Below are 115343 nucleotides of genomic sequence, written 5' to 3'. Positions count from 1 at the left end.
AAATCGTCATGACCATCGCCTTTCTCTTCATCGTGCTGTTCGGTCTGCTCTTTCTCAACGTGCCGATCGCCTTCTCGCTTGGCATCGCAAGCTCGCTGACGATTCTGCTGTTCAGCCAGGACTCGCTGAGCTCGCTGGCCATCAAGCTGTTCGAGACCTCGGAGCACTACACGCTGCTGGCGATCCCGTTTTTCATTCTGGCCGGCGCCTTCATGACCAGCGGCGGCGTGGCGCGACGGCTGATCAACTTCGCCAACGCCTGCGTCGGCCATATCCGTGGTGGCCTGGCGATCGCCTCGGTGCTCGCCTGCGTGATGTTCGCGGCACTCTCCGGCTCATCGCCGGCGACGGTGGCTGCGGTCGGGTCGGTGGTGATCGCGGGCATGGCACGCTCGGGCTACTCCAAGGATTTCGGCACCGGCATCGTGTGTAACGCGGGGACGCTGGGCATCCTGATTCCGCCGTCGATCGTGATGGTGGTCTACGCCACGGTCACCGAAAGCTCGGTAGGCAAGATCTTCGTCGCCGGGGTCGTGCCCGGCCTGCTGCTGGGTCTGATACTGATGGTGGCGATCTACATCGTCGCTCGGGTGAAGAACATGCCGGCGCTGCCGAAGCCGTCGGTGACGGAATTTCTCGCCACGGCGCGCAAGGCGAGCTGGGGGCTCTTGACCATCGTCATCGTGCTCGGCGGTATCTACGGCGGGTTCTTCACGCCCACCGAGGCCGCCGCCGTGGCGGCGGTCTACGCCGGGTTCGTCGCGCTGTTCGTCTATCGCGACATCACCTTCAAGCAGTGTCCGGGCGTGCTGCTGGATGCGGCCAAGCTCTCGGTGGTGCTGATGTTCATCATCGCCAACGCCATGCTGTTCGCCCATGTGCTGACCACCGAGCAGATCCCCCAGACGATCACGGCCTGGGTGGTCGATCAGGGCTTCTCGCCGATCACCTTCCTGCTGGTGGTGAACGTCGTCCTGCTGGTGGCGGGCGCCTTCATGGAGCCCTCGGCGATCATCCTGATCCTGGCGCCGATACTCTTCCCGGTGGCCATGGAGCTCGGGATCGATCCGGTTCACTTCGGCATCATCATGGTGGTCAACATGGAGATCGGCTTGGTGACCCCGCCCGTCGGCCTGAATCTGTTCGTCGCCTCTGCGGTCACCGGCATGCCGCTGACGCGCACGATTCGTGCCGCGACCCCGTGGCTGTTCTTGCTGCTCGGCTTTTTGCTGATGGTCACCTATATTCCCTTCCTGTCGCTGGGGCTGCCGAACTGGCTGGGAATGCCGTAGCGCCAGGATCACCCACGCGACAAACGACGAAGGCGCCAACTGGCGCCTTCATCGCATTCGCGTTCCCGGGGTCTCCTCGCTTACGCCCTTACTTACGCCCTTACTTCAGCCACCAGGAGAGCACGAGCAGCGCCAGCAGTACGGTCGCGATCGCCTGCCAGACGTTGGCCGGTTCGCGCCACGGCGGCCGGCCGCTCTCGACCTCGCTCTTGGGCGTCGGGCGCAGGTGATAGGCGAACTCCGAGATGCGCCGAAAGCGCAGCGCGCGCAGCGGGTCCAGCGAGCGCCGCAGGGCGTCGTCGAGATCCTCGCTGATCGCCGGATTGCTCAAGCGCGCCCGGCGGTAGGTCATGCGCTCGAGATCGGTGTGGCTGCGCAGATGGTTGGGCAGCATGGTGTAGGGCAGGTGGCCGGTGAGCATCCAGTAGACGGTCGAGGCAAGCGCATATTGATCGCTGCGGCGGCCGACGTCGGTATCGAGCGCGTACTCCGGCGCGCTGTGCTCGTTGAGCCCCACCTGCCGCGCCAGCTCTTTCGCCTCGCTCTGGCCGTCGCTCTCGCGCTTGTGGCAGGCCCCGAAGTCGATCAGCTGCAGATTGCCGTGACGGTCGATCAGGATGTTGTCGGGGTGAATGATCTGGTGCAGCACGTCGTGGCGGTGCAGCGCCTGGACCGCCTTGACCAGCTGGCGCGCGAGCTCGAGGCGCTGCTTGAGACTCGCCTGCGGATGCCGGCCGAGCCATTCGGTGAGTGTCTCGCCCTCGACGTACTCCATCAGGTAGTAGAGATGCCGTCGGGGACGGGCGGATTCGACCACGCTGACTACGAAGGGCGAGTGAATTCGCTCGACGACCCACTGCTGAAGCGCGAAGTGTTCGAGATAGACGTTGCGCGGCGAGAGCTCCGGACTGGGCGCCTTCATCACCATGTCGCCGCTGCGCCGGGCGTCGCGAACACGATAGATTCTCGCCCGGGGCGTGCGCGAGAGCACCTCGATCACGTCGAGCCCGTCGATTCGTTCGCCGGCTTCGAGCTCCGGCGGCACCGGCAGATGATGAAAGCGTCGCGGCGGATGATCGGACTCGATCTCGGGCAGGCGGTCGACACGCACCAGCTGGAAGCAGAACTGGTTGGCGTTGTAGCCGCGCTCGCTGGCACGCTGATTGGCCGCCTCCGCGAGCCGCTCGCAGGCGGCGTCGAGATCGCTGACGTCGGCGCGGATGAGCTGCACGTACTCCGAGGGTACGAGCGTGCCGCGAACCGCCTGGGTCATGAACAGGAACAGATCGCCCTGCTTGAGCGGGAAGGTGGAGTAGTCGATGTCGACATGGCCATCCATCCCCAGCGCCCGGGAGGGATAGCGGTAGCCGCCGAGGTCGGTGACGTGATCCCGCGTCAGCTGCTCGAATTCCGCGCCACGAATCCGGAACACCAGCGTGTCGCCCATGTGAAACAGATGCGCCTGATGCTGATGGAAGATCATCGCCGACAGCGAGCAGATGTAGCTCCCGCCCTCGATATAGCCGCTCTGGCTGTGGGACCAGCTGTTGAGCGCCCGCAGCACCCGCGTTGCCGAGGTCTTGATATCCCAGTGCTCGGGCGTCGAATAGTAGTCGGCGAGAAAGCCGCGAACGCTGAGATCCCCCGCCTGCTTGGCGATCGAATTGCGCCAGGTCGAGTCGCTGATCAACGCGCACCCGCCCTTCGACAGCATCGGCTCTTCCGGCGGGATCTGGACCGACATCGAGCTGCGGTGACGATGCAGATCCGGCGCCACGAACGCCTGCCCATAGGTCAGCGACAACGAGCTCTTCGACAACGTCCCTCTCCCCGATCGTGGTAGTAGCGGTCTCGACGAACCGTCGCCGCCAGGCTCACCGATCCGACTCTGCGCCGCGGTTGCGGCCCGGGTTGGTAATCGGTCTAGCCTGTTCGTATAATCCGGGGGATTTTCGCCCGCTGGTGTCAAACCTGCAAACCAAGGACTCAACGATGAGTTTCGACAAGATCCCCGCCGGAAAGGACCTCCCCAACGACGTGTACGTGGCGATCGAGATCCCCGCGAACCACGCGCCGATCAAGTACGAGATCGACAAGGACATGGACGCCCTGGTGGTCGACCGCTTCATGGCAACGCCGATGTTCTACCCGGCGAACTATGGCTACATCCCCAACACCCTGGCCGACGATGGCGACCCGCTCGACGCGCTGGTGGTCACGCCGTATCCGGTTCAGCCCGGCAGCGTGATCCGCTCGCGCCCGGTCGGCATCCTCAACATGTCGGACGAAGCGGGCGAGGACGCCAAGCTGATCTGCGTACCGCACGAAAAGCTCACCGCCCTCTACGACGACGTGCGCGAAGTGACCGACCTGCCCGAACTGCTGCGCCAGCAGATCGCGCACTTCTTCGAGAACTACAAGGATCTCGAGAAAGGCAAGTGGGTCAAGATCGACTCTTGGGACGGCGCCGATGCCGCCCGCAAGGCGATCGAGAAGTCCGTTACCGCCTACGAAAACGAGTGACGATCGAGCGTCGCCTGTCGGGGCGCTAGCCGCACCGCCTTGTGATGCAACGAAAGACGCCGCCCCGGCTTACCCGGGGCGGCGTCTTGTCGTTTGGCGATGCGCCACACGATGCGTGCATCGCGCCGGGCCAGCGCCCGACGCATGATTTCACAGCTCGCGACGAATCTCCGCGACCAGCTGAGACGCGCGAGCGCTGTAGTTCGCCATCATCAGCGAGTGGTTGGCGAAGAAGCCAAAGCCCGAACCGTTGAGAATGACTGGGCTCCAGACCCGCGCCTGCGACGCGTCGAGCTCGGCGATCAGCTGTTCGAAGCGGCCGTCGACGCCAGCCTCTTCGATGGCGTCGGCGCAGTCGATTCTCGCGGCCTGCATCAGCTGCAGCAGCGCCCAGTTGGTACCGCGCGACTCGAAGAAGACGTTGTCGATGCGAAACCACGGCGTGCTCTCGCCGCTGTGGTCGTCGTTCTGATTGCCTGCCGCGCCGCCGACGTTGGCGCTCAGCGCCTGGGTCTGCGCATCGAGACGCTGCTGAACCGTTTCCAGCCAGTCGGCGAGATCACTCGTTTCCAGTGCCGTCGGCGCCTGGGGCCCGGTATCGTTCTGCTGACCGTTCTGAGCCGGCGAGTCGTTCTCACCTTGCGCAGCGTCGTCGCCCGACGGCTGATCGTCACCGGACGGCTGACCGTCACCCGACGGCTGATCGTTACCGGAAGGCTGATCGTCACCGGACGGCTGATCGTCGCTGGCCGGCTGGCTTGCGGCAGCGGGTTGATTCGGCGCGCCTGAGCCGGCGGCGTTCTCCAGCATGTGGAAGGCTTCGCCCAGGTTGTTGCGGGCGGCGTGCAAGAAGCGCTCCGACTTCGGCCAGCGCCAGCTGTCGAGATCGTTGGAAAGTGCGTCATCGGCATCACCCAGCGGCGCGTCGGCGACTGCCAGGGTGCCATCGAGTGCGGCGACTGCGTCCTGTACCTGACGCGTCACGCCTTTTTCCCAGCTCGGCATGTTGTCGAGCCAGAGCCCCGGCGGCATCACGTCGTTACGCAGATAGCCGCCGGGTTTGCGAATCAGCGTATCGAGCATGACCAGGTTGGTCGCCAGCAGCGCCTCGCCCGGCTGACCCGACGTCGGCGCCTGCGGCCCGTCGGCCTGTACCGCCTGCGGGAATCCGCGCTGTCGCTCCACCGCCTGAAGCGGGTCGACGGGCGACGGTGTCCGACTCCACCAGATACCCAGCACGATGCAGATCACGAGATAGGCCACCACGATGGCCACCAGCGGCTTCCATATCCAGCCGTACTGTGGCGTTTCGAGAACCTCGGTGCGGGAGAGCGTCGCCTTCTTGCGAAACAGGGCCATGGACAGTCCTTGTCGGTTGGAGATGGAAAGGTCAGCGGGACGTGGGAGCGGGGCGCGATCGCCGAGTCGGTACGGCTCGAGCCGCATGATCGCTATCCTATCACGCTCCCCGCGTCTCGCAGCCCGCCTTTGGTGGCGGGGGATCGATGGCGCCCCGGCGGTGTCACAGGGTGGCGTACGACGCGACAGCGTCGGGTAGAATGGCGCTCGATAGTGCAGGATGCGCAGGCAGCGTAACGGTATCGAGCGCTTTCAGCGTGGCGCTGCCGACACCGCAGTGCCAACGTGTGGTGCGGTCTCACGGCTCGATCACGCACCGATTTCGTGGGGCGGCCAATCATCCGCTGCGTCGGTTTTTCGAATCATTGGGGTTTCTTCACGGATGTCGCGTCTTCTCGCCCTGCTCATCACCGTCTCGCTCTGTCTGGTGACGCCTGCCTCCGCGCAGATGCTCGATTCACAGTCGTCCGACGATACCGCCACGCAGCCCCGCGGCAGCGCCGATTTCCTCCCCGTCGATCGGGCATTTCAGGCCTATGCCTGGCGCCAGGACGGGCGGCTCTATGTCGGCCTTCGCAGCCGGCCCGGCTACTATCTCTACCGGCATCGCCTCGATGTCGTCGTCGACGAGCCGGCATCGCTCGGCGCGCTGGACCTACCGCCGGGCACGTTCAAGCGCGACCCCTATCTCGGCGACGTTCACGTCTTTCACGACGATGTCGTGATCAGCGCGCCTCTCTCTATCGATGCCGGTCCTTCCACCGATGCCGGTCCTTCCATCGATGCAGCGGCATCCGGCAACGCCGCGAACGACGAGGGCGTCACTATCACGCTCGCCTTCCAGGGCTGTGCCGAAGCCGGACTCTGCTACCCCCCGGAGCGCTGGCAGCTGACGGCGCGACCGGGCGCGGCCCCGGCCGCGTTCACCGATGCCAGCAGCCAGGCGCAATCCTCGCCGCTGCTATCCCAGGCAGAGACATCCGGCGGCGTGACGACCGCAACGCCCCAGGCCGACCCGATCGCCGGCTCGAGCGTCGCCAACGATCCCTTCGGTGGCGGTCGCGACGCTAGCTTAGGCGCCAGCTCTTCAAGCGGTTTCGGCGACGTCTCGACGGCGTCGCGGCCGGCCGACGGCGCGGCAAAAACCAATGCCCGCGCCCTCACGACGGCATCGACGCCGAGCGCCGCACCCCCTGAATTTGCCGCCAGCAACCTGCGCTTCGAGTCACTGCTGGACGATGGCATCGGCCTCGCCACCCTGGGGATTTTCTTCCTCGCCGGGCTGGGGCTGACGCTCACGCCCTGCGTATTGCCGATGATGCCGATTCTGGCCTCGATCATCGTCGGCCAGAACGCGGGGCGCCGCCGGGCCCTCGGCCTTTCACTGAGCTACGTAGCGGGCATGGCGGTCACCTTCACGGCACTCGGCACGCTGATGGGCGTCTTCGGGGCTTCGCTCAATCTCCAGGCGCGGCTGCAGTCGCCATGGGTCCTGCTGCCGCTGGCACTGCTGTTCACGCTGTTCGCCGTTGCCATGTTCGGCGCCTTCGACCTGCGCCTGCCTCGAGCGCTGAGCCAGCGAGCCGACGCCTGGCAGGACCGGTTGAAGCGTAGCGGACCTCTCGGTCTCGCGGTCACCGGCGCGCTCTCGGTGCTCGTCGTATCGCCGTGCATCTCCGCGCCGCTCGCCGGCGCACTGGTGTTCATCTCCACCACCGGCGACACCCTCGGCGGTGCGCTGGCGCTGTTGGCGCTGGCACTCGGCATGGGGCTGCCGCTAGTCCTGGTGGGTGGCTTCGGAGCCCGCTGGCTGCCACGCGCCGGCGCCTGGATGAATGGCGTCAAGACACTTTTCGGCGTCGCGCTGCTGGCGGTGGCGATCTGGCTGCTGGCTCGTTTGCTGTCCGATCCCTTGACGCTGGTACTGTGGGGCACGCTCTCACTCGGTATCGCCATGGCGCTCGGCGCACTCGATACACGTACGCCTGACGGCTGGCCGCGGGTGCGTCAGGCGCTGGGCTGGCTCGCACTCGCCTGGGGCGTGGCGCTGGTCTGGGGCGGCGCCCAGGGCAATCACGACCCGCTACGCCCGCTCGCGGGAGCCGAGACGCCGACAAGCACGCCCTCGTCACGTCTGGACTTCGAGACCGTCACCACCCCGGCCCAGCTCGACGCCGCCCTGCAGGCGGCATACGATGCGGGCCGCCCGGTCATGGTCGACGTCAGCGCGGACTGGTGCATCTCGTGTCAGGTCATGGAGCATCGCGTCTTTCCCGCTCCATCGGTTGCCGGGCGGCTCGCGGACTTCGTGCTGATCCGCGCCGACGTGACCGCCAACAGCGATGCCAGCCGGGCGCTGCTCTCCCGCTACGATCTCTTCGGCCCGCCGGGCCTGCTGTTCTTCGTCGAAGGTCGCGAACGCCGCGGGGCGCGCATTCAGGGAGAGATCGGCGCGACCGCCCTCGCCGAGCATCTCACCGCGGTGGTGGATGCCGGCTAGCTCGCAAGCCATGGCGTCGCTCGACGGGTCACGAATGCGAGAAACGAGGCGTACATCCTCGAACGGTCGTCAAAAATCGTTTACGAACGTCGTTCGAGACGGGAGGTGGACACTCTCATGATTTTTCGGCAAACTTTCATCGCATCGAAAACGGCGCTCTGGTGGCGCCATTTTGCAGCAAAGTGATCCCATCTCGACATTCCGACGATGGGTTAACAGCTCAGGACAGTCATGGCGAGACTACTGGTTCTCAACGGTCCCAACCTCAACCTGCTCGGCACGCGCGAGCCCGAGGTCTACGGCACCACCACACTCGACGACATCCACGCCTCGCTGACGCGACGCGCCGGGGATGCCGGGCACGAGCTCCAGTGGCTGCAGTCCAACGCCGAACACGAACTGGTCGAGCGAGTCCACCGCGCACGCCTCGAGGGCGTCGACTTCATCCTGCTCAACCCGGCCGCGTTCACGCACACGAGCGTCTCGCTTCGCGATGCGCTCACCGGTGTCGCCATCCCCTTCATCGAGCTGCATCTTTCCAACGTGCATGCCCGCGAGCCGTTTCGACAGCACTCTTACTTTACCGACGTCGCCCGTGGCGTCATTGCCGGCTTCGGTGCCGAGAGCTATACCCTCGCCCTCGATGCCGCCATCGCCGAGCTGAACCGGCGCTAGTCCGCCATCGGTCCCGGGCGTTCGCACTGTCTCGAAGCCGCTTCACACGCCATTCAACCGCGAGAGATCGTCATGGATATACGCAAGGTCAAGAAACTCATCGAACTGCTCGAAGAGTCGAACATCAGCGAAATCGAGATTCAGGAAGGTGAAGAGTCCGTTCGCATCAGCCGCCATCCGGCAGGATTCGGCGCCGCGCAGCAGCCGATGATGATGCCCCAGTCCATGCCGCAGGGCGCTCCCAATTACGCCGCACCGCAGCAGACGCAGGCACCCGACCCCGCCGAGCCGGCACCGGTTCAGCCGGCCGGTCACGCGGTGACCTCGCCGATGGTCGGCACTTTCTATCGCTCGCCGGCGCCGGGCGCCAAGGCGTTCGTCGAGGTCGGCCAGAGCGTCAAGAAAGGCGACACCGTCTGCATCGTCGAGGCGATGAAGATGATGAACCAGATCGAGGCCGACAAAGACGGCGTCATCGAGGCGATCCTGGTCGAGGATGGCGAGCCGGTCGAGTTCGACCAGCCGATGATCATCATCAACTGAGACCACACAGGCACACCATCATGTTGGACAAGGTACTCATCGCCAATCGTGGCGAGATCGCCCTTCGCGTCCTGCGCGCCTGCAAGGAGCTCGGGATCAAGACGGTGGCGGTCCACTCCAAGGCGGATCGCGAGCTGATGCACGTGCGTCTCGCCGACGAGGCCGTCTGCATCGGACCGGCCTCCTCCGCTCAGTCCTATCTCAACATCCCGGCACTGATCAGCGCCGCCGAAGTGACGGACTCCAGCGCCATCCATCCCGGCTACGGCTTTCTCTCCGAGAACGCCAATTTCGCCGAGCAGGTCGAGCGCTCCGGCTTCGTCTTCGTCGGCCCGCGCGCCGAGACCATCCGCCTCATGGGCGACAAGGTCAGCGCGATCAACGCGATGAAGGAAGCCGGTGTCCCCACGGTGCCAGGCTCCGACGGGCCGCTGCCGGATGACGACGCCGAGATTCGTCGCATCGCCGCTCGTATCGGCTATCCGGTGATCATCAAGGCAGCTGCCGGCGGCGGCGGTCGTGGCATGCGCGTGGTGCGCAACGACGACGAAGTTGCCAAGGCCGCCAGCATCACTCGCTCGGAGGCCGCCTCGGCTTTCGGCGATGGCACGGTCTACATGGAGAAGTTCCTGGAGAATCCGCGTCACGTGGAAGTCCAGGTGCTCGCCGACGGTCAGGGCAATGCGGTGCACCTGTACGACCGCGACTGCTCGCTGCAGCGCCGTCACCAGAAGGTCCTCGAAGAGGCGCCGGCACCGCAGCTCGACCCCGAAGCGCGCGCCCAGGTGCTCAAGGCGTGCACCGACGCCTGTATCGAGATCAACTACCGTGGCGCCGGCACGTTCGAGTTCCTCTACGAGAACGGCGAGTTCTTCTTCATCGAGATGAACACCCGCGTTCAGGTCGAGCACCCGGTCACCGAAATGGTCACCGGCGTCGACATCGTCAAGGAACAGCTGCGAATCGCCTCCGGCCAGCCGCTGTCGATCAAGCAGGAGGACGTTCACCTCAATGGCCACGCCTTCGAGTGCCGGATCAACGCCGAGGATTCGCGGACATTCATGCCCTCCCCGGGCAAGATCGATCTCTACCACCCGCCGGGCGGCCTGGGGGTGCGCATGGACTCGCACATCTACACCGGCTACAGCGTGCCGCCGCACTACGACTCGCTGATCGGCAAGCTGATCACCTGGGGCGCGGATCGCGAGATTGCACTGGTGCGCATGCGCAACGCGCTCGACGAGCTGCTGGTCGAGGGGATCAAGACCAACACCGACCTGCAGAAGGATCTGGTTCGCGACCGCGCGTTCCAGAAAGGTGGGGTCAATATCCACTACCTCGAGAAGAAGCTCGGCATCAGCTGACCGCCGAGCGACCCACACGGGGCGAACCCTCCAGGAGGCGTTCGCCCCGTTTTCGTTGGGGCGGCGCCGACCGAACCGCCCGCGCGTTTCCTCACCGGCGACTCGCCGGGTCCGACCGAGGCGCGTTTTTTTCATCGACTAGCGGAGAATCGCCATGGCGTGGCTACAACTCAAGGCTCATATCGCGCCGGAACAGGCCGAGCGACTCGAGGAGCTGCTGCTCGCGGAGGGTGCCAGCGCCATCACGCTGATGGACGCTCACGACGACCCTGTGTTCGAACCGGACCGAGGCAGCACGCCGCTGTGGCGCGAAACCGTTCTCACCGGGCTGTATGACGACCTGAGCGCGGTCGAAGCGATGATCGAGCGGGTCCAGCGCGCCTGGGCGGCAGAACTGCCCGAAGAGCCGGCGCCGACGATCGAATACGAGCTGCTCGCCGACCGGGACTGGGAGCGCGAGTGGATGGATGGCTTCGAGCCGCTGCGCATGGGCGAGCGGCTCTGGATCGTGCCGAGCTGGCACGCCGCCCCCGAGCCCGACGCGGTCAACCTGGTGCTCGACCCGGGGCTCGCCTTCGGCACCGGCACGCACCCGACGACGGCGCTCTGCCTCAACTGGCTCGACGCCCAGGCGCTCGAACAGACTCAGGTACTCGATTACGGCTGCGGCTCGGGCATTCTCGCCATCGCCGCACTCAAGCTCGGTGCCGACACCGCCGTCGGCGTGGACATCGACCCGCAGGCGCTGCAGGCCAGCCGCGACAACGCCGAGCGTAACGCCCTCGACGAGACGCGCCTGATTCTCGACTATCCCGAACGCTTGGGTCAGGGCGAGTACGCCGTCGTCGTCGCCAACATTCTCGCCGGTCCGCTGATCGAGCTTGCGGCACAGATTGCCGGGCGAGTCGCCCCGGGCGGTCAACTGGCGCTCTCCGGAATTCTCGAGGCGCAGGCCGAGTCCGTGCTCGACGCCTACCGCGATCAGGGTCTGATCATGGACGAGCCCCGCGAGAAAGAGGGCTGGATGCTGCTGACCGGACGGCGTCCGGCATAGGCGCTGGCACTGCCGCACGCGCTGGCGACCAAGGTCGCGTGCGGCGAAACATCGCTTCAACTCGGCCGGAGCCCCCGGTATCATGGCTTCCCCGTTTTGCCCGAGCCCCTTTGACGATGCGTGATCCCGTGTCATCGCATAGCGATACGCCATTGCCCCGAATTGGCCGTCACACGCTGCCCAACCGCGTGATCCTGGCGCCGATGGCGGGCGTGACCGACCGCCCTTTCCGCCAGCTCTGTCGCGAACTGGGCGCGGGACTGGTGGTGTCGGAGATGGTCGCATCGGATAGCCGGCTCTGGAACACGCGCAAGTCTCGCCTGCGCCGCATCCACCGTGGCGAACCGGGGCCGAGATCGGTGCAGATCGCCGGCGGCGATGCCCGAATGCTCGCCGAGGCGGCGCGACTCAATGTCGATGCCGGCGCCGAAATCATCGATATCAACATGGGCTGCCCCGCCAAGAAGGTCTGCAACAAAGCGGCGGGCTCGGCGCTGATGCGCGATGAGACGCTGGTCGCCGAGATCCTCGAGGCGGTGGTGGCCGCCGTCGACGTACCGGTCACGCTGAAGATTCGCACCGGCTGGTGCAGCGATAGCCGCAATGCACTGCGTATCGCACGCATGGCGGAACAGGCCGGTATCGCGGCGCTGGCCGTGCACGGGCGCACCCGAGAGCAGCGCTACACCGGGCAGGCCGAGTACGACACCATCGCCACGATCAAGCAGCAGGTGTCGATGCCGGTGTTCGCCAACGGCGACATCGACTCACCGGCCCGAGCCTCGGCCGTTCTCGCCTACACCGGCGCGGATGCCGTGATGATCGGCCGCGGCGCCCAGGGCAATCCCTGGCTCTTTCGCGAGATCGATCACTTTCTGCGTACCGGATGCGACATCGCCCGGCCGACGGCCGACGAGGTTGAGCGCACGATGTGCCGCCATCTCGAGGCGCTCCACGAGCACTACGGCGACTACCTGGGCGTACGCGTCGCGCGCAAGCACATCGGCTGGTATCTCGGTGCGAACGAGGCCTCGCGCGCGTATCGTGCCCGCTTCAACCGGCTCGAGGACACTCGCGCGCAATTCGATTTTCTCCACGAACTCTTTCGCGGCGGCCTCGCCTCGATCGGTAACGGAACTCACGCAGCATGAACAGCCGGCAGCCCCTCGCCCTCGGCGACACCTCGCCCGCCGAAGGGCAATCGCTTCAGATCTCTCCGACTGCCCCTCAGGGCACGCTGCGCGAATGCGTCGAGCACGTCATGGAGCGCTACTTCGCGCATCTCGAGGGCGAATCCGTCACGCATCTCTACCCGATGGTTCTGGCGGAGGTGGAAGCCCCGCTGCTCGAGGTGGTGATGCGCCACGTCGAAGGTAACCAGACCCGTGCCGCGGAGCTGCTGGGCCTCAACCGGGGCACCCTGCGCAAGAAGCTCAAGCAGTACGATCTGATCTAGCACGACCCGATTTTGCACGGCGCCCTCGCGACCGGCGCCGATCTGCCGACGGCCCTGCCGGACGCGCCGGGCAGGATCGAGCGGCCCGCCAGCGCCCGCGGCGCGAGACCGTTGGCATCGACGGCTTTTCGGCTCAACGACAGTCCGGTTTAACGACCGCTCGGATCAACGACCGTTCGGTCTAACGACAGTTCGATTCATCGACAAGAGTGTCCTGGCATGTCCCAATCCGCTGCATCCTCCGCCCCCCGCCCCGTACGCCGCGCGCTGCTCAGCGTCTCCGACAAGTCCGGCGTAGTCGACTTCGCACGGGAACTCGCTTCGCGCGGCGTCGAGCTTCTCTCCACCGGCGGTACCTATCGCCTGCTGCAGGAGAATGGCATCGCGGTAACCGAGGTGTCTGCGCATACCGGTTTTCCCGAGATCATGGACGGGCGGGTGAAGACGCTGCATCCGAAGATTCACGGCGGCATTCTCGGCCGACGCGGTGAGGACGACGCGGTGATGGCCGAGCACGACATCGCGCCGATCGACATGGTAGTGGTCAATCTCTACCCCTTCGAGCAGACCGTCGCGAACCCAGACTGCACGCTCGAGGACGCGATCGAGAACATCGACATCGGCGGACCGACGATGGTGCGCTCCTGCGCCAAGAACCATGCCTACACCACCATCGTCGTGTCGGCCGATGACTACTCGCGAGTGCTCAAGGACATGGCGAGCCACGACGGCGCGGTGAGCCAGACGACGCGTTTCGACCTGGCCATCAAGGCGTTCGAACATACGACGGCCTATGACGCCGCCATCGCCAACTACTTCGGCCAGCGCGTCGGCGACGGTGAGCCGAACTTCCCGCGTACTCTGTCGATGCAGTTCACCAAGAAACAGGGGATGCGTTACGGCGAGAACCCGCATCAGAAAGCCGCGTTCTACGTCGAACCGAATCACACCGAGGCGAGTGTCTCCAGTGCCAGGCAGCTTCAGGGCAAGGCACTGTCGTACAACAACGTCGCCGACACCGACGCCGCGCTGGAGTGCGTCAAATCCTTCTCCAAGCCGGCCTGCGTCATCGTCAAACACGCCAACCCCTGTGGCGTAGCGGTCGTGCCCGACAGCGAGGGCGGCATCCGCCGCGCCTACGATCTGGCTTTCGCCACCGACAGCGAGTCGGCGTTCGGCGGCATCATTGCCTTCAACCGTGAGCTCGACGGCGACACCGCGCAGGCGATCGTCTCGCGTCAGTTCGTCGAAGTGATCATCGCGCCCAGCATCTCGCAGGCGGCCCGCGACGCCGTTGCCAGCAAGACCAACGTGCGCCTGCTCGCCTGCGGCGAACTGCCCACGCAGACCGGCGAAGGCTGGGACTACAAGCGCGTCAACGGCGGGCTGCTGGTTCAGAGCCGTGACACCGGCATGATCGATGCGGAGGATTTGAAGGTGGTCACTCAGCGCTCACCCACCGAGAGCGAACTCAACGACCTGGTCTTCGCCTGGAAAGTGGCGAAGTTCGTCAAGTCCAACGCCATCGTCTACGCCAGCGGGCGTCAGACCGTCGGGGTCGGCGCGGGCCAGATGAGCCGGATCAATTCCTCGCGGATCGCGGGCATCAAGGCCGAGCAGGCAGGCCTGGAAGTCGCAGGCTCGGTCATGGCATCCGATGCCTTCTTCCCCTTCCGCGACGGCCTCGACAACGCCGCTGCCGCCGGTATCACCGCCGTCATCCAGCCGGGCGGCTCGATGCGCGACGAAGAGGTGATCGCCGCCGCCAACGAGGCCGGCATCGCCATGGTGTTCACCGGCATGCGCCATTTCCGGCACTAAGTCGCGAGCCGCAAGCCGGCCGCGAGTCTCACTTCAAAGAAAACCGCCAGCGACATTCGTCGCTGGCGGTTTTGTTTACCCGGCGCAGGGGGCTTTTACTGCCCCCGAATTCGGCCCGGCCTCGGCTACCCGCGGCCGGACGCAGTGCAAAAAACCCTCAGCCTTCGCTGGCACCCAGATCGATGCAGAGGTACTTGATCTCGAGGTACTCGTCGAGACCGTACTTCGACCCTTCGCGACCGAGACCGGAGGCCTTGACGCCGCCGAACGGCGCGCTGGCATTGGAGATCAGGCCGGTATTGATGCCCACCATGCCGTACTCCAGCGCCTCGGCGACGCGCCAGACGCGGCCCATGTCTCGGGCGTAGAAGTAGGAGGCCAGGCCGAACTGGGTGTCGTTGGCCATGCGCACGCCCTCCTCTTCGGTCTCGAATGCGAAGACGGCCGCCAGCGGCCCGAAGGTCTCTTCGGTCGCGACCTTCATCTCCGGGGTGGCGTGACTCACCAGCGTCGGCGAGAAGAAGCGCCCACCGAGCGAATGCTCGTGACCGCCCAGCAGCAGCTCCGCCCCTTTGTCGGTGGCGTCCTTGATGTGATCGCTCACCTTGGTTACCGCATCTTCGTCGATCAGTGGGCCGATATTGACGCCATCCTCGAAGCCGTCGCCCACCTTGAGTTCGCTATTCATGGCGGCCGCCAGCTTCTCGCTGAAAGCGTTGATCACGCTCGACTGGACCAGGAAGCGGTTGGTGCAGACACAGGTCTGGCCGGCATTGCGGAACTTGGAGGCGATGGCACCGTCGACGGCCGCGTCCAGATCGGCGTCTTCGAAGACCAGGAACGGGGCATTACCGCCGAGCTCCAGCGACACCTTCTGGATGTGCTGAGCGGCATTCGCCATCAGCTTGCTGCCGACCTCGGTGGAACCGGTGAAGGTCACCTTGCGCACGATCGGCGACTCGGTCATCGCGTTGGCGATATCGCTCGCCTTGCCCGGCACGACGTTGAAGACCCCGCGCGGTACGCCGGCCTTCTCGGCCAGGGCCGCAAGCGCAGTGGCGGAAAACGGTGTCTGGCTCGCCGGCTTGACGACGATGGTGCAGCCCGCCGCCAGCGCGGCCGCCGCTTTGCGGGTAATCATCGACGCGGGGAAGTTCCACGGTGTGATCGCCCCGACCACCCCCACCGGCTGCTTGGTGACGACGATGCGCTGATTGTCGCTGGCCGCGGGGATGGTATCGCCGTAGATTCGCCGCGCTTCTTCGGCAAACCAGCGCATGAAGCTTGCGGCATAGACGATCTCGCCGGCGGCTTCCTTGACCGGCTTACCTTGCTCGGCGGTCATGATGGCGGCCAGCTCGTCCTTGTGCTCGAGCATCAGCTCGTACCACTTCATCAGGATGTCGGCCCGCTCCTGGGCGGTATGCTTGCGCCAACCGGGCAGGGCCGCCTCGGCCGCATCGATGGCGCGCTCGGTTTCGGCGCGGCCGAGCTTGGGCATGCGACCGAGAATCTCCCCGGTCGAGGGGTTGTCGACGTCGATCTGTTCGCCGCTGTCCGCAGCGACCCAGTTACCGTCGATATAGGCGTAGGGTCGAAAAAGCGCGCTCTCGTTGACGGGCTGCATGATTCACTCCTTCCTTAGATATCCAGGCCGACCTGGCACGGAGCCAGCCGACCGAAGCGCTAACGTCCTGCCCTGGCGAGCCGGTAGCGACCCCCTTGCGGCGAGGCCACTCGAAGGATCGGCCTCGGCAGGCAAGGTGCGGACGGCGAATTCCCCCACAGGATGGCGCGTTCGCGAAAGCGACGCCAGTGGTGAAGACAGTGGCGTCTGACACCGCGGCAGGGATGGCGACAGCGGAGAGATTGGATGACGCAAGAACGCCGAGGCGTCAGGGCCACTGCGACCAGAGCGTGACACCGACCGCGATGACGATGGCCACGGCCGACAAGGCCTGCCCCCGTAACCGTTCCGGCGCCCGATGTACCTGACGCAGGGCGACCCATGCCAGTATCAGCGCAACGATCTCGACCACCGGTGCGTAGCGTCCGGCGCTGAAACCGACCACGGCGATCACGAAGGCCGCCAGCGCCCAGTGGGAGAGCTTTTTGCCACGTGCCCGACCGGCGGCATCCCGGGTCGTCGTCGCGCGCTGCTGGGCCTGGGGCCGGTCGAAGACCTGCACGGCGCGCCCCTCACGCACGTCGAAGCGCACGGCAGTGCCGACCCGTGGCAGGCCGCGACCGCGCCACTGCGAAAAATCGAACGCGTAGCGTGTCCCGTCGCCGGCGACCACTTCTCCGGTCTGAGTCTCGTCGTCGAAGGCGTCGAGTCGACCATCCATCACGGCACCTCACTCATGGCTGTAAGACAGGCTCGCGGCGATCACGCTCAGCGATTGTTGACCAGCATCAGAAACTCCTGACGCGTCGTCTGGTTCTTGCGGAAGCTGCCGAGCATGACCGATGTCTTCATGCTCGAATTCTGCTTCTCGACCCCGCGCATCATCATGCACATGTGCTGCGCCTCGACGATGACACCGACGCCGCGCGCACCGGTCACCTGCATGACGGCCTCGGCGATCTCACGGGTGAGATTCTCCTGGATCTGCAGGCGACGGGCGTACATGTCGACGATGCGCGCGAATTTGGAGAGCCCGAGCACCTTGCCCTGAGGCAGATAGGCGATATGGCACTTGCCGATGAACGGCAGCACGTGGTGTTCGCACATCGAGTACATCTCGACGTCCTTGACGACCACCATCTCGTCGGTATCGGAGGCGAACACGGCGCCGTTGACCAGTGCCTCCAGCGACTGCCCGTAGCCCTGGGTCAGGAACTGCATCGCCTTGGCGGCCCGTTCGGGGGTATTGCGCAGGCCTTCGCGATCGGGGTCTTCTCCCAGCTTCTCGAGAATCCCGCGGTAGTGGCCTGCCAGTTGATCGGTCATGTCGCTGCCCTGTCGAATCGCTGCCGAGGCTGGCGCCAGACGTTGCCGGCATCCAGCCGATCTAGAATGGCGGGGATTCTAGCGAAACTCGCGCCCAGTCACTATCGATTCGCGACCGCACGTCCCCGGGTTCTGTTTCCATTGCGCCGTTCCAACGTCAGACGAGCCAGCGCGAGTCGTCCAGTGCGAAGCGCTGCTGCTCCAGCGTTCGAATGTGCTGGTCCCAGTAGGCGGACTCCGCCACGTACGGAAAAGCGCGCGGAAATGCCGGATCGTCCCAGCGCGCGGTCAGCCAGGCAGTATGACGAATCAGGCGCAGGGTACGCAGGGTCTCGATCCACTCGAGCTCGCGACGATCGAACTCGATCGACTCCTCGTAGCCTTCGATCACCTCCGATAGCTGCATCTGCCACTCTTCCGGCGTCTGTGCCGTCAGTAGCATCCAGAGATCCTGGATGGCCGGCGCCATGGCGCAGTCATCGAAGTCGACCAGGGCGAAGCGGTCGTCGCGCCCCAGCATGTTGCCCAGATGGCAGTCGCCGTGCACGCGCTGTAGCGCGCTCGCCGGCCAGGCACGGGCCTGCATGAGCGGCGCCAGCGCATCGAGCGTGCGCTCGTAGGCCTGGCGTTGGCGAGCGTCGAGCCAGCGGGCACCGACCACGCGCTCGCGGCTCTCCTCGACCATCGAGGGAATGTCGAAGACCGGACGCTGATCGAAGGCGCGGGACCGCGCGACGGCGTGAATGCGACCGATAAGAGCGCCGAGGGCGAACAGATGCTCGGGGTTGTCGAGTTCCGGCGCCTGCCCCGAGACGTGCGCGAACAGCGAAAAGCGAAAACCGTCGACTTCATGCAGCGTTCGACCATTGGCATCGGCCCAGACGCTACCCGCTGAGACGTCGGCCTCGGCAAGCTCGGCAAGAAAGGCGTGCTCCTCGAGGATCTGCGCATCGCTCCAGCGGCCCGGACGATAGAACTTGGCCACCCAGCGCCGCCGATCGTCGTCGGTCACCGAATAGACGCGATTCTCGTAGCTATTGAGGGCGAACGGCTCCCCCGGCAGCCACAGCCCCAGCGACTCGATGGACTCCACGACCCGCTGTGGCGTCAGCGTCTCGAAAGGATGCGGGGTGTTGGCGATCATCTGAACCTCGGGCTGACGCGATCGGGATGGGCGACCGATGCTATCAGATCCGTCCGGACGGCGTGCGCGCGCACGCCAGCGCGACGACTCGCTCGGCGCCCGCTGCGTGACACGCCTGGGCCAGCGAATCGAGCGTCGCGCCAGTGGTCATGACATCATCGAGCACGATGACCACGGGCGGTAGACGCTCCTGCACAAGAAATGCCCCGCCGACGTTGCGCCGGCGCGCCCGCCGATCGAGACCGCGCTGTGTCGGCGTCTCGCGCTGACGGGTCGCGGAATGTACCGGTAACGCCAGCCGTTCACTCAGCCGTCGGGCGAGCCAGGCGACATGATCGAATCCGCGCTCTCGAGTTCGCTCCCGCTGACCCGGCACACCCACGATGGCCGGACGCGGCGCACTGACCGCGCCTGCCTGCCGCCACGTTTCGCTCAGCGGCGACATTTCGCCACGACAGGCCGTCGCCAGCAGGCTCATCAGCACTTCGCCGGCGCGAGGGTCAGCCGAAAACTTGAACCGATGTACGAGAGATGTCAGATGCGATTCGTAGCGTAGGGGAACGAACGCCGTATCGAACGCCGGCAAGCGCTTGAGACAGCGCCCGCACTCGACGGCGTTGACCGGCGAGCCTGGGAGCGGCTCGGCACAGCGTCGGCAAGCTCGAGAGTTCCAGGGGAGCTCTCGATAACACGCCGTGCACCAAGCTTCACCGCCGCGAACCGGCGTCAGACAGAATGCGCAGTAGCCCGGCAGCGCTCGACGCAGCCCGTCGCCGAGACGCAGGCTCAGCCACCGCGCCCTTCTCCAGATACGTGCGCCAATGAGATCCATTCCGCGCCCCTGAACCGGTCACCTCCTCGAATACGACTCGCTCGACATCGCGTCGTAAACGGCCATTCGCCACCTCTACTGAAGATCGGCAAGGTCGGCTCGCACTTGAGCGACGCCGTCAGGTAACGCCATGACCGCAGCCAGCGCCGCACACTGGCGTTTAAACGCCAGCTCGCACCGCCAGACGGCTTCGGGTAAGCGTTCCACGGTGGAGACGAACGTACGTCTGCCCATGAGGACATCAACGGTATGACGAGTGCACTGAGGTGAGAGAGACGAACTGACAAGCAGAGATAGATTCGATGCAAGACGAGCGGTCGAGGATCGAACTTCGGGGATGGATATTTAAAACGGGGGGGAGGCTTCTTGGTGCGGATGGGGAGACTCGAACTCCCACGCCTATCGGCACTAGAACCTAAATCTAGCGTGTCTACCAATTCCACCACATCCGCGGGTGAAGCGCGCGCTCATTCTACGTAGCCGCGGTGGGAAGTCAATCGTATAGACGCCGTCGACGAACGCCATCGGCGCTAGTGTCAGAAGAATGCGTAGCGACAGCACAGCGAAAAGAGGGGCCGGCAGACGAACCCTCAAGAGCGCTGTATCCCTGCTGTGACATCACGGCATCCGGCCATGCTTCCCTGTGAATCCGGCGTCATCCGTGTGGCCGGTCGCTCCCTGCGACATTCCCTATTACGTGGCTGCTTCCTGCAGCTTCCTTCCCTGATCGACGCTTCCTGCGTGCTCTCGAGTCATTGCATCCCGCGACTCTTTTCCTTGCTTACTGCGCCGCTTCCAGCGACCCACCCGCCTACCGGCGGTCATCCTTGAGCGTGCCATCCTGGCAACGCCTGCACACAGTGAACCTTTTCGGCATGAGACGAATTGATCCACGTGAACTAATGGCTCGATATTTGTATCTTTGCGTAACAGTAAAATACCCATGGCGTGGCCGAAGTCGGATAGGCGTTGCAACGCTTCGGCATCTGAGGCGCCAGATCGCAAAAGCCAGACATAAAAAAAGGCGCCGAGGAGGCGCCCCTTTTTCGAACCAGTCTGGCTCTTTCGAACCAATCCGACTTAGGCTTTACTGGCTTTCGATAGCATCGCCAGCCGCGTCGCTTTGACCATCTGCGTTGAGATCGTCGAGCGCTTCGCTGTCGTCGATGTTCGTCTTCTCATCAGTGTCGGACTCGACGGCTTCGAGCGATTCTTCCTCTGCATCGCTCCGACCGGCGTCTTCACCCATGTTGCCCGGGTCGGAAGCGTCGCTCTGGTTGGTAACGCCGGAACCGCCTTCCATCGCTTCAGTGTTGGAATCCAGAGAGTCGTTCATCGCGTCGCTGTGACCGGCGCTCTCATTCATGTTGCCAGCGCCGTCGCTGGACTGCGTGCCAGCCGTGTCCTGCGCCTGGGCGATGCCTGCGCCGCCCATCAGCAGCATGAAGGTCGTGGCGGTAACGGCTGCAATACCCTTTTTCATAGCAAGTTCCTTTTGTATCTGATGTAAGGGACACCGCTTTCAGCGCGGCATCTTTCAAGCTAGACCATCTTGGCGATTACAGAAACTTTCGCCTAGTCACCCTCTGATATCGGGTGGCGAGATCGAGAACTCAACCCCAATAATCGATGAAGCGGAAAAGAAAAAGGCGGGCCATCGTAATGGCCCGCCTCTAGAGAGCCGCTAGCGCCCGGACATCCCGTCCTGTTCCGAGTCATCCTGACCCTCTTGGCGTGCGGCGCTGTATATCGAAACCCTTATCTCGCCTTCCTGGCGGTGTCGGGTTCGGTAACCATCCTTGATTACTTGTTCGACTCGCTTGAATCCTTTGCTTCATCCATGAAGCCAGCAAGTCAGCTTACATCGATAAAACTATACAAACCTTGTCAGTCGGTCAAGCCAAAAATCAGTTCTGCCTCGATCTATCGGCTTGCTATGAGACTTTGGTCTAAGTATTTCGATAGCGAGGCGACGGGGGGCCGCCAGCTCGCTCGAACAGCCACGCCGTCCTGCGACTCGGAGCGCATCTGCCCTCTCGCTTCGCGATCATTCGTAGTGCTCCGCTCCTCTCAATGCTCCCGAGTCAGAGACTCTTCCTTGGCCTCTACCGCTAACCAGCACTGGCGCGTCCGTTGGTCACGTCCCTGCGGTGGCCCCCATGAGTGCAGCGGCACAGATCTTATATCAATACAGTACATGCGACAAAACTCTGTATAGCCATGGGCCGCTGCCGGATCCCAAAGGCCGGCATTCGGGCTGCCACCGTTTCACGTGCCTGGATGAAGGACTAGCCTCTAGCGACCGATGCACACGTTCACTCACGGCAACCCAAACTAAAAAGCATATAAATTTTTCCTTTTATTACTTAATAGTTTTTGCGCTATCCTTTCCCCGTTTTGCGCAGTGCATGATACGCGCCACCGTTTCCGCCTACAGGAGATTCGCCATGATCAAGCTGTTCACGACCGTACCGCGTCCGGCCTCTCTGGCTATTGTTGCCACGGCTCTGGGGCTGACGGCACTGACGGCACTGACGGCCCCGGCGGCCAGCGCCGATACGCTCAAGGTCGGCATGTCCGGCGGCTACTATCCTTTCACCTACGTCGAGCAGGACGAGCTGAAAGGCTTCGAAGTCGATCTGATGAACGCGATCGGCGACATCACCGGCGACGATGTGTCGTTCATCACGGCAAGCTTCTCGGGCTTGGCGGGTATGCTCGACTCCAGGCGCATCGACACCATTGCCAACCAGATCACCATCACGCCCGAGCGGGAAGAGAAGTACGTTTTCAGCGAGCCCTACGTCTATGACGGCGCGCAGGTGGTCACCCGCGAAGGTAACGATGCGATCAATGGTGTCGAAGACCTCAAGGGCAAGACCGTCGCGGTGAACCTCGGTTCCAACTACGAGCAGCTGCTCGAGGAACTGCCGTATGCCGACGAAATCAACATCAAGACCTACGAATCGAATGTCGAGCAGGACGTGGCGCTCGGCCGCGCGGATGCCTTCGTCATGGATCGGGTCAGCGCCTCGCAGGTGATCAAGGACAAGCCGCTACCGCTTCAGCTCGCGGGCCAACCCTTCTCGCAGATCGAGAACGCCTATCCGTTCCGCGATGACGAGGCCGGCCGTGCGCTGCGTGATCGCGTCAACGACGCCCTCGACACGCTGCGTGATAGCGGCAAGCTCGCCGAAATCTCCGAAAAATGGTTTGGCAGCGACATCACGCAACGCTGAGCCCTCTCGCGCCCAAGCCCATGACGTCGATACGTCATGGGCTTTATCGTCGATGACCGCCGTTATCTTCACCGCGCTTCTGCCCTGAGACGAGATGGCACTCGCTATGCACTCACTCGATTTCGATTACATGCTGAGCCTGATACCGGTGCTTCTCGGCTATCTTCCGCTGACGCTCGAGATGGCCGCCGCCAGCATGGTCTGTGCCTTGGTGCTCGCGTGTCTGCTGGCCGTCATACGCGTCACACGCGTCCCGGGGCTCAACGGGCTGGCGCTGCTGTTCATTTCGTTTTTCCGCGGCACGCCGCTGCTGGTACAGCTATTCCTCTTCTACTATGGCTTGCCGCAAGTCCTGACGTTTCTGGTATCGATCAACGGCGTGACTGCCGCCATTCTCGGTCTCACGCTACATTTTTCCGCTTACATGGCCGAGTCGATCAGAGCGGCGATCGTGGGTATCGACCGCAGCCAGATCGAAGCCGCCCAGTCGATCGGCATGACGCAGGCCCAGTTGATGCGGCGTATCGTGCTGCCCCAGGCGACTCGGGTGGCAACGCCGACGCTAATGAATTACTTCATCGACATGATCAAGTCCACGTCGCTGGCCTTCACGCTCGGCGTCACCGAGCTGATGGGGGCGACACAGAAAGAAGCGGCAGGAAGCTTTCTCTATTTCGAGGCGTTCCTGGTCGTCGCGGTGATCTACTGGATCGTGGTGGAGGGGCTTTCATGGATTCAGAAATGGCTCGAAAAACGACTCAACCGGGCGTATCAGCGATGATCGACATTCGAGGGCTGCGCAAGCGCTTCGGCGAGCACACCGTCTTCGACGATATCGATCTGACGCTCGAGCGTGGCGAAATCATCGTCGTGGTCGGTCCCTCCGGGACCGGCAAGTCGACGCTGCTGCGCTGCATCAATTTCCTGGAGCAGCCCGACGCGGGGCAGATACGCATCAGCGATCTTTCCCTCGACGCGACCCACGCCACGCGCGAGCAGATTCTCGCGCTGCGTCGGCGCACGGCCTTCGTCTTCCAGAACTACGCGCTGTTCGCCAACAAGACGGCGCTCGAGAACATTGCCGAGGGCATGATCGTCGTCGACGGCCAACCCAAGGCCAAGGCGCATGCTCGCGCCCGCGAGATACTCGAGCGTATCGGCCTGGCGGACAAGGCCGGTGCCTACCCCGCCGCGCTCTCCGGTGGACAGCAGCAGCGTATCGGCATCGGACGGGCGATGGCAGCCAATGCCGACGTCATTCTCTTCGACGAGCCCACCTCCTCGCTGGACCCGCAGTGGGTCGAAGAGGTGCTCGGTCTGATGAAGCAGCTCGCCGCCGAAAACCAGACCATGATCGTCGTCACCCACGAGATGCAGTTCGCCCGCGACGTCGCCGATCGCGTGATCTACATGGATGGCGGCACGATCGTCGAACAGGGCCCGCCGAGCGAGCTATTCACGCACCCGCAGGACGAGCGTACTCGGCGATTCCTGAGCAAAGTGCTGGCCGCGAACGCGATATAAGCCGCGCGCTCTTCGAGCCACCCTTCACACCCTGCTGACCCTGCCCCGCCGGCCGGACGTCGCCCGGGCGTCCGCTCACCCCAACGAGCGTCCGGGCGCACTGATCGCGAAAAAGCGCTCGACGACATCGTCTCGCACCGGTGATGTCATGAGCGAAATGCCAACGAATAGCGGCAGATTCACCATTAGCCCCCAGAAGCCGGCATGCACGCCCATCGGGTTGGGCCAGATCAGCGTCAAGGCAAGCGTGACGCAGAAACCGCTCAGAATGCCGACGAGCACCCCGGGGGTCGAGGCTCGGGTCCAGAGAAACATGCCGATGAAGGCCGGCAGCACTTGCGTCGCAAAACCGAGTCCCACCAGCAGAATCATCACCAGATTGCTCGGCTCGGCGATCGCCACGGGGGCGACGATCAGCGCCATGATCGGCACCAGGAGTCTCCGCGCCAACCTTCCTGTCGTTGCATCGCTCAATCTGAACAGCGGCTGCGCCACGTCACGGGCATAGGCCATGGCGATGGAGTGGAGAAATGGCTCGCAGGAGGACATCGCCGCGGCCAGCGTGCCGGCTCCCAGAAGCCCTACCAGCCAGCTCGGCATGTGCTCGAGCGCATACGTGAGCGCCACGGTATCGGCGCGCGAAAGCGCCGGGAGCGCCAGAATGCCGATAAATCCCACCACCACCATCGGCAGCACCACGATGTAGTAGGTCGGCAACCAGGTCGCGCTGCGTCGAATCGTCGACGCCGAGCGGGCGCTCATCCACTGACTCCACACCGGCGGCATGAAGGAGAACATCGAGACGATGATCGACGTCGTCCAGAACGCGAACCCGATGTCGCCGCCCGCACCGGGGAGGGTGAGAAATTCGGGGCGCTCGCTCGCCAGCCGCTCGAAGACGCCCGCAAAGCCGATCTCGCCGGTCGCCTCGTGGGTCGCCCAGAGACCCACGGCCCAGGCCACGCCCAGCATCAATATGCCTTGAAAGGCATTGGTGAGACCGATGGCGCGTTGACCGCTGATGTAGAGATAGATCGCGATCGCGCCGAGCACCACGATCACCCCGACCCACACCGGGATCTCGCCGCCGCTCATCACCGACAGGATGTAGGCGGATCCAATGGTCTGCAGCACGGCGTAAGCCAGCGAGCCGATCGACATGACCAGTGCCGCGAGCCCCCCGAGCAGCGGACTCTGGTAGCGATCCGCGATGGCCGCGCCCTGGGTCACGTGACCGAACCGCTGCCCGAAGGCCCACACCTTCGGGCCGCAGTACCAGGCGACCAGCGCCAGATAGGAGAGGTAGATCACCACGTAGAAGACGGCCACTCCCTTGGAGTACGCCCATCCCGGCGCCCCCATGAAGGTGTAGGCGCTGATGCTGCCGGCGGCGATGAGCAGATAGAGCGTGACCGGCCCCATGCTGCGTCCCGCGACCCCCCACTCTTCGAGGCTGTCCATGACGCGCCCACGCCGAGCGTTGATACCGATGATCAACGCCACCACGATGTAGCCCATCGTGATGGCCAGCGGAATCCAGCTAGACATCGCTATCGCTCCTGCGCAACAGACGGTTGGCGATCAGCATCGTCAGCCAGCAGCCCGTCACGATGGCATAGGTCAGCACCGCGAGCGGCGGCAGCCCGAACCAGAGTTCGGCGCGGTTGAACGCCGCGACGACCGGCCAGATCCCGGCGCTGATGAGCAGCGCGAACGCCAGCGCCAGGCACCAGCCGCGGCGCGATCGAGGGTGTACGACAAAGTGTTTCATTGGAGAGTCCAGAAGACGGTGAATGCCATCGCGCCTGTCGCGCCGCGCTAGGATAGCGCAACACGGATCGCGACCCGACCGGCGCCGGACCGGTCGACAACGGAGCCTCGATCCGTGCAGGCTCGATCGCGCGTCTTCCACTACGCTTGCACCACGAGTCTCGCGCCACGCGCCCAAGCGTATCCGGCGCACGATATTTTCTCCGACAAGAAGGACAAACATGTCATCCCATTCCAACTCGCTTCGCGACTGGCTGAGCCACACCGCCTCGGCGGGCTACGTTGCCAAGGGCGTCATCTATTTAGCCATCGGCTGGCTGGCACTGCTGACGACCATCGGCCTAGGGGGGAGCGAGAGTGGCACCAGCGACGTCATACAGAGGATCGCTACCTGGCCCTTCGGCACCGTCCTGCTCGTCCTGATGGGCATCGGTCTCGTCGCCTACGTCCTGTGGCGGCTGGCCCAGGCCTTCTTCGATACCGAAGACAAAGGCGATGACATGAAAGGTCTGGTCGCTCGTGCCGGTTTCGCTATCAGCGGTCTCATCTACACCGGTCTGGCCTGGAAGTGCACGACCCTGGTATTCAACTCGTTTTCCAGCTCACAAGGCAGCAGTAACAGTGAGCGCACGCAGACGCTGCTCGGCATTCCCGGCGGGCGCTGGTTGCTGGCGGCGCTGGGTATCGTCTTCATCGCCGTGGGCTGCCATCAGCTCTACCGCGCCTGGACGCGCGCCTACCGCAAGAACTGGCATCTAGACAAGCGCCCTAATCCGCCACTGCCGCTGCTCGAGGGCATCGCGCGGCTCGGACTGGCCGCTCGCGGCGGCACCTTCGTCATCATCGGCGTGCTCATCGGCATCGCTGCTTGGCAGCTCTCGCCGAGCAAAGTCGAGGGGTTGGGCGGCGTGCTCGACATGCTCGCCAAACAGCCCTTCGGTGACTGGATTCTCGGTATCGTTTCCGTCGGCCTGATCGCTTACGGCGGCTACTGCTTCATCAACGCCGGCTATCGCCGCGTCGGTAATTTGAACTAACACCCGCCCGAGCAGACAAGAGGCAGCGAATGCGGCCTCATCCCCCAACGGCGGGCGCCTCGTCGATGCGTCTGCCGCGCTCCCCCTCTTTCGACTGTGATCCGAGATCGCGCATCGCGCGGCGGCCTAGAACGCCTCGATCTCGAACGCCATCAGCCCTTCCGCGCCAGCATCGAGCCTGCGCTCGAGCGATTCGCTGCGTGGCAGCTGACGCTCGAAGAAGTACCGCGCGACGACGAGCTTGTTTCGATAGAACCGTTCACCAGCGGCGCCTTCGTCGGCGAGACCGTTGGCGGCGACTCGGGCGGCCCGCGACCAGAGCCAGGCGTAGACGGTAAGCCCGAGCAGTTCGAGATAGTCATAGGCGGCGCTACCGAGCGCGTCGTGGTCATCGCCGGCCCGCGCAAGCAGAGCCGCGGTGACCCGCTCGAGCCGTTCGAGTTCATCGGCGACCGCCTCAGCGTAGGTGCCACACTCACCGGACTGAAGATCGCCACGAATTCGCGTCACGAGCTGTTCGACGTAGGCGCCGCGATTGCGTGCCAGCTTTCTTCCCACCAAGTCCATCGCCTGAATGCCGTTGGTGCCCTCGTAGATCATGGCGATGCGCGCATCGCGCACGAACTGCTCGGCCCCCCACTCCGCGCAGTAGCCGTTGCCACCGTAGAGCTGCTGCGCGACGACCGTGGCATCGAACCCCCGGTCGCTGATGAACGCCTTGGCGACCGGCGTCAGCAGCGCGACGATCGCTTCGGCGTCGCTGCGAGCCGTCACGTCGGTGTGATAGCGCGCCCGGTCCAGCTCGCGACCGACGAAGCCGGCGAACAGTCGAGCGCCTTCGTTCCAGGCGCGAACCTCGAGCGCCATGCGACGCACGTCGGGATGGACCAGAATCGGATCCGCCGGTCGCTCGGGATAGGCCGCACCGCCGGGCGCCCGACTCTGCAGACGCTCGCGGGCGAAGGCGATGGCGTTCTGGTAGGCGATCTCGCCGAGCCCCAGCCCCTGCACCCCGATGGACAGGCGCTCGTAGTTCATCATTGTGAACATCGTCGCCAGCCCCTGATGCGGCTCGCCGATCAGCGTCCCCTTCGCGCCCTCGAAGTGCATGACGCAGGTCGCACTGCCCTTGATGCCCATCTTGTGTTCGAGCCCGCCGCAGACGACGCCGTTGGACGCGCCCAGCGAGCCGTCCGCATTCACTTGTCGCTTGGGCACCAGAAACAGCGAGATGCCGCGCGAGCCTTCGGGCGCATCGGGCAGCTTGGCGAGCACCAGATGCGCAATGTTTTCGGTCAGGTCGTGATCGCCACCGGTGATCCAGATCTTGCTGCCGGTGATGGCGTAGCCACCCTCGCCATCGGGCTCGGCGCGCGTACGGATGAGGCCGAGATCCGTACCGCAGTGCGGCTCGGTCAGGCACATGGTGCCCAGCCAGTCACCCGCATACAGGCGCGGCAGATAGCGTGCCTTGGTCTCATCGTCGGCGTACTGCTCGAGCAGCAGCGCCGCGCCGTTGTTGAGCGTCAGATAGAGCGCGAAGCTCGTATTGGCGGCGTAGAGCATTTCATCGAAAGCGAGCGTCAGGAGCTTGGGCATCCCCTGCCCCCCGTAAGCCGGATTGCCGGCGAGGCCGCACCACCCGCCATCGGCGAACGTCCGGAACGCCTCCTTGAATCCCGCCGGCGTCGAGACGTGGCCGTCGACGAGCCGGCACCCCTCGGCGTCGCCGGTGGCGTTCAGCGCCAGCAGCTCGGCCTCGACGATTCGCGCGCCTTCCTCCAATACGGCTTCGGCCAGTGCGGCATCGACCTCGGCGGGGAGCGCGAGAGACTGCCACTCGGCCTCGGCACCCAGTACCGAATCGCGGACGAAGCGCAAATCCACGAGCGGAGAACGATAAACGGCCATAGCGCCTCCCGGGCGTAATCAAACGATCGTTTCAATATACGACGTTCGCGCTATGACGTTGACCCGGACCTTGGTCGCAGCCGCTTTCGCACCACCGAGTGCCGTGTAAAACGTCAGCTATCTACCCGTTCACGGCCGCGCCGGTTGGAAGCGACTGAAAGATTCAGGATAATCACAAAACTTGCGTGTTCCAGACGATCCGCCAGACTATCAAGCGGATTCCTGGCGAAGCGGAGCTCGCAAGCCGGGCGCAAGGGAACGTCATTACGTGCACGAGCGCGGTTTTCATCGCGTACATTCAAACAATGGAGACGGCTAGTGGCTCAAGACGACACTAATAATCAGCCGGACGCGCCGCAGGAAGGCGTACCGGCCCCCGAGGGTGCTTCCAACCTCATCGATACCGATTACGTAATCGGTCAAGACAATATTCAGACCAATAAATTCGGCTTCGATGTCGACCTGCACGGCAAGGTCTTTTCGATCTCGTCGCTGCTCGTTCTGTTCTTCGTCATCATCACGCTGGCGCTGCCGGAACAGATGGCTCCGATCTTCAACGGCGCCAAGGGCTTTCTCACCGCCAACCTGAGCTGGCTGTTTCTGCTCGCGGCGAACATTTTCGTCATCCTGGCCATCGGCCTCATCTTTACCCCGCTGGGTAAGGTGCGACTGGGGGGCGCCGACGCCAAACCGGATTTCGGCTACGCCGGCTGGTTCGCGATGCTCTTCGCCGCGGGTATGGGCATCGGCCTGATGTTCTACGGCGTCTCCGAGCCGATCACGCACTTCGGCACGTCGATGTCGGCGGATTCCTGGGCACCGCTAGGCGGCGCAGAGGGCAATGCTGCGGCGTCTCAGTCGCTGGCCATGGCCTCCACGATCTTCCACTGGGGTCTGCACCCCTGGGGTATCTACGCGGTCGTCGCACTGTCGCTGGCCCTTTTCTCGTTCAACAAGGGTCTGCCGCTGACCATGCGGTCGATCTTCTACCCGATCCTGGGTGAACGTATCTGGGGCTGGCCGGGCCACGTCATCGACATCCTCGCGGTCTTCGCGACGCTGTTCGGACTGGCGACCTCACTGGGCCTCGGTGCTTCTCAGGCGGCTGCGGGTCTGAACTACCTGTTCGACGTTCCCAATACCAACGTGACCATGGTGCTACTGATCATCGGTATCACGCTGGTGGCGCTGCTGTCGGTGATGCTCGGCGTCGACAAGGGCGTGCAGCGGCTGTCGCAGCTCAACATGGGGCTGGCCTTCCTGCTGCTGCTCTTCGTGATCATCGTCGGACCGACGCTGCTGATCCTTACCGGTTTCGTCGAGAACATGCTCTCCTACCTGAAGAATCTGCCGGCACTGGCCAACCCGTTCGGACGCGACGACACCGACTTCGTCCATGGCTGGACCGCCTTCTACTGGGCGTGGTGGATCTCCTGGTCGCCGTTCGTCGGCATGTTCATCGCGCGGGTCAGCCGCGGGCGTACCGTGCGCGAGTTCCTGATCGCGGTACTCATCGTCCCCACCGTCGTCTCGGTGATCTGGATGACCGCCTTCGGTGACACGGCGATCAACCAGATCGTCAACCAAGGGTTCGAGGGCGTTCAGAACGCCGATCTGGAGCTGCAGCTCTTCACCATGCTGGGTCAGCTCCCGCTGTCGGCGATCACGTCGTTCATCGGCATCATCCTGGTGATGGTGTTCTTCATCACCTCGTCGGACTCCGGCTCGCTGGTCATCGACGCCATCACCGCCGGCGGCAAGGTCGACTCGCCGAAACCGCAGCGCGTGTTCTGGGCACTGATCGAGGGCGCCATCGCCATCGCTCTGCTGCTCGGCGGCGGCCTGACGGCACTGCAGGCGGCGGTCATCACTACCGGCCTGCCGTTCACCGTGGTGCTGCTGGCGGCGTGCTACGCCATCGTCCAAGGCCTGCGTACGGAGCCGAGGGCGAAGTAACATCGATCGGGGTCTTTATCTCGAAGCAGAACGCGACGAGCGGCCAATTGGCCGCTCGTCGTCGTTTGGGCAAGAGAAATGTCGGCCGCTGCGACGCCGCTAGCGCCAGAGGTCGCCGACCGGCGTTTCCAGCGTATGGTGATGCAGAATCTGTGCCTGCAGCAGCTCGGCAGTGGCGAGGGCATCCACCTGGGCGTGGTGGCCGGTATACGGCGGGAGGTTGTAGCGCTGGCGGCTTTCATTGAGCCGAATCGACGCCATCGGTCGGCCGGCCCAGCGACGCAGTCGCGCCCACCAGGACTGGCGGTGGATGCGCGCCTCGATCGACATCGTGTCGATCATCGGGAAAAGCAGATGCTCGCCCAGACGTTCGCGCACCGCCGCGTCCAGAAAAGTGCGCTCGATCTGACGATAGTGCGCGACCACCAGACAGCCCTGCATGCGTTCCAGCAACTCATCGAGAATCTTGGAGAGATCGGGCGCGTCTTCCACCTCCGAGTGGGTGATGTGGTGAAACGCCACCGACTCGTCGCTCAGCGGTCGGCGCGGCGACAGCACCCAATATCGTCCCGCCGCCGGACGGATCCGTTCCAGCGTGAACGGCACCAGCCCGACGCTGACGATGTCATGACGACTGCCGTCCAGGCCGGTCGTCTCGAAATCCATCGCCAGCAGCGGCGCTTCCCCGATCGGCATCTGCGGATCGAGCGTACCGGCTGCATAGAACCGAGCGAGACGCGGGTCCCTGGCGTGTTCGGCCCGGGACGCCATGTAATCCGGCCAGTCCGGTGTCGATGCCTTTTTCGACCCCAAGCCGAACATCAGCGGTTGCCTCGCGGGGAACTCTTGCTCTGCGCGCCTTCCTGTCTCGACGGCATGATGTAGCGGAACGAGAGAAATTTCTGCGCGTTGCTGATCGCCTCGAAGGCGTCCTTGAGATTGTGTCGCTCGCGGCTGTCGATCTGCTCCGGGTCGACGCTGTTGTTGGGTTCCTCCCCCTGTTCGATCGACGCCGCCTGATAGCGCATTCTGACCATCGACATGAACTCGAAGGCGTAGCGCAGCCGGTCCGTCACCCCTTCGGCCAGCAGCTTGGTCTTGTCGATATCGTCGAGTCGGGCAAAGCTGTTCTGGGCGTTCGAGCCGCAGGCCAGCGCGTGCACACGCACGAGATCGGTGAGCGGGGCCGTGCCCCGGCGCTTCAGGTTGATCGACTTGCGGTGCTCGCCGTCCTGCTCCATCACGAACTGACGGAAGAAGCCGAGCGGCGGCGTGCGGTTCTTGGCGTTGCGCGCCAGCGCCGCCAGGAACACCGGCCGATTGGGCGCGAGCTCTGCGATCAGGTCCTGCAGCGCCTCGACCATCGGTGCCTCGCCGTGTACCGCGGCCAGATCGAAGAAAATGGAGCTATGCAGCAGTCGCTCGCCGTTGGGCTCGTCCATCCATTCGGTGAAGTACTGCTTCCAGACCGTCAGCGGCTGACGCCAGCGAGGGTTGATCGCCATCACGTCGCCCTTGCAGTAGGGGTAGCCGCAGGCGTCGAGCCCGTCGCAGACGAACTTGGCCAGCGCCTCGAAGTACTCGCCATGCGCCTCAGGGTCGTAGCTGTCGTGGAGTACCAGCGCGTTGTCCTGATCGGCCGTGATGGTCGGCTCCTCCCGCGCCATCGAGCCGAGCACCATGAAGCAGTACGGCACTGGCGGCGCCCCCAGCTCGGCTTCCGCCAGTTCCAGCAGACGCTGGATGAACGCCCGCCCGATCGTCGCCAGCGCCCGCGAGATCATCTCCGAATTGGCGCCGTCGGCGACCATGCGCACGAACCCGGTGCGTACCTCGTCGGCGAGTCGCGCCAGCTGTGTCGGCGTGTTCTGAACGAAGATGTTGTTGACCAGGAACAGGCTGCTGTGGGTCTCATGGCGCACGATGTCGGAGAGGTGCAGGATCCCCATCGGCTGGCGACGGTGCAGCACGGGCAGGTGGTGCACCTGGTTACGCAGCATGCTGAGCATCGCCTCGTAGACGGACTCGTCCGACTGCGTGACGATCACCTTGGGCGACATCACCTCCCCCACCGTCGTCTGGGGCGACTTGCCTTCGGCGAGCACGCGGGTACAGAAATCACGGTCGGTGAGAATGCCGTTGAGCTGCCAGTAGCGCCCGTCGCGACCGGTAAAGGTGTAGGCGGACTGGGTGTCGGTGATGTCGATGACCAGCACGCAGGTCGCATTGGCCTCGCTCATCTGGCGCGCCGCGTCCTGTAGCGTGGTCGACGTCTCCACCATCAGCGGCGCCTTGGTGATCAGCTTGCGCACTCGGGTGGTCATCAGCCCGCTGTCGTCGCGCTGCTGCTCCACGGTGACCTTGAGTCGCTGTCCGCCGGTCTCGACGAACTCGGAGAAGTCATCGTCCTCTTCGCAGATCGCCTCGAAGGTCTCGCCGGGAATGAAGTAGATCAGCGTGTCCTCGATCGCGCTGACCGGGTAGCGCACCTTGCGATTGCTGCGCAGCAGATCCGAGTAGCCGAAGATGTCGCCTTCGCTGAGGCGGTTGAAGAGCCGGCCGCTGCGCTGGTACATCTCCACTGCCCCGCTTCGCACGTACCACAGCGCTTCGATCGGCTGATCTCGGCTCAGTAGCTCGCTGCCGGCCTGGAAATAGCGGATCTCCACTTCGCTGGCGATACGGTCGAGATGTTCGTCCGCCAGACTGTCGAACGGCGCGAACTGCGCCATGTGACTGCGGATGTCGAGCTGTTCGATGTTCAATGCGCACTCCCTACGCAAGGCAATGGTCGGTCACGGCGAGTGACGCCGCGACCGCAGATTTCTGCCGACGGCGCGTCTCGAACGGCGCTTCCGTCGGTTGGCGTCGCCCCACCGACGAAACCCGGAACGACACCGCCCGCCGGCGTTAGCGGGACGTCTCCAGCGCGGCGGCAAGCGTGCTCAGGCGGTCGCGAACCACCTCGAAAATCCCCTGAGTGGAGACGTCCGTCATACCGCCGACGTGCGGCGTGGCGATGACATTTTCGTAGAATAGCGGATCGTTGGGGTCCGGCGGCTCCTGCCAGAAGACATCGAGCCCGGCGCCGGCGAGACGCCCGCTGCGCAGCGCGGCGAGTAGCCCCTCGCGCTCGATCAGCCCGCCCCGCCCCAGGTTGATCACGAATGCGCCGTCACGACACTGCGCCAGCGCATCGGCGTCGATCAGATGATGCGTCTGCGGCGTGTCGGGCAGCGTCAGCACCACGAAATCGCTGCGCGCGAGCAGCGTCGGCAGTTCGTCGAGGGTGCCCAGCCAGGCGAGACCGTGGCGCTCGGCGAACTCTGGCTCCGCGCTGCGCTTGATTCCCATGAGGGTCATGTCGAAGGCGCGTAGGCGCCGGGCGAGCGCCTGGCCCAATCCGCCGAGACCGACGATGCCGACGGTACGACCCTTGAGCCCCATGCCCATGGGGGCACCGAGCTGACCGGCGGCGAGCGCCTCGCGCATGCGGGATGCCTGCCTGGCGAGGCCCAGCATCATCCAGATACCCAGCTCTGCCACCGAATCGGCGTTGCCGGAGATATCGGTGGGCACGTTGGCGACGTCTATCCCCTTCGTCTCGGCGCAGGCGCGATCCACCCCCTCGAGGCCCGCGCCGATCTGCTGGATCAGCGCGAGGCGATCGGCGGTCTCGAGCAGCCGTGCATCGATTGGCGTCATGGTGGGTATCAGCGCATCGAAGCCGGCCAGCGACGTCAGCGCGTAGCCGCCGGAGGCGACGAATTCGACCTGCGGCAGCGCCACGCGAAATTTCTCGAGGATGCCGCCCCAGGCGTCCTCCTCGGCGGCAAAAAGCACTCGCACGTCGCTCTCTCCTCGTTCTACCCGCGGTGGCTCGTCATTCCCGACGCGGTTCGTCGTTTCCAGACCGGTTCGTCGTTTCCGAAGCGGATCGTCTTTCCTGACGGTGGACAGTCTCACAGGTTGCCCGGCCGGGCTTGGACGACGCCATGATCGCCGGACGATGATCCGATCAGGGGAGAAACGGTAAACGAGGCGCTCCCCGTCGTCGAGACGCCGGCAGAGAGAAGCCGGAAAAGACGAATGTCAGAGTCGTGATCGATGCCGTGGGTGACGTCAGGCGCTTTCGACGCGGAAGAGCGGGGTCGGATGCTTGCCTTCGAGCCAGCCGAGGCTCGCGCTGTCGGCGGGAACGAACCAGCCGAGCCGGTCGGCCAGGCCGACCACGCTGCCCACGACGATCAGCGTGGGCGGCTGCGGCGCTCGGCCGTCGAGGCTCGCCGGCAGCGTCTCGAGGGTACCCACATGGACGCGCTGATTGGCCGTGGTGCCCTGCTCGATCAGCGCCATGGGCGTCGACGACTCGAGGCCGTGGGCGATCAGCCGCTCGCGGAGGGTGTCGAGCGCGCCGAGCCCCATATAGAAGACCAGCGTCTGTCCGGCGGCGGCGAGCGAGGCCCAGTCGAGATCGCAGCTGCCGTTCTGGAGATGACCGGTCACGAAGCGCACCGACTGGGCGTGATCGCGATGCGTCAACGGGATGCCGGCATAGGCGGCACAGCCGGAGGCGGCAGTGATGCCGGGCACCACTTCGAAGTCGATGCCCGCCTCGGCCAGCGTCTCGAGCTCCTCGCCGCCCCGACCGAAAATGAACGGATCGCCGCCCTTGAGGCGGACCACGTCGTGCCCGGCTTTTGCCCACGCCACCAGCGCCTGATTGATCCCGTCCTGCGGCACGCTGTGCTGCGAGCGCGCCTTGCCGACGTAGAAACGGGGTGCGTCGGGGTTGGCGAGCGCCAGTATCTCCGGGCTGACGAGGCGATCGTGGACGACGATGCTCGCCCGCTGGAGATGCCTGAGCGCCTTCAGCGTGAGCAGCTCCGGATCGCCCGGGCCGGCCCCCACCAGCGCCACCCGCCCCCGACGCCAGCGCGTCGCGGCGGCATCATCCGCCGTGGCGGCGGTCGAGGCATCGACCCGTGGCGGCAGGCGCACGCTGCAGAGCGAAGGGCAGCCCGGCGCGAATACGGCAACGCCCGCGACTCGGGCGCGGCGCGCGATGTCGACATCGCGTGCATCGTCCCCCGTCGCCACCAGCCAAAGCTGACCCGGCGCCGGCGCCGGCTCGTCGACCTCGATCGCCCAGCGCTGCGTCTGACACAGCGCCTCGAGCGCGGGCATCACCTGGGTGGCATGAAGCGAGAGAGACACATCGAGCCCGACGAACTGCCGCGCGAGCGTGAGCGCCTCGCCGCCACCGCCGAAGAGGTGGAGCGAGAGCGCCCTCGGATCGTATTGAAGCGTCAGCGTCTGCGTCACGGTGGCCCTGGTCCTCTGGAGAGCGAGACAGCATCGCTCGCTGGGAGCGTTGCCGCATTAGAACGAAATTCGCAAAACACCGAGTTTCGTTATTCCAAATTGTAAGGATCCACGGACGGCCCACGAAGGAACGCTTTTTTGTAGCGTTATAACCAAACCCCGCGCCGGGCCAGGACCACCATTCGCCTCACTCAGCGTTGAGGCGCTCGACGCCGCCCAGATATGACTTGAGCGCCGCCGGCACGTCGATGCTGCCGTCCGCGTTCTGGTAGTTCTCCATCACCGCCAGCAGGCAGCGTCCCACCGCCAGGCCGGAACCGTTCAGCGTATGCAACAGCTGCGGCTTCTTTTGTGCCGGGCTGCGGAATCGCGCCTGCATCCGCCGCGCCTGGAAATCCTCGCAATTGGAGACCGACGAGATCTCGCGATAGGTCTGCTGGCTCGGCAGCCACACCTCGAGGTCATAGGTCTTGGTCGCGCCAAAGCCCATGTCCCCGGCGCAGAGCGTCACCACGCGATACGGCAGTTCCAGCGCCTGCAGGATCGCCTCGGCGTGACCGCGCATCTCCTCCAGCGCTTCGTAGCTCGTCTGCGGATCGACGGCCTGGACCATCTCGACCTTGTCGAACTGGTGCTGACGGATCATGCCGCGAGTATCGCGGCCGTAGGCGCCGGCTTCGCTGCGAAAGCACGGCGTGTGGGCGGTCAGCTTGAGCGGCAGCCCGGCGTGTTCGAGAATCTCGTCGCGCACGAAGTTGGTCAGCGGCACTTCGGCGGTGGGAATCAGGTAATAGCCGTCTTCCTCGCCGAGACGAAAGAGATCCTCCCCGAACTTGGGCAGCTGGCCGGTACCGGTCAGCGATTCGGCGTTGACCATATAGGGCACGTAGCACTCTTCGTAGCCGTGCTCGAGGGTCTGCTTGTCGAGCATGAACTGCGCCAGCGCTCGGTGCAGACGGGCGATCGGCCCGCGCATGACAGCGAAGCGCGAGCCGGTGAGCTTGGTCGCGAGCTCGAAATCGAGATAGCCGAAGCGGGCACCGAGGTCGACGTGGTCGCGCACCTCGAAATCGAAATCCCGCGGGGCGCCCCAGCGGTGCAACTCGACGTTGTCGCTCTCCTCTGCGCCCTCGGGCACGCTCTCGTGCGGCAGGTTGGGCAGCCCCTCGACCAGCGCGTCCCATTCCTGCTGAACCGTAGCGAGTGCCTGCTTGGCCTGATCGAGCTCGTCGCCGAGCTTGCCGACCTCGGCGCGCAGCGGCTCGATGTCTTCGCCCGCGGCCTTGGCCTGACCGATCGCCTTGGAGCGCACGTTACGCTCGTTCTGCAGCTGTTCGGTGCGCGTCTGCAACTCACGCCGGCGGGACTCGAGGGACTCGAGCTGCGCGACGTCGAGGGTAAAGCCTCGCAGGGCCAGGCGTTGGGCGACGAACAGGGGATCGCTTCGCAGCAGCTTGGGATCGAGCATGATGAATTCCGTAGGTTGAAGACAGTTGCGGTGGTGACGACACAGCCGTTGATCGAGGCACGACGCGCGATCGCGGCGCCAATACGCCCCGCGAGAAGGCCACATTGTAGGGAAATCGCCGCGCCCGCACCACGCCGGTGCCTGCCCTCGCCGCGCTCGCCGCGTTACACTGTGACGACCTCCGAGAGCCTCCTCCGTGCCGACATAGCCAAGGCGGGTGGCGTCTCTCCCCTTACCCGAACCGAACGGCCATCCGGCGCCATCGTGAGCCGCGTGGCCCCCGATGGCCCAATGACACCGATGATCGCACGCCTCGACCCGGCCAGCGCCGCGTTCTCCCTCGCCGAGCGCTACCGCCGTTTTCTCGCCGACCTGAAAGCCGAGGGCTTTGCCGGCGAGATCGCGCCCGACGCGGCCAATCGCACCGTACTCGCCACCGACAACTCCATCTATCAGCGCCTGCCGCAGGCGGTGCTCTACCCGCGGGACAGCACCGATCTCGAGCGCATCGGCCGCGTCATGGGGCGCGAGGAGTACCGGGAGATCGCGCTTGCGCCTCGCGGTGGCGGCACGGGGACCAACGGCCAGTCGCTCACCGATGGCGTCATGGTGGATGTCTCCCGCCACATGAACCGCATCCTCGAGATCGACGTCGAGCGCCGCCGCGTAAGGGTGCAGGCGGGCGTGGTGAAGGATCAGCTCAACGCCGCGCTCAGGCCCCACGGGCTCTTCTTCGCCCCGGAGCTTTCGACCTCCAACCGCGCCACCATCGGCGGCATGATCGCTACCGACGCCAGCGGCCAGGGCAGCTGCGTCTATGGCAAGACGCGTGATCACGTTCTCGAACTCGACGTGATCCTGCATGGCGGCGAGCGCTTCGTCAGCCAGCCCGTGGAGACCGCCGAGCTCGACGCGCTCTGCGCCCGCGAGGATGGCGTCGGCACCGTCTACCGCACCGCGCGGGACATCACCGATACCCAGCGCGAGCGCATCAAGGCGGTCTTTCCGCCACTCAATCGCTGCCTCACCGGCTACGATCTGGCGCACCTGGAGACCGACGACGGCCGTTTCGACCTCAACAGCGTGCTCTGCGGCTCGGAGGGTTCGCTGGGTTTCATCGGTGAGGCGACGCTCAACGTGCTGCCGCTTCCCCAGCACTCGACGCTGGTGAACGTGCGCTACGCCGGCTTCATGGACGCCCTGCGCGACGCCAAGGCGCTGATGGGCGTCTCTTCCCCCGATCAGCCGCAGGCGCTCCGCCCCACCTCCATCGAAACCGTCGATGACAGCGTGCTGACACTGGCGATGGATGACTTCGTCTGGGAGAGCGTCGCCGAGTACTTCCCGAGCGACCCCGCGGCGGAAAGCGCGATCGGCGGCATCAATCTGGTCGAATTCAACGATGACGACCCCGAGCATCTGGCCGAGCGGGTCGCCGCCTTCGTCGCGCATCTGGAAACGGATGCGAGCGTCGAGCGGCTGGGGCACACCCTCGCCGAGGGGCGCGGCGCTATCGGTCGGGTCTACGCGATGCGAAAGCGTGCCGTGGGGCTGCTCGGCAACGTCCAGGGCGAAAAGCGCCCGATCCCGTTCGTCGAGGATACTGCCGTCCCGCCGGAACACCTTGCCGAGTACATCGCCGAATTCCGTGCCCTGCTCGACAGCCACGGTCTGAGCTACGGCATGTTCGGTCACGTCGACGCCGGCGTGCTCCACGTCCGCCCGGCGATCGACATGAAAGACCCCGCGCAGGCGGCACTGATTCGCCCCCTCTCCGACGCGGTGGCCGCCCTCACTCAGCGCTACGGCGGCCTGCTCTGGGGCGAGCACGGCAAGGGCGTGCGCTCGGCCTACTCGCCGCGCTTCTTCGGTGAACTCTACCCGGCGCTGCAGCGTTTGAAGGCGGCGTTCGATCCCTATAACCAGTTCAACCCGGGCAAGATCGCCACGCCGCTATTTATCCGGCCCGAACACGCCGGCCAATCGAGCCCCGCGCCTTCCATCCGGCCCGAACACGCCGGCCAACCGAACCCGACGTCGTCCACCCGGCCCGAACACGCCGGCAGCTCGGAAGGCGCTCCCGACTCGACACCGGCCTCGGCATCGGGCAGCGCCGGTATCGTCGACGGCCACGACCCCGACCTGCTGGCGGTGGACGGCGTGCCGACCCGAGGCGAAAGCGATCGCACCATCGACGTGCGCGTGTGGGAGGAGAACGCCAGCGCGGTCTACTGCAACGGCAACGGCGCCTGCTACAACTACGATCCGGCGGACGCGATGTGTCCCTCGTGGAAAGCGACGCGGGAGCGCGTTCACTCGCCCAAGGGTCGCGCCAGCCTGATGCGCGAGTGGCTGCGCCTGCAGGGCGACGCGGGCGTGGACGTGCTCGAAGTCTCCCGCTCGGCGCGACGCCGCGGCACGCTCGCCTGGCTGCGGGATCAGCCGGCCAAGTGGCAGCGCACGCTGGCCCGCCGGCGAGGCGAGACGGATTTCTCTCACGAGGTGTACGACGCCATGGCCGGGTGCCTGGCGTGCAAATCCTGCGCCGGGCAGTGTCCCGTCAAGGTCGACGTGCCCGACTTCCGAGCACGCTTTCTGGAGAGCTATCATACCCGCTACGCGCGCGCCCCCCGGGACTACCTGATCGGCTCGCTGGAGTTCGTTGCCCCCCACCTGCGCCCGCTGGCGCCGCTCTACAATGCGCTGCTCGGCACCCAACCGGTCGAGCGCTTTCTGGCCAGGCGCGTCGGTCTCGTCGATAGCCCGCGCTTGTCCCGGGCCAATCTCGACAAGGTGCTCCGCGCCCGAGGCGTGCCCGAAGCGACGCCGCTGACCCTCGGTGCGCTCAGCGAATCGCAGAAGCGCCGTAGCGTCGTGCTGGTGCAGGATGCGTTCACCACCCACTTCGAGGCCAACCTGGTCGCAGACGTCGTCGAGCTGCTGAACCGGCTCGACCTGCGCGTGTTCGTCATGCCCTTCTCGCCCAATGGCAAGCCGCTGCAGGTGCAGGGGTTTCTGGGCCGCTTCGCCCGGACCGCCGAGCGACAGGCAAAACGACTCAAGGCGCTCGAGCGTTTCGGCGTGCCGCTGGTGGGGATCGACCCGGCAATGACGCTCACCTACCGCCAGGAGTACGTGAAGACACTGGGCCCCGACGCGGTGCCACCGGTCTCGCTGCTGCAGGAGTGGCTGCTCGGGCTCGGCTCGGGCGTCCTGCCCGCCGACTGGTCGAGCGCGGCCGCAAAAGCGTTCGACCCCGGCTATCGGCTGCTCTCCCACTGCACCGAGAAGACCAACGCGCCAGGCAGCGCCAAGGCCTGGCAGCAGCTCTTCGCGCACTTCGACCTGTCGCTCGAGCTGATGGATACCGGCTGCTGCGGCATGTCCGGCACCTACGGCCACGAGACGCGCAACCGCGAGACATCGGAGGCGATCTACGATCTCTCCTGGCGCGAGCCGGTCGAGGCGGAGGGGGCCGACGGGCGGCTGCTCGCGACGGGTTACTCGTGCCGCAGTCAGGTCAAGCGGCTCTCGGAACGCACGCTTGCCCACCCGCTGCAGGCACTGCTGCGCGCGGTCAAGATCGCCAGCGCGACGCCGATGGGGTGATCACACTGCCCGCTCGGGGCGTTAGACCAAAGTCTCGCGCGAAGGGGTGATAGCCCATCGTCGAAACGCGAACAGATGCGCATTGCATCCCGGTAATCCCCCCGCTAGGCTGCGCGCTTTCTGCCCCGCCCGCCCGGAGACGACGGACATGGAAAACGCTGCCCTTGCCCTCACCGGCATTGGCCTGTTGGCACTCGCGTGCCAGTGGCTTGCCTGGCAACTGCGGCTACCGCCGATTCTGCCGCTGCTCATCGCGGGGATCGCCGTCGGGCCGATCACCGGCATTCTCGAACCCGATGCGCTGCTCGGCGATCTCCTGTTCCCGCTCATCTCGCTGGCGGTGGCGGTGATCCTGTTCGAGGGCAGTCTCACGCTCAACTTCCGCGAGCTGCGCGGGCATGGCCGCACGGTGAGCCGGCTGGTCACCTGGGGGGCGCTGATCACTGCGCTGATCGGCATCGCCGCCGCGCACTGGGTGCTGGGGCTGTCGGTCGAGATGGCGAGCGTGCTCGGCGCGCTACTGGTGGTCACCGGACCGACGGTGGTGCTGCCGTTGCTGCAGACACTGCGCGCCCGCCAGCACGTCAGCCAAATTCTGCGCTGGGAAGGCATCCTGATCGACCCGATCGGTGCGATCGGCGCGGTTCTCGTCTACGAATTCGTCGCCCTTGGCCTCTCCAACGGGGCGGCGACCCACACCCTGATCAGCTTCGCGCAGACGGCAGTGATCGGCTTCGGCCTGGGCACGGCGGGCGGCTATCTCTGGGGCAGCGTGCTGCGTCACCACTGGTTGCCGCAGCGGCTGCACAGCTTCGGCACGCTGATGATCATGCTGACGCTGTTCACGCTTTCCAACATGCTGTTCCACGAGTCGGGGCTGCTGACCGTCACCGTCATGGGCGTCTGGATGGCCAACATGCGTGGCGTACCCACGCAGCCGATTCTCGAGTTCAAGGAGACGCTGTCGATCCTGCTGATCTCGGGGCTGTTCATCCTGCTCGCCGCCAGGCTGAGTCTCGAACAGCTCGGCCTGCTGACCTGGGAGGCCTGGGCGTTCCTGGCGATTCTGGTGTGGGTCGCCCGTCCGCTGACGGTCTGGCTGTGTACGCTCGGCACCTCGCTCAACTGGCGCGAGAAGGCGCTACTGGCGTGGCTTTCGCCCCGCGGCATCGTCGCCGCGGCGGTGGCCTCGCTCTTCGCGATTCGCCTCGAGGAACTCGACGTGCCCGGCGCCGAACTGCTGGTGCCGGTGACCTTTCTGGTAATCATCAGCACCGTGGTGGTCCAGAGCCTGCTCTCGGGGCCGCTGGCGCGACTGCTCAAGGTGCAGGAGCCGACGCCCACGGGCTTTCTGATCGTGGGCGCCAATCCGGTGGCGCGAGCTTTCGGCAACGTGCTTCAGGATGCGGGGTTCGCGGTTCGTCTGTGCGATCACAACTGGGATGCCGTACAGGAAGCGCGCATGGCGAACCTCCCGACCTACTATGGCAACCCGCTCTCCGAGCACGCCGCGTCGCATCTCGAACTCACCGGCCTGGGCCATCTGCTGCCGCTGTCGCCCTATCGCGAACTCAACAATCTGGCAGCGCTACACTTCGAGCACGTGCTCGGCCACGGCAAAGTGTTCCGCTTGGCCGTGGAGTCGAGTCGCAGCGCCAAGCGGCACCATCAGCAGGCATTGGCTCATCTACCGCTGTTGTTCGACGGCAACACCACCTTCACCCGGCTGTCGAGCCTCGTCGGCCAGGGGGCGGTGCTGCGTCAGGCGAAGATCAGCGAAAGCTTCGACATCGACGCCTATCGGCGTATTCACAAGGACCGACTGCTGACGCTGTTCACGCTCTCCACGAGCGGACGCATTCGGACCGCCACCGCCGAGCGTCCGCTCACTCCCAAGGCCGGGGATACGCTCATCAGCCTGATCTTCCCCGATTCGCCAGAGTTCTAGACCCGCCCCCTACACCAGCGCCCTACACCAGCGCCCTACACCAGCGCTCTGAGCGTCACTCGCCGGCACCGCTCGGCCGATGACGGCCCCAAACGACGACACCGCCCCGTGGGGCGGTGTCGTCGTGGCGAGCGAGCGGGCCGAATCAGAAGAACAGTCGCCGCAGAGCGGTGCCGGCTTCCGCCTCGCGCATGAAAGCCTCGCCCACCAGGAACGCATCGACGTCGTGCTCGCGCATGCGATCGACGTCGTCACGGGTGTTGATGCCGGACTCGGTGACGACGGTAACGCCGGCGGGAACGCGCTTCAGAAGCTCGAAAGTGGTGTCGAGTGTGGTTTCGAAGGTGCGCAGATCGCGGTTGTTGATGCCCACCAGCGCCAAGTCGAGCTGGAGCGCCCGCTCGAGTTCGAAGACGTCGTGAACTTCGACCAGTACGTCCATGCCGAGTGCGGTGGCCTGCTGGTGGAGTGCCTTGAGCCGGTCATCGTCGAGGGCGGCGACGATCAGCAGGATGCAGTCCGCGCCGATGCCCCGCGCTTCGGACACTTGGTAGCTATCGATGATGAAGTCCTTGCGGATCACCGGCAGCTCGCAGGCCTCGCGGACGGCGATGAGGTAATCCTCGTGCCCCTGGAAAAAGTCGGCATCGGTGAGTACGGAGAGACAGCTCGCGCCGGCAGCGGCGTACTCGCGTGCGATCTCGGCGGGCGCGAAATGCTCGCGAATGACGCCACGCGACGGTGAGGCTTTCTTGATCTCTGCGATGACCGCCGGGTCACCGGCCTCGATGCAGCGATCCAGTGCGCTGACGAAGCCTCGCGGCGCGCTCTGCCGCGCGGCGATGTCGAGCCAGGCCTGTTCGCTTCGCAGCGCTTGGCGCTCGTTGATCTCTTCACGCTTGCGCGCCAGGATTTTTGCCAGAATGGTCGGCAGTCCGGTCTCGGTGGCAGTCATTTCCCTTCCTGTTGTCGTTGTTGGCTCGTCGTCACCGTCGCGCCTGTCAGCGTGAAAGTGCTCGGCGATCCCTCAATTCGCGAAGACGCGCGTGAAGTCCGCCAGCTCCTTGAGCTTTTCCAGCGGAAGCTTGGAGGCCTGGGCGTCCTGGGCCATCACCACGCCCTCTTCGAGCGTATCGGAGACGCCCGAGGCGTAGAGCGCGGCGCCGGCGTTGAGCGCGACGATGTCTGCCGCCGGCCCTTGGCCCACCAGCGCCTCCTTGACCAGCTTGAGGCTGTCCTCGGCGGTCACGACCTTCAGCGGCGCCAGTGACTGCCGCTCGATACCCAGCGATTCCGGCGTGATGGTGTACTCATGGATCTCGCCGTCGCGAAGCTCCGCGACGCGGGTGGGTGCTGCCAGCGAAATCTCGTCGAGACCGTCCTCGGCGTGTACCACCAGCACATGGCGGCTGCCGAGCTTTCGCAGCGATTCGGCGACCAGCGGCACCAGGTGCGGTGAATAGACACCGAGCAGCTGATTCGGCGCCCCGGCGGGGTTGGTCAGCGGCCCGAGGATGTTGAAGATGGTACGCACGCCCATCTCTCGCCGAGCGCCGATGGCGTAGCGCATGGCCTGGTGGTGGCGCGGCGCGAACATGAAACCGACGCCGACCTGCTCGATACAGCGAGCGATCGCCTCGCCGTCGAGATCGAGATAGATGCCGGCGACATCGAACAGATCCGCGCTGCCGGACGATGAGGAAACCCCGCGGTTGCCGTGCTTGGCGACGTGACCGCCGGCCGCGGCGACGACGAAGCTCGATGCCGTGGAAACATTGAACAGGTTGGCGCCGTCGCCGCCGGTGCCGACGATGTCCACGACGTTGTCGCAGTCGATGCTCACCGGCTGCATCAGCTCGCGCATCACCTTGGCGGCAGCGGTAATCTCCTCGGCAGTCTCGCCCTTCATGGCGAGGCCGATGAGAAACCCGGCGATCTGAGCGTCGGTGGCGTCACCGGTCATGATCGTCTGCATGACGGCGTGAGTGGTCTCGAAGCTCAGGTCTTGGTGGCGCGTCAGGGCGCCGATGGCGTCTCGCATCTGCATCTCGTTGTCCATCGTGGGCTCAGGCGCCCCGCTTGAGGAAGTTGGCCAGCAGCTCGTGCCCCTGCCGGGAAAGAATCGACTCGGGATGGAACTGAACGCCTTCGATGTCGAGGGTTCGGTGACGCAGTCCCATGATCAGCCCGGGGGTCACGTCGTCGTCGCCGACGCGGGCGGTGATCTCGAGGCAGGACGGCAGGGTTGCCTCCTCGACCACCAGTGAGTGATAGCGCGTGACGTCGAGCGGATTCTCGAGCCCGGCGAAGACGCCCTCGCCGTTGTGACGAATCAGAGATGTCTTGCCGTGCATCACCTGGGGCGCCCGGATGACGTCTCCGCCGTAGACCTGGCCGATCGCCTGATGGCCCAGACAGACGCCGAGAATCGGCAGTTTGCCGGCGAAATGGCGGATCGCCGCCATGGAGATGCCGGCTTCGTTTGGCGTGCAGGGCCCCGGGGAGATCACGACATGGCTAGGCTCGAGGCGTTCGAGCGCCTCGACGTCGCATTCGTCGTTGCGAACGGTGACGACTTCCGCCCCGAGCTCGCCAAGATACTGGACGATGTTGTAGGTGAAGCTGTCGTAGTTGTCGATCATGAGGACAGGCATTGCCGCAAACTCCCGATGGTTAATGATTCGCCAGGATCGAAGGGACATGATCACCCATTGGTGTCTTGCCATTCGATCGATGTACCTGCCGGCCTCACGAAGCGATCTCTAGAACGAAAAAATGCCGCCCCGTGGGGCGGCATCTCTTACAGACGTCGGCGTGCCGCCCTTGAATCAAAGGCGCCACCACCACTGAGCTCGTCTGACGGTCGTATTCATCATGCGGCAAGTCTGCGTTTGGCGACTCAGCGTGTCAAGCGAGCCATCGTTGGCGCCGACCGAGGACTACACGAGGGACGAGATTTGGCTTTTTGGGCGCTTACGTCTGACACTGAACGTCGGTGACATGCCGAGCGTCCTCCGCCCGGCGCGATCGATCGTGATACGCCTCGACATTCGATCGCCCTGCTAGGCCCTTGCGCTACCCCTCCATCGTTTAGAACGAGAATCCCATGACGCGCTTTCAAGCCCGACCCTTGAGCCCCGCGAACGCCACAGAGACATCCGAGTGGATCGTGATCGATACCTCTCCCGGCGATCGGGACGACGGCTCACCGGCCATCATCAGTCATCATCATGGACAGGAAAGAGCCCAGAAAGAGGCCGATACCCTCAACCGCCGGCGCAGCTAACGGTAGATCAAGGAAACCGAGACAGCCTGCGGGCGATCTGGTCCTGGGTCGGAGGCCGTTTCGTGCAGGGATTCAACGGGGAGTTGTACACTCATCGATCAGTTGTACAACTTCGGTCTCGTATGTCAGGATGCGGTACGAGCCGTAACGGAGCGACGGCCGCTAGCCTCAAGGAATGAGGAAGCACGATAAGGCACAGGACGTGCCAGCCAGTTCGATTCAACCGTAGGTTCTTCGGTACTCGCGATTCCTTTCATCGACCTTACCGGTCGTCATCATTAGCCAAGGAAGGCGTAACATGAAACATGAAATGACCTGCCCCCGCTGCGGCAATCTCGAAGCCATTTCTCAGGACGAGTGCAACGACTGGGACGAGATCAATTGCGCCGAGTGCGGCGAATTCATCACGACCTGTGACCTTCAGCTGTCACTGGCATCGCGCCATTATCAGATGCACACCCTCAGCCGCTCGCTCGATTTGCTCATCGCAATGTCCAATGATGAGATCGTCGCTGGGAGTAACCAACAGCGTTTCGAGGTGGCCGCTTGATACCGGTCAAACTCGACTCCCCTTGTCGCATCTGCGGTAGCGACCGGTTCGTCGTTCCCAAGACTGGCGCGGCTTCGACCCGCATCGTTTGTGCTAACTGTACCGCCTATCAGTGTCGTACTCAGGACATCGATCACGTCATCGTCAAGCTGAGTTCGAGTCAGCAGCAAGCCGTGACCGTTGCCTGACTCAGTCCTCGATAGGCGCATCCCCTCTAGGTTTTCCGTTCGACTCTTGCTCCGCCGCATCGTTTGATGCGGCTTTTTACGGCGTGGCGTCGGCGATAACGACCGAGTCGGTCGCGTAGAGGAGGCAGGGTATGACGATATGCCCGCCTCGAAGTGACGCGAGTGCTATAGCGAGACGATGACCGGCCGGCCTGAACCCAAATAAACGACACAAAAAAGCCGTTCCCACCTTGCGGTAGCGAACGGCTTTTTCGTCGTATCTTGGTGGAGCCTAGCGGGATCGAACCGCTGACCTCAACACTGCCAGTGTTGCGCTCTCCCAGCTGAGCTAAGGCCCCACGTCGTCGCTGTATCAGCGAGCGGGGCGTACTATACGAACCACGGCTTCAAACGTCAACCCGAAAATTCTGCGGTCGATTCTTAACCGCCAGGCCATCCCATGGGATGCTCGTTATCGGCATTCACGGCCGCCATTTAGGCAGCCACGAGCGCAGTATCCGCTAAAAAAACCGCCTTCGATAACAATAACCGGACTTACCGGCGAGCCGTTCGAGAAAGCGCGACCAAGCGACTCAGTGGGTATCGAATGAGAGGTAATCACGGCGATATCGTGCCAAACTCGGTTTCGTTAAAAAACACATTACGTACAAAAGATATAGATCTTTTAAACGTTCGGAACGGATTTAAGCGTCGTATCGGGTGCAATCCCGGCGCTCATGAGAAAGTGCAGGAGCCTTCTTGATTAACGTAGTCGTCGCCGATGATCACCATCTCGTTCGTGCCAGCATCGCCCGAGTGCTCTCCAGTGAAGCCGATATGGAAGTTCTGGCCGAGGCAGATAGTGGCGAGAGTGCGCTGAGCGCCTGTCGCCATCACTCGCCCGACGTGGTGTTGATGGATATCCGTATGCCGGGCATCGGCGGCCTGGAGGCCATTCTGAAGCTGCTCAAGGCGCAGCCGGAGATTCGTATCGTCGTGCTGACCGGGCAGATCGAAGAGCGAACGACTCAGCGCCTCCTCGACGCGGGCGTCGCCGGCTTCATCAGTAAGGGCACGGAGCTCGACCAGATGATCGGCGCCGTACGCCGCGTCTACCTGGGTGAGCGTTTCATCAGCCCGGACATCGCCCAGCGCGTGGTACTCGCGCGAAGCGAGGGCGTGCGCAACCCTTTCGATCAGCTCTCCCACCGAGAACTCCAGATTGCGATGATGATCATCCACTGCAACAAGGTCAGTCGAATCTCGGAGCAGCTTTGCCTGAGCCCCAAGACGGTCAACACCTATCGCTACCGAATCTTCGATAAACTCCAGGTGCAGTCCGATGTCGAACTGACCCACCTTGGCCTCAAGCACGGCCTCCTCGAAGGATTCGGCCATCCCGAGTAAGAAGATACGCACTGACTGGCGAGGCAGAGAGCCCTGTCGGTTCCGGCACGTTTCCGACGATATCATCGCTACACGACCCCATTGAATGACGATGTCGCTTGGCTGCCATGACGCGAAGGGAACGACGGCAAGGCGCGCGCCACTGATGACGTCATCGCCCTGCGGCTCGCTCCGTATCGACCGCAGCGAAGTGGCCTTCGTCGCCCCGCCGTTTTTCCGGCGTATCGGCAGGATTTTGATATACTTACCGCCATGAGCGACACCCCGATTGATACCCCCGCGTCCTTCGACGCCAAGCATTTTCTCAAGACCGTCTCCGAGTCGCCCGGCGTTTACCGCATGCTCGACGAGCACGCCAACGTGCTGTACGTGGGTAAGGCGAAACGGCTCAAGGCGAGACTCGCCAGCTATTTTCGCGGCGCGCTGAATACCAAGACGCAGGCACTCGTCTCTCGAATCCAAGACATTCAGGTGACGATCACTCGCACGGAAACCGAAGCGCTGCTGCTCGAGCAGACGCTGATCAAGGATATTCGTCCGCCCTACAACATTCTGCTGCGCGACGATAAGTCCTATCCGTACGTCTTCGTCTCCGACCGCCACTCCTACCCGGCGCTGGAGTTCAAACGCGTGCGTCAAAAGCGTCGCGACGGACGCTATCTCGGGCCTTATCCGAGCTCGACGGCGGTGCGCGAGAGCCTCTCGCTGATGCAGAAGATCTTCCGGATTCGCAACTGTGAGGACAGCGTCTTCGCGCATCGTCATCGCCCCTGCCTGCAGTATCAGATCAAGCGCTGCAGCGCCCCTTGCGTGGACTACATCAGCAAAGAGGATTATCAGCGCGACATCGAGCACGCCATGATGTGCCTCGAGGGACGCAACGAGCAGGTGACCGAACAGCTGACCCAGGCGATGGAGCGGGCGAGCCAGTCTCTCGACTTCGAAGAGGCAGCGCGCCTTCGCGATCAGGTCCAGCAGATTCGTCGGCTGCAGGAGAAGCAGTTCGTCGACAACGCCGAGGGCGACGCCGATATCTTCGCCCTCGCCGAGCAGCCCGGCGGGCTCTGCATCAGCGTGCTGGCGATTCGACAAGGCCGAATGCTCGGCGCCCGCCATCAGCAGCCGGACAACGGTCTGGATCTCGGCGCGGGCGATCTCCTGACGGAGTTCGTCAGCCAGTTCTATCTCGGCCAGTCCAAGGAGGTCCCGCAGGAAGTCATTACTTCCCATGCCCTGAGCGATGGCGACGTACTCCAGGCCGCACTGCAAGAGCGTGCCGGACACAAGGTACGTCTCGCTTCGCAGGTGCGTGGCCATCGTGCCCAGTGGAAACGTCTGGCGATCACCAATGCCGAGCAACATCTGGCGACGCAGCTCGCCAACCGCAGCCAACTGAGCAAGCGCTTCGATTCGCTGCGCCAGGCCCTCGACATCGAAGAGGCCCCGGCCCGACTCGAATGTTTCGACATCAGCCATAGCCAAGGCGAAGCCACGGTCGCTTCCTGCGTGGTGTTCGACCACGAAGGCCCGGTAAAGTCCGACTATCGGCGATTCAACATCGAAGACATCGCCCCCGGCGATGATTACGCAGCCATGCGCCAGGCGCTGACCCGGCGCTTCAAGCGACTGCAAAAGGGCGAAGGCAAGCTGCCCGACATCCTCATCGTCGACGGCGGCAAAGGCCAGCTGAACATGGCGCGTGAAGTGATGGCCGAGCTGGAGGTCATCGGTGTTACGCTGATCGGCGTTGCCAAGGGAACGACCCGAAAGGCAGGTCTGGAGACGCTGTTCATCGAGACCATCGATCGGACCCTCGACCTCGACACCAGCTCACCGGCGCTGCATCTGCTCCAGCATATCCGCGATGAGGCTCACCGCTTCGCGATCACCGGCCACCGTCAGCGTCGGGACAAGCAGCGTCGTACCTCGACGCTGCAGGACATTCCGGGCGTCGGTCCCAAGCGTCGGCGCGAACTACTTCGCTTCTTCGGCGGTCTACAGGGCGTGCGAAAAGCGACGCGGGACGATCTGGCTCGTGTGCCGGGCATCAACGAGCAGATGGCAGGTACCATTCATCAAGCGCTGCATGGATGAGCGCTACTGCCGAGCGTAAAATGCTCGGCTTCAAATACCGGTAAGGACGCTAGCGGCTCGATGAACATTCCCAACATGCTCACCCTGGCAAGAATCTTCATCATTCCGTTGCTCGTGGTGCTGTTCTACTTGCCCTACGCCTGGAGCCTGCCGGTGACCGCGGCGCTGTTCGGCGTCGCCGCCGTCACTGACTGGTTGGACGGCTATCTCGCTCGCAAGTGGAATCAGAGCACCCCATTCGGTGCCTTCCTCGATCCGGTCGCCGACAAGGTCATGGTCGGAGTCGCCTTGGCGCTACTCATCGAGCGCTACGAAGTCTTCTGGCTGACGCTGCCGGCGCTGGTGATCATCGGTCGCGAAATCGTCATTTCCGCCCTGCGGGAGTGGATGGCCGAAATCGGTCAGCGCAAGAGTGTGGCAGTCTCCTGGATCGGCAAGTCCAAGACCACGCTACAGATGATTGCTCTGCTGATTCTGCTCGGCTTTCCGCCCACTTCGCCGCTGGCGAGTCTGGGTGTCGTACTGCTCTACGCCGCGGCCGTCCTCACGCTATGGTCGATGATTCAGTACCTGCGTGCCGCCTGGCCGGAACTGACCCGCTCGCTGTGAAGGAATTTCCCATAAGCGTTTGACACCTACGGATTTATCCCTATAATACGTCCTCGAGTTGAGCGGGAATAGCTCAGTGGTAGAGCATCGCCTTGCCAAGGCGAGGGTCGGGAGTTCGAATCTCCTTTCCCGCTCCACAACTCAACGAGTGAAGGAAAATGAAAGGTAGGGTAGCGAGCTGGAACGCCAGCCCGGTCTAATCTCCTTTCCCGCTCCACAACTCGATGGCTGGATGGCAGAGTGGTTATGCAGCGGACTGCAACTCCGTGTACGCCGGTTCGATTCCGACTCCAGCCTCCACCCCTCGCAAGACACGAACCGCTCCGGTTCAATCTCTCCCAAGTATCAGTACTCCCAGATTGCCGGCCCGGATGGCGAAATCGGTAGACGCAAGGGATTTAAAATCCCTCGGCCTTTAGGCCGTGTCGGTTCGAGTCCGACTCCGGGCACCATAGCTCTGGGGCGTGACCACAGTTCCTGAAGGAACACCATTCTGAGGTGTTCATTCCCTTCCGAACCGTATTCTCACTCCTCGAAGCGACTTCGCCGGCAATTCGTTGCACGATAATCGACCTCTACCGCTCCGAGAATCCGTTAGGGTTCATGTACCACGGCCCAACGCCGCACTCTTCTTCCCCTCCCTTTCGTGCGATTGCGCCACCGCCGATTGGCTTCGTTCCGACGTTCCTCGCCGTTGAGCCTTACCATTGATTGCCATCGGCTGACCCGGAAACGTCGGTCAATCAACGTCGAATCGACGCTCGACCGCCAAAGCTGTTAGAACCATTAGCGTTCTTACAACAATGGCCAACCTATCGATAGAGATCGATAGGTAGAAAGGTTTTGAGGAGCGTCACATGGAAGTTCTCGTCTCGCTACTACCCCCCATTGCGGCCGTCGTGCTGGCCCTACTCACACGCAGAGTCAATATCTCGCTGTTTCTCAGCATCCTGCTGGGCGCCTGGCTGGTGGCGGGCAATCCACTCCAAGCCGTCGCGCAGACGTTCGACTGGTTCGCCACCGTGATGACTGACGAGTGGAACGCCCGTTTTCTCGTCTTGGTTTCACTGCTGGGCGCCGGCGCCGCCTTCATGCACGCTACCGGCGGCTCACAGGCACTGTCGCGCTGGCTCGGCAGGCGGGTATCGACATCGCGTGGTTCGCTACTGCTGACCTGGCTTCTCGGCATGGTGATCTTTTTCAACGACTACGTGAACTCCGTGATCGTGGGCAACGCTACCCGCGACCTCACCGCCCGCCAGGGCGTTTCGCGAGAGAAGCTCGCCTGGGTCATCGATGCCACCTCAGCACCGATGGCGACCATCGGGCCCGTCTCCGACTGGATCGGCTACCAGGTCTCGCTGATCGCTGGTGCCTTCGCGGTTCTCAGCCTGACCACCGAGCAGCCCTACTGGACCTTCATCCTGTCGCTTCCCTGGAACTTCTACGCCTGGCTCTGTCTCGCCTCCGTTCCCATGCTGCTGTTCATGGGCGATTTCGGCCCGATGAAACTCGCGGAGCGACGAGCCAAGGAGAGCGGACAACTGGTCGCCGAGGGCGACAGCCCGCTCTCGAGCGTGGAAGAAGATCTCGGCGAGGTGCCCGAGGGGCGCGGCCGAGTCTGGAACTTTCTATTGCCACTGGTCGTGCTGATCGGTGTGGCCTGCTGGGCGCTCTGGTTCACCGGCGGGGGGAGTGAAGGCAAGCCACTGATGGATGCAATCGCCGATACCGACGTCAGCGTCTCTCTGAGCTGGGCCGCCTTCGCCATGGTCGTCACCGGTATGATCATGGCTCTACTGCAGCGCCAATCGCTGGAGGCCTGCGAAAACACTCTGCTCGCCGGCTTCAAAACCATGCTGCCGGCGCTGGTCATCATGGTGCTAGCCTGGACCATCGGTACCGTGACCGGCGCGCTCGAAACCGGCGATCACGTCATCGCCGCTACCGAATCCTGGCTGTCGCCAGCACTGCTGCCCGTTCTGATCTTCATCATTGCCATGGTGATTTCGTTCTCAACCGGCAGCTCATGGGGGGCAATGGCGATCCTCACTCCGATCGGCGTCCCCTTAGCCTTCAACCTCGGTGACATGACGCTGGTCAGCATGGCCATCGGCGCCATCTTCTCGGGGTCGATCTTCGGCGACCACTGCTCGCCGATCTCTGACACCACCGTGATGGCCTCGATCTTCGCCGGCTCCGACCACATTGCCCACGTGAAGACCCAGATCCCCTACGCCATGGTGCCAGCCGCCGTTAGCGTCCTACTCTATCTCGGCTCGATCATCGTCCACTCGCCCTATCTCCTGCTCGCTATCGGACTCGTCGTTCAGGCGGTAGCTTTCAAACTATTGACGAGGGCACGATAAGCAGGTGGCGCGGGCATCGAAAGTGGCGATGACCCGCGCTTCATCGACCCACGAAAGGCCCCATCTGGCGTCGCCGTGTGTTGGGATTTCTTGTTTCCCCAAAGTTTTAGCGATGCAGTGGCAGTCGAAGCACCAGACTGGGCGCCGCGTCGGGCACATCGTCCAGAAAACCGAAGTGCGCGAAACCGAGTTTCTCCAGAACGCGAATCGACTTCTCGTGATCGCCGCGCACCAGACCGAATAGTGCCTCGCCGTCGAGCCGCTCTCGAGCGTACTCGACGGCGCCGCGACCCAGCTCGGTCGCGAAGCCTCGCCCCCATGCTGAGGGGGCAAAGCGATAACCAAGATTCAAGACGCTGCCAAGGCCTTCTTTTTCGAGCCAACCCAGCCCACCGAAACCGATAACACGTTCGGGCATCGCGCGCTCGACCACGGCCCAGATCCCAAACCCATAGTCGCGCCAGTGATCGAGCCATCCTTGCAGGACTCGCTCGGAGACGTGCGGATTGGCATGGGGCCCTGCCGGGTTGAACTGATTGGTAACAGGGTCCCCATAGACCCTGAATACCGTCGCCGCGTCCGATGCCACGGGCGCACGAAGCCTCAGGCGCTCTGTCTCGTAGTCCATGACTTTCCCCGCTTTGCTTCACAACGATTTCATAGTTGGCATCGATTCGACTCCATCGGCACTAGCGCCAGCAAGAACTCTCCAGCAAAAACTCTCCGGCATAAAATATGCCTCCAGCGAAGCACCGGTCGCGTGGTTCTTTAATAACTCAGGTGCCGCGTCATCGAGTGCAATTGACTTGATAGTAAAAGAAGCAATCTACTTGGCGCGGTACTGCCACAGGTGCCGTCCGATGATTCCATTGACCTCAGGATCCGCTTTGAACGTATGTAACGATCAAGCTCGCATCGGCGATGTCCTGCCTCTCCAACAAGACCTCCAGCGAGCTGTCATCCGCAGCGCTGCAATGCGAGTGCACGATCTCTGATTGCCGTCTAATCGAGGCGATAGGACACGCCTGCGATATCTTCTGTTAGCTTAATCGCGATGGACATGACGCTGCCGATTCAACAAAACCCGCATTACTCATAAAGCCGGGAATCGCACCGACGGGTGGGGACGGCGGTAGACGGCTGGCGTCATGCACCGCCCCCGGAAATATGCGACACTCCGCGCCCTTCTCATCCGACCGGCCGGCCGGCCCCGCTGCCTCATGACTCTCGATTCTTCCGTATCCGATTCTCGCAACCTCGATAGAACGTTCTCCGTCGCCCCGATGATGGAGTGGACGACCCGTGACTACCGCGCGTTCGCTCGCTGCCTCACCCGCGAGACGCTGCTCTATACCGAGATGGTAACGACGGGGGCGATTCTTCACGGCTCGCCGCGGAAGCGGTTTCTGGGCTTCAGCGAGGTGGAGCATCCGCTGGCGCTGCAGCTCGGCGGCAGCGACGCGGGGGAGCTGGCCGAGTGTGCGGCAATTGCGCAGGAATGGGGTTACGACGAGGTCAATCTCAACGTCGGCTGCCCGAGCGATCGCGTGCAGAACAACCTCATCGGTGCCTGCCTGATGGAATATCCCGAGAAGGTGGCCGCGGCGGTGACGGCGATGCGCGCGGCGGTATCGATTCCGGTGACGGTGAAGTGTCGGATCGGCATCGACGATCAGGACGAGGACGCGGATCTCGAGCGCTTCATCGACCTGGTGGCGGCGGCGGGCTGCGACACGTTTATCGTGCACGCGCGCAAGGCGTGGCTGCAGGGGCTTTCGCCCAAGGCGAATCGCGACGTGCCGCCGCTGAACTATGGGCGCGTCTACCGGCTCAAGGCGCAGCACCCCGAGCTGCATATCGGCATCAATGGCGGCATCAAGACGCTGCCGGCCACGCTCGACCATCTCGAACAGGTCGATAGCGTGATGGTCGGCCGCGAGGCGTATCAGAATCCGTGGCTACTCGCCGACGTCGATCGCGCGATCTACGGCCAGCCCAACCCGGTGGCGACGCGTCACGACGCGGCACGGGCGTTTCGGCCCTATCTGATCGAGCGCCTGGCCGAGGGGGCGAAGCTCAACCACGTCACCCGCCATCTACTGGGGCTCTTCCAGGGCTGTCCCGGCGGGCGTCAGTTCCGCCGACACCTTTCCGAGAATGCCCACCGCGAAGGTGCGGGTATTGCGGTATTCGACGATGCGGTCGGGCGAGTCGATGAAACGCGCCTGCGCCAGTCGGCCTGATCGGCGACTTAGCTGGACGGCGTGTCGTAGCGCGACTGAAAGTCCTCGACCGCACTCTCGATGTCGTCGATCTCATCGAAGCGTGCGACGTGAAAGAGCGCCTCCCCCTCGTTGGCGAGTGGCAGATTGCTCATGCCGATGACGATGCCGTCGGCGCTGGCCTTCACCTCCGCTTCGTCGTCGCCGAAGGGGTCGGCGACCACGCCCAGCACCTCCCCTGCCGCGACCCTCGCCCCCAGCGCGACCCGCGGGCGCAGAATGCCGTCGATCGATGCCCTTGCCCAGCTCGAGCCGTTGGCGATCTCCGCCGCCGGCGGTGCTCGACGACGGCCGTCCGAGGGCAGCATGCCGATCAGGCGCATCACCCGGCGAATGCCGCGCACGCCCGGCGCGATCGCCCACTCGTCGAAGCGCAGCGCCTCTCCCGCCTCATAGGTCAGCACCGGTACGCCGCGGCTCTGGGCGTAGGCGCGCAGGCTGCCCTCGCGAAGCTCCGCGTTGAGAATCACCGGCACCCCGAAGGCCTCGGCCATTGCGCGCGTTTCCTCGTTCTCCTCGAGCTGCGAGCGAATCTGCGGCAGGTTGGTACGGTGGATGGCACCGGTGTGGAGATCGATGATGTGGGTCGCGCGATCGACCATCTCCTCGCGCAGCAGCGCCGCGATGCGTGAACCCAGCGAGCCGTTGGCGCTGCCGGGGAAGCTGCGATTCAAGTCTCGTCGATCCGGCAGATAGCGCGACTGCTGCAGGAAACCGAAGATGTTGACCACCGGTACCGCGATCAGCGTCCCGCGGAGCCGCGCGATACCGCGAGAGCGCAGCAACCGACGCACGATCTCCACGCCGTTGAGTTCGTCGCCATGGATCGCTCCGCACACCAGCAGCGTCGGCCCGGGCTGGCGTCCATGGACGATCTCCACCGGAATGTGCAGCGGCGTGTGGGTGTAGAGCCGGGCAACCGGGACGTCGATCTGTCGCCGTGTGCCGGGGTCGACGTGCGTCCCCGCGATCGTGAAAGCCTCCCGCGCCATGCCACCTCCTATCGAAGAGAAACGTCACGCTCCGGCCGGCGCAAGCGCAGCTCAGAGCTCGGGCGCCGTCGGTGCTGCCCGATGTCGGCGCAGCCACACGATGTCGCGACCGAACGATACTCCTAGAAGGACCGCGGCGACCAGACAAAACAGGCTCGCCCAGCTCGCCGAGATGAACGGCAGCAGGCACGCCAGCAGCGTTGAGACCTGCCAGACGCAGGCCGTCTTGCGAAAGAGACTCGGCGGCAGCTCGCGATGCAGCCACGGCCAGTACATCCCGGCGAAAACGAACAGATAGCGCGCCAGACCCAGCACGATCACCCAGCCGCCGACCTTGTCCAGCGCGATCAGCGCGGCGCAGAGCACGATGATGAAGAAGGCGTCGAGCTCCATGTCGAAACGCGCACCGAATGCCGAAGCCGACCCCGTGCGTCGGGCCACCCAGCCGTCGATACCGTCCAGCAGTAGCGAGAGCAGTGCCAGTGACGCCACCCCTTCGGCGTGGCGCTGAACGAAATCGGGATAGACCACCAGCCCGGCGACCACGGCAATGAAGGTGGCGCGAAGCAGCGTCACCCGGTTGGCCCAGCCTAGACCGCCCCTCGCCGCCGGCAACGCCCAGAGCACCCCGGTGGCGATCGCGACGTAGACGCCACCCGCCGTAAAACGCAGCCCGCCGGGCGCGGAGAACGCCCAGTGCACCCACTCGGTCATGATCGCGACCAGCGCCAGCCCGGCGACGAGCTCGAGCCAGCCGGTGCGACGGCCATCCCTCGGCCGGGTGTCCGTCCGGCGAGCGCTGACCTCACCCGGTCGCGGCAGCGTTCGCTGACGATTCATTCGCGTCGCGCGAACACGTGTCGATGTACGCATGCTGCCTCCTTTTCTCCGGCGTGAAGTGCGCGTCGTGGCGCCAGTGGCGCCGTCTCGGCTCGCCCGGTTCCCGTACTCTCGCCGCGGCTGACGCTGCCGTGCGGCGCGAGCGTGCCGACGCCTTCAGTCTGGACGCGAGACTGTCATCTCGCGAATCCCGCCGCGCCTGCCGCCACCGCGCCGGACTCTGCCATACTCGATGAAAGCGCCCGACACACGCCGAGGTCCTGGCGGCCTCGGCGCCGACGCCTTCGATCCCACAAGGAGCCTGCATGACGACGCCCTCCACGCACGCCTTCTGGTCCCTCGGTGACGGCCGCGGCGAGATCCGCCAGGCCGAGCTCGACTGCACCGGCGAGTTGATGATCCGCACCTGCTACACCGCGATCAGCCGCGGCAGCGAGTCGCTGGTCTTTAACGGCGGCGTCCCGCCGAGCGAATATCAGCGCATGCGCGCCCCCTTCCAGAGCGGTGAGTTCCCGGGGCCGGTGAAGTACGGCTACTCCAACGTCGGCGTCGTCGAACAGGGCGCCCACGACTGGCATGGCCGCTACGTCTACTGTCTCTACCCGCACCAGACCCACTACTGCGTGCCCGCGGAGGCGGTAATTCCGCTCCCCGCCAACGTGGCCCCCCACCGAGCGGTGCTCGGCGCCAACATGGAAACCGCGCTCAACGCGCTGTGGGACGCCGCGCCGGGCGTGGGCGATCGCATCAGCGTGGTCGGCGCCGGCGTCGTCGGCGCGCTGGTCGCCTGGCTCTGCGGGCGCATCCCCGGCACGACGGTTCAGCTGATCGACATCGACGCGCGCAAGCCACCACTCGGCGAAGCGCTGGGCGTCGATTTTCGCACCCCGGAAGACGCCGCCGCCGAGCAGGATCTGGTCATCCACGCCAGCGCCAGCGACGCCGGGCTTGCCACGGCGCTGCGCATCGCCGGCTTCGAGGCAACCGTGCTGGAACTCAGCTGGTACGGCAGTCGTCCGGTCTCGGTGCCGCTGGGCGAAGCCTTTCATGCCAACCGCCTGACGCTGCGCTCGAGCCAGGTCGGTAGCGTCTCACCCGGGCACCGTCCGCGCTGGGACCACAAGCGCCGCCTGACCTTGGCGCTGTCGCTGCTCAGCGATGACGCCCTGGATGTGCTCATCAGTGGCGAGAGCCATTTTCGCGATCTGCCAGCGACCTTCGAGCGGCTCACCCGGGAGGACGACGCCACGCTGTGCGAGCGCATCCGCTACAGCTGACGTCGCGTAACCCGTTGAATTGCGAGTTGCCATGGATAGCCGAGAGCGCGCCCCGAGAGTAATCGAACCGCGTCAGGTCTCGGTGATTCGACGGCCACGATGCCGCCAGCGCCACGATGGGATACCCTCGAAACGACGAGCGTCATGCGTCACGCCTCACGTGTCGTGCAGCGCAACGTTTCGCAAGCGCCCCTACGAGAACCGTCAGGAGACAGGGAATGTTCAGCCTCACCGTTCGCGATCACATGATGATCGCCCACAGCTTCAACAGTGAAACCTTCGGCCCGGCGCAGAAGCTCCACGGCGCCACCTACGTCGTCGACGTCACCTTCAAGCGACCCGAGCTCGACCAGGACGATCTGGTCGTCGATATCGGCCTTGCCAGCGACACGCTCAAGACAGTGCTCGGCGAATTCACGCTGACCAATCTCGACGACGCGACCGAGTTCGAGGGCCGCAACACCACCACGGAGTTCATGGCGAAGGTGGTCTTCGATCGCCTCTCTCACGCCATCCGTGAGGGTGAGCTGGGCGAAGGCGCCCGCCACCTCACCGCCATGAACGTGACGCTGCACGAGTCGCATATTGCGTGGGCGAGTTACGAAGGGGCGCTATGAAAGCACTGACGCTGATCGTCGCCGGCGACCCCGACCAGCTCACCGGCGGCTACCGCTACGATGCGCGGGTTGCGCAGGGGCTCGGGGCCGAGGGCTGGGATGTGGACGTCGTCGGCCTTGCCGGCCGCTTTCCCGAGCCCGATGCCGTCGCTTCCCACGCGCTGGATAGCGCCCTGACCGCCCTGCCCGACGGCGCCCGCGTGGTGATCGACGGGCTCGCCATGAGCGGGCTGCCGGCGATCGTCGAGCGCCACGCCTCGCGGCTACCGATCACCGCGCTGATCCACCATCCGCTGGCCGACGAGACCGGACTCGACGCCGCCCAGCAGCAGCGCTTTCGCATCAGCGAAACCCGCGCACTGGCCGCCGTCGAGCGGGTCATCGTGACCAGCGTCTATACCGCCCATCGCCTGGCGGATTTCGACGTGCCCGCCGAGAAGCGCTTCGTCATCGAGCCCGGCGTCGCCCCGAGCGAACTGGCCACCGGCGCGGGAGACGGCGTAACTCGGCTGCTCTGCGTCGCCACGCTCACCCCGCGCAAGGGGCAGGACCTGCTCGTCGACGCCCTCGCCGAGCTCACCGATCTGCCCTGGCAGTGCGAGCTGATCGGCGGGCTGGACCGCGCCGACGCCTTCGTCGCCGACGTCACCGCGCGCATCGAACGTCACGGCCTCGGCGAGCGGATTCACCTGCTGGGCGGCGTGCCGAGCGAATCGCTCGGCGCATACTACCGCGATGCCGATCTCTTCGTACTCCCCTCGCACTACGAGGGTTATGGCATGGTGATCACCGAAGCGCTCGCCCACGGCCTGCCCGTCGTCACCACCACCGGCGGCGCGCTGTCGCACACGCTGCCCGACACGGCCGGCATCAAGGTGCCGCCGGGGGACGTCGTCGCGCTACGCGAGGCTCTGCGCCGCATGCTGGAAGACGCCGAAAGCTACCGCCGCTACCGCGACGGGGCCCGGCAGGCCCGCGACGACCTCAACGACTGGACGACGGCCAGCGCCGCCTTCGCCCGCGCGCTGGACGCCCCGCTTGCGACGCGCCATGCCCAGACATCGGGGGCGAAGTCATGACCGCCGCCGATACGCACTTCAGTGACGACTGGCTGGCGCTTCGCGAAAGCGCCGACCACCGCGCGCGTCACGCCGAACCGACCCACCTCGCCGCCGACTGGCTCGCCAAGCGAGTCGCCGTCTCGGCACGCCCCGGCCCACATCTGGTCGATCTCGGCTGCGGCAGCGGCTCGAACGTTCGCTATCTCGCCCCGCGGCTCCCCGCGGCGCAGCAGTGGCAGCTGATCGATCACGACCCTGCGCTGCTCGAGCGCGCCCGCGAGCGGTGCGTGAGGCTCGAGGGCGGCGACGGTGACAGCGTCCGGCTCGACACACAGCGGGCCACCCTCGCCGAGACGATCGCGCGCGGGTTCGCGGGGGCCGATCTGGTCACCGCCTCGGCGCTGTTCGACCTGCTCACCGCCGATGACGTCGATGCCCTCGCCGCCGCCTGCGTCGATGCCGACTGCGCCGCGCTCTTCGCGCTCAGCGTCGACGGCGAGATCCGCTTTCACGACCCGGCAGGCGATCTCCTCGAGGACGACGAGGATCGCTTCGTGCTCGCGCTCTACGAGTCGCACCAGCGTCGCGACAAGGGCACCGGCGCCGCGCTGGGGATTGATGCGCCGATGACGCTGCGCGATGCCTTCGAGCGGCGCGGCTACCGGGTCGTCGAATCGCCCTCGCCGTGGCGGCTCGACGCCGACTCGCTGCCCCTTATCGAGGCGCTGATGGCGGGCTGGCAGCAGGCGCTCCACGAACAGGCGCCCGAGTGGCGGGAGCGGATCGACCGCTGGTACGCCACGCGTCTCGCGCAGCTACGCCGAGGAGAGGCGAGCCTGAGCGTCGGCCATCGCGACATCGTCGCGCTGCCGCAAGGTAGCCCCGCGTGAATCGCCGGCTCGCCGCGACGCTGCGTCTCGCCTGCACGGCGGCGCTACTCGGCGTGCTCGCCTGGCAGCTCGACACTCGCGAGCTGCTCTCGCAGCTCAAAGACTTGTCGCCGGGGTGGGCACTCCTCGGCGTACTGCTCGCCGTGCCGCAAGTCGTGGTGTCGGCCTTTCGCTGGCGTCTCACTGCCCACCAGCTGGGCATCGCCCTGCGCTGGAGGCGCGCGATCCGCGAGTACTATCTCGCCACCTTTCTCAATCAGGTGCTGCCGGGCGGCATCCTGGGTGATGCCACCCGCGCCTGGCGTCACGCCAGCGACGCTGCCGACAACGACGCTTGCGACGGTCCGTGCCGCCACGGTTCAACCCAAAGCCGAGCCGCCAGCGGCGAAACCGTGAAGAGCGACCGCCGCGCGAACCGCGGCGCCGCCGTCAGCGCCGTCGTCATCGAGCGCGCGTCGGGCCAGTTCACCCTGCTTCTCGTTGCCGTCACCGCGCTTCTGCTGTCGCCCGAGCTACGTGGCGCCCTGGGCAGTCTGGCCTGGCCCTTGTCCGCGACCGTCATGGCGGTCCTCGGCGCTGTCGGCGTGTTGGCAATCGCCGTGGCACTGCTCGCTCGTAGGCCGACGACCGCGCTGCGCGCCGTCGCCAGCGATCTTCGACGAGCGCTGCTGGAGACGCGGATCTGGCCGCGACAGCTCGCCAGTTCGCTGCTGGTGGTGGCCACCTACGTGGCGGTATTTCTCTGCGCTGCCAAGGCCCTCGGCACGCCGCGCTCGCTGGCGGAACTGCTGCCGCTGATTCCCCTGCTGCTGATGGCGATGGCGATCCCGCTGACGGTGGCGGGCTGGGGCGTGCGCGAGGGGGCGGCCGCGCTACTCTGGCCGCTCGCCGGACTGCCGGCACAGGAAGGCGTGACGCTCTCGGTCACCTATGGTCTGCTGATTCTCGCGGGGAGTCTGCCAGGCCTCGCGGTACTGGCCCGGGGCCGCGACCGGCGAGCCGCCGCCGCACCCGCGTTCCACGCCGTGTCGCACGCGCGCGCCGTCGCTCCGCTGACATCGGGAGACCCGCTATGAGCCCCGCGACGCACAATGATGGCATCGACGCCACGCGCCGGGGCGGGACGCCGCTCGCGAGCGACTCAGTCACTTTCGGCGGCGCGGCGCAGATCGAGATCGAACAGCACGTCGTCGCCGAGAAAGAAGCGTCGGCAGCGCGGACGCAGCGCGCGATCCAGCGTTTCGATCTCCGCCAGCGTCACCGCCGGCCGGCCGGAGCCGATCAGCATCGGCGCCACCACGCTGTGCAGCCGATCGAGCCGGCCCGCCTGAAGAAAGCGCGAGACGGTGAGCCCGCCTCCTTCGATCAGAATGCGTCGGCAGCCCGCCGCGTGAAGACGCGCGATCACCGCCGCCGGATCGACGCCCTCGGCGGTGGAATCGAGTCGCTCGACGCGTACGTGATCGGCGTGATCCGGCACGTCGACACTCCCCCCGAGCAGATGCCAGGTCGGCGCGACCGGGTCGCGAAAGACGCGGCGATCCGCGGGGACGCGGCCACGCGGGTCGAGCACCACCCGCAGCGGGTTGGCGCCGACCACGTGACGCACCGTGAGCTGCGGATCGTCCGCCGCCACCGTGCCGGCGCCGACCACCACCGCATCCACCAGGGCGCGCAGCCGGTGCAGATGAATCAGGCTCGCCGGCCCGGTGACGTAGTGCGACGCCCCGCTGACCGTGGCGATGCGTCCGTCGAGACTCTGCCCCAGCTGGGCGATGACCTGCGGGCCGGCGGCGATGTCCGCAACGCACCACGGCAGCCAGATCGTCAGCAGTTCAGCGGCGCCGGCGGCAAGCGTGATCGAGCAGTGCCAGCCGCCCTCGGCGTCGACGTCGAGCCGCACGCCATCGGCATCGACGAGCTCGCCGACGACGCGGTCGGCGGCAACGGTCTCGGCCACGCGGCGAATCCAGCGCCAGGCGCGCGCCAGATCGGGCGTATGGCCGGGGTCGTTCAGGGCAGAATCGCAATCGGGGGCGTCGACGCTCTCGGTCACACTCAGACTCGCTATTCATCGAATGAGACTGGAGCTTACCAAAGATCACTCCCCGGCCAGCGGGCCGGAAGACGCTCAAAAGAACACCCGTACGCGCGGGGACGACAAGGCAGGAGATCCATATGCGACAGGTAGAACGCGCCATCTTCGATTTGCGCCGCGGCCTTCCGATACTGATCCGCGACGCCGCCAGCGACCTGCTGGTCCATCCGCTGGAGGGCTGCGACGACGACGCGCTGGCGGCGCTGGAGGCACTCGGCGGCACGCCGCCGGCACTCGCGCTCACCCGTCACCGCCTGACGCGACTCGATCGCGAGATCGAGACCCCGGCCGCCCTGCTTCCGGTCGCAGCGGCGAATCACGCCGAGGAGCTCGTCGCCTGGGCCTGCGAGGAGGCGGCGTCGCTCCCCGCCAACGTCGCGCTGCATACGGCAGACCCGCGCCATGAAGCCGCTCTCGACCTGATGCGCATCGGCCTGCTGATTCCCGCCGCCGTCGTCGCCGAGGTCAGCGAGGCCAAGCGGGATCGGGTCGAATCGCTGGTCAGTGAGGGGACCGTGCTCGCGGTGCCGCTTGCGCAGATCGCCGCCTACGACGCGGCGCAGTCGCGCTTTCTCAAACGCACCAGCGAGGCGGAGATCCCGCTCTCCCACGCCGAGCGGGCGCGCTTTGTGATGTTTCGCGAGGCCGACGGCATGCGCGAACATATCGCCATCGTCATCGGCGACCGCGAGACGTGGCACGATGCCGTGCCGGTACGCCTGCACTCGGCGTGTCTCACCGGCGATCTCTTCGGCAGTCTGCGCTGCGACTGCGGCGAACAGCTTCGCGAGAGCGTTCGCGCCATCGACGAGCGCGGCGGCGGCGTGCTGCTCTATCTCGCTCAGGAGGGCCGCGGCATCGGACTTGCCAACAAGCTGCGCGCCTACACCCTGCAGGACGGCGGGCTGGATACGATGGACGCCGATCACGTGCTCGGTTTCGGCGACGACGAGCGCACCTACGGCGTCGCCCTCGAGATGCTCGAGCAGCTCGAGGTCACTCGCATCGAGCTTCTGACCAACAACCCCGAGAAGATCGCCGCGATGGACCAGGGTGGCGTCGAGGTGGTCAATCGGCGCGGCGTCTACGGCAAGCTCACCGAGCAGAACCGACGCTATCTGGATGCCAAGGCCAAACGCGCCGGGCACTGGCTGGAGGAAGTGCTGGAGCAGGAGGGCGAAGCCGAACTCACCTCGCTCAAGCGTCCCTTCGCCCGCTGAGCGCGACTTGCCCGTCCAGTCTCGGTCGATGACCGCCAGGCGGCCACTTCAGCGAAGGGCACCACTTCAGCGAAGGGCACCGGGATCGAAGGACATCCGCGCCGACTCGTCTCGACGCCGAATGACGAAGGCCTCTCGCCGACAACACACCGGCGGGAGGCCTTCGTCGTTGGGCAGAGCGAACGGTGACGATCAGCGCAGCGTGGCGAGATCGAACCGCCCGGCCTCATCGATCACCGCCGCCAGCCGGGCGGCGAAGTGCGCGACCAGGCGCCGACCGATGTCGGCGTCGGCCAGCCGGGCGTTGCCCGTCACTCCGCTCGAATGCAGGTCCTGCGCCATCCAGGCGTAGCCCGCGTCTCCTTCCGGACCCAGCGTCGACCCGGCGGCCTCACGCGTCCGGCCTTCGGAAACCGCATCCACGAGATGCTCGCGTCGGACCTTCTCCGGTGCCAGATGGAGCATCATCGACGTTTCCAGCGCCCCGCCATGAAGGCCGTGGCGCAGCTCCTCGGCGGGCAGCGCGTCGACCGGCGGGGCGAAGCGAAAGTAGTTCGCCTTGACCACCAGCATGGCGTGGGCGGCGCGCAGCTTGAGCGCGGCGAGGTCGATCACCGCCTTGTTGCCCCCGTGGCTGTTGAACAGTACCAGCCGGCGAATGCCGGCGCGGTGCACCGCCTCGCCGAGGGATTCGATCACCCCGATGGCCGCCTCCGGCGAGAGGCTCAGCGTCCCCGCGAACCCGGTGTGTTCGAGACTCGCCCCCAGCGCCAGCGGCGGCAGGACCACCACGCGCGACGCCGGATCGACCCGCGTCAGCGCCGCCGCCAGCAGGCCGTTGCCGATATCTAGATCGGTGGAGAGCGGCAGGTGCGCGCCGTGCTGCTCGATCGCCGCCAGCGGCAGCACCGCCACCGTCGTCTCGTCGGCGAGTGCTGCGAGTTCCGGGCCGGTCAGCGACTGCCAGTGATGGATTCCCGGTGTCGAAGCGGCATGGCTCATCGTGCGTCTCCTCGTGTCTGACCTGCAGTGTCATCGAACCTCGCCTCGGCCCGATGCTCGGCATCGGCGAGCAGCCGCTCGGCGATGGCACTTTCGCGCAGCACCTGTCGCGCCACCGCATCCTGAAGCATGGCGGTCCCGCGCTCGCCTCGGGAGAGCCCCAGCGTCAGCCGGTCTTTCGCTCGCGTCACCCCGGTATAGATCAGCTCGCGGGTGACGATCGGATTGGCCCGCGCCGGCAGGACGAAGAGTACGTGATCGAACTCGGAGCCCTGGGACTTGTGCACCGTCATCGCGAACGCCGTGGTCGCGGCGTCGAGTCGTGACGGCAGCACCTGGCGAATGCCGTCGCCGTGGGGGAAGCAGACCCGCAGGCGGCCCTCGGCGTCGTTGAGCGCCAGGCCCAGATCGCCGTTGTAGAGACCGAGCTGCGGGTCGTTATGGGTCACCATCACAGGGCGACCGGCGTACCAGCCGTCGACCCGCTCGAGCCAACCCTGGCGCTGCAGGGCGCGGGCGATGCGTTCGTTGAGCCCCTCCACGCCCCAGGCGCCCCGTCGCAGCGCGCAGAGCACCTGAAAACGCCCCTGCAGTGCGAGCAGCGTCGCCGGTTCCGCCCCGCCTTCGAGGGCGTCGAAGAGGGCACGATAGCCCGCAACCACCGCTCGCTCGAAGGCGGCGCCGTCGACGTCGAGCGTGGCGATGTCATCGAATCCGGCGTCGAGAGACGCAACGAACGACCGCCCATCGCCGGCGTTCGCCGCCCGGGCCAGCGCACCGATGCCGCTGTCGGCACGAAAGCGGAAACTGCGCCGCAGCATGGCGACATGATCCGACAGCGCATTGGCGGGCAGCGCGGGCAGCGAATCGCCGGTCATCGTCTCGAGATAGTCTCGTAGCGGCGTGGAGTAGCCGAGGGCAGCGTCCGATCCCCCGCTCCCTACGGCCCCCTCGCAGAGATCCCCCAGTACCGAGCCCGCCTCCACCGAGGCGAGCTGATCCTTGTCCCCCAGCAGGATGAGACGTGCCGCCGGCGGTAGCGCCGCGAGCAGCGCGGCCATCACCTCCAGATCGACCATCGAGGCCTCGTCCACCACCAGCAGATCGAGACTCAACGGCCGCTCGGCGTGGTGGCGAAAGTGGCGCGTGTCGGGACGCGCGCCCAACAGCCGGTGAAGCGTCTGCGCCTCCCGCGGTATCGCCTCGCGCACCGGCGCCTCGACGTCGAGCCGGCTCACCGCCCCGGTGATGGACTCGGAAAGCCTCGCTGCCGCCTTGCCCGTCGGCGCGGCCAGGCGAATCCGTAGCGCCTCCCCGCCGCCGTCGAGCGCCTGCTGCTGCAGCAGCGCCAGCAGCCGAGTCACCGTGGTCGTCTTGCCGGTACCGGGGCCGCCGGAGATCACCGTCAGCCGCTGACGCAGCGCCAGGGCGCAGGCGAGACGCTGCCAGTCCGGTTCGCCGGCCTCAACGACGTTACCGGCGAAGAGTGCCGCCAGCCGATCGGCCATCGCCGGCTCGACTGGGAGCGGGTGCTCGAGACGCTCGCCCAGCCGCCGGGCCACGCCCGCCTCCGCCTGCCAGTAGCGGCGCAGATAGAGCCGCTCGCCGTCGCGCACCAGCGGTGTCGCACCCCCCGTGGCGTGCGCCGCTAGGACGACCAGCCGCGAGTCGTCAAGCGCAGCGATCCAGCGTTCGCGCGTCACGTCCGCCAGCAGCGTCTCGGGAAGCGTGATCGGCTGATCGGGCTCCCGCCCGCCGTCGAGCGGTGGCAGGGAGAGCGCGCTATGGGGCGCGGCCAGCGCCCGCGTCAGCGACAGGCAGACGTGGCCGCGCCCCGCCTGATGGCTCACCAGCACCGCGGCGAGCAGAACCAGCGGCGACGCGTTCGCGTCGTGTTCGGCGAGAAAGATCGCGAAGTGGCGATCGAGCTGGCGCAGCCAGCCGAGTTCGACCCAGAGTGCCAGCGTGGCGAACAGGTTCTGGCGATCCAGCGTGGCGACCGATGTCTGGCGCTCCGGCGTGGCGACCGATGTCTGGCGCTCCGGCGTGGCGACCGATGTCCGGCGCTCCGGCGTGGCGGGCGGCGTCTGGGAATCGCGCTCAGCGTGGGCCCCATCCGTGGTCTGCTCGCCGTCGCTATCGTTGTCCAGCGCCAGCCCCAGCTGCGGGGTGGCGTCCGGCGGCGTCTCGCGACGTCGGCTCATGTCGTTTTCTCCTGCGTCATCGCCTTTGGCGTCGTCTGGGCGAGCAGCGCACGCGCCGGCGCCTCGTCGCCGTCGAGCCAGGCATCCAGCGCCTCGATCAGGGCCCGCGACGGCCGGCGGTAAAACACGCCCGGCGCGGCCTCTGGCGCCTGAGGAGGGCTTTTCGGTGCGGTTTCGGGCGCCTGTAGAGAGCTCTCCGGCACGGTTTCGGAGGCCTGAAGAGAAGCGCTTGGCGCCGCTTCGGGCGCCTGTAGAGAGCTCTCCGGCGCGGTTTCGGGGGCTTGAAGCGCCTCTTCCGGCTCGGCGGCGCAGAAGCCGCGCAGAAAGACGTAGCAGGCGCCGCCCACGTGGCGGTCGTAGTCGTAATCTTCCAGCCGGGACTTGAGTAGCCGGTGCAGCGCCAGCACGTAGAGCACGTACTGCAGGTCGTAGCGGTGATCGACCATCGCCGCGGCCAGACGCTCGCCGACGTAGTCCGCCGGCGTATCGCCCAGATGGTTGGACTTCCAGTCGAGCACGTACCAGCGCCCATGCACCTCGAACACCAGGTCGATGTAACCCTTGAGCATGCCGTTGAGCTTGCGCGGGGCGAGCCGCGGCCGTTGCCCCGGCAGTGGCTCAAGACGCGTCACCAATCGATCCAGCGGCTCGCTCCAGGCCGCCGTTGCCGGTAGCCAGAACTCGAGTTCCGCCTTCCAGGCGTTCAGCGCATCGAGCGTCACTGCCGCGCCCCCGTCCACCAGCAGCGGCCGGCGCAGCCGTTGGGTCAGCGACTCGGTGACGATCGGCGCCCAGTCGGCGTCGAAGCCGGCGAGCGCCAGGCGCCGCGGTATCTCGCGCGCGAGCGTCTCGGCGTAGGCGGCTTCCCCCAGTCGCCCGAGTTCGAGGCGCTCGAGCAGACCGTGAAGAAAGGTGCCGGGGCGCGGCCCGCGGGGAAAGTCGATCAGCGAGCGAATGCGCGGCCGAGGTACCGGGTCGCGCTCGCGACTCACCTCGACGTCGAGCGTCGCCGGCAGATCCTCCCCGGCGGCGAGCCCGTCGCCCACCGTGCGCCGGGCATCGCTGATCAGCGAGGTGTAGGAGGCGATCCACCAGTCGTCGTCGATCTCGCCGCGAAAGCGCCGTGCGGGCTGGATCTCGGCGCGCGCCGTCTCGAGCCGCAGGCGGTGGTCGGGAACTGCCGGCGGCTCGACCACCGCAAGCCAGCCGGCGTGCTCGGCGGCGCCCAGTCGCGCCCTCAGCGCTTCGCCATCGTCGGTGGCGTCACTGCCGAGCAGCCGCCCCAGCGCGGTCTCGTGCATCGAGCCCGCGCGGCTGCGCCCGCGGGCGACATGCGCGACCCCGAGGCGGCAGGCAAAGGCAGCGCGGGTGAGCGCGACGTAGAGCAGCCGCACGTCCTCGTCGAGCCGGGCGAGCTCGGCCTGCTGCTTCTGCGCCTCGGTGGGATCGGCGACCATCACGCTGCCCTCGCCGTGCGGCGCGCGCAGGGCGAGCAACCCGCTCTGGCGATCCGGCTCCGCGGGGCGATAGGAGCAGGCGAACGGCAGCAGCACGATGGGATACTCGAGCCCCTTGGACTTGTGCACCGTGATCACTCGCACCAGATCCTCGTCGCTCTCCAGGCGCTGGCTCAGGGCCTGGCTGTCGAGCGTCTCGACGCCCGCCTCCAGCGCCCGGTGCCACCAGCGCAGCAGCGCCTGCTCGCCATCGAGATGCTGCTGGGCGTTCTGCGCAAGCTCCCCCAGATGCAGCAGATCGGTGAGCGCGCGCTCGCCGTCCGGGCGACGGGCGAGCCGCTCGGCGACGCGAAAATCGCGCATCACCGTGCGCAGCATCGGCAGCAGTCCGCGCCGCTGCCACTGGCGCTGATAATCGCCGAACCGCTCGACTTCCCGCTCCCAGCGAATCTCGTCGGCGAGCAGCGGGGCCAGATCGCAGGGGCTGTCGTTGAGCAGATTGCAGGCGAGTGCGGCCTTCAGGCGAGCATCCTGGCGCGGCGCGGCCACCGCCTCGAACAGCTGCAGCAGCTCGAACGCCTGGGGCGTGTCGAAGACGCTGGAGCGCTCGCTGAGATAGACGCTGCGGATACCGCCCTCGGCCAGCGCCCGGCGCACCTTGAGCGCCTCGGCGCCGTTGCGCACCAGAATGGCGATGTCCGCCGGGCGTACCGGCGTGCGCTCGCGGGTGCCATCGGCAATGCCATCGCTGGCGGCGTCGCCGTCGACATCGCGCTCGAAGTGCCACGCCCCCTCGAGCAGGCGCTGCACTTCGCCCCGGGTCGCCGAAGCCATCTCGGCCTGATACTCGCCCTGGCCACGGCGCTCGCTGTCCGGCCACCAGGTGCCCAGCGCCGCAACGTGGCTGCCGTCCGCGGCCACCAGCCGGGTCGCCTTGGCCCGCGCCTGGACTTCCACGAAAGGGATCTCGTCGCTGCCGAAGGGCTGTGGATGGCCGCCGAAAAGCGCATTGGTCGCCGCGACCATCGCCTCGCTGGAGCGAAAGTTGCGCATCAGGGTGAAGCGGCTCGGGGTCGCGCGCCGCGCGCGCAGATAGGTATCGATATCGGCGCCGCGGAAGGCGTAGATCGCCTGCTTGGGGTCGCCGATCATCAGCATCGCCGTGGGCGGGCGCGACGCCTCGGTCGGGGGCTGAGGCTCGACCGCGAGCGTCGGCGACTCGCGATAGATGCGCGAGAAGATGCGGTACTGCACCGGGTCGGTATCCTGGAACTCGTCGATCAGCGCCACCGGCAGTTCGGCGCGGATGCGCCCGGCGAGCCGCCGGGCCGCGCCCGTGTCGTTCGCCGCGCCCGTTTCGTTGGTCGTGGGGGGCGCCAGCGCGGCATCCAGATCGTTGAGGAGATCCGCGAACTCCCACAGCCCGCGCCGGCGCTTCTCGGCGGCGAACGCTTGCGCGATGCGGTCGCGGGCGTGGACCAGCACCCGGTCGCGAATGGCATCGAACGGCGTGGCGGTCTCGCTCAGCCGATCCAGCGCGGCAAAGAACGGATGCGTCGGCGTGGCACACCCTTTCTTGGTCGCCCCCTCGAGCTTCGTCTGAGAGAGCCAGAAGCGCCCGCTGCTGTCGGTGACCTCATCAGCGGCATCGAACACACCCTGCTCGAGCCAGGTCTCGACGCTCGCCAGCCGCGAATCGAGCTCCTCGCGCTTGTAGCTGTTCTTCTTGAGGGCATCGGCGTCGAACGCTGCGGCCATCTCCGCCTCGATCGCCTGGCGGTCCCAATGTTCGACGAGCGCCGACTCGAGGGCCTGCCGGGCTTCTAATTCGCGCTCGAGACCGGCGAAGAGCGCAGCCAGATCCGTCGGCGCGTCGACGCGCTCGCCGGCGAGGAGCAGCGGCTCGGGCCGGCCGTCCTTCAGCAGCGGCCGCAGCGCCACTTCCAGCGCTTCCGGCCCGCTCCAGGCAGCGCGGATCTGGCGCTGCCAGCGTTCGTCGAGCGGATAGAACTCGCGGCGCCAGTAGTCCGCCACGGTCTGCGCGAGCAGTGTGCGACCGTCCTGCAGCAGCTCGGCCGAGAAGCGCGCCCCGGCGTCGAAGGCGTGGCGGGTCAGCATGCGCTGACAGAAACCGTGGATGGTGAAGATCGCCGCTTCATCCATCAGCCGCGCGGCCTGATCGAGCCGCCGGGCGCCGTCGCGGCACGCGCTCTCGCCCGCCGTTGCCAGCGGTGCGAGCAGCGTCTCCAGCACGGCGTCGTCGCGAGCCTCGGCGCTTGCCAGAAGCCACGCCCGCGCCTGCTTCAGGCGGGCGCGAATCCGCCCGCGAAGCTCGGCGGTGGCGGCTTCGGTGAACGTCACCACGAGGATTTCCGGCGGCGTCAGCGCACGCGGAAAATCCAGCGTCTCCCGACCCGGTTGCGGGCCGAGCACCAGCCGCACGTAGAGCGCGGCCAGCGTAAAGGTCTTGCCGGTACCGGCGCTCGCCTCGATCAGATGCTCGCCGGTCAGCGGCAGGGTATCGAGAGCCAGCGGCACGACACCGGGGTCGATGGCCCCATCGCTGCCTGCCGGCGGCGGTATCGTGGCGCTGTCGTTCATCGTCTCGTCGAGAGTTTGCGAAGGTGTCATGAGCGGCCTCCTTCGCCGGCGCGGTGACGTCGCTGAGAGGCGCCGAGCAGCGCGTCGAGAAACGGCTGATAGTGGCGTACCGTTTCGGCCACGCCGTCGGCCGCGTCGAAGGCGTCGAAGTCGCGCCATAGCTGGCCGAGCCCGCCCTCGCGCTGGATCACGGAGGCACGCTGATACCCGCCGGACTCGAACTCGGCGGCGAGCTTGTCGCGCAGAGCGGGCTCGAGCGGCTCGCCGCGTTCGGTGGCGGCGAGCGCCTCGCGGTCGCACTCCGCCCAGAGCGTTTTGGTCAGCTCGCTGACCGCTGGCAGCGGTCGACGGTACGCCTCCCACCAGCGCCCCAGCCAGTTCGCGAGCGACGCCCGCGCCGCCTGCCGGCCTAGCGCAGGAAACTCGAGCCAGCGATCCTCGAACAGTGCCGTCCAGCGACACGGCGCCTCGCCGGCGGCGTTGACCAGCAGCCAGCGACAATAGCCCGAGTAGAGCCGGTGCGGCTTGCCCAGTTTCTTCCAGGGGCCGGCGCTCTCACGCTCTTGGCCGCGCTGACCGGTCTGGAAGTGGCCGAAATGGCTCGTCTCCAGGGTGACCAAGGCGAAGGTGGCGTCACCCTGTTCGGTCGTGCCGTCCTGAAACAGGCCGTCGATACGCGACTCCAGCGTCAGCGCCGGGGTCTTCGCCGTCGCCGGCGCCATGAAACGCAGCACTGTCGGTTCGCAGGGGTCGAGATCGGCGGTGAGGTCGCGAAAGCTCGCAAGCTGGGTCTCGAGGCGCTTCAGCGGCGCCTCGATGGTGGCAAGGCCAAAGCCGGCCGCCGGCAGCCGACCCGCCAGCCGCAGCCGTTCGGCCATCACCGTCAGCGCTTCGCCGCGGCGCCCGGCGTCTAGCAGCTCGCGCTTGAGCGTGTGGTCCTCGAGCGCATCGAGCACGAACGGCTCGCTGTCCTCGTCGGGCACTTCGGCGTCCTGGAAACGCACGCCGAGGCGGGCGAGATAGACGCTCCAGGGCCGGCGCAGGGCGCGCGTGAGATCGGCGATATCGAGCGCCTCCGCCGGGGCGCTCGGGGTCGGCTCGGCGGCGCGGTTCGCCGCGTCGGCGCCCCCGTCGACGTCCGTCTCGGCGATGGGCCGATGCAGCGCCTCCCAGCTCGCATCGAAGGTGAAGCGCGGGTCGGAGGCGAGAAAATAGCGCCGGGAGAACGGCTGCAGCGGATGGGTCTCGATCAGCCGAGCGGCGAGCGCAGCCTCGATCTCCGCCCCCGCGGGCATGTCGTCGGGCGCGTAGCCCTGCTCGAGCATGTCCAGCAGCTCGCCGATCAGCACCGACGGCGGGCGCGGGGTGTTGTCGCGCTGATCGAAACCGACCCAGGACAAGGTGATGCGCTCCCGGGCGGAGAGCAGCGCCTCCAGCAGCAGATAGCGGTCGTCGTCACGCCGTGAGCGGTCTCCCGGGCGCGGGCGCTGCGCCATCAGGTCGAAGTCCTGAGGCTGACGGGTGCGCGGATAGGCACCGTCGTTCATGCCGAGCAGATAGACCTGGCGAAACGGAATCGCGCGCATCGGCATCAGGGTGGCGAAATTGACCTTGCCGGAGAGAAATCGCTGCGCCAGGCCGCCCTCGTCGAGCTCCGCCTTGAGCGCATCGCGCACCACGGCCAGCCCGATCGGGGTGTCGAAAGCGGCCAGCTCGCAGCTGCCCTGCCAGCGCGACAGCGCCTGATCGACCCGGGCCAGCACGTCGTGCTCGTCCAGCGCCGTCGGCTGGAAGACCGCGTCGAGCAGCGTGCGCAGCCGGCCGAGCCACGCCTGCGGCGTTCCCGGCGCGTCGAGCGCCCGGCACTGCCCCTCCACCACGTGGATCAGCTCGGCGAGGCGCCCGGCGAGATCCGCTTCCAGCCCGCCCACCTCATCGAATGGCACGATGGCGTCGAACTGCCAGCCGCGCTCGTTCGTCGCCTGGCACTCGCTGGCCTCCCCCGCCGATAGCGGGCCGGTGGAATCGCCGCCTCCCGGCGGCAGCGGGCCGGTGGAATACCCCAGCAGCATGCGCTCCAGCCCGAAGGCCCAGCTGTTCGCGTGCAGGGCGGGGAAACCGAGCGCGGCGCGATGATCGCCGGAGAGCCCCCAGCGCACGCCGCTCTCGGCGAGCCACTGGCGTACGCGGGGCAGCTCCCGCTCCTCGATGCCGAAACGGGCGCGAAATGCCGGCACGTCGAGGGCATCGAGCAGCTCGCTGACGCCGAGGCGGCGCTCCGGCAGCTCCAGCAGCGAGAGCACCAGGACCATCAGCGGGTGGGTCTCGCTCGCCACCTGGTCGGCGATGGTGAACGGAATGTGGCGCGGGTCGCTCGGCGGCAGCTGGCCGAACACCGCTTCGATGAAGGGGGCGTAGACGTCGATCTCCGGCACCATCACCAGCACGTCTCGCGGGCGCAGCGGCTGGCCTTCCCGGCTCGCCTGCTCGAAGGCGTCGAGCAGGCGGTCGTGGAGGACTTCGACTTCCCGCAGCGGCGAGTGCACGCGGTAGAGCGAGAGCGAGGCGTCGTCGACGGCGATGGCGCGGCGCTCGCCCGTCTCCCGCGCCCGCTCGCCGGGGTGGACCAGATCGAGGATGTCCTGCTGGATCTGGTGCAGCAGCGCAGGGGCCGAGGGCGTGGCGTCGTCCAGGATCGGGTCGCGGAAGAGATCCGTCTCCAGATCGAAGCCGCCGTCCTGACTCTCGAACTCGTAGAGCCCGACGATGAAGTCGCGCCCCTGGGCGCCCCACGCCGCCAGCAGCGGGTTGGCCTGAAGATGCAGCGCCTGCTCGTCGAGGGCGGCAAGCTGGGGCGCCTCGGGGTGGCGTGTCTGCTGACGCGCCAGCGCCTGGGCGGAGAGTCGCCCCGCCCGTTTGATCGCTTCGCGGTCGGACACGATGTCGCCCCAGTAGTGCCGACACGGATTGGTGATCATCAGGTAGACGTCGATCACCCCGGAGAGCGCGTGCAGCGCCTCCAGCGTCTGCGCCGGCAGCGTCGAGATACCGAAGACGTAGACCCGCGGCGGTAGATCCGCCGGGCGTGTCTCGAGGCCACGGGCGGCGGTGACGAAGCGCCCGTGCAGTCGGGCGCGATGATGCTCCCGGGCCTCGCTGTCGGCGTCCTCGAGCAGCGCGCGCCACAGCGCCGGCTGCCAGCGCTGATCGGCGGCGAGATCCGTCGGCGCCGTCTCTCCCGCCTCCCACGCCGCCAGCCAGTCCGGACGGTAGTTGAGGTACTGATCGAAGAGATCGGCGAGACGCTCCGCCAGCTGCCAGCGCTGGCGCTCGGCCTGCTCGTCGAGGGCGGCGGCGGTGGTATCCGCCGCCACGGACCTGCTCGCCATGGCGTCGCCGTTCGACGAATCACCGGCCACCGGAGTGCCGGCCACCGGACCGGCGGCCGCCGGATCGCCGGCAGACAAGTAGTGCGCGAGCGGTGCGAAGGTATCGGGGTCGCGGGCGATCAGGACATCGAGCAGGCGCAGGATACGCCAGGCCAGCGGGCGCTTGTCGAAGGGCGACTGCAGCGGGATCGTTTCGCCGTGATGCTCGAGCACGGCGCGATACGCCCGCCAGACGAAGCTCGACGGCAGCGGAAAGTCCACCGAGGCGGCGACGCCGTCGGCCTCCGCCAGCGACAGCCGCAGCCACTGCGCCATGCCGTTGGACTGGACCAGGTAGGTCTCGGGGGTCAGCGGAGCGAGCCGCTGGCGCTGCATCAGCGCCAGCGACAGGTCGCGCAGATCCTCCAGGTGATTGGCATGCAGGACGCTGAACATCCGCTCTCCGGGCTCGTCGGGTTCGAGGCGCCATCCTACCGTGGCCGCCGTCGACGATCACTCGCCGTCGACGTCTCGCGCGAGACGACGCTAGGATGGCAGGCTCGCGTTGCCGCGGTCCGCCTATTTTGTCCGCCCGTCTCGCCCGCCCATCCCGATCCAGGAGCGCCATTGACCACGCCCGTCTTCCTCGCCGTTCTCGCCGGCGCGCTGATGCACGCGAGCTGGAACGCGCTGGTCAAGGTTGGCCTCGATCGTCTGCTGAGCATGTCGCTGATTCAGGCGGCCTGCGGAGTGATCGCGCTCGGTGCCGTCGGCTTCGTTGCGCCCCCGACGCCGGCGACCTGGCCGTGGCTTGCGCTCTCCGCGCTGCTGCACGTGGGCTACAACGTCTTTCTGGTCCGCGCCTACCGCGTCGGCGATCTGGGCCAGGTCTACCCCATCGCCCGGGGCTGCGCGCCGCTGCTGGTCACGCTCGTCGGTCTGTTCGCGCTCGCCGAACAGCCGAGCGCACTGGGATTCGTGGGTATCGCGGTGCTGATCCTGGGGGTGGTCTGCATGGCCTTCGGCGGCGGCAGCCGCCACCGGCTCGAACTGGCGTCGCTTGCCAATGCGCTGATCACCTCACTGTTCATCGCCGGCTATACCCTCGCCGACGGCAGCGGCGCCCGCGAGAACGGGGACGCCGCAAGCTACGTGGTGTGGCTCTTTCTGCTCGACGGCGCCGGCATGCTGCTGGTGCTGGTCGGACTGCGCGGCGCCGGCTCGCTTCGCCAGCTGGGGTCGCACTGGCGGGTCGGTCTGATCGGCGGGGCGCTATCGATGGGGGCCTACGGCATCACCATCTGGGCCATGACCCAGGCGCCCATCGCCCTGGTGGCGGCATTGCGCGAGACCAGCGTGCTCTTCGCCATCGCCATCGGCATGCTCTGGCTCGACGAGCCGCTGCGCCGCACGCGGCTGGTCGCCGGCGCGCTCATTCTGCTCGGCGTCGTGCTGATGCACGGCGGCTGATGGCCGGGCGAGGCGAAAGCCTGTCGGCCAAACCCGGCGGGCGGTGTTAACCTAGCCGGATGAATTCACGCTCTGACAACGTCGAGTCGCCGCCGCCGAGTGCCTTCACCGTCGAGACGGCCAGTGCCGACAAGGAGCCCTCCGTGTCCCTGCTTCCCCCAGCCATTCCCGACAGCGCCAGCGGCGAGCCGCGCAAGGTCGGCGTCGAGATCGAGTTCGCCGGCGTCGGTCCGATCCAGGCCGCACGTCTGGTCGAAATGACGTTCGGCGGCACCGTGACCCAGCACAGCGCCCATCGTCTGAGCGTCACCGATACGCCCTGGGGCACGTTCCACGTCGAACTCGACAGCAAGTACGTCCACCCCGACGAGACGCTGCTCGAACGCATGCGCGAGAGCGACGGCCAGCCGCCGGGCATGGGCGAACACCTGCGTGCCAGCCTGCATTCGCGCACCCGCGAGTGGCTTGGCGACATGGTGGCCGGGCTGGTGCCGACGGAGATCGTCTGCCCGCCGCTGCCGTGGCACGAGCTCGACCGCATCGACGAACTCTTCGATGCGCTGAGACGCCACGGTGCCGAGGGCACGGATGCAAGCCTGATGTACGGGTTCGGCCTGCATCTCAACGCCGAAATCCCCGGCGGCGACGTGGAAAGCGTGCTCGCGCATCTTCGCGCCTATCTGATCCTGGCGGACTGGCTGCGCCATCAGATCGTCGTCGACGTCACGCGCGACGTGCTGCCCCACACGCGGCCGTTCCACTCGGAATACGCCGCCAAGGTGCTCGCGCCGGACTACGCCCCCACGCTCGATGCGCTGATCGACGACTACCTGATCGCCAACCCGACGCGCAATCGCGAGCTCGATCTGCTGCCACTGTTCGCCTGGCTGCGACCGGATCACCGCAATCCGCTGCTACGCGAAACGCTGGTCAAGCCGCGCCCCACCTATCACTATCGCCTGCCCAACGCGTCGCTGTCCGATCCCGAGTGGGGCGTTGGCGTGGAGTGGAACCGCTGGGTCGAGGTCGAGCGCCTCGCCGCCGACCCGGTGCGGCTCGCCGAGCGCAGCGGCGCCTACCGTGAGCACCTGGCCCAGCCGACGCTCAACCGCTGGCTGGACTCGCTTCGCCACTGGATGCACGACCGATGACGTCGACACCGACCGGTGCGCGACCGCTCATCGGCATCACTACCTCGGATCACAAGAGCCGCCTGGCATGGTGGTGCGACTGGGTCTCCGTGTGGCGCGCCGGCGGACGGCCGGTGCGGCTGTCGCCGTCGCGCCCGCCGACGCGAGAGCTCGACGGGCTGGTGATCGGCGGCGGCGACGATATCGGCGCGACTCGCTACGGCGGCGAGATGCAGCTCGACGTACGCATCGATCCCGCGCGCGACGAGTTCGAGCTCGCGCTGCTGACGCACTATCTGCCGCGGCGAACGCCCATCCTGGGGATCTGTCGCGGCGCGCAGATGATCAACATTCACTGCGGCGGCAGCCTGATCGGCGACATTCAGACCGCCTATCGCCACATTCGCAACCGCCGCACCGTGCTGCCGCGGAAACACGTGGAGATCGAGCCTTTCAGTCGACTGGCCGACATTCTCAATCGCCGCTACTGCCAGGTGAACAGCCTCCATCATCAGGCGGTCGACCGTCCCGGCGAGGGCTTGAAGATCGTCGCCCGCGACCGCGATGATCTGGTTCAGGCGATCGAGAGCGAGAACCACCCTTTTCTGATCGGCGTGCAGTGGCATCCGGAGTTTTTGCTCTTCACCCGCTCGCAGCAGCGCCTGATCAGCGCTCTGGTGGACGCGGCGAGAGCGACGCCCCGCGACTAGATATCGCTACGGGGCACCACGGCTATTTCACCGCGGTGACAACCACTTCCAAGAGTGCTCCAGGGGCCAGCTCGCTTACGCCCAACGTTGCCCTGGCCGGCAGCGCAGCCGGATCGAGCCACGCCTTCCAGACGTCGTTCATGGCGTCCTTTTGCTCCATATCGGTGGCATAGAGTGTCGCGGAGACGATTTTGCTCTTATCGGAACCGGCTTCGGCAAGATACGTCTCGATTTTCTCCAGAATTTCCTGAGTCTGGCCCGACATATCCTTGGAGCGATCGTCGGCGACGATGCCGCCCAGAAAGAGAAAGCCGTTGGCCTCGACGACACGATGCATGATGGGAGTCTGAATATAACGTTGGATATGGCTCATGAAAGTTCTCTATTGGGTAGGTCATGGTAAAAGCGACGGCGCTAACCGTCGCGGGAAGAACTCGGTGCCTGGAGAGGCGTCGAGTCGCAATGCCGGGCGCGAAACCGCTCGATATCGAAAGGTGTGATGGGCAACCCGGGCTCGCGCTCCAGGGCCAAATCTCTGACTATCTCACCGGTTATGGCCGAAAGCTGGAAACCGTGAGCGGAGTAGCCGAACGAATGAATCAAACGGTCATGCCGGGCGCTTCGCCCCAGCACAGGAATCGCGTCCGCCGTAACACCCTCTATGCCTGCCCAGGTGCGCACCACGCGAACGTCTCTCATGAAGGGGAACAGGTCGACGGCGGTCTTGATGTTCTCGGCCAACCGGGCAAGGCGAACGTCGGCCAGCTCGCCGCGGGTATCGATGGCGCCGGTCAAACCGCCACCGATCATGACCGTGCCATTTTCCATCTGCTTGAAAGAGAGTGCCCGACCGGCACATCCCACGACGGGTTCGAGAAAAGGCGCGACACGTTCGGTAATCGTCATCATCAGTGCTTTCGGTACCATCTCGACCCGCTCGCCCAACCAGTGGCAGAGCTCGCCGGCCCAACCGCCGGCACAGTTGATCAGCCAATCGCCGCGCAGCGAGATGCCCTGAGTGTGATCCGTCTCCACACGCCAACCCTTCGCCTCGGGAATCACGTTCACGACGCGGGTGCCCTCGAGCCACCGCGCACCGTTGCGCTGTGACTGGCGCCGCCAGGCGGTCAGAGTCCGATAAGGGTTGGCAGCACCGTCATCGTCGCAGACCAGCGCGCCGGTGCAGTGAGCCGCAAGAGCCGGGAGCCGACGCCTGAGCTCGCATCGAGTGATCATCGACTCGTGATCGAATCCCAACGCCCGTACCTCGGCCGCCCGCCGCTCGAGCTCGGCAAGCTCTTGCTCACTTTCGGCAACCTTGATCTGCCCGCATGCTCGAAACTGGCCATCATCGCCAACGATCTCGTTTAACCGTTGCCAGCGCTCGAGTGCTGCCACCGACAGCGGGATCTCGGCCGGATGGCGACCCAGGCGCCGAACGCCCCCGGCATTGACGCCAGAGGCATGACGCCCGGCGTAGTTCTTTTCGATCACCGTGACCCGAAATCCACAGCGGGACAGATGCGTAGCGGCGGCGGCACCGTGCAACCCCCCGCCGACGATCAGTACTTGAGTGGTCACGAAACTTCTGTCTCGCTCCGGTGCGCTTTTTCAGCCGGCTCGGCAGCGCTTGCCAGTTGCCCCAGCGTGATCGGCTTGAACGGTGGACGTAGCCTATAGTAGCCGGTGGCCTCGACGCTCTGGCCGCTCTCTCGGGCAAGCAGTTCGCTCACCGTCACGCCACACATGCGGCCCTGACACGGCCCCATGCCGCAGCGGGTAAACGATTTCATCTGATTGGGACCCGAGCAGCCTAGCTTTGCCACGCGCCTGATTTCACCGGCGGTCACTTCCTCACAGCGACAAACCACGACGTCATCACTCGGATGGCGCCACGTGTCGGCGGGGCGGTAGAGCGTGTCCAGGAAAGGTCGAATGGCCGATTCCGACGCCAGAGCGCGCCGCAGCGGCTGCGCCTCTCGCTCGAAGGTAGGCGTGTCGATGTGATCAAGAGAAGCAAGCGCTGCAAGAGCAGCGAGTGATCCTTGAGTCTCAGCGACACGGGCACCACCGACGCCACCGCTGTCGCCGGCAACGTAAAAACCGTCGATATCGCTGCGACCGTCACTATCGCGACGTGGTATCCAGCAAAGCTGCTGATCGGACCAGTCGTGCTCCCCACTCAGCGCGCGGGTCATCTGGATATTCGGAATCACGCCGTGGTGCAGCAGCAATGTCGTCGCTTCGCAGGCTTGCCAGATGCCGGGCTTGGCGCCCGTCTGCCACTCCACGCCGGCAAGCCTTCCCTCGCCTACCGCGCGCAGCGCGGTGACGTCACGTACGTGGCGCACGCCGGCACGTTTCAACTCGCGCAGCAGTGACAACCCCTTTTGAAGGTAACGCCAACCCCGTGCGGCCCCACCGACATACGTCATGGCGCGTCGATAATTACCTCGCGGCGTTGTCTCGAGAATTGCCTCGATCGGAGAGCCGGCGCGCAGGTACTGTGCCGCGACCAAATACAACAGTGGCCCGCTACCCGCGAGTACCACGGGGGCCTGAGCGGCAACGCCCGATGTCTTCAGCAGAACCTGAGCGGCCCCCGCTCCCATGACACCGGGAAGCGTCCAGCCAGCAATAGGGAACGGACGCTCCTGTGCACCGGTGGCAAGGATCACCCGTTCGGCAACGACCACTTCAGCAATGTCGTCCGCTATTACCCCGATCTCGCCTTCTCGGGTCAACTGCCAAACCATGTGCCCCGGGCGGTAATCGATCGACTCGCGCCGTAGGGCATCGATCAGTTCGCTGCCGTGCCAGTAATCGCTCCCAAGCAGCACGGGGTCACGCAGCGGCGTGGATTCCAGGGCCCTATAGATCTGTCCGCCCGGCGCTGGCTGTTCGTCGAAAATCACGACCTCGAGACCCTTGCGAGTCGCGGTCGCAGCGGCGGCCATACCGGCGGGACCGGCTCCGATGATCGCAAGCGGCACACGCTTCATGAGTCGATCCTCCTGGCGCCTTTTTGGTGAGCGACTTTCATGCCTTGGGCGACGACGACCTGACATCCCTGACGATTGGGCACGCCGTCGATTTCGAGGAGGCAGTCGAAGCAGGCTCCCATCATGCACCATGGCGCTCGGGGCGACTGGCTGACGGGCGTGGTGCGGAATACGTCAACGCCAGAGGCTAAAAGCGCCGCCGCGACGGTATCGCCGGCTCTAGCCGAGAGCGCTTTGCCTTCGTAGTCGATGATGACGTTCTCGGTGCGATCGTCAGGCTGTTTCAGGTACGCGAACATCGAATCTCTCCGCTGTGAGTGGAACGATCTCCTGAGGGGAGGCACCGCCAGCAATCCAGGGGGCCAGACGCATGGCATGAGCCGCCGCCAACGTGACGCCGCTGTGACAGCAGGCCAGATAAGCTCCAGGATGTGTTTTGGAGGCTTGGTAGATGGGAAAACCGTCCGGCGTCATTACCCGTAGCGCGCCCCAGGTGCGTACAATGCGAACGTCACGCAGACGAGGAAACGCCCGCAAGGCTCGCTGAGCGATCTCCGCCAGCACTTCCGTTCGCGTGCCGTCGTTCATCCCCACGTCTTCATGCGAATCGCCGATCTGAAGCGAACCTTCAGCGGTCTGGCGCAGATACGTGGTGGGGATGTCGAGTAACGGTGCTACGCGCTCGGTGATCATCACCTCGCCTCGATTAGGACTCAGCGGTGCCTCGAGCCCGACCTGTTTGGCAAGCTCTCGATTGCCAAGCCCTGCTGCCAGAATGACGCGCTCCGAGCGGATGCTCTGGCCATCGCGCTCGAGCCGAAAGCTTTCACCATCGCGAATAACCCGGCGCACGGGCCCACCGGTACAATAGTGCCCCCCTCGCTTTTGGACGCCAGCATGCAATGCTCTCAACAAGTAGAGAGGGTTGGCGTGACCATCCATCTCCGTCCACGAAGCACCGAACACATCGTCACCGATCGCCGGTACCAGGGAAGCCAGCGCAGCGTGATCCAGCATATCGAACCGGAACCGACCCGACGTCTGCGCTGCCAGATTCTCCATCGTGCGGCGACGCTCTCGCCACTCCTGCTCGGTATGACAGATATGTACGCCACCCGGACGGCGATGCTGGACATCGATCCCAGTGAGCGCTTCGAGCTCCGGCGCCAGTTCCTGCCAGAGTGTCGATGAGCTTTGGCTCCAGTCCGAGTAGTTGGGCATACCCAGCCCCTTGCTCTGAACCCACACCAGTCCAAAATTCCCGCGTGACGCCCTGTACGCGACGTCTCCCTCGTCGAGAACCACGACGGAGTGTCCGGCACCGCTCAAGCCATAGGCGATGGCGCTCCCCACGAGGCCTCCGCCGACAACGGCAAAATCGTAATTAGCCATGAGTTTCCCTAGCCCTGAAAGCGCTACTCAAAATTGCCCCGACGCTCTTAACGACGGTCGTTGATTTCGCCGGGCCGCTAGCCTTTGCCGCTGAGTACGCGGTCGAGCCCGTAAAAACGATCGAGCACCAGCATGAACGCCACTGTCAGCACGATGATGACCGTGGAGACCGAGGCAAGAAGAGGGTCGACGGTCTGTTCGATGTAGTTGTACATCTTGACCGGTAACGTCGTGTTGCTGGGTGACGCCACGAATACCGTCATGGTCAGTTCGTCGAAACTGGTAATGAAAGCCAGCATCCAGCCGCCGGCAATACCGGGCAGCATCTGCGGCAGGGTAATACGCCGAAAGCTGGTGAAAGCGCTGGCACCCAATGACACGGCTGCTCGCTCTGTCTCTCGATCCAGCCCCATTACCGCTGCGAGAATCAATCTCAGCGTATAGGGCATCACGATGATGACGTGGGCGAAGACAAGAGAAGCGAACGTGCCGCCCAGTCCGATCTGGGAGAAAAAGCCCAGAAAGGCGACCCCCAGCACGATGTGCGGAATCATCAGCGGCGACAGGAAAAGCCCGTTGAGAAAATCGCGCCCCACGAACTGAAATCGCGCCAGCGCCAGCGCCGCCGGGACAGACATCACTGTGGCAAGTGTGGCCGCCACCAGCCCCAGATTGAGACTGTGGTAGAACGCTTCGATGAAATCCGGGCGGTCGAGAATGGCGCGGAACCAGCGCAGCGAAAAACCGCTGGTCGGGTAAGAAAGGTAGCCGTTGGGTGTGAAGGCGACGAGGATCACGACCACGAGCGGCGCCATCAGGAAAATGACGAACAGCGTATGGAAGACGAGCGCCGTGCGCCCGTTGCGACGACTATCGACACTCATGCTCCGCCCTCCCCCAGCGTGCGCCGGAAGCGATTCTCGACCCACCGGCTGTAGCTCATCACGATGATCACGTTGAGGATGAGCAGAACGACCGCGATCGTGGCGCCAAGCGGCCAGTTCATGCTGCTCAGATACTCATCGTAGACACTGGTTGCAACGACCTTGAGACGACGCCCGCCAATGATCGAGGGCGTCGCGAAATAGCTCGCCGTCAATGCAAAGACGATCAGGCTGCCTGAAAGGACGCCCGGGAGTATCTGGGGAAAGATCACGCGACGAAGCGCAGTGAAGGGGCTCGCGCCCAGTGACAGCGCCGCGTCGTTGGTACTCATGTCTAGCTTGCGCAGTGACGCCCACACCGAGATAACCATGAACGGCACCAGCACATGGACCATGGCAATCACCACACCGGTATGGGTATACATCAGGCTGAAACCGCGCGTGCCCGCCAGGCCTAGTGCTTGCATCGCGTGACTGAGCAGACCGTTCCCCCCAATCAGCAGTACCCAGCCGAGCGTTCGTACCACGACCGAGATTAGCAAGGGACCGAGCGTCACTAGCAGAAAGATCGAACGCCAGGGGTTTCGCATGCGATAGAGGATGTAAGCCTCCGGCGCCCCCAGTAGAACGCAAAGCAACGTCGTCACCAGACTGATGGCGTAGGTACGCAGAAAAATTTCGTGAAAGTAACTGTCCGAAAGCACTTCCGCGTAATGACTCACCGTCAGCGTTTCGCCGATGCCCTGGGTATAGTCGAAGGTGTAAAACGACAGCGCCAACGTCATCAGAAGCGGCAGACCGAGCAGAATGAGAAAAAAGATCGCCGCCGGCCCACTCAGCCAGAAAGGTATCCAGCGCTGTGAACGAAAACGGCTGGTGGCACGTTCACGGTTCGGGATTTCTATTGTCATGGCCGTCATAACGGCGCCCCGGCTGCTGCTGTTTGGGTCGGCGTATCGTTGAGCAGGCGAACCGCTTCGGGGTTCCAGCGCACCCCGACATCATCACCGACTTCGAAACCGGCCGGGCCACAGTTCGGACAGGTAGCCAATAAAAGGCCCATTGGCGTGTCAATCTGATAGAGCCAATGATCGCCGGCGAACTGACGAGTCTGCACGCGGCCATCGACAAGCCCTTGCCGGCAGGGCGTCATTTCTAGTCGCTCGGGCCGAATCGACAGGCGCACGGAGCCGCCGCCAACCCTACCCAACCCTGCCATTTCCAAGCGCTGAAGCCCTAGTTCGACGCAAGGCCGACCTTCGTCATTCGAGGCCATACGGCCTTCGAGCAGGTTAGTCTTGCCAACGAAGGTGGAGACGAAGATATCGGCCGGTTCTTCATAGGCTCGGAAGGGGTCGTCGATCTGCATCGCCCGCCCCTGATCCATGACCACGACTCGATCGCTCATCGACAGGGCCTCCCCCTGATCGTGCGTCACCATCAGGGTTGTGGTTCCCACATCGCGCTGGATATTGCGCAGCTCGATCTGCATTTCCTCGCGCAGCTTGGCATCCAAATTGGAGAGCGGTTCGTCGAGCAACAATAAAGGAGGCTTGATGACCAAAGCGCGGGCAAGAGCGACACGCTGACGCTGCCCGCCGGAAAGCTCTCGCGGGTATCGACTGTGAAGATGCCCCAGCCGCACCAGCTCCAGCGCCTCGTCAATCTGTCGCATGCGTTCGGACTTGGGCACCTTGCGCATTTCCAGTCCAAAACCCACGTTTTCGGCAACACTCATGTGTGGAAACAGGGCATAGCTTTGAAAGACGATGCCGAAACCTCGAGCACTGGGTGCCAGTGCCGTCATGTCGCGGTCGTCCATGACGATCCGACCAGCACTGGGCGCCACGAAGCCCGCAATCATCTGCAATGTCGTGGTCTTGCCACAGCCCGAGGGACCCAGCAGCGACACGAACTCGCCTTGTTCAAGGCTGAGCGTTAGATCATCGACTGCCGCCACGTCTCCGTAGCGCTTCGTCAGCGCATCAAGCGTCAGAAAACTCATATTCATCACTCCCATGGCAGTGTTTGGAATTTCGCAAAACACCGCTCGATGAAGAATCAGGGTTAGCCGTGACTACCTCGGAAAGAAACGCCAGATCTAGCGTTCCACACGGCGATTCCAGAGGTTGGTCCATTCCTGACGACTCTCGTTGACGGCATCCCAGTCGAGAGTGATGAGATTGTCGACGCGCTCGCCGTAAGGCACTTTTTGAGCCAGTCCCGCGTCTAGCTCGACCTGGCGATTGGTAGGTCCGTTGCCGCGCTCACGTGCGAGCAACGCTTGAACATCGGGGGTGAGCAGATAATCGATAAATGCCTGAGCGAGATCGACATGCTGGCTACCCTTGACGAGACAGGCACCTTGCACCAACGCCACGGCACCCTCTTCGGGATAGACGAATTCGATGGGGAAACCTGTATCAGCAAGCGCCTGCACGCGACCGCTACCCCACACCGACATCACAATTTCGTTGTTTTGGTAGAGCTCTGACGTCTTGCCGGGTGAAGGCGTGAAAGAAAGCACGTTGGGAGAAATGTCTCGCTCGAAGGTTTGAAAGCCGGGTTCGATATCGCTCTCGCTCCCGCCGTTCATTCGCGCCATCATGACTAGCGCATAGAGACCGTAGCTATTACTGATCGATGGCACGTTGATAGCGTTTGCAAAACGTTCGTCGCGTAGAGCGTCCCACGAGGTCGGAGCCTCCCAGCCCTCTTCCTCGAAAATCTCCCGGTTATACGCAAGCCCGCCGGCAATAATGCCAATCCCCGCTGCCTTGTCGTCGGGAAATCGAGCGAAGTCGTAAAGATCATCCAGGTTGGTGTCTTCGGCCTGGGACTGACATAGCCCGTAGTTAATGGCCTGATAAGTAGGACCATCATCCATGATGGCGACATCGATCTGCTGATCGTTGCGCTGCGCCTGTAGCTTAGCCAGCGTATCGGTCGAGTTACCGGGCACATAAACGATATTTACGTCGTGCCTTTTTTCGAACTCGGGAATCACGTTGTCGCGAAAGATGCTTTCAAAAGATCCCCCATAGGCGCCCAGATAGAGCGTCGGCTTTTCCTGCGCTTGGGCAGTAGCGACGGCGGAAAGTGCGACGGCGGTGGATAGCAGCAACATACGTTTCATTCTCTAACTCCTTTGTTGTTATGAGTCGTGAACGATCCAGCACGCAAATCGAAGCGGCCTTGCACGAACCTATCTGCGTTTTCCGATCAGGCCCAATACCAATTTGAAGATTGGCTATCCACTAATGTTATGGCTGGTTGAGATATATGGCTCAAATTCCTACTTGGAGAACCAGTGCTTCTCTGGCCTCACGCGTGAACTCGGTCGCCAAGCGAGAGGGTGAGCGGAAAGCGGGAAGCAGCGCACTATATCGAAAGGGGATAGTGGGCTCGAAGTCTCGCGCGACCAGCCCGCGTGACGCGTAATGCTTTGCTGTGACGGGCTCGATCAACGACACGCCGGCACCCGCGAGAACCATCTCGCAGGCGACTGCAGATAGCTGAGTCTCCAGACGCAGATCGCGCCTTATGCCAGCCTGCGCAAAGATTCGGTCGATTTCAGGACGCACATCCAGAAACTGCCCCACCGAAATGAACGATTCTCCGGCAAGCTCGTCGACAACCACCGTCGCATTCATGGCCAGTCGATGCCCCGGCAACATCACGAGCTTTAGAGGTGCATCTATCATGACTTGCTCCTCGACGCCGGCATCTTCGAAACTCATGCCTACGAAGCCGACATCACAACGCTGAGTCGAGACCCACTCGACTACACGTTTAGAGCTATGCACCTGAAGAGAAATGGAAACCGCCGGGTACCTCTGTGAGAAACGATGCACGACCTCAGGTAGTAGCGCTGTCGATAGTGCCGGCATGGCAGTGATGAAAAGCCTGCCCGTACGAAATTCGCGAATATCACGCGCCGTCTCGGTAATACGCTCGAGCCCGGTGTACGAACGCTCCACTTCTTCATAAAACGCCAATGCCTCCGGCGTCGGGACCAGCCGCCCTTTCTGACGCTGGAAAAGTTCGAAGCCGATGTAATATTCGAGATCGGCGACCAGCCGACTGACGGCCGGCTGAGAAACGTATAGCATTTGGGCCGCTCGCGTGACGGTCTTGTGAATCATTACCGCGCGGAAAGCTTCGATCTGCCTGAGATTGATCATGATTTGTACTTTTCGGCTTTCGAGGTCCGTAAGCCTAGCAATTTATCTGCTAGCCAAAACCCTTGATAGCCGACCTTCAAGGCCAAACTCGCTAAGGCCAGAACCGCAAACGCCCCGCTCGTGGCACCACGAGGCGGGGCGTTTTCAATGCGACGGTTCGGTTTCAGTGCTGCATCAGTGCCAGACGTTTGCCACCGGGCGAGAAGAGCAGCATCGCCCCGAGTACCATCCCGAGCAGCGCCAGCAGGGCGATGTAGTAGGCGGGCGCGGCCGGATCGATGGCGCTCAGCCAGGAGACGGCCACCGGCGTGAAACCGCCGAAGATGGCGTAGGCGACGTTGTAGGAGAACGACAGCCCCGAGAAGCGCACCGCCGCCGGGAAGGATTTCACCGCGATGGTCGGGACGACGCCAACGATGCCCACGCCGAACCCGGCCAGGCAGTAGAGCGCCAGCAGCCGATCGGGATGCTCGGGCACGATCTGCATCATCGCGGTGTAGGTCACGCCCAGCAGCGCACTCCAGAACAGCAGCGTGACGCCACTGCCGAAACGATCGCAGCACCAGCCGGCGACCACGCAACCCACCACCACGCAGACGATCGCCCAGACGTTGGCAAAGGAAGCATCGATGCCGTACTGGGTCATCAGCAGGTTGGGCGTGAGCAGCAGCACCACGACCACCGCACCGGTGAGGATCCAGGTCACCGCCATGGAGAGCGCGACGCTGTCCAGATGCCGGGAGATGACGCGCTTGACCGGCAGCCCCTCGGAGAGCGCCTTCTTGGCCCGCATCTCGGCGAAGACCGGCGTCTCTTCGAGATAGCGTCGCAGGTAGACCGCCAGCAGTCCGAAGACCCCGCCGATGAGAAACGGCACGCGCCAGCCGTAGGCGGCCATCTCTTCGGCGCTGTAGTAGGACTTCAGAAACGCCGAGATGATCGAGCCGATGAGAATGCCGGCGACCAGCCCGGACGAGAGCGTGCCGCAGGCAAGCCCGACGTTCTTGCGCGAGACGTGCTCGGTGACGAAGACCCAGGCACCGGGCACCTCACCCCCCACCGCCGCGCCCTGCAGGATGCGCATCAGCACCAGTAGCAGCGGCGCGAGGTAGCCCACGGTCTCGTAGGTCGGCAGACAGCCGATCAGCAACGTGGGCACCGACATCAGAAAGATCGACAGGGTGAACATCTTCTTGCGCCCGAGCAGGTCGCCGAAGTGCGCCATGATGATGCCGCCCAGCGGCCGCGCCAGATAGCCGGCGGCGAAGATGCCGTAGGTCTGGACCATTCGCAGCCACTCGGGGATATCGGGCGGAAAGAACAGATGCCCGATGACGGTGGCGAAGTAGACGAAGATGATGAAGTCGTAGAACTCGAGCGCGCCGCCGAGCGCGGAGAGCGAGAGAATCTTGATATCACCGCCGGATAGCGGTCGCGACGTCGCCGCGTCGTATTGGGGAGCGTTGGCCATGAGCGTTTTCTTTTTGACAGGACTTTTTGGCACAGAGCTTTCGTCGCAGCGCCGGGTTGTGCGGTGCGAGATTCGCCGAAACGGTGCGTTCCGACACGGGCAAGCTTTGTTATGAACGTGCGGCCTTGTGGGCGAGCTGCCGTGAACGCGACCCCCGGCAACCTTTGAAGAAAGACGGCTTCGGGAGGCGAGTATCGAAGGCGGGACGCCCTCGGGCACGGCGGTCAGCCACGTTAGCAGACTTTACCCGAAGCGTCATGGCGGCCAGGCACCACGCAGGCCGCTTGGCCTGGCTCGATCTCCAGAAACGAAAAAGCCGGCCCGAAGGCCGGCTTTCGTCCCGCGGGCGCGGCTCAGTTCTCGAGCTTGGCATCCAGCGAGATCTTGGCGTTGAGCAGCTTGGAGATCGGGCAGCCCTCTTTCGCCTTCTGCGCGGCGCTATCGAACGTCGACTGATCGGCACCGGGAATGCGAGCGACCGTCTTCAGCTCGACGGCGGTGATAGTGAAGCCGCTGTCGTCCTGCTCCATGATCACGGTGGCGTCGGTCTTGATGCTTTCGGGCTCGATACCCTCTTCACCCAGCATCATCGACAGCGCCATGGAGAAGCAGCTCGCATGGGCGGAGGCGATCAGCTCTTCCGGGTTGGTGCCCGGCTCGCCTTCGAAGCGCGTGTTGAAACCGTACGGGTTCTCCTTGAGCGCGCCGCTCTCGGTCGAGACGACGCCCTTGCCCTTCTTGAGGCTGCCTTTCCACTCGGCGGAACCGGATTTCTTGATCGTCATCGTCAACTCCTTCTGGTCTGATGCGACTGACCTGATACGACAGGTCGATGGCAGCGGGTCTTCAGCGGCCCGCTGCGAGGGATGCGCGAATCAGTGTAGACCATCGATCCCCGCGCTCGGCAAACCCAGGCTCGGTCTGGGAATTGCCTAGCTTTGGCTCGTCTCGTCATCACGCGTGACGTTCGCGTCTTGGCCCGCATCGCTCGCGTCTTGGCCACCATCGCTCGCGCCCTTGCCGCTCTCGAGCGCTTGCCGTGCGGCGTCGTAGTCCGGCTCGTTCTTGATCTCGGAGACCAGCTCGGCATGGATGACGTGATCGGTCTCGTCGAGCACGATCACCGCTCGCGCGCAGAGTCCCGCCATCGCGCCGCTGTCCAGCGAGACGCCGAAGAGCTGGCGAAACTCCGGATGGCGAAAGCACGACAGCGTCACGACGTCGTCGAGGCCTTCCGCGGTGCAAAGCCGTGCCTGAGCGAACGGCAGATCCGCCGAGACCACGAGCACCACGGTATTGTCGAGTTCGTTGGCGAACTCGTTGAACTTGCGTGCCGACATCGCACAGGTGGCGGTGTCGACGCTGGGGATGATGTTGAGCACCTTGCGCTTGCCTTCGAAGTCGCCGATGACGACATCTTCCATCTTGGCGTTGGTCAGCGTGAACGGCGGCGCTTTGTCGCCCTTCTCCAGAAAGCGTCCGCTGACATCGATGGCTTCGCCGGCTCGGGTCACGGTCTGCATCATTCGACTCCTCTCTTGGCTCGAACTTACGGATATTGCAGCGCCCCGATCGTCGCGGGGCTCGCCGTCACAGCATAGGCAATTCAGACGGGTTGCGACCCGCCTCTATCGCCGACGATCCGCGGCCAGGGCTGCGGCCAGTGCCGGCGAGCCGGGCGCCCGCAGCAGCGCCATATTACGCTCGGGAATCGCCTCCGGGTCGGGGTAGTGCGCAAGCGCCTTGTCGAGTTCGGCCTCGCGCAGCAGGTGCAGCATCGGCTCGGGCGAGCGGTTGGTGAAGTTGGCCGGATCGTCGGGCCCGACGCCTTCGAAGACGTAGTCGGGATGAAAGCTAGCCAGCTGGTAGACACCCTCGTAGCCGAGCGACGTCAGCAGCGACTCGCCGAGCGCGAGCAGATCGAGATAGGTTTCGAAATCCTCGAGCCCGCGGGGGAAGATCAGCAGTGTCGTGGCGATCTCGGGGTCGGCGTCGAGCCGCTGGCACTCCTGGGCCAGCTCATGCAGCCAGCGCTCGAATTCCGCTCCCTCGCTCACCGCGTAGCGAACGGCGTCGCGGCGAACCTCGCGCCCGGCGAAGGGGCAGATGTCGTGGCCGATCACGAACCCGGCGAGCCAGTCGCGGGCCAGCGTCTCGCTGGGAGCGGCGTGTGGTGTAGAAGCGATGGGAGAATCCTCGTCGATGGCGGGTACTCGATGGCCGGTAGATCGGCAAACCGCGCGCCGGCGAATTTGCCAATCCGATGCCGGACGGCCAGCCTGAGGATACCGATTTTTGCCGCTTCGAGTGACTGGAGACACCATGCCCCTCTCTTCCCCACATATCGTTTTTCCTGCGACCGCCACCGAACCGGCCGTGACGCTGCCGGCCATCGGTCAGGGCACCTGGTACATGGGCGAAGACCGCCTGCCGGCCTCGCAAGAGGCCGATGCCCTGCGCCACGGGCTGGATCACGGCATGACGCTGATCGACACCGCCGAGATGTACGGCGAGGGCGGTGCGGAGAAGGTCGTCGGCCAGGCGCTTGCCGGCCGCCGCGATGACGCTTTTGTCGTCTCCAAGGTCTACCCGTGGAATGCCGGGCGTGACGGCACCATCGCCGCCTGCGAGAGAAGCCTCGCTCGTCTGGGTATCGAGACTCTCGACCTTTATCTGCTGCACTGGCCGGGCAGCATCCCGCTGGAGGAGACGTTCGAGGCGTTCGAGCGACTGCGAGAGCAGGGCAAGATTCGCCGCTTCGGCGTCTCCAACTTCGACGCCGAGCGACTCGGCGCGCTCGAATCCCTACCCGGCGCTGCCGACTGCGCCACCGATCAGGTGCTCTATCATCTCGGCTCCCGCGGGGTCGAGGTCGACGTACTGCCGTGGCTGAAGGCGCGTGGCCTGCCGGCAATGGCCTACTGCCCGCTGGCGCAGGGAGATCGTCAGCGCAACGAGGTCATCACCGCTCCGGTGGTCGAGGCGATCGCCGCCGAACACGGCGTCAGCGCGGCGCAGATCCTGCTGGCGTGGGTCATTCGCACCGGCGCGCCGACCGCCAGCGACGACGAACGCCCGACGATCGCCATCCCCAAGGCCTCGACGCTTGCCCACGTCGAGGCCAACGCCGAGGCGCTGTCGATCCAACTCACCGCGGACGACCTCGCCCGCCTCGACGACGCCTTTCCCGCCCCCGACCGGCCGGTGCCGCTGGATATCGTCTAGGCTCTGGTGGGAAACGGATGGAATGACAAGTGGCGGCGTGCGCCTCTCGGCTCGTCGCCTGCCCGCTGCACTCGATGCCCACTGACGTTTCGACAGGAGATTCGAATGGACGCGACCACCTCGACGATCAAGCCCGCCGCCGGCTGGCTTCCCGCTCTCGGCCTGGCGCTGGGGAGCGCCCTCTTCGCCGCCGGCCCCGCCAGCGCCCAGCCAAGCGACGCCGAGGAGGAGAGTCGCGCCGAGACGCCGAAATACGGCGGCGAGCTCGAGGGGTTCGAGTACGCGTATCCGGTGGAGCGCTTCTCGCTCACCTCGCAGCGCCAGGAACTGCAGATGGCCTACCTCGACGTGGCCGCAGCGGAGCCCAACGGCCGTACCGTGGTCCTGATGCACGGCAAGAACTTCTGCGCCGGCACCTGGAAGGACTCCATCGAACGGCTCACCGCCGAGGGCTATCGCGTCATCGCCCCGGATCAGATCGGCTTCTGCAAGTCGAGCAAGCCAGAGGGGTATCAGTTCAGCTTTCATCAGCTCGCCGCCAACACCCACGCCCTGCTCGAAAGCCTCGATCTCGACGACGTCACCGTCATGGGGCACTCCATGGGCGGCATGCTGGCGAGCCGCTACGCGCTGATGTATCCCGAGCAGACCGAGCAGCTGGTGCTGCTGAACCCCATCGGCCTCGAGGACTGGAAAGCCGAAGGCGTGCCCTACCAGAGCGTGGAGGAGGGGTTCGAGGCGGAGAAGAACAAGAACGCCGAGGGCATTCGCGAGTACCAGCGCTCGACCTACTACGTCGGCGAGTGGGAGCCGCGCTTCGATCAGTGGGTGGAGATGCTCGCCGGGATGTACGCCGGCCCCGACGGCGAGCGCGTCGCCTGGAACCAGGCGCTCACCTCGGACATGGTCTTCACTCAGCCGGTGATCCACGAGTTCGGCGAGATCCAGGTGCCCACGCTCTTGCTGATCGGCGAGAAAGACAATACCGCCATCGGCAAGGGCCGCGCCCCGGATGACGTCAAGCAGCGCCTCGGCGACTACTCGGTGCTGGGCGAGCGGGCCGCCGAGCGTATCCCCGATGCCGAATTGGTCGAATTCCCCGAGCTCGGCCACTCGCCGCACATTCAAGAGCCCGAGCGATTCCACGAGGCGCTGTTCGAAGGGCTCGACTCCCTCGACGACGCCTGAGCCTCGAGACCCAGTCGACGATCTCGACTCGTCACTCTCGACTCGTCCCTCTGGAGTCGATCGCGCCCGGCCGGTAACGGTCGGGCGCTCTTCGACACCCTCGCCTTGTCTCACAGCGACAGCTGCCCGCGGGTCGCCACCTCGCCCTTTCGCGATGCCAGCCGATCCGCCAGCCGGGTCGGCTCCGGCAGCTTGGTCCGGCCGAGACAGGCCGTCACCCAGGAGACCGCGGTGTCGAGCGACACGCGATGACCGCCGGAGACGAACAGCGGTTTGACGTTCTCCCGCGAGCGCAGCACCGCGCCTATGATCACCCGGCCGTCGGCGTCGACGGCGGCGTCCGCCGGGTCCTCGTCACGTCGACGATCGGTCAGCGGCGTCCACTCGCCCCGGGTCTCCGGCACCTCGCCGAAACGCCCGCATAGCCGGCTCTTGCCGACGCCGATGGTCGGTCGGTCGAGCCACAGCCCCAGATGCGCGGCGATACCCAGCCTCCGCGGATGGGCGATTCCCTGGCCGTCGACCATGATCAGGTCGGGACGGCTCTCGATCTTGGCAAACGCCCCGAGCGCCGCCGGTATCTCGCGAAACGACAGCAGCCCCGGCACGTAGGGCATGCGCGTCGGCTCGCGGTGAACCACCTGCTCGACCAGCGCAAGCGACGGCCAAGCGAGCACCACCAGTGCCGCCCGCGTGGTCTCACCGCCGTCTTCGAAACCGATGTCCATGCCGGCGATCAGCGCGACCTCGCCGACGGCGTCATCCCGACGTACCTGCGGGGCGAGCCGCTTCTGCAGGGCGATCGCCGCCTCGGCGGAGAGATCCCAGTCGTGAAGGGGCTCGGTGCGCGCATCATCCATGACTTACCTCGCTGTCGGTCGTAAGGCGGCGGAAAAGCGAAAGCGTAGTCCGCCGCGTTGAAGGCGACCACCGCGGCGTCGTCACTCTGCGGAGGCCACGTTACACTGCCGCCACGGGCGTCAGCGGCCCCGCCGCTGCCGACCCGGCTGGTAGTATCAGCCGGGACACGCCATGCACCCGTCTTTCATCCTCGAGAGCGCGCTTTGAAGATCTTCCATACCGCCGACTGGCACCTGGGCCAGACCTTCCACGGCCAGGAGCGCCATGCCGAGCACCAGGCCTTTCTCGCCTGGCTGCTCGAGACGCTGAAAGCGCGACGCCCGGATGCGCTGCTGATCGCAGGCGACGTCTTCGACGTGGTCAACCCGTCGCTGCGCTCGCAGGCGCTGCTCTACGACTTCATTGTCGACGCCCACGCCGCCCTGCCCGAGCTCGAGATCGTGATGATCGCCGGCAACCACGACAGCGCCGCGCGTATCGAGCTGCCCGGGCCGCTGCTCGAGCGCCTCAACACCGCCGCGCTCGGCCGGGTTCTCTGGCTCGATGACGGAACGCTTGACGCCGAGCGGCTGCTGGTGCCGCTGCACGACGCCGAGGGCGAGCGCCGGGCGTGGTGTCTGGCACTGCCGTTTCTGCGCCCGGCGGAGGTCACCGGCGGCGACATCGCGGCCTACCCGGAAGGGATCGAGCGGGTCCACCGCGAACTGCTCGCCGCCGCCGAGGCGCGCCGCGAACCCGGCGAGGCGCTGATCGCCATGAGCCACGCCCACCTCACCGGCGCGGCGGTATCGGAGGCGAGCGAGCGGCCCATCGTCATCGGCGGGGAGGAGTCGGTGCCCGCCTCGCTCTTCCCCGCCGCCATCGCCTACGTGGCGCTCGGCCATCTGCACCGCCCGCAGCAGGTCAATGAGGCGCGCATCCGCTACAGCGGCTCCCCGCTGCCGCTGGATTTCAGCGAGAGCCACTACCCGCATCAGGTGCTCGAGGTGACGCTCGCGGACGACAGCGTCGCCGCCATCGAGCCGCTGGCGATACCGCGTCACGTGGCGCTCTCTCGCGTCGGCCCCGCCGACCTCGAGACGGTCGAGGCCGCGCTTGCCGCCCTCGAGACCGAGCCCGACCTGCCCCGGGAGCGCTGGCCCTGGCTCGAGGTGCGCGTCGATCTCGACACCCCGAGACCGGATCTGCGCGCGCGGATCGAAGCGGCCATCGGCGACAAGCCGCTGCGGCTTTTACGCATCCATAGCCGCTACCCCAACGCCGGCGGCGACGAAGCCCCGGCCAGCGTCGATCTCGAGAGCCTCACCCCGCAGGAGGTGTTCGCTCGCACCTGGCAGAACCGTTACGGCGAAGCGCCGCCGGCGGACGTCGAACGGGATTTCGCCGCTCTGCTGCAGCAGGTGCAGGAGAGCGACGCCGACGAGGAGCGCCCGCGATGAAGATTCTCGCCATTCGCCTGGAGAACCTCGCCTCGCTCGCCGGGCAGTTCGAGCTCGACTTTACGACGGCCCCGCTCGCCGATCAGGGACTCTTCGCCATTACCGGGCCCACCGGCGCCGGCAAGAGCACCCTGCTCGACGCGCTCTGTCTGGCGCTCTACGGCAGCACGCCGCGGCTGCGCCAGGCGCCGACGCGGGACTCGCAGATCGGTGACGTCGGCGACGACACGCTGACCACCGCCGACGCCCGCACGCTGCTGCGCCGTGGCTGTGCCAGCGGCTTCGCCGAGGTGGATTTCGTCGGTCGCGACGGCGAGCGCTATCGCGCCCGCTGGGCGGTGCGCCGGGCGCGCGGCAAGGTCGCCGGCAGCCTGCAGAAGGCCGAGCAGTCGCTGGCCGAGCTCGACAGCGGCCGCATACTCACCGCACAGAAACGCGAATTCGACAGGCTGCTTCCCGAGCGGCTGGGGCTCAACTTCGAGCAGTTCACCCGCGCCGTGCTGCTCGCCCAGAGCGAGTTCGCGGCGTTTCTCAAGGCCGACGACAACGCCCGCAGCGAGCTGCTCGAGCGGCTCACCGACACCCAGCACTACTCGGCGATTTCGAAGGCCGCCTACGCCCGAGTACGCGACGCCAGGGCCGCACAGGCGGCCATCGATGCCCGCCTCGCCGATGCGCTTCCCGTCGATGCCGAAACCCGCGCCGAGCTCGAGCGCGACGCCCAGGATCGCGAGCGCGAGCTCCAGGCAGCGGATGCGATCCTCACCCGCCATCAGGCCGAGACCACCGAGCTCGAACGCGAGGCCACGCTGCGAAAGGCCTGGCAGCAGGCCGAACGCGCGCGGGCAGCGGCGGAGGCGAACTGGCAGGCGCAGACCGATGAGCGCGAGACACTCGCCCGCCTCGACGCCATCGCCCCCTGGCGCGACAAGGCACTGCGTCGACAGACCCTTGCCCGGCAGCTCGACGCGCGGGAACGCGAACTGAGCGCCGCCCGCGACACGCTTTCCCGGCACGATGACGACTGCGCCGCCCTCGCCCCCGAACGGGAGACGGCGCGACACGCCCGAGACGAGGCCGAGCGCGGCTATCAGGCCGATCAGCCGCGCCTGGAAGAAGCAAGACAGTGGCTCGCCGCCCGCGATCGCCAGCAGGCACAGCTCGAGGGCCAGCTCGAGGAGCAGCGTCAGCTCTCGGCGTCGAACGACGAGGAGGCGCGCCGCCAGCGCGAACTGGCCAACGCGCTCGGCGAGCTGGAAGACAGGATCGGCGCTCAGCAACGCGCCCGGGCGCAGCTGGACGCCGAGGCACGCGACGACGCGTCAGATGAGGTTCCCGCGGCGGGCGATCCCGCGGCGGGCGACCCCGCCGTGGGCGATCCCGCGGCCGGCGACCCAGCGGCGGAGGACACCGCGCCGCTGCGGGCGCGTCTCGACCGAAGCCGCGACCGCGCCCGAGACGCGCAGGAGACGCTGCACGCGTTGGCGCGGGCGTGGCAGACGCTGGCGACGCTCGAGACGGAAGACACGACACTCGAGACGCAGATCGCCGACGATCAGGCGCGACTGACGCGGCTGGAGCGCGAGGGGTTGGACGCCAAGGCCGCGCTGGAAGCGGCCCAGGCCCGGGCCGCGCAGGTCGAGGCGCAGGTGGCGCGCGGCCGCGCGGCACGCAGTGACGAAGTCGAGCGGCTGCGCGCGACCCTCGACGACGAGACGCCCTGCCCCGTCTGCGGCGGCAGCGAACACCCCTACCGACACGCGCCGCCGACGCGCCCCGACGAGGCGATGATCGCCGCCATGGAGCGCCAGGAGCAGACGGAGCTCGACACCCAGGCCGCGCACGTCGACGCCGCGCGGGAGCGTCACCAGCAGCTCACCGTCGACTGGCGCAGCGGTCGTCAGGGTCTGACCGAGCGCCAGCGCCAGCGGGAGACACTCGCCCCGCGCCGCCAGGCCGCCGAGAACGCGCTCGACCGGCACCACCAGGCCGCCGCACTTCGCGCCGCTGACGATCCCCAAGGGTGGCTCGAGGCGGCCGAGCACCGGGCGCAACGAACGCTCACGCAGCGCAGCGACTGGCTGGCCCGGCTGGATGCCATCGATCAGGCACTGGCGCCGCTGGAGCACGAACGCCAGGCGCAGACGCTGACGCTGGGCAAGCTCGAGGAGCGCCAGACCCTCACTCGCGCGCGGCTGGAGACACTGGACGCAGCGATTCCCGAGCTGACCCGCGAGCGCGACGCCAGTGCAATGGCGCTGCGCGAGCGCCTCGACGAGCACGCCTCGGTCGATGGCTGGCAGCGGGCGCTGGAGTCCCGCCGTCAGCAGGCGCAGCAGCGTTTCGAGACGCTGCAGAGCCGCTTCCAGCAGGCCGAGCAGGCGCAGGCGCGAACGCGCCAGCAGGTCGAGCATCTCGCCCGGCGCCAGCAGGAGGATCGCCATGAATTCACCGAACTCGACGACGCCTGGCAGGCGTGGCGCCGCGCCCACCCCGACTTCGACGACGCCGAGCTCACCCGCCTGCTCGAGTGGCCGGAGGCGGACCACCGCCAGCTGCGCGAACGGTGTGACAACGCCGAGCGCGAGCGCACGGCGGCCGGCATCACCGCCGACGAGCGCCGCCAGGCGCTGATCGGTCAGCGTCGGGGGCTGCTGGCCGAAACCGAGGACGCGGCGCTTGCGAGCGAGGCCAGCGACGAAACGCTGGATGCGCGCCTCGCCGCCCAGCGCAACGCGGCGAACGAACTCACCGCCCGGCGCCAGGCACGGCAGGAGGCACGTGATACGGCTCAGCACGCCCTGCGCGAGGACGACCGCCGCCGCGAGGCGCAGCGCGAAGGCGCCCGCGAACGTGAAGCCGCCGAGGCCGAGGTCAACCGCTGGGAGCGGCTCAACGGCCTGATCGGCAGCGCCGACGGCAAACGCTTTCGGCGTATCGCCCAGAGCTACAACCTCGACCGGCTGCTGACCCACGCCAACGAACATCTGCGCGCGCTGACGCCCCGCTACCGGCTCCATCGCGGCGGCAGCGAGCTGGGCATTCTGGTGGTGGATGGTGACATGGCGGACGAGCAGCGCTCGGTGCATTCGCTCTCCGGCGGCGAGACCTTTCTCGTCTCCCTGGCGCTCGCCCTCGGGCTGGCGTCGATGGCCTCGCACCAGCTCAAGATCGAGTCGCTGTTCATCGACGAGGGCTTCGGCAGCCTCGATCCCACCTCGCTGGCGCTGGCGATGGACGCTCTCGACGGCCTGCAGGCTCAGGGGCGCCGGGTCGGCGTCATCTCCCACGTGCAGGAGATGCACGAGCGCATTCCGCTGCAGATCCGGGTGGAACCGCGCGGCAACGGCGCCAGCCGCGTGGTGATCGCCAAGCATTGAACGGCGACGCCTGGCCCCGGAGACGGGGCCCGCAACATGACGAAACCCACGCCGCGGCGTGGGTTTCGTCGTTTCGAGACTCGGCGGGGTGACCTTCGGCCGGCCCGGCCTCGTGGGCCGACTTTCGCGTTCAGCCGACGACCTTCGCGTTCAGCCGACGACCTTCGCGTTCAGCCGACGAGTTTGGCGGCCAGCTCGGCGACGTGCTTGCCTTGGAAGCGGGCGATGGCAAGCTCGTTCTCGCTCGGGGTGCGGCTGCCGTCGGCGGCGGCCAGCGTCGTCGCGCCGTAGGGCGTGCCGCCGGTGATCTCGTCCATGTTGGAGAGTTCGGGGCAGGTATAGGGCACGCCGACGATCATCATGCCGTGGTGCAGCAGCGTCGTGTGCATCGAGGTGAGCGTGGTCTCCTGACCGCCGTGCTGGGTCGCCGTGGAGGCGAAGGCGCTGCCGATCTTGCCGATCAGCTTGCCGCTGGCCCAGACGCCGCCGGTGGTGTCCCAGAAGTTGCGCATCTGGGAGGCCATGTTGCCGAAGCGGGTCGGCGTGCCGACGATGATCGCGTCGTACTGGGCCAGGGTGTCCGGGTCGTCGATCACCGGCGCCTTCTGGTCGGTCTTGTAGCCGGACTTGTCCGCGAGCTCTTCGGGGACGAGTTCCGCGACTCGACGGATGTCGACCTGGGTACCGGCGACACCCTGGGCGCCCTCGGCGACCGCCTCGGCCAGCGTCTCGACGTGGCCGTAGCTCGAGTAGTAGAGAACCAGGACTTTGCTCATGAAACTGCTCCCGCATCGATGAACTGAACTGCGCCCGCGGGCAAGCCGCGAGCGGATGAAACCCCTCACAGGTTAGACGGGGACAGATAACGATGCGACATCACGCTCCTTCTCGCGAAAGAGGACAACGCCACCCCGCGGCGGCAGGCTTGGTCGGCGCCAGCGCTGCCGCTACGCTATTAACACACCCGAGCTGCCAGGAACCGCCATGTCCGCCTTCGACTCGCACACCCGCAGACTGCTCGCGCAGCTGATCGGCTTCGATACCGTCTCTCGTCACTCCAACCTCGAACTGATCGACTTCGTCGAGCGCTATCTGGCAGAGCACGGCGTCACCGCCCGGCGCATCGCCAACGCCGACGGCAGCAAGGCCAACCTGCTGGCACGAATCGGCCCGGCGGTGGCCGGCGGCGTGGTGCTCTCCGGGCATACCGACGTGGTGCCGGTGGACGGCCAACCCTGGCGTACCGATCCCTTCGAGCTGGTCGACGGCGGAGATGGCCGCCTCTACGGCCGCGGCAGCTGCGACATGAAAGGCTTTCTCGCCTGTGCGCTGGCCGAGGTGCCGAACTGGCAGGCGATGGCGCTCACCCGCCCGATCTATCTGGCGTTCTCGTACGACGAGGAGATCGGCTGTCTCGGCGCCCCGACCATGATCGAACGGCTGATGGCCGACGAGCCGACGCCGGCGGCGGTGATCATCGGCGAGCCGACACGCATGCAGCCGGTGGTCGCGCAGAAGGGCATCACCACGCTACGCACGACGGTGACCGGTCGCGAAGCGCACTCGAGCCAGGTCTACCAGGGGGTCTCCGCCATCCACGTGGCGGCGAAGCTGGTCAGCAAGATCGAGGGCATCATGCAGGAGCTGATCGACGAGGGGGCGCTGGAGAGCGTCTTCAACGTGGCGCACTCGAGCCTGCACGTCGGCACCATCGAGGGCGGCACGGCGATCAATATCATGGCGCGAGAGTGTCATTTCGACTGGGAGATTCGCCACCTGCCGAGCGACGGCTTCGAGGCGCTGTTCGCGCGCTTCTCCGAGTTCGCCGCGGCGCTGGAGGGCGAACTTCGCCAGCGCGCGCCGGAGGTCTCGATCGTCACCGAGCGGCTGATCGAGACCGTGCCGGCATTGGCCGATCGCGACAATGAACCGGCGCTCACACTCTGCCGCTATCTGCTCGACGATCCCGACGTCGACACCGGCGGCGTCGCCTACGCCACCGAGGGTGGGCAGTTCCAGCGCGCAGGGCTCGCCACCGTCGTCTGTGGCCCCGGCAGCATCGAGCAGGCGCACCAGCCCGACGAGTCCATCGAGGTCGACCAGCTGGCCGCCGGCGAGCGCTTCATGCGGCGTCTCGGTGAGCGGCTGGCCGAGTGAGACGGCCGGTCGTAGTCTCCGACCCAGAGTCTTCGCCAGGCGCTTCGCCGGTGCGTGACTCCGACGCTTCTCAAGGGAACCCGACCCCATGCACTCTCCCGCTCTCGCTATCCGGCACACGCCGCTGGTCGCCGTCTACGGCACGCTCAAGCGCGGCCTGCGCAACCATCACTGGTTGGCGAACGCCGAGTTCGTCGGCGCCGATACGCTCACCACGGCGACGCTCTACGATATCGGCCCCTATCCGGGGGCGAAGGCGGAGCCCTCTAACGGCGTGGAGATCGAAGTCTTTCGGGTCGACGCCGGCCGGCTGAAAGCGCTCGACCGGCTGGAGGATTACCGGGTCAGAGCACCGAAGCGGGGCACCTACGACCGCGCCGTTTACCGCACCGCGTTCGGCCCGGCGTGGCTTTATCTCTACAACCCGGACGTCAGCGGCTACTCGGCCATACGCGCCGGCGGCTGGCCGACGTCGGCGTGACGCGCGGCTCGCGGCCCTCAAGTATCGAAGAACACCCGCAGCACGTGATCCAGATGAACCTCCATGGCGCGTCTCGCTGCGTCCGGATCGCGGCGCTCGATCGCCTCGAGAATCAGGGCGTGATCGCGCTGCGACTCACGGGGCATGTCGGTGGCCATGAACAGCGCCTGCAGGCGACGGAACATCATGCCGTACTGATGCCCGAGCAGATGCTTGAGGGTCATGGCGTAGGCGGCGTTGCCGGAGGCCTCGGCGATACGGATGTGCAGCAGCCGGTCGCCCGCCTGATTGCGTCCGCCGTGACGATTGTCCTCGACGTTGCGGGCGTAGGCTTCGCGCATCGCGGCGAGATCCTCGTCGCTTGCGTTGAGCGCGGCCAGCGCCGCCGTCTCCGGCTCGAGGTAGCGCCGCGCCTGGAGTAGCGAAAACGGCGGGATCTCCTGATCCAGATCGAGCTCGATCTCGCTATCGAACTCCGGGTCGAGCGCCCAAGGCTCCTTGCGCCGTGCCTCGCTCATCACCGAGCTCTGCACTCTCTCGTCGCGCTCGAGCACCATGACGCCGTGACCGACGCGCACCTCTACCTGCCCCACCACCTCCAGCGCGATCAGCGCTTCGCGGACCGAGGCTCGGCTCACCCCGAGCTGCTGGGCGAGATCGCGCTCGGCCGGCAGCAGCGTGCCGGGCGGAAATTCGCCCTGGTCGATCAGCGCCAGCAGCTGATCGGCGATCTGACGATAGAGCCGCTGGGCACGAATGGTCTGAATCGGCATCTACCGGTCTCCTGAATACGGGTCGGGGATTAGACATAGGTCGGAAAAATCGGCGAATTATCCCGCTTTTGCCGCGGTATTAGACGTTTGGCGGTTTGCGGCCGGTTACCGCCACAGGATAAAAGTCGACTCAAAGGTCAGGCCTTTAGACATTAGAACCAACTCTCGCCATTAGAGCCATAGCGACCTTCGACCGCAAAACATCCAGCCCGGGAGCCCACCGCATGCGACTCGCCCACAAGACCGCTCTGATCACCGCCGCCGGCCAGGGGATCGGCCGTGCCACCGCCGAGCGGTTTCTGGCCGAGGGCGCGCGGGTCATCGCCACCGACATCGACGCCGCCAAGCTCGAAGGCCTCGAAAGCGCCGAGTGCCATGCGCTGGACGTCACCGACGCCGCGGCGGTCAAGGCGCTGATCGAGGGTCTGCCGCCGCTGGACGCGCTGTTCAACTGCGCCGGCATCGTTCCCGCCGGTTCGATCCTCGAGTGCGACGACGATCAGTGGGCGCTCGCTCAGCGCCTCAACGTCGACTCGATGTTCTATACCCTGCGCGCCGCCCTGCCCGCGATGCTCGACAACGGCGGCGGCAGCATCATCAACATGGCCTCGCTCGCCTCCAGCGTGAAGGGCGTGCCCAACCGTTTCGCCTACGGCACGACCAAGGCCGCGGTCATCGGTCTGACCAAATCCGTCGCCGCCGACTTCATGACCCGCGGCATTCGCTGCAACGCCATCTGCCCAGGCACGGTGGAGTCGCCGTCGCTACACGAGCGCATCGCCGAGCAGGCCCGCCGCGAGAACCGCAGCGTCGAGGCCGTGTTCGACGCCTTCATCGCCCGCCAGCCGATGGGCCGCCTCGGCAAGGCGGAGGAGATCGCCGCACTGGCGACCCACCTGGCTAGCGACGACGCGGCCTTCATCACGGGGACGATTCAGATGATCGATGGTGGCTGGTCCAACTAGGGAGACACAGGATAAATGGCTGCGCAGGGGAATCGCGGTGTTACGCGGTGCGCGGAATCCTCACCTATATCCCATAGGCTCCGGTTCCTGTGCTCCGGGCGCCTTGCGCTTCACTCGGCTCGCTTATTTATCCAGCGCCCCCTGGGTCCTGCAAAAAGCATCCGTCTCAAAGTCACTCAAACCGTTTTTCCGAAAAATCACCCAACGCTTTCTCTAAAGGAGTCTTCATGAAACTGCTGCGCCACGGCCCCAAGGGTCAGGAAAAACCCGGCATCGTCGATGCCAACGGTGTCATCCGCGATCTCTCGGGCGAGATCGACGACATCGCCGGCGACATTCTCAGTGAGGCGGGCCTCGCCAGGCTCGCCAGACTCGATCTCCAAAGCCTGCCAGCAGTCGCGACGGATTCGCGCCTCGGGCCCTGCGTGGGTCGCGTGGGCAAGTTCATCTGCATCGGTCTGAACTACTCCGATCACGCCGCCGAGACCGGCTCGGAAGTGCCCGCCGAGCCGGTCATCTTCAACAAGTGGACCAGCGCGATCTGCGGACCCGACGACGACGTGGAGATTCCCCGCGGCTCGCAGAAGACCGACTGGGAAGTCGAGCTCGGCGTGGTCATCGGCACCGGCGGACGCTACATCGACGAGGCCGATGCGCTCGATCACGTCGCCGGCTACTGCGTGGTCAACGACGTCTCCGAGCGTGAATTCCAGCTCGAGCGCTGCGGCAGCTGGGACAAGGGCAAGGGCTGCGACACCTTCGGTCCGCTCGGCCCCTGGCTGGTCACTCGCGACGAGATCGACGACCCGCAGAATCTCGACATGTGGCTCGAGGTCGACGGCAAGCGCTACCAGAACGGCTCCACCCAGACGATGGTCTACGGCGTCGCCCACCTGGTCGCCTATCTCAGCCGCTTCATGAGCCTGCAGCCGGGTGACGTCATCTCCACCGGTACGCCGCCGGGCGTGGGCATGGGCCAGAACCCCAAGGTCTTCCTGAAACCGGGACAGGTCATGCGGCTGGGCATCGAGGGGCTCGGCGAACAGCAGCAGCGCTGCATCGAGAGCTGATACCACCGCCGCATCGGCTCGTCGCCCACGGAGGTCACCGTCATGCGTATCGATGCCCATCAGCATTTCTGGCACTACCGAGCGAGCGATTTTCCGTGGATCGACGATGCCATGGGCGAACTCAAGCGGGATTTTCTGCCGCCGGATCTCGCCGCCGAGCGGGAGGCTTGTGGCATCGAGGCGACGATCGCGGTGCAGGCGCGGCCGGTGCTCGAGGAGACCGACTTCCTGCTGGATCTCGCCGAGCGGGAGGCGTCGATCGTCGGCGTCGTCGGCTGGGTGGATCTGGAAGCCGACGATCTCGACGCCACACTCGAGCGCTGGCACGGATCAAGGCTCTGCGGCTTCCGCCACCTGATTCAGGACGAGTCCGATCCCAGCGACTATCTGCGTCGAGGCGACGTCCAGCGCGGCGTTCAGCGGCTACAGCGGGCCGGCTGGTGCTACGACGTGCTGGTTACCGCGGCCCATCTGCCGGCGACGCTCGACTTCTGCCGCGCCTGCGACGCTCACACGCTGGTTCTCGATCATCTGGGTAAGCCCGACGTGCGCAGCCATCTCGAATCCGTGCGTCGATCCGCATTCGACGATTGGCGGCGCGAGTTCGCTCGCCTGGGCGAACTGCCCCACCTCGCCTGCAAGGTGTCCGGGCTGATCACCGAGGCCGACTGGCAGCGGTGGCGCCCCGAGGATCTTCGGCCGTATCTCGACGTGGCGCTGGAGACCTTCGGCGAACGCCGGCTGCTCTTCGGCTCCGACTGGCCGGTCTGTCGCGTCGCCGGCGATTACCGGGCGGCCTTCGCCCTCGTCGATGACTGGGCCACCGAGCGCGGCCTCGACCGGGACGCGCTGTTCGGCGGCAATGCCCAGCGCTGGTACGGGCTGATGCCGCCCCCCGCGCTCGACGCCGATCTCGATACCCGTCTCGATACCTGGCTCGATACCCAAGCCCACTCTTCCACGCAGGAGCGTCGCCCATGAATCTCGAGCTGGCCGGCAAGGTCGTGATCGTCACCGGTGGCGCTTCGGGCATCGGCGCGGCGATCACCGAAGGGCTGGTTGCCGAGGGGGCGATCGTCGTGATCGTCGCTCGCGATACCCCGCCGGCGGCATGGCTCGCCGGGCTGCGCGACTCCGCGTCGGTGGACTTCGTCGCCACCGAGCTGACCGACGACGACGCCTGTCGCGAGGCCATCGCGCAAACCGTCGCGCGCCACGGGCGACTCGACGCCCTGGTCAACAACGCCGGGGTCAACGATCGGGTGAGCCTCGAGGCCGGCGTCGAGGCGTTCCAGGCCTCGCTGGATCGCAACCTCCTCCATTACTACGCCATGGCGCATCACGGCCTGCCCCATCTGCGCGAGAGCCGCGGGGCGATCGTCAACGTCGCCTCCAAGACCGCGCTCACCGGTCAGGGCGATACCAGCGGCTACAGCGCCGCCAAGGGCGCCCAGCTGGCGCTGACCCGGGAGTGGGCGGTGAGCCTCGCCGGCGATGGCGTTCGGGTCAACGCCGTCGTGCCGGCGGAGGTGATGACGCCGCTCTATCGGCGCTGGATCGACAGCTTCGACGACAGCGAGGCCCGCCTGGCGTCGATCGAAGCGGCCATCCCCTTCGGACAGCGCATGACCGAGCCGCGGGAGATCGCCGACAGTGTGCTCTTCCTGCTGTCGCCGCGGGCGTCGCACACCACCGGTCAGTGGCTTCACGTCGACGGCGGCTACGTCCATCTCGATCGCGCCATGACGGCGCCCTGATCGCGGAGACCGACGACATGCGTTACTGCCTTGCGCTGGATCTGGTCGATGACGACGCGCTGATCCAGGAGTACGAACGGCATCACCGCGAGGTCTGGCCGGAAGTCGAGTCACACCTCAGAGCCTGCGGCGTGACACGACTCGAGATCTTTCGATTGGGCTTGCGGCTGACGATGGTCATGGAGACCGACGATGACCGGTTCAGCTTCGACGCCATGGCCGCCGCCGAGCGTGACAACCCGGCGGTACAACGGTGGGAAACGGCAATGTGGCGCTTCCAGCGCCCGACGCCCTGGACGGAGGAGAACCACAAATGGCAGCGCATGACGCCAATCTATCGCTTGGACGACGCATGAAAGCGCCGGCCGCCACGCGCACGCGGCACCTGCGCAAGTGGGGGCTGCCAGTGGAGACGCTGGTTCTCGGTCTCACCCTGGCGCTGTGGATCGTCATGGCGCTGACGACCTCGACCTTTCTCACCGCCAACAATGTCGTCAACATCCTGCGCCAGGTGTCGATCGACAGCATCATCGCCTTCGGCGTGCTGTTTCCGATCCTGATCCGCGGCATCGATCTTTCGGTAGGCTCGGTGGTGGCACTCTCCGGCGTGGTCTGCGCGAGCCTTCTGACCGCCGGCGTCCCCATCCCGCTGGCGATCGGTCTGACGCTGCTGCTGGGCGTGGCGATCGGCTCGCTCAACGCCTTCTCCGTCTACCGCCTCGGCATCCCGGCGTTCATCATCACCCTCGCCGGCCTGCAGGCGTTTCGCGGCGGCGCCTTTCTGGTCAGCGACGGCACCAGCGTCTTCGGTCTGCCCAAGGCGCTCTCCACTTTCGCCCGCGCCGAGTGGCTCGGCATTCCGTCGCTGTTCTGGAGCATGCTGATCATCGGCCTGGTGCTGCACTTCATCCTCAGCCGCACCCGCACCGGGCGCTACATGCTCGCCATGGGCAGCAACCACGAGTCCGCCCGCCGGGCCGGCATCAACATCAAGCGCATCGTCTTCTTCGCCTACATCATCAGCTCGGTCACGGCCTGCATCGCCGGCATGCTGCTGATGTCACGCATGAGCATCGGCTCGCCCACCGCCGGCGTCGCCTACGAGCTCAACGCCATCGCCGCCGCCGTGGTCGGCGGCGCCAGCCTCTTCGGCGGCCGCGGCAGCGTGCTCGGCACCTTCATCGGCGCGCTGCTGTTCGCCACCATCGCCAACGCCGCCAATCTGCTGGGCATCGACTCGTTCTGGCAGATGGTCGCCACCGGCGTGCTCATCGCCGCGGTCGTCTACGTCGACAACCTGCACAAGCGCCGCCAGAGCGGCGTGAAATGAGGAAACACTGAACCAATGCCTGCGCGAGCGAATCACTGCGTTGCGCGGTACTCGAAAACTCGCCTAACCCCAAGTTATGTCTCGTTTTCTGTGTTCCGTGCGCCTTGTGCTTCATCTCGCTCGGCGATTGATTCAGAGCTTCCATAGGAGATAGAGAATGTCACTACTCGAAGTTAGGGACCTCAAGAAGCGCTTCGGTGCCGTGGAAGTCCTCTGCGGGGTCGACCTCACCCTCGAGGCCGGCGAAGTGCTCGCGGTGGTGGGCGACAACGGTGCCGGCAAGTCGACGCTGATCAAGCACATCTCCGGCGTCTACCGGCGCGACGGCGGCGACATCAGTCTCGGCGGCGAAGCGGTCTCGTTCGACTCTCCCAAGGAGGCGCGTCGCGCGGGTATCGAGACGGTCTATCAGGATCTGGCGCTGGCCGACGAGCTCTCGGTGGGTGCCAACATCTTCCTGGGTCGCGAGCCGACTCGGCGCTGGCTCGGGCTGCTGCCGGTGATCGACCGCGGCCGCATCCAGCAGGAGACCCAGCGGCTGATCGACAGCATCGAGAGCCACATCCCCGACGGCGCGACGACGGTGGCCGGGCTCTCTGGCGGCCAGCGCCAGGCCGTCGCCATCGCCCGCGCCCTCTACTGGGACGCCAAGGTGGTGATCCTCGACGAGCCCACCGCGGCGCTGGCGGTCATGGAGCGGGAGAACGTCATCAAGCTCTCGCGAATGCTCGCCGCCAAGGGCGTGGGGGTGATCTACATCGGCCACAACCTGGTGGAGATCCTCGAAGTCGCCGACCGCATCGCGGTGATGTATCGCGGCCGCATCGTCCACGTCACCCGATCCGAGGAGACCACCCAGGAAGAGCTGATCAAGTACATGACCGGCTACAGCGAACGCCGGGAGAGCGCCGCCTGAGCGCGGCCGGTTTCGAAGCCAAGCGGTTCGATTCGCCAGGCGGTTCGATTCGCCAGGCGGTTCGATGGGTAGAACGGTTCGACAGCCAGAGCCGTTCGACAGGCAACGACGGCAGGACCCGAAGACCAACCACAACAGGCGGAGAACGCTCATGCCACGCCACACGCCATGCTCACCCCGATTCGCCCCGCTCGCCCTCGGCGTCGCCCTCGCCGGGCTCTCGGCGAGTCCGCTCGCCAGCGCCCAGGAGAGTGACATCACCATTCCGGTGGTGATCAAGGCGACCACCGCCTCCTACTGGCAGGCGGTCTTCGACGGCGCCCATCAGGCCGCCGACCGTCTCGGTATCCAGATCGAGGAGCTGGGGCCGGCCAACGAGACCGAGGTCGCGCGTCAGATCGCGATCATGGAGAACCTGATCAGCCGTCAGCCGTCGGCGATCGTCCTCGCCCCGGTCTCCAACGACGCCATGGCGGGCCCCGTCGAGAGCGCGACCGACGCCGGCATTCCGGTGGTCATCATCGACTCCGGGGTCGACACCGACCGCTACGCCTCGCTGATCGCCACCGACAACTTCGCCGCCGGCCAGCGCGCCGGCCATGCGCTGGCCGAGTGCATGGAGCGAACCGGCGGTGAGCCGGCGGGCCAGGTGGCCTATCTGCGGACCAATCCCAACGGCGAGTCACTGGTCTCCCGCGACAACGGTTTCCTCGATGCGATCGGCGAGTATCCGGAGATCGAGGTCGTCGACAATCGGGTGGCCAACAACGATACCGCCAAGGCGATGAACGACACCCTCGACCTGCTCAACCGCTACCCCGATCTCAAGGGTATCTTTGCCGACAACCAGCTGATGGGCGACGGTGCCGGCACCGCGTTCGCCGAGCAGGGCGCCGAGGATGTCTGTCTGGTGGCGTTCGACTCCAGCGAGCTGGAGGTCGATTTCCTGCGCCAGGGCATCATCGACTCTCTCGTCGTCCAGGACCCCTACATGATGGGCTACACCGGCGTGTGGTTCGCCTACGCCGCCTCGCAGGGCGTCGCGCTGCCCACGAGCGTCGACACCGGCGTCCATGTCGCGACCACCGAGAGCGTCGACGAACCCGACTTCACCGGCCTGCTCGATCCCAAGCAGCGCCAGCTGACGCCGTATCTGGCACCGAGCGCGACTGCGGCAGGCGACGACTGACCCGAGCCGGGGCCGAGCCCGCCGAGTCGAGCCGGCCCCTTCGATCGATCCTACGCCCGGCAATCTGGGTATCCGCCGGGCCCACCGTCCACACATTGGTCCGACCTTTGTTCCTTTGACACACCGGGTCGGCGTTTCAGGAGTCCAAACATGCAAGTCGTCGTCTGTTCGAAGCCCGGCGAAATGGCCGTCATCGAGCGCCCGGTGCAGGCTCCCGCGCCCGCGGAAGCGCAGGTCGCGATCCGGCGCATCGGTATCTGCGGCACCGACATCCATGCCTTCGGCGGCAACCAGCCCTACTTCGCCTATCCGCGAGTGCTGGGGCACGAGCTCGGCGGCGAGGTGGTCGCCGTCGGCGAGGGCGTCGACGAGGCGCTGCTGAAGCAGACGGTCTACGTCATTCCCTATCTGCACTGCGGCGAGTGCCGCGCCTGTCGACAGGGGCGCACCAACTGCTGCCAGCGACTGGAAGTGGTCGGCGTGCACCGCGACGGCGGCATGGCGGAAACGCTGAACGTTCCCGCCTCGCACCTGGTGCCGGCGCCGGGACTGTCGGCGGAGGCGCTGGCGCTGGTGGAGTGTCAGGCGATCGGCGCTCACGCGGTGCGCCGCGGCCAGGTCGAGCAGAGTGACTTCGTGGTGGTGGTCGGCGCCGGCCCGATCGGCATCGGCGTGCTGCAGGTGGCCAAGAGCCGGGGCGCGCGGGTGGCGATGGTCGACACCAACCGGCGGCGCCTCGATCTGTGCCGAGACACTCTCGGTGCGGATGCCGTCTGGCACGCCGTCGAGGATGACGTCATCGCCGAAATCGAGGCGATGAACGACGGCGCCCTGGCCGACGTGGTGTTCGACGCCACCGGCAACCCGGCCGCGATGAACCGCGGCTTCGACTTCGCCGGCCACGGCGGACGCTACGTGCTGGTCAGCGTGGTCAAGGCGGACATCAGCTTCAGCGACCCGGACTTCCACAAGAAGGAGCTGACTCTGCTGGGCAGCCGCAACGCCACCCGGGAGGATTTCGAGACGGTGACGCGACTGATGGCCAGCGGCGACATCCAGACGGCGCCGCTGATCACCCACCGCGGCGCGCTCGCCGATCTGCCGACACTGATGCCGACCTGGTGCGACCCGCAGAGCGGCGTCATCAAGGCGATGGTCACCCTCGACGAAAAGCCTCTCGACGAAGAACCCGCGGCGGGAGCGACGTCATGAGCGAGTTCACCCAGCGCGACGACACGGCCAACGCCGTGATCGGCAGCGATGCGCCAGCGCGCACCAGTCTGCGCATTCACCCGCGGGACAACGTCGGCGTCGCGCTGACCGATCTGCCGGCCGGGCGCGAAGTCACCCTCGATGGCGACACCGTGCGGCTCGCCGACAACGTCCGCGCCAAGCACAAGTTTGCGCTCGTCGATCTCGCCGAGAACGCCATCGTCACCATGTACGGGGTCACCGTCGGCCGCGCGACTCGGCCGATCGTCCGCGGCGGCGCGATCACCACGGAAAACCTCGCCCATGCCACCGGCAACGATCAGGCGGTGCCCGGCACCAAGGGCTGGACGCCGCCGGATACGTCGCGCTTTCAGGGGACGACCTTCGACGGCTTCCATCGTCCGGACGGGCGAGTCGGCACGACCAACGTCTGGCTGGTGATCCCGCTGGTGTTCTGCGAGAACCGTAACATCGAGGTGCTGCGCCAGTGCGTCGCCGACGCGCTGGGGGACGACCCCTACCGGGACTACAAGCGCATGGCGCGACGAATGCTCGACGACACGCGGGACGACAGCCCGGATTCGACCGCGGCCGATGCCATCGACGCCGGCGCGCCCGGACGCTTTCCCAACGTCGACGGCGTGCGCTTTCTCACCCACACGCTCGGCTGCGGCGGCACCGACGACGACGCCGAGGCGCTGTGCCAGCTGCTCGCCGGCTACGTCTGCCACCCCAACGTCGCTGGCGCGACGGTGCTGAGCCTGGGATGCCAAAAGGCGCAGATCCGCATGCTCAAGGCCGCGGTGGCGGAACGCGATCCGCAGGGACTGAAGACGGTGGACTACTTCGACCAGCAGTCGTCGGCCAGCGAGGACGCGCTGATCCGCGATGCCCTGCGCTCGATCTTCGACGGCCTGGCGGCGGCCGACCGGGTGACTCGCCAGCCGGCGCCGCTGTCGAAGCTGACCCTCGGCGTCGAGTGCGGCGGCTCCGACGGCTTCTCCGGCATCTCCGCCAATCCGCTGGTGGGGGCGGTGGTCGACCGGCTGGTGGCGCTCGGCGGCAGCGGCATCCTGAGCGAGTTCCCGGAGCTCTGCGGCGTCGAACACGAGCTGATCGCCCGCTGCGTCGACGTCCCCACTGCCGAGCGCTTCAGCCAGCTGATCGCGGCGTATCAGCGTCACGCCGCCGCGGTGGGAGCGGACTTCGCCATGAACCCGTCCCCGGGCAACATCCGCGACGGCTTGATCACCGACGCCATGAAGTCCGCCGGGGCGGCGAAGAAAGGCGGCGATAGCCCGGTGGTCGACGTGCTCGACTACACCGAGCCGCACCGCCGTGCCGGGCTCAGCCTGCTCTGCTCGCCGGGTAACGACGTCGAGTCGACCACGGCGCTGGCCGGCTCCGGCGCCAACCTGATCGTCTTCACCACCGGACTCGGCACGCCCACCGGTAACCCGGTCGCGCCGGTACTCAAGATCGCCAGCAACAGCGAGATGGCCAGGCGGATGCGCGACATCATCGATTTCGACGCCGGGCCCATCGTGCGCGGCGAGCGCGACATCGGGGAGCTCGCCGATGCGCTGCTCACGCTCTGCATCGAGGTCGCCTCCGGGCGGCACCCATCCCACGCCCAGCGCCTCTCCCAGCACGACTTCATCCCCTGGAAGCGCGGGGTGTCGTTATGAACAGCGACATTAGGAAAAGCGACGACATGCACAGCGACGCGATGATGAATCACGTCATGACCGACGAACCCCGTGTCTTCCCGCCGGACGCCACCATCGTCCAGTTCGGCACCGGGCGCTTTCTGCTCGCCCACGTCGACGCACTGGTCTCCGACTCGCTGTCCCGCGGGGCGAGCGAGGCGCGCATTCTGGTGGTCCAGACCTCACCGCGGGAGGAGGGCAAGCGCAAGGCGCGGGCGCTGGCCGAGGCGCGCCGCTATCCCGTACGCGTTCGCGGTCAGCGCGACGGCGAGCGCGTCGATGACGAGCAGATCGTCGAGAGCGTCGCCGACTGCGCGATCGCCGAGGAGGCATGGCCGGCCATTACCCGCCACGTGGTCGAGCATGCCCGAATCATCGTCTCCAATACTGCCGACGGCGGCTTCGAGATCGGCGACGACTCGAGCCTGAACGCGATACCCACGAGCTATCCCGGCAAGCTGACCCAGCTGCTGCGCGCGCGCTTCGAGGCCGGCGGCGAGGGGCTGACGATCCTGCCCTGCGAGCTGATCGACGCCAACGCGGCGACGCTCAAGGCGCTCGTCGTCGAGATGGCGCGGCGCGACGGCGATGCTCGAAAGGTGGAAACGCCGCGCGACACCGCCGACTTTATCGAGTGGCTCGAGACGCGCTGCGTGTGGGCGAACACCCTGGTGGATCGCATCGTTTCCGCCCCGCTGGAGCCGCTCGGCGCCATCGCCGAGCCCTACGCCCTGTGGGCGATCCAGTGCGAGCCGGGGATGGCGATCCCCTGTGTCCATCCGGACGTGGAGATCGTCGACGATCTCGCGCCGCAGGCGCTGCTGAAGCTCCACGTGCTCAATCTCGCCCACACCTTTCTCGTTCATCGCTGGCGCTGCGCCGGCGAGCCGGTCGATTTCGTGCGCGAGGCGATGGCGACCGCAGCGCTGGTCGAACCGCTGACGGACGTGCTCGACCGCGAGGTGCTGCCGGCGCTGGCCACCCGGCTGCCGCTGGCGACGCTTACGGCATACCGCGACGTGACGCTGGAGCGCTTCGCCAATCCGTATCTCGATCACCGCCTCGCCGACATCGCCCAGAACCATGCCGCCAAGCTCGAGCGGCGGCTCAAGCCGGTGGTCGAGATGGCCGCGGCGGCGGGCATCGCCACACCCCACCTCGCACAGGCGCTGCGCGAGAAGTCCGACGATAACGACCCCGTAAGGAGCACGTCATGACAAAGTCCAACCCCCCTCGCTTCACCGCGACGCTTGCCGGATTCGGCACGCTGTTCGCTCTCTCTCTCGCCCCGCTGACGGCCGAGGCGGCCACCGAGATCCGCGTCGCCTACGGCAACCAGCCCGGCGAGCCGGTCGACGTCGCGGTCAAGGCGTGGGCCGAACGCGTCGCCGAGGCGAGCGACGGTGAACTCACCCTCGCGGCCTTTCCCGCCAGCCAGCTCGGCGGCGAGACCGAAGTGATGGAGCAGGCGCGTTTCGGCTCGCCGCTGATCACCATCACCGCCTACTCCAACTTCATGAGCTCGGTGCCGGATCTCGCGGTGCTCGACGCGCCCTATCTCGCCGAGGATTTCGACAGCAAGCTCAAGGTCTTCGACTCCGACTGGTTCGCCGAGCAGGAGCAGAAGGTCGAGGCCGCGGGCTATCACATCGTGATTCCCAACACGGTCTACGGCGTGCGCCACCTGCTGTCGCGCAACGCCGTCTCCGCGCCACAGGATCTCGCCGGGGTAAAGGTTCGGGTGCAGAACTCGC

95 protein-coding genes and 5 tRNA genes (2 of these 100 only partly in view) are annotated in these 115343 nt (G+C 65.8%); 54 read left to right on the top strand and 46 right to left on the bottom strand.

The window, feature by feature from the left end:
- Positions 1-12 carry the 3' portion of a TRAP transporter small permease gene (locus DOM33_RS09485; RefSeq protein WP_110668209.1) on the top strand. Its footprint begins 630 nt before the window's first position, so 12 of the gene's 642 nt are visible here — the last part of the coding sequence; its start codon lies beyond the left edge, outside the window; it ends in the stop codon at positions 10-12.
- Positions 9-1292, top strand: a complete 1284-nt coding sequence (locus DOM33_RS09480) for a TRAP transporter large permease (protein ID WP_110668207.1) — start codon at positions 9-11, stop codon at positions 1290-1292. Before DOM33_RS09485 ends, DOM33_RS09480 begins: the two co-directional genes overlap by 4 nt.
- Positions 1293-1392: 100 nt before the next feature.
- Here the strand turns inward: DOM33_RS09480 and DOM33_RS09475 are convergent, their stop codons facing one another.
- Positions 1393-3036 carry a bifunctional protein-serine/threonine kinase/phosphatase gene (locus DOM33_RS09475; protein WP_420820188.1) on the bottom strand — a complete coding sequence of 548 codons (1644 nt, stop codon included), beginning with the start codon at positions 3034-3036 and terminating at the stop codon, positions 1393-1395.
- A gap of 248 nt (positions 3037-3284) precedes the next feature.
- Between DOM33_RS09475 and ppa the strand changes: the two genes are divergently transcribed.
- Positions 3285-3815 (top strand): inorganic diphosphatase, encoded by a 531-nt coding sequence (ppa, locus tag DOM33_RS09470; RefSeq protein ID WP_110668203.1) that lies wholly within the window; start codon positions 3285-3287, stop codon positions 3813-3815.
- Between the two features lie 150 nt (positions 3816-3965).
- Here the strand turns inward: ppa and DOM33_RS16370 are convergent, their stop codons facing one another.
- On the bottom strand, positions 3966-5174 hold the full coding sequence (locus DOM33_RS16370; RefSeq protein ID WP_162617948.1) for a DUF2333 family protein: 1209 nt from the start codon (positions 5172-5174) through the stop codon (positions 3966-3968).
- A gap of 382 nt (positions 5175-5556) precedes the next feature.
- On the opposite strand from DOM33_RS16370, the gene dsbD reads away from it, so the two are divergent.
- The 8 genes from dsbD (at position 5557) to purH (ending at position 14587) form a co-directional block, all read left to right on the top strand.
- Positions 5557-7674 carry a protein-disulfide reductase DsbD gene (gene dsbD / locus DOM33_RS09460; RefSeq protein WP_162617947.1) on the top strand — a complete coding sequence of 706 codons (2118 nt, stop codon included), beginning with the start codon at positions 5557-5559 and terminating at the stop codon, positions 7672-7674.
- Between the two features lie 231 nt (positions 7675-7905).
- On the top strand, positions 7906-8349 hold the full coding sequence (gene aroQ, locus DOM33_RS09455; protein ID WP_110668198.1) for a type II 3-dehydroquinate dehydratase: 444 nt from the start codon (positions 7906-7908) through the stop codon (positions 8347-8349).
- Positions 8350-8421: 72 nt separating this feature from the next.
- Positions 8422-8892, top strand: coding sequence for an acetyl-CoA carboxylase biotin carboxyl carrier protein (gene accB, locus DOM33_RS09450; protein WP_110668197.1), 471 nt, complete (start codon positions 8422-8424; stop codon positions 8890-8892).
- Between the two features lie 20 nt (positions 8893-8912).
- Positions 8913-10256 carry an acetyl-CoA carboxylase biotin carboxylase subunit gene (gene accC / locus DOM33_RS09445; RefSeq protein WP_110668195.1) on the top strand — a complete coding sequence of 448 codons (1344 nt, stop codon included), beginning with the start codon at positions 8913-8915 and terminating at the stop codon, positions 10254-10256.
- A 154-nt stretch (positions 10257-10410) separates the two neighbouring features.
- Complete coding sequence (gene prmA, locus DOM33_RS09440; protein WP_110668193.1) at positions 10411-11310, top strand: 50S ribosomal protein L11 methyltransferase; 900 nt, start codon at positions 10411-10413, stop codon at positions 11308-11310.
- Between the two features lie 116 nt (positions 11311-11426).
- Positions 11427-12461: a tRNA dihydrouridine synthase DusB gene (dusB, locus tag DOM33_RS09435; protein ID WP_110668191.1), complete on the top strand. Its 1035-nt coding sequence runs from the start codon at positions 11427-11429 to the stop codon at positions 12459-12461.
- Positions 12458-12766 carry a DNA-binding transcriptional regulator Fis gene (gene fis / locus DOM33_RS09430; protein WP_110668189.1) on the top strand — a complete coding sequence of 103 codons (309 nt, stop codon included), beginning with the start codon at positions 12458-12460 and terminating at the stop codon, positions 12764-12766. The genes dusB and fis overlap by 4 nt, the downstream gene beginning before the upstream one ends.
- A 219-nt stretch (positions 12767-12985) precedes the next feature.
- Positions 12986-14587: a bifunctional phosphoribosylaminoimidazolecarboxamide formyltransferase/IMP cyclohydrolase gene (gene purH / locus DOM33_RS09425; protein ID WP_110668187.1), complete on the top strand. Its 1602-nt coding sequence runs from the start codon at positions 12986-12988 to the stop codon at positions 14585-14587.
- Between the two features lie 157 nt (positions 14588-14744).
- Here purH and DOM33_RS09420 read toward each other — a convergent pair whose 3' ends face one another.
- The 7 genes from DOM33_RS09420 to DOM33_RS09390 all read right to left on the bottom strand — a co-directional run bounded on the left by DOM33_RS09420 (position 14745) and on the right by DOM33_RS09390 (position 20960).
- Positions 14745-16214: an NAD-dependent succinate-semialdehyde dehydrogenase gene (locus tag DOM33_RS09420; protein WP_110668185.1), complete on the bottom strand. Its 1470-nt coding sequence runs from the start codon at positions 16212-16214 to the stop codon at positions 14745-14747.
- Positions 16215-16482: 268 nt separating this feature from the next.
- Entirely contained in the window at positions 16483-16935 is a 453-nt protein-coding gene (locus tag DOM33_RS09415) for a DUF4190 domain-containing protein (protein ID WP_110668183.1), read from the bottom strand.
- 47 nt (positions 16936-16982) lie between these two features.
- Positions 16983-17540, bottom strand: coding sequence for a GTP cyclohydrolase I FolE (folE, locus tag DOM33_RS09410; protein ID WP_110668181.1), 558 nt, complete (start codon positions 17538-17540; stop codon positions 16983-16985).
- Between the two features lie 157 nt (positions 17541-17697).
- On the bottom strand, positions 17698-18681 hold the full coding sequence (locus tag DOM33_RS09405; RefSeq protein WP_204352662.1) for a serine/threonine protein kinase: 984 nt from the start codon (positions 18679-18681) through the stop codon (positions 17698-17700).
- Between the two features lie 46 nt (positions 18682-18727).
- Positions 18728-19516 (bottom strand): ComF family protein, encoded by a 789-nt coding sequence (locus DOM33_RS09400; RefSeq protein WP_239495313.1) that lies wholly within the window; start codon positions 19514-19516, stop codon positions 18728-18730.
- Between the two features lie 367 nt (positions 19517-19883).
- Positions 19884-19968 (bottom strand) — tRNA-Leu (locus DOM33_RS09395).
- Positions 19969-20603: 635 nt separating this feature from the next.
- Positions 20604-20960 carry a hypothetical protein gene (locus DOM33_RS09390; protein WP_162617946.1) on the bottom strand — a complete coding sequence of 119 codons (357 nt, stop codon included), beginning with the start codon at positions 20958-20960 and terminating at the stop codon, positions 20604-20606.
- A 1003-nt stretch (positions 20961-21963) separates the two neighbouring features.
- Here DOM33_RS09390 and DOM33_RS09385 point away from each other — a divergent pair.
- The 3 genes from DOM33_RS09385 (at position 21964) to DOM33_RS09375 (ending at position 24279) form a co-directional block, all read left to right on the top strand.
- A complete protein-coding gene (locus tag DOM33_RS09385) occupies positions 21964-22755 on the top strand; it encodes an amino acid ABC transporter substrate-binding protein (protein WP_110668177.1) in 792 nt (263 codons plus the stop codon).
- A 106-nt stretch (positions 22756-22861) separates the two neighbouring features.
- Entirely contained in the window at positions 22862-23536 is a 675-nt protein-coding gene (locus DOM33_RS09380; protein WP_110668174.1) for an amino acid ABC transporter permease, read from the top strand.
- A complete protein-coding gene (locus tag DOM33_RS09375; RefSeq protein ID WP_110668172.1) occupies positions 23533-24279 on the top strand; it encodes an amino acid ABC transporter ATP-binding protein in 747 nt (248 codons plus the stop codon). The genes DOM33_RS09380 and DOM33_RS09375 overlap by 4 nt, the downstream gene beginning before the upstream one ends.
- 75 nt (positions 24280-24354) lie before the next feature.
- On the opposite strand, the gene DOM33_RS09370 is transcribed toward DOM33_RS09375, so the two are convergent.
- Both DOM33_RS09370 and DOM33_RS09365 read right to left on the bottom strand, forming a co-directional pair.
- Positions 24355-25827: a sodium:solute symporter family protein gene (locus tag DOM33_RS09370; protein ID WP_110668170.1), complete on the bottom strand. Its 1473-nt coding sequence runs from the start codon at positions 25825-25827 to the stop codon at positions 24355-24357.
- A complete protein-coding gene (locus DOM33_RS09365) occupies positions 25820-26050 on the bottom strand; it encodes a hypothetical protein (RefSeq protein ID WP_110668169.1) in 231 nt (76 codons plus the stop codon). Before DOM33_RS09365 ends, DOM33_RS09370 begins: the two co-directional genes overlap by 8 nt.
- Positions 26051-26270: 220 nt before the next feature.
- On the opposite strand from DOM33_RS09365, the gene DOM33_RS09360 reads away from it, so the two are divergent.
- Positions 26271-27086, top strand: coding sequence for a DUF1206 domain-containing protein (locus DOM33_RS09360; protein WP_110668167.1), 816 nt, complete (start codon positions 26271-26273; stop codon positions 27084-27086).
- Between the two features lie 126 nt (positions 27087-27212).
- Here the strand turns inward: DOM33_RS09360 and DOM33_RS09355 are convergent, their stop codons facing one another.
- The gene (locus tag DOM33_RS09355; protein ID WP_110668164.1) at positions 27213-28997 is read right to left on the bottom strand and encodes an acyl-CoA dehydrogenase C-terminal domain-containing protein; all 1785 of its coding nucleotides are present in this window, start codon (positions 28995-28997) and stop codon (positions 27213-27215) included.
- A gap of 318 nt (positions 28998-29315) precedes the next feature.
- On the opposite strand from DOM33_RS09355, the gene DOM33_RS09350 reads away from it, so the two are divergent.
- Positions 29316-30953, top strand: a complete 1638-nt coding sequence (locus DOM33_RS09350) for a BCCT family transporter (protein ID WP_110668162.1) — start codon at positions 29316-29318, stop codon at positions 30951-30953.
- Positions 30954-31052: 99 nt separating this feature from the next.
- Here the strand turns inward: DOM33_RS09350 and DOM33_RS09345 are convergent, their stop codons facing one another.
- The 5 genes from DOM33_RS09345 to serS all read right to left on the bottom strand — a co-directional run bounded on the left by DOM33_RS09345 (position 31053) and on the right by serS (position 37746).
- Positions 31053-31775 carry a 3'-5' exonuclease gene (locus DOM33_RS09345; protein ID WP_110668160.1) on the bottom strand — a complete coding sequence of 241 codons (723 nt, stop codon included), beginning with the start codon at positions 31773-31775 and terminating at the stop codon, positions 31053-31055.
- On the bottom strand, positions 31775-33718 hold the full coding sequence (locus DOM33_RS09340; protein WP_110668159.1) for a DUF294 nucleotidyltransferase-like domain-containing protein: 1944 nt from the start codon (positions 33716-33718) through the stop codon (positions 31775-31777). The genes DOM33_RS09345 and DOM33_RS09340 overlap by 1 nt, the downstream gene beginning before the upstream one ends.
- Before the next feature lie 145 nt (positions 33719-33863).
- Positions 33864-34802 (bottom strand): NAD(P)-dependent oxidoreductase, encoded by a 939-nt coding sequence (locus DOM33_RS09335; RefSeq protein WP_110668157.1) that lies wholly within the window; start codon positions 34800-34802, stop codon positions 33864-33866.
- A gap of 273 nt (positions 34803-35075) precedes the next feature.
- Positions 35076-35873 (bottom strand): uroporphyrinogen-III C-methyltransferase, encoded by a 798-nt coding sequence (gene cobA, locus DOM33_RS09330; protein WP_239495325.1) that lies wholly within the window; start codon positions 35871-35873, stop codon positions 35076-35078.
- Between the two features lie 592 nt (positions 35874-36465).
- Positions 36466-37746: a serine--tRNA ligase gene (gene serS / locus DOM33_RS09325; RefSeq protein WP_110668155.1), complete on the bottom strand. Its 1281-nt coding sequence runs from the start codon at positions 37744-37746 to the stop codon at positions 36466-36468.
- A gap of 300 nt (positions 37747-38046) precedes the next feature.
- Here serS and DOM33_RS09320 point away from each other — a divergent pair, with 300 nt between their 5' ends.
- Entirely contained in the window at positions 38047-41355 is a 3309-nt protein-coding gene (locus tag DOM33_RS09320) for an FAD-binding and (Fe-S)-binding domain-containing protein (protein WP_110668655.1), read from the top strand.
- Positions 41356-41503: 148 nt separating this feature from the next.
- Positions 41504-43303, top strand: coding sequence for a cation:proton antiporter (locus tag DOM33_RS09315; protein WP_110668153.1), 1800 nt, complete (start codon positions 41504-41506; stop codon positions 43301-43303).
- A gap of 145 nt (positions 43304-43448) precedes the next feature.
- Here the strand turns inward: DOM33_RS09315 and trpC are convergent, their stop codons facing one another.
- The 3 genes from trpC to DOM33_RS09300 all read right to left on the bottom strand — a co-directional run bounded on the left by trpC (position 43449) and on the right by DOM33_RS09300 (position 45957).
- Positions 43449-44258 carry an indole-3-glycerol phosphate synthase TrpC gene (trpC, locus tag DOM33_RS09310; protein WP_110668151.1) on the bottom strand — a complete coding sequence of 270 codons (810 nt, stop codon included), beginning with the start codon at positions 44256-44258 and terminating at the stop codon, positions 43449-43451.
- 72 nt (positions 44259-44330) lie between these two features.
- The gene (gene trpD, locus DOM33_RS09305; protein WP_110668653.1) at positions 44331-45350 is read right to left on the bottom strand and encodes an anthranilate phosphoribosyltransferase; all 1020 of its coding nucleotides are present in this window, start codon (positions 45348-45350) and stop codon (positions 44331-44333) included.
- A 19-nt stretch (positions 45351-45369) separates the two neighbouring features.
- Complete coding sequence (locus DOM33_RS09300; RefSeq protein ID WP_110668149.1) at positions 45370-45957, bottom strand: anthranilate synthase component II; 588 nt, start codon at positions 45955-45957, stop codon at positions 45370-45372.
- Positions 45958-46887: 930 nt separating this feature from the next.
- Here DOM33_RS09300 and DOM33_RS09290 point away from each other — a divergent pair.
- A complete protein-coding gene (locus tag DOM33_RS09290; protein ID WP_110668145.1) occupies positions 46888-47139 on the top strand; it encodes a hypothetical protein in 252 nt (83 codons plus the stop codon).
- 450 nt (positions 47140-47589) lie between these two features.
- On the opposite strand, the gene DOM33_RS09285 is transcribed toward DOM33_RS09290, so the two are convergent.
- Positions 47590-47665, bottom strand: a tRNA-Ala gene (locus tag DOM33_RS09285).
- A gap of 400 nt (positions 47666-48065) precedes the next feature.
- Here DOM33_RS09285 and DOM33_RS09280 point away from each other — a divergent pair.
- The 7 genes from DOM33_RS09280 to DOM33_RS09250 all read left to right on the top strand — a co-directional run bounded on the left by DOM33_RS09280 (position 48066) and on the right by DOM33_RS09250 (position 53785).
- Positions 48066-48713 carry a response regulator gene (locus DOM33_RS09280; protein WP_110668143.1) on the top strand — a complete coding sequence of 216 codons (648 nt, stop codon included), beginning with the start codon at positions 48066-48068 and terminating at the stop codon, positions 48711-48713.
- 252 nt (positions 48714-48965) lie between these two features.
- Complete coding sequence (gene uvrC, locus DOM33_RS09275; protein WP_110668141.1) at positions 48966-50807, top strand: excinuclease ABC subunit UvrC; 1842 nt, start codon at positions 48966-48968, stop codon at positions 50805-50807.
- A 60-nt stretch (positions 50808-50867) separates the two neighbouring features.
- Positions 50868-51416 (top strand): CDP-diacylglycerol--glycerol-3-phosphate 3-phosphatidyltransferase, encoded by a 549-nt coding sequence (gene pgsA, locus DOM33_RS09270; RefSeq protein ID WP_110668139.1) that lies wholly within the window; start codon positions 50868-50870, stop codon positions 51414-51416.
- Positions 51417-51478: 62 nt separating this feature from the next.
- Positions 51479-51553, top strand: a tRNA-Gly gene (locus DOM33_RS09265).
- 89 nt (positions 51554-51642) lie between these two features.
- Positions 51643-51716 (top strand) — tRNA-Cys (locus tag DOM33_RS09260).
- A gap of 65 nt (positions 51717-51781) precedes the next feature.
- Positions 51782-51868: transfer RNA gene (locus DOM33_RS09255), tRNA-Leu, on the top strand.
- Positions 51869-52273: 405 nt separating this feature from the next.
- Positions 52274-53785 carry a Na+/H+ antiporter NhaC family protein gene (locus DOM33_RS09250; protein WP_110668137.1) on the top strand — a complete coding sequence of 504 codons (1512 nt, stop codon included), beginning with the start codon at positions 52274-52276 and terminating at the stop codon, positions 53783-53785.
- Between the two features lie 106 nt (positions 53786-53891).
- Here DOM33_RS09250 and DOM33_RS09245 read toward each other — a convergent pair whose 3' ends face one another.
- A complete protein-coding gene (locus DOM33_RS09245; protein WP_110668135.1) occupies positions 53892-54413 on the bottom strand; it encodes a GNAT family N-acetyltransferase in 522 nt (173 codons plus the stop codon).
- A 592-nt stretch (positions 54414-55005) separates the two neighbouring features.
- Between DOM33_RS09245 and dusA the strand changes: the two genes are divergently transcribed.
- Positions 55006-56028, top strand: coding sequence for a tRNA dihydrouridine(20/20a) synthase DusA (gene dusA / locus DOM33_RS09240; RefSeq protein ID WP_110668134.1), 1023 nt, complete (start codon positions 55006-55008; stop codon positions 56026-56028).
- An 8-nt stretch (positions 56029-56036) separates the two neighbouring features.
- Here dusA and DOM33_RS09235 read toward each other — a convergent pair whose 3' ends face one another.
- Both DOM33_RS09235 and DOM33_RS09230 read right to left on the bottom strand, forming a co-directional pair.
- Positions 56037-57059, bottom strand: coding sequence for a succinylglutamate desuccinylase/aspartoacylase family protein (locus tag DOM33_RS09235; protein ID WP_110668131.1), 1023 nt, complete (start codon positions 57057-57059; stop codon positions 56037-56039).
- 51 nt (positions 57060-57110) lie between these two features.
- Positions 57111-57932, bottom strand: coding sequence for a CDP-alcohol phosphatidyltransferase family protein (locus DOM33_RS09230; RefSeq protein ID WP_204352656.1), 822 nt, complete (start codon positions 57930-57932; stop codon positions 57111-57113).
- A gap of 272 nt (positions 57933-58204) precedes the next feature.
- Between DOM33_RS09230 and DOM33_RS09225 the strand changes: the two genes are divergently transcribed.
- The 5 genes from DOM33_RS09225 to DOM33_RS09205 all read left to right on the top strand — a co-directional run bounded on the left by DOM33_RS09225 (position 58205) and on the right by DOM33_RS09205 (position 62820).
- Positions 58205-59176: a zinc-dependent alcohol dehydrogenase gene (locus tag DOM33_RS09225; protein ID WP_110668129.1), complete on the top strand. Its 972-nt coding sequence runs from the start codon at positions 58205-58207 to the stop codon at positions 59174-59176.
- A gap of 218 nt (positions 59177-59394) precedes the next feature.
- Positions 59395-59793 (top strand): 6-pyruvoyl trahydropterin synthase family protein, encoded by a 399-nt coding sequence (locus tag DOM33_RS09220; RefSeq protein WP_110668127.1) that lies wholly within the window; start codon positions 59395-59397, stop codon positions 59791-59793.
- Complete coding sequence (locus DOM33_RS09215; RefSeq protein ID WP_110668124.1) at positions 59790-60872, top strand: glycosyltransferase family 4 protein; 1083 nt, start codon at positions 59790-59792, stop codon at positions 60870-60872. Before DOM33_RS09220 ends, DOM33_RS09215 begins: the two co-directional genes overlap by 4 nt.
- Positions 60869-61744: a class I SAM-dependent methyltransferase gene (locus DOM33_RS09210; RefSeq protein ID WP_110668123.1), complete on the top strand. Its 876-nt coding sequence runs from the start codon at positions 60869-60871 to the stop codon at positions 61742-61744. Before DOM33_RS09215 ends, DOM33_RS09210 begins: the two co-directional genes overlap by 4 nt.
- On the top strand, positions 61741-62820 hold the full coding sequence (locus DOM33_RS09205) for a lysylphosphatidylglycerol synthase transmembrane domain-containing protein (RefSeq protein WP_110668121.1): 1080 nt from the start codon (positions 61741-61743) through the stop codon (positions 62818-62820). Before DOM33_RS09210 ends, DOM33_RS09205 begins: the two co-directional genes overlap by 4 nt.
- A gap of 65 nt (positions 62821-62885) precedes the next feature.
- Here DOM33_RS09205 and DOM33_RS09200 read toward each other — a convergent pair whose 3' ends face one another.
- Positions 62886-63800, bottom strand: coding sequence for a RibD family protein (locus DOM33_RS09200; RefSeq protein WP_239495312.1), 915 nt, complete (start codon positions 63798-63800; stop codon positions 62886-62888).
- A 122-nt stretch (positions 63801-63922) separates the two neighbouring features.
- On the opposite strand from DOM33_RS09200, the gene ribA reads away from it, so the two are divergent.
- Entirely contained in the window at positions 63923-65062 is a 1140-nt protein-coding gene (gene ribA / locus DOM33_RS09195; RefSeq protein ID WP_110668119.1) for a GTP cyclohydrolase II RibA, read from the top strand.
- Between the two features lie 192 nt (positions 65063-65254).
- On the opposite strand, the gene DOM33_RS09190 is transcribed toward ribA, so the two are convergent.
- The 4 genes from DOM33_RS09190 to recC are packed head-to-tail and all read right to left on the bottom strand — an operon-like array spanning position 65255 to position 76150.
- Complete coding sequence (locus DOM33_RS09190) at positions 65255-66064, bottom strand: creatininase family protein (RefSeq protein ID WP_110668117.1); 810 nt, start codon at positions 66062-66064, stop codon at positions 65255-65257.
- Positions 66061-68268 carry an exodeoxyribonuclease V subunit alpha gene (recD, locus tag DOM33_RS09185; RefSeq protein WP_110668115.1) on the bottom strand — a complete coding sequence of 736 codons (2208 nt, stop codon included), beginning with the start codon at positions 68266-68268 and terminating at the stop codon, positions 66061-66063. Before recD ends, DOM33_RS09190 begins: the two co-directional genes overlap by 4 nt.
- Positions 68265-72356 carry an exodeoxyribonuclease V subunit beta gene (gene recB, locus DOM33_RS09180; protein WP_162617945.1) on the bottom strand — a complete coding sequence of 1364 codons (4092 nt, stop codon included), beginning with the start codon at positions 72354-72356 and terminating at the stop codon, positions 68265-68267. The genes recD and recB overlap by 4 nt, the downstream gene beginning before the upstream one ends.
- Entirely contained in the window at positions 72353-76150 is a 3798-nt protein-coding gene (gene recC, locus DOM33_RS09175) for an exodeoxyribonuclease V subunit gamma (protein WP_110668111.1), read from the bottom strand. Before recC ends, recB begins: the two co-directional genes overlap by 4 nt.
- Positions 76151-76321: 171 nt before the next feature.
- Here recC and DOM33_RS09170 point away from each other — a divergent pair, with 171 nt between their 5' ends.
- The 3 genes from DOM33_RS09170 to DOM33_RS09160 all read left to right on the top strand — a co-directional run bounded on the left by DOM33_RS09170 (position 76322) and on the right by DOM33_RS09160 (position 79004).
- A complete protein-coding gene (locus DOM33_RS09170; protein ID WP_110668109.1) occupies positions 76322-77164 on the top strand; it encodes an EamA family transporter in 843 nt (280 codons plus the stop codon).
- A gap of 143 nt (positions 77165-77307) precedes the next feature.
- The gene (locus DOM33_RS09165; protein ID WP_239495311.1) at positions 77308-78315 is read left to right on the top strand and encodes an amidoligase family protein; all 1008 of its coding nucleotides are present in this window, start codon (positions 77308-77310) and stop codon (positions 78313-78315) included.
- Complete coding sequence (locus DOM33_RS09160; RefSeq protein ID WP_110668105.1) at positions 78312-79004, top strand: gamma-glutamyl-gamma-aminobutyrate hydrolase family protein; 693 nt, start codon at positions 78312-78314, stop codon at positions 79002-79004. The genes DOM33_RS09165 and DOM33_RS09160 overlap by 4 nt, the downstream gene beginning before the upstream one ends.
- Before the next feature lie 22 nt (positions 79005-79026).
- On the opposite strand, the gene DOM33_RS09155 is transcribed toward DOM33_RS09160, so the two are convergent.
- From DOM33_RS09155 to DOM33_RS09090, 14 genes are all read right to left on the bottom strand, one after another.
- Positions 79027-79377, bottom strand: coding sequence for a RidA family protein (locus tag DOM33_RS09155; RefSeq protein WP_110668103.1), 351 nt, complete (start codon positions 79375-79377; stop codon positions 79027-79029).
- Between the two features lie 41 nt (positions 79378-79418).
- Complete coding sequence (locus tag DOM33_RS09150; RefSeq protein WP_110668102.1) at positions 79419-80585, bottom strand: NAD(P)/FAD-dependent oxidoreductase; 1167 nt, start codon at positions 80583-80585, stop codon at positions 79419-79421.
- Positions 80582-82006 (bottom strand): FAD/NAD(P)-dependent oxidoreductase, encoded by a 1425-nt coding sequence (locus tag DOM33_RS09145; RefSeq protein ID WP_110668100.1) that lies wholly within the window; start codon positions 82004-82006, stop codon positions 80582-80584. The genes DOM33_RS09150 and DOM33_RS09145 overlap by 4 nt, the downstream gene beginning before the upstream one ends.
- Entirely contained in the window at positions 82003-82305 is a 303-nt protein-coding gene (locus DOM33_RS09140) for a (2Fe-2S)-binding protein (protein ID WP_110668098.1), read from the bottom strand. Before DOM33_RS09140 ends, DOM33_RS09145 begins: the two co-directional genes overlap by 4 nt.
- Positions 82280-83398 (bottom strand): NAD(P)/FAD-dependent oxidoreductase, encoded by a 1119-nt coding sequence (locus DOM33_RS09135; protein WP_110668096.1) that lies wholly within the window; start codon positions 83396-83398, stop codon positions 82280-82282. The genes DOM33_RS09140 and DOM33_RS09135 overlap by 26 nt, the downstream gene beginning before the upstream one ends.
- Positions 83399-83475: 77 nt before the next feature.
- Positions 83476-84282 (bottom strand): ABC transporter permease, encoded by an 807-nt coding sequence (locus DOM33_RS09130; protein ID WP_110668094.1) that lies wholly within the window; start codon positions 84280-84282, stop codon positions 83476-83478.
- Positions 84279-85202: an ABC transporter permease gene (locus DOM33_RS09125; protein WP_110668092.1), complete on the bottom strand. Its 924-nt coding sequence runs from the start codon at positions 85200-85202 to the stop codon at positions 84279-84281. Before DOM33_RS09125 ends, DOM33_RS09130 begins: the two co-directional genes overlap by 4 nt.
- Positions 85199-86287: an ABC transporter ATP-binding protein gene (locus tag DOM33_RS09120; protein ID WP_110668646.1), complete on the bottom strand. Its 1089-nt coding sequence runs from the start codon at positions 86285-86287 to the stop codon at positions 85199-85201. Before DOM33_RS09120 ends, DOM33_RS09125 begins: the two co-directional genes overlap by 4 nt.
- Before the next feature lie 96 nt (positions 86288-86383).
- Positions 86384-87418 carry an ABC transporter substrate-binding protein gene (locus tag DOM33_RS09115; RefSeq protein WP_110668090.1) on the bottom strand — a complete coding sequence of 345 codons (1035 nt, stop codon included), beginning with the start codon at positions 87416-87418 and terminating at the stop codon, positions 86384-86386.
- 151 nt (positions 87419-87569) lie between these two features.
- Positions 87570-88466, bottom strand: a complete 897-nt coding sequence (locus DOM33_RS09110; protein WP_110668089.1) for a LysR substrate-binding domain-containing protein — start codon at positions 88464-88466, stop codon at positions 87570-87572.
- Between the two features lie 163 nt (positions 88467-88629).
- Positions 88630-89937, bottom strand: coding sequence for an MFS transporter (locus DOM33_RS09105; protein WP_110668087.1), 1308 nt, complete (start codon positions 89935-89937; stop codon positions 88630-88632).
- Positions 89938-90290: 353 nt separating this feature from the next.
- Positions 90291-90722 (bottom strand): OsmC family protein, encoded by a 432-nt coding sequence (locus tag DOM33_RS09100; RefSeq protein WP_110668085.1) that lies wholly within the window; start codon positions 90720-90722, stop codon positions 90291-90293.
- A 147-nt stretch (positions 90723-90869) separates the two neighbouring features.
- Positions 90870-91460: a thiol peroxidase gene (gene tpx, locus DOM33_RS09095; protein WP_110668644.1), complete on the bottom strand. Its 591-nt coding sequence runs from the start codon at positions 91458-91460 to the stop codon at positions 90870-90872.
- A 105-nt stretch (positions 91461-91565) separates the two neighbouring features.
- On the bottom strand, positions 91566-92261 hold the full coding sequence (locus DOM33_RS09090) for a DUF1415 domain-containing protein (protein ID WP_110668084.1): 696 nt from the start codon (positions 92259-92261) through the stop codon (positions 91566-91568).
- On the opposite strand from DOM33_RS09090, the gene DOM33_RS09085 reads away from it, so the two are divergent.
- Both DOM33_RS09085 and DOM33_RS09080 read left to right on the top strand, forming a co-directional pair.
- Positions 92260-93162, top strand: a complete 903-nt coding sequence (locus DOM33_RS09085) for an aldo/keto reductase (RefSeq protein WP_110668082.1) — start codon at positions 92260-92262, stop codon at positions 93160-93162. The two genes, DOM33_RS09090 and DOM33_RS09085, sit on opposite strands and share 2 nt — an antisense overlap.
- A 105-nt stretch (positions 93163-93267) precedes the next feature.
- Positions 93268-94350 (top strand): alpha/beta fold hydrolase, encoded by a 1083-nt coding sequence (locus tag DOM33_RS09080; protein WP_110668080.1) that lies wholly within the window; start codon positions 93268-93270, stop codon positions 94348-94350.
- A 110-nt stretch (positions 94351-94460) separates the two neighbouring features.
- Here the strand turns inward: DOM33_RS09080 and nfi are convergent, their stop codons facing one another.
- On the bottom strand, positions 94461-95210 hold the full coding sequence (nfi, locus tag DOM33_RS09075) for a deoxyribonuclease V (protein WP_110668078.1): 750 nt from the start codon (positions 95208-95210) through the stop codon (positions 94461-94463).
- A gap of 204 nt (positions 95211-95414) precedes the next feature.
- Here nfi and DOM33_RS09070 point away from each other — a divergent pair, with 204 nt between their 5' ends.
- Positions 95415-96650 (top strand): exonuclease SbcCD subunit D C-terminal domain-containing protein, encoded by a 1236-nt coding sequence (locus tag DOM33_RS09070; RefSeq protein WP_110668076.1) that lies wholly within the window; start codon positions 95415-95417, stop codon positions 96648-96650.
- Complete coding sequence (locus DOM33_RS09065; RefSeq protein ID WP_110668074.1) at positions 96647-100030, top strand: AAA family ATPase; 3384 nt, start codon at positions 96647-96649, stop codon at positions 100028-100030. Before DOM33_RS09070 ends, DOM33_RS09065 begins: the two co-directional genes overlap by 4 nt.
- A 170-nt stretch (positions 100031-100200) precedes the next feature.
- Here DOM33_RS09065 and wrbA read toward each other — a convergent pair whose 3' ends face one another.
- Positions 100201-100806, bottom strand: coding sequence for an NAD(P)H:quinone oxidoreductase (gene wrbA / locus DOM33_RS09060; protein WP_110668072.1), 606 nt, complete (start codon positions 100804-100806; stop codon positions 100201-100203).
- A gap of 208 nt (positions 100807-101014) precedes the next feature.
- On the opposite strand from wrbA, the gene argE reads away from it, so the two are divergent.
- On the top strand, positions 101015-102187 hold the full coding sequence (argE, locus tag DOM33_RS09055) for an acetylornithine deacetylase (RefSeq protein WP_110668071.1): 1173 nt from the start codon (positions 101015-101017) through the stop codon (positions 102185-102187).
- A gap of 88 nt (positions 102188-102275) precedes the next feature.
- Positions 102276-102668 carry a gamma-glutamylcyclotransferase family protein gene (locus DOM33_RS09050; protein WP_110668069.1) on the top strand — a complete coding sequence of 131 codons (393 nt, stop codon included), beginning with the start codon at positions 102276-102278 and terminating at the stop codon, positions 102666-102668.
- Positions 102669-102685: 17 nt separating this feature from the next.
- Here DOM33_RS09050 and DOM33_RS09045 read toward each other — a convergent pair whose 3' ends face one another.
- Positions 102686-103441 carry a FadR/GntR family transcriptional regulator gene (locus DOM33_RS09045; protein ID WP_110668067.1) on the bottom strand — a complete coding sequence of 252 codons (756 nt, stop codon included), beginning with the start codon at positions 103439-103441 and terminating at the stop codon, positions 102686-102688.
- A gap of 224 nt (positions 103442-103665) precedes the next feature.
- Between DOM33_RS09045 and DOM33_RS09040 the strand changes: the two genes are divergently transcribed.
- The 12 genes from DOM33_RS09040 to DOM33_RS08980 all read left to right on the top strand — a co-directional run.
- Positions 103666-104406 (top strand): SDR family oxidoreductase, encoded by a 741-nt coding sequence (locus tag DOM33_RS09040; protein WP_110668066.1) that lies wholly within the window; start codon positions 103666-103668, stop codon positions 104404-104406.
- A gap of 227 nt (positions 104407-104633) precedes the next feature.
- Positions 104634-105476, top strand: coding sequence for an ureidoglycolate lyase (locus DOM33_RS09035; protein ID WP_110668064.1), 843 nt, complete (start codon positions 104634-104636; stop codon positions 105474-105476).
- 42 nt (positions 105477-105518) lie between these two features.
- Entirely contained in the window at positions 105519-106457 is a 939-nt protein-coding gene (locus DOM33_RS09030; RefSeq protein WP_110668063.1) for an amidohydrolase family protein, read from the top strand.
- Positions 106454-107233, top strand: coding sequence for an SDR family oxidoreductase (locus DOM33_RS09025; protein ID WP_110668061.1), 780 nt, complete (start codon positions 106454-106456; stop codon positions 107231-107233). Before DOM33_RS09030 ends, DOM33_RS09025 begins: the two co-directional genes overlap by 4 nt.
- Before the next feature lie 17 nt (positions 107234-107250).
- Entirely contained in the window at positions 107251-107589 is a 339-nt protein-coding gene (locus DOM33_RS09020; RefSeq protein ID WP_110668059.1) for an L-rhamnose mutarotase, read from the top strand.
- Positions 107547-108563 carry an ABC transporter permease gene (locus DOM33_RS09015; protein WP_110668057.1) on the top strand — a complete coding sequence of 339 codons (1017 nt, stop codon included), beginning with the start codon at positions 107547-107549 and terminating at the stop codon, positions 108561-108563. The genes DOM33_RS09020 and DOM33_RS09015 overlap by 43 nt, the downstream gene beginning before the upstream one ends.
- Before the next feature lie 157 nt (positions 108564-108720).
- Positions 108721-109479, top strand: a complete 759-nt coding sequence (locus tag DOM33_RS09005) for an ATP-binding cassette domain-containing protein (protein WP_110668053.1) — start codon at positions 108721-108723, stop codon at positions 109477-109479.
- A gap of 151 nt (positions 109480-109630) precedes the next feature.
- Entirely contained in the window at positions 109631-110668 is a 1038-nt protein-coding gene (locus tag DOM33_RS09000; protein ID WP_162617944.1) for an ABC transporter substrate-binding protein, read from the top strand.
- Between the two features lie 150 nt (positions 110669-110818).
- On the top strand, positions 110819-111880 hold the full coding sequence (locus DOM33_RS08995) for a zinc-binding alcohol dehydrogenase family protein (RefSeq protein WP_110668049.1): 1062 nt from the start codon (positions 110819-110821) through the stop codon (positions 111878-111880).
- Positions 111877-113568 carry a UxaA family hydrolase gene (locus tag DOM33_RS08990; RefSeq protein WP_110668047.1) on the top strand — a complete coding sequence of 564 codons (1692 nt, stop codon included), beginning with the start codon at positions 111877-111879 and terminating at the stop codon, positions 113566-113568. Before DOM33_RS08995 ends, DOM33_RS08990 begins: the two co-directional genes overlap by 4 nt.
- A 26-nt stretch (positions 113569-113594) precedes the next feature.
- Positions 113595-114806: a mannitol dehydrogenase family protein gene (locus DOM33_RS08985; protein WP_239495310.1), complete on the top strand. Its 1212-nt coding sequence runs from the start codon at positions 113595-113597 to the stop codon at positions 114804-114806.
- Positions 114803-115343, top strand: the 5' portion of a protein-coding gene (locus DOM33_RS08980) for a C4-dicarboxylate TRAP transporter substrate-binding protein (RefSeq protein ID WP_110668045.1). 461 nt of this gene lie beyond the right edge of the window; the window shows 541 of its 1002 coding nt (coding positions 1-541); it begins with the start codon at positions 114803-114805; the stop codon falls past the right edge of the window. The genes DOM33_RS08985 and DOM33_RS08980 overlap by 4 nt, the downstream gene beginning before the upstream one ends.

This window comes from Salinicola halophilus, from assembly GCF_003206155.1.
Taxonomy (GTDB): domain Bacteria; phylum Pseudomonadota; class Gammaproteobacteria; order Pseudomonadales; family Halomonadaceae; genus Salinicola; species Salinicola halophilus.
This window is presented reverse-complemented; position numbering and strand designations above follow the sequence as displayed.

Bases quoted from the DNA above. Each gene is read 5' to 3' on its own strand.
- DOM33_RS09480 (WP_110668207.1), top strand. From the start codon at position 9: ATGACCATCGCCTTTCTCTTCATCGTGCTGTTCGGTCTGCTCTTTCTC.
- DOM33_RS09475 (WP_420820188.1), bottom strand. From the start codon at position 3,036: ATGTCGGTCCAGATCCCGCCGGAAGAGCCGATGCTGTCGAAGGGCGGG.
- ppa (WP_110668203.1), top strand. From the start codon at position 3,285: ATGAGTTTCGACAAGATCCCCGCCGGAAAGGACCTCCCCAACGACGTG.
- DOM33_RS16370 (WP_162617948.1), bottom strand. From the start codon at position 5,174: ATGGCCCTGTTTCGCAAGAAGGCGACGCTCTCCCGCACCGAGGTTCTC.
- dsbD (WP_162617947.1), top strand. From the start codon at position 5,557: ATGTCGCGTCTTCTCGCCCTGCTCATCACCGTCTCGCTCTGTCTGGTG.
- aroQ (WP_110668198.1), top strand. From the start codon at position 7,906: ATGGCGAGACTACTGGTTCTCAACGGTCCCAACCTCAACCTGCTCGGC.
- accB (WP_110668197.1), top strand. From the start codon at position 8,422: ATGGATATACGCAAGGTCAAGAAACTCATCGAACTGCTCGAAGAGTCG.
- accC (WP_110668195.1), top strand. From the start codon at position 8,913: ATGTTGGACAAGGTACTCATCGCCAATCGTGGCGAGATCGCCCTTCGC.
- prmA (WP_110668193.1), top strand. From the start codon at position 10,411: ATGGCGTGGCTACAACTCAAGGCTCATATCGCGCCGGAACAGGCCGAG.
- dusB (WP_110668191.1), top strand. From the start codon at position 11,427: ATGCGTGATCCCGTGTCATCGCATAGCGATACGCCATTGCCCCGAATT.
- fis (WP_110668189.1), top strand. From the start codon at position 12,458: ATGAACAGCCGGCAGCCCCTCGCCCTCGGCGACACCTCGCCCGCCGAA.
- purH (WP_110668187.1), top strand. From the start codon at position 12,986: ATGTCCCAATCCGCTGCATCCTCCGCCCCCCGCCCCGTACGCCGCGCG.
- DOM33_RS09420 (WP_110668185.1), bottom strand. From the start codon at position 16,214: ATGCAGCCCGTCAACGAGAGCGCGCTTTTTCGACCCTACGCCTATATC.
- DOM33_RS09415 (WP_110668183.1), bottom strand. From the start codon at position 16,935: ATGGATGGTCGACTCGACGCCTTCGACGACGAGACTCAGACCGGAGAA.
- folE (WP_110668181.1), bottom strand. From the start codon at position 17,540: ATGACCGATCAACTGGCAGGCCACTACCGCGGGATTCTCGAGAAGCTG.
- DOM33_RS09400 (WP_239495313.1), bottom strand. From the start codon at position 19,516: ATGGATCTCATTGGCGCACGTATCTGGAGAAGGGCGCGGTGGCTGAGC.
- DOM33_RS09390 (WP_162617946.1), bottom strand. From the start codon at position 20,960: ATGCTGCTGATGGGCGGCGCAGGCATCGCCCAGGCGCAGGACACGGCT.
- DOM33_RS09385 (WP_110668177.1), top strand. From the start codon at position 21,964: ATGATCAAGCTGTTCACGACCGTACCGCGTCCGGCCTCTCTGGCTATT.
- DOM33_RS09380 (WP_110668174.1), top strand. From the start codon at position 22,862: ATGCACTCACTCGATTTCGATTACATGCTGAGCCTGATACCGGTGCTT.
- DOM33_RS09375 (WP_110668172.1), top strand. From the start codon at position 23,533: ATGATCGACATTCGAGGGCTGCGCAAGCGCTTCGGCGAGCACACCGTC.
- DOM33_RS09370 (WP_110668170.1), bottom strand. From the start codon at position 25,827: ATGTCTAGCTGGATTCCGCTGGCCATCACGATGGGCTACATCGTGGTG.
- DOM33_RS09365 (WP_110668169.1), bottom strand. From the start codon at position 26,050: ATGAAACACTTTGTCGTACACCCTCGATCGCGCCGCGGCTGGTGCCTG.
- DOM33_RS09360 (WP_110668167.1), top strand. From the start codon at position 26,271: ATGTCATCCCATTCCAACTCGCTTCGCGACTGGCTGAGCCACACCGCC.
- DOM33_RS09355 (WP_110668164.1), bottom strand. From the start codon at position 28,997: ATGGCCGTTTATCGTTCTCCGCTCGTGGATTTGCGCTTCGTCCGCGAT.
- DOM33_RS09345 (WP_110668160.1), bottom strand. From the start codon at position 31,775: ATGTTCGGCTTGGGGTCGAAAAAGGCATCGACACCGGACTGGCCGGAT.
- serS (WP_110668155.1), bottom strand. From the start codon at position 37,746: ATGCTCGATCCCAAGCTGCTGCGAAGCGATCCCCTGTTCGTCGCCCAA.
- DOM33_RS09320 (WP_110668655.1), top strand. From the start codon at position 38,047: ATGATCGCACGCCTCGACCCGGCCAGCGCCGCGTTCTCCCTCGCCGAG.
- DOM33_RS09315 (WP_110668153.1), top strand. From the start codon at position 41,504: ATGGAAAACGCTGCCCTTGCCCTCACCGGCATTGGCCTGTTGGCACTC.
- trpC (WP_110668151.1), bottom strand. From the start codon at position 44,258: ATGACTGCCACCGAGACCGGACTGCCGACCATTCTGGCAAAAATCCTG.
- trpD (WP_110668653.1), bottom strand. From the start codon at position 45,350: ATGCAGATGCGAGACGCCATCGGCGCCCTGACGCGCCACCAAGACCTG.
- DOM33_RS09300 (WP_110668149.1), bottom strand. From the start codon at position 45,957: ATGCCTGTCCTCATGATCGACAACTACGACAGCTTCACCTACAACATC.
- DOM33_RS09290 (WP_110668145.1), top strand. From the start codon at position 46,888: ATGAAACATGAAATGACCTGCCCCCGCTGCGGCAATCTCGAAGCCATT.
- uvrC (WP_110668141.1), top strand. From the start codon at position 48,966: ATGAGCGACACCCCGATTGATACCCCCGCGTCCTTCGACGCCAAGCAT.
- pgsA (WP_110668139.1), top strand. From the start codon at position 50,868: ATGAACATTCCCAACATGCTCACCCTGGCAAGAATCTTCATCATTCCG.
- DOM33_RS09250 (WP_110668137.1), top strand. From the start codon at position 52,274: ATGGAAGTTCTCGTCTCGCTACTACCCCCCATTGCGGCCGTCGTGCTG.
- DOM33_RS09245 (WP_110668135.1), bottom strand. From the start codon at position 54,413: ATGGACTACGAGACAGAGCGCCTGAGGCTTCGTGCGCCCGTGGCATCG.
- dusA (WP_110668134.1), top strand. From the start codon at position 55,006: ATGACTCTCGATTCTTCCGTATCCGATTCTCGCAACCTCGATAGAACG.
- DOM33_RS09235 (WP_110668131.1), bottom strand. From the start codon at position 57,059: ATGGCGCGGGAGGCTTTCACGATCGCGGGGACGCACGTCGACCCCGGC.
- DOM33_RS09230 (WP_204352656.1), bottom strand. From the start codon at position 57,932: ATGCGTACATCGACACGTGTTCGCGCGACGCGAATGAATCGTCAGCGA.
- DOM33_RS09225 (WP_110668129.1), top strand. From the start codon at position 58,205: ATGACGACGCCCTCCACGCACGCCTTCTGGTCCCTCGGTGACGGCCGC.
- DOM33_RS09220 (WP_110668127.1), top strand. From the start codon at position 59,395: ATGTTCAGCCTCACCGTTCGCGATCACATGATGATCGCCCACAGCTTC.
- DOM33_RS09215 (WP_110668124.1), top strand. From the start codon at position 59,790: ATGAAAGCACTGACGCTGATCGTCGCCGGCGACCCCGACCAGCTCACC.
- DOM33_RS09210 (WP_110668123.1), top strand. From the start codon at position 60,869: ATGACCGCCGCCGATACGCACTTCAGTGACGACTGGCTGGCGCTTCGC.
- ribA (WP_110668119.1), top strand. From the start codon at position 63,923: ATGCGACAGGTAGAACGCGCCATCTTCGATTTGCGCCGCGGCCTTCCG.
- DOM33_RS09190 (WP_110668117.1), bottom strand. From the start codon at position 66,064: ATGAGCCATGCCGCTTCGACACCGGGAATCCATCACTGGCAGTCGCTG.
- recD (WP_110668115.1), bottom strand. From the start codon at position 68,268: ATGAGCCGACGTCGCGAGACGCCGCCGGACGCCACCCCGCAGCTGGGG.
- recB (WP_162617945.1), bottom strand. From the start codon at position 72,356: ATGACACCTTCGCAAACTCTCGACGAGACGATGAACGACAGCGCCACG.
- recC (WP_110668111.1), bottom strand. From the start codon at position 76,150: ATGTTCAGCGTCCTGCATGCCAATCACCTGGAGGATCTGCGCGACCTG.
- DOM33_RS09160 (WP_110668105.1), top strand. From the start codon at position 78,312: ATGACGTCGACACCGACCGGTGCGCGACCGCTCATCGGCATCACTACC.
- DOM33_RS09155 (WP_110668103.1), bottom strand. From the start codon at position 79,377: ATGAGCCATATCCAACGTTATATTCAGACTCCCATCATGCATCGTGTC.
- DOM33_RS09145 (WP_110668100.1), bottom strand. From the start codon at position 82,006: ATGAAGCGTGTGCCGCTTGCGATCATCGGAGCCGGTCCCGCCGGTATG.
- DOM33_RS09140 (WP_110668098.1), bottom strand. From the start codon at position 82,305: ATGTTCGCGTACCTGAAACAGCCTGACGATCGCACCGAGAACGTCATC.
- DOM33_RS09135 (WP_110668096.1), bottom strand. From the start codon at position 83,398: ATGGCTAATTACGATTTTGCCGTTGTCGGCGGAGGCCTCGTGGGGAGC.
- DOM33_RS09130 (WP_110668094.1), bottom strand. From the start codon at position 84,282: ATGAGTGTCGATAGTCGTCGCAACGGGCGCACGGCGCTCGTCTTCCAT.
- DOM33_RS09125 (WP_110668092.1), bottom strand. From the start codon at position 85,202: ATGACGGCCATGACAATAGAAATCCCGAACCGTGAACGTGCCACCAGC.
- DOM33_RS09120 (WP_110668646.1), bottom strand. From the start codon at position 86,287: ATGAGTTTTCTGACGCTTGATGCGCTGACGAAGCGCTACGGAGACGTG.
- DOM33_RS09115 (WP_110668090.1), bottom strand. From the start codon at position 87,418: ATGAAACGTATGTTGCTGCTATCCACCGCCGTCGCACTTTCCGCCGTC.
- DOM33_RS09110 (WP_110668089.1), bottom strand. From the start codon at position 88,466: ATGATCAATCTCAGGCAGATCGAAGCTTTCCGCGCGGTAATGATTCAC.
- DOM33_RS09105 (WP_110668087.1), bottom strand. From the start codon at position 89,937: ATGGCCAACGCTCCCCAATACGACGCGGCGACGTCGCGACCGCTATCC.
- DOM33_RS09100 (WP_110668085.1), bottom strand. From the start codon at position 90,722: ATGACGATCAAGAAATCCGGTTCCGCCGAGTGGAAAGGCAGCCTCAAG.
- tpx (WP_110668644.1), bottom strand. From the start codon at position 91,460: ATGCAGACCGTGACCCGAGCCGGCGAAGCCATCGATGTCAGCGGACGC.
- DOM33_RS09085 (WP_110668082.1), top strand. From the start codon at position 92,260: ATGCCCCTCTCTTCCCCACATATCGTTTTTCCTGCGACCGCCACCGAA.
- DOM33_RS09090 (WP_110668084.1), bottom strand. From the start codon at position 92,261: ATGGTGTCTCCAGTCACTCGAAGCGGCAAAAATCGGTATCCTCAGGCT.
- DOM33_RS09080 (WP_110668080.1), top strand. From the start codon at position 93,268: ATGGACGCGACCACCTCGACGATCAAGCCCGCCGCCGGCTGGCTTCCC.
- nfi (WP_110668078.1), bottom strand. From the start codon at position 95,210: ATGGATGATGCGCGCACCGAGCCCCTTCACGACTGGGATCTCTCCGCC.
- DOM33_RS09065 (WP_110668074.1), top strand. From the start codon at position 96,647: ATGAAGATTCTCGCCATTCGCCTGGAGAACCTCGCCTCGCTCGCCGGG.
- wrbA (WP_110668072.1), bottom strand. From the start codon at position 100,806: ATGAGCAAAGTCCTGGTTCTCTACTACTCGAGCTACGGCCACGTCGAG.
- argE (WP_110668071.1), top strand. From the start codon at position 101,015: ATGTCCGCCTTCGACTCGCACACCCGCAGACTGCTCGCGCAGCTGATC.
- DOM33_RS09050 (WP_110668069.1), top strand. From the start codon at position 102,276: ATGCACTCTCCCGCTCTCGCTATCCGGCACACGCCGCTGGTCGCCGTC.
- DOM33_RS09045 (WP_110668067.1), bottom strand. From the start codon at position 103,441: ATGCCGATTCAGACCATTCGTGCCCAGCGGCTCTATCGTCAGATCGCC.
- DOM33_RS09040 (WP_110668066.1), top strand. From the start codon at position 103,666: ATGCGACTCGCCCACAAGACCGCTCTGATCACCGCCGCCGGCCAGGGG.
- DOM33_RS09035 (WP_110668064.1), top strand. From the start codon at position 104,634: ATGAAACTGCTGCGCCACGGCCCCAAGGGTCAGGAAAAACCCGGCATC.
- DOM33_RS09030 (WP_110668063.1), top strand. From the start codon at position 105,519: ATGCGTATCGATGCCCATCAGCATTTCTGGCACTACCGAGCGAGCGAT.
- DOM33_RS09025 (WP_110668061.1), top strand. From the start codon at position 106,454: ATGAATCTCGAGCTGGCCGGCAAGGTCGTGATCGTCACCGGTGGCGCT.
- DOM33_RS09020 (WP_110668059.1), top strand. From the start codon at position 107,251: ATGCGTTACTGCCTTGCGCTGGATCTGGTCGATGACGACGCGCTGATC.
- DOM33_RS09015 (WP_110668057.1), top strand. From the start codon at position 107,547: ATGGCAGCGCATGACGCCAATCTATCGCTTGGACGACGCATGAAAGCG.
- DOM33_RS09005 (WP_110668053.1), top strand. From the start codon at position 108,721: ATGTCACTACTCGAAGTTAGGGACCTCAAGAAGCGCTTCGGTGCCGTG.
- DOM33_RS09000 (WP_162617944.1), top strand. From the start codon at position 109,631: ATGCCACGCCACACGCCATGCTCACCCCGATTCGCCCCGCTCGCCCTC.
- DOM33_RS08995 (WP_110668049.1), top strand. From the start codon at position 110,819: ATGCAAGTCGTCGTCTGTTCGAAGCCCGGCGAAATGGCCGTCATCGAG.
- DOM33_RS08990 (WP_110668047.1), top strand. From the start codon at position 111,877: ATGAGCGAGTTCACCCAGCGCGACGACACGGCCAACGCCGTGATCGGC.
- DOM33_RS08985 (WP_239495310.1), top strand. From the start codon at position 113,595: ATGCACAGCGACGCGATGATGAATCACGTCATGACCGACGAACCCCGT.